This window comes from Burkholderia mayonis, from assembly GCF_001523745.2.
Taxonomy (GTDB): domain Bacteria; phylum Pseudomonadota; class Gammaproteobacteria; order Burkholderiales; family Burkholderiaceae; genus Burkholderia; species Burkholderia mayonis.
Genome location: NZ_CP013386.1, coordinates 2,463,807 through 2,579,149, shown reverse-complemented (window position 1 = coordinate 2,579,149; position 115,343 = coordinate 2,463,807). Strand labels below are relative to the sequence as shown.

Here is a 115,343-nt window from a genome sequence, read left to right as displayed (position 1 = left end):
GATCGTCGTCATTACTCATCCGGTCGCATGCCGATTTCGCCTCGCTTGCTTTTCGCTCGCGGCGCCGCCTTCGTTCTCGTCGCGATCGCCGCCTGTCTTGCCGCCGGTCCGTCGATCGCCGCCGGGTCGCGCGCGCCGCGTTCGACTGCGCGCGCCGCCGCGCTCATCCTCGCGTTCGCCGGTCTTGCGCTTGCCGGCGCGCCGCCCGCCGCGCGAGCCGCGACCAATTCGAGTCTCGCAACCTTCCAAAAGCTGATCGCGCCCGCCGCCGCATCGGATGCCGCCGCGCCGGCGTCGGGCGCATCCGCCGCCGTGCCTGCGTCCGCGCCGTCGCCGGCGAGCGCCGCCGAGATCGCGCGCTCGTTCGACTCCGTCATCAAGATGCTCGACAACGACCGGCAGCGCACGCAGCTCGTCGCCCAACTGAAGCAGTTGCGCAGCGTCGCGCAGGCCGTGCAGACGGCGTCCGCTGCCGTGGCGGCGTCCGGCGCGACGGGCACGGGGCTCCTCGGCGCGATCGCGTCCGGGATGGCATCGGTCGAGGCGAGCCTGCGCGAGCGCGACACGCCGCTGCGCTACTGGTCCGCACGCTTTCGCGCGGCGGGCAGCGAGCTGTACGCGCTCGCAAGCGGGGCGGGGCCGCAGCCGCCCGCGCAGATCCTACTCGATCTCGCGTTGATGCTGGCGGGCTGGCTCGCGTGCGCGGCGCTCCTGATCTGGGCGCAGCACCGGGTCTGGGCCCGCTACGGGATCGCGGTCAAGCTCGATCCGAATCCGAGCGCGAAGGACATGCTGATCTTCGCGCTGAGGCGGGTCGGGCCGTGGATCGTGTCGTTCGTCGCCGTGCTCGCGATCGCGCGCGGCCTGCCTGATTCGCTCGGCCGCACGGTCGCGCTCGTCGCCGCATACGCGATCGTGTCGGGCTCGGTGTTCGCGTCGCTGTGCCTCATCATGTTCGCGCTCTTCAGCGCGGGCCACCGGCGCGCGGCGGGGCGTGTGCTGATTGCGCGCTCGTGGGGGCTGCTGCGTCTGATCGGCGCGTTCGGCGCGCTCGGCGACGCGGCGCTCAACCGCGACGTCGCGTGGCAGCTCGGCGTCGATTTGTCGAGCCTCGTGTCGACCGTGTCGAGCATGACGGCCGCCGTGCTCTGCGCGTGCTTCGCGCTCGCGTACCGGCGGCCTGTCGCGCACCTGATCCGCAACCGCGGCTACGCGCAGCGCACAGGCCATCGCGCGACGACCGAAATGGCCGATTTCGCGGCCGCGTTCTGGCCCGCGCCCGTGCTGCTGCTCGCGTTCGCGGCGGTGGCGGGCACACTGCTCGGCAGCCGTTCGTCGTCCGATTTGCTGCGCACTTCGATCGTGAGCGCGCTGTTGCTCGTGCTCGCGTTCTTCCTGTCGGCCGTCGTGCTGCGCGTCACGCGCCCGCACCCAACCCGCCGCAAGCGCCGTCACCGCTCCGCGTACGTCGCGCGGCTCGTGCGCTTCGCGGGCTCGCTCGCGACGCTCTTCATCTGGCTCGGTTACGTCGAGCTGACGTCGCGCCTGTGGGGGATCTCGCTCGCGCGGATCGTCGAGCACAGCGTCGCCGCGCGCGGGATCGCGCAGGCGGTGACGGCGATCGTCATCACGCTGTTTGTCGCGTGGCTCGCGTGGATCGTCGTCGACACCGCGATCCTCGAGGCGCTCAACTCGGCGAGTTCGCGCGGCAAGAGCCGCAATCCGAGCATGCGTGCGCGCACGATGCTGCCGCTCGTACGCAACGTCGCGTTCGTGACGATCGTCACCATCGCCGCGATCGTCACGGCGGCGAACCTCGGGATCAACGTGACGCCGCTCCTGGCAGGCGCAGGCGTGATCGGCCTCGCGGTCGGATTCGGCGCGCAGTCGCTCGTGTCGGACCTCATCACCGGGCTTTTCATCATCGTCGAGGATACGATCTCGGTCGGCGACTGGATCGACGTCGACGGCGGCCATGCGGGCACGGTCGAGCATCTGACGATCCGCACGGTGCGGCTGCGCGACGGGCAGGGCGCGCTGCATTCGATCCCGTTCTCGCAGATCAAGATCGTCAAGAACCTGTCGCGCGACTACGGCTATGCGGTGTTCGAAGTGCGCGTGCCGTTCTCCGCCGATCTCGACCAGCTCACGCGGCTGATCCGCGACGCGGGCGCGGATCTGTGGAGCGATGTCGCGGTGCGCCGGCTGATGCTCGGTGCGGTCGAGATATGGGGGCTCGACCGCTTCGAGCCGAACTGGATGGTCGTCAAGGGACAGATCCGCACGCGGCCGCAGCAGCAGTCGACCGTGATGCGCGCGTTCAATGCGCGGATCAAGCGGCGGATGGACGACGCCGGCATCGAGATTCCGCTGCCGCAGATGCGCGTCTATTCGACGGCAGCGGGCGGCGTCGCGGCAGACGAGGCGACGCGCGACGACGAGAAGCACGGCGAGTCCGATCGGGAGCGCGCCGCGCGCGACGACTCGGCGCGCGACGGCGAACGGCAACGCGGTGGCGCCGACGAGCGGGACGCGTCAAGTGGTTGATGCGCATGACGCGAGCGATGCGAGCGAGGCACGACGGCGAAGTCGCGGTTCGACGGACGATGGCTCCCGCTCGATTCGATATGCGTGCGGAAGCCGCCTTCACGCGCGCACGAACGTGGGCGGCCGAAACGCGTTCGCCGCGCTCGCGTCGCGGGCGGCGATATGCCTTTGCAGCGCCTGCCGCGCCGCGCGCCGTGCACTCTCCGTCTCGATTGGCAGCGAGCGGGTCCATGCGACGTGGTCATGCGGCGGCGATGGCGTTTCCCGCAGTTTCGTGACGCGAAATGATCGCGCCGGCGCGACCATGCGAGCGTTGGCGCGAACGCCACAGGGTCGCGCCGCGGTTCGTCGCGAGGTTCGCATCGGCGTCGACGGCCGCGCGCTCACACATAAGCGCCGACGTCGACTGCGACGACATCGTTTACGTGCGTCGCCACCTGTTCGCCGGTTACGCCGTACACGTGCAGCGAGATCGCGGGCGCGTCGGCCGGCGCGCCCACGTGCCCGAGCCGGTGGATGGCCGTGCGCCCCGCGCAGACGTACGACACCGCGCCCGTCGGCCGCGCGTGCTTGCGCGCGTCGATCGCACGGCAGGCCGCGTCGTTCCAGCCGTAGACGATCTCCGTGAGCTCGCCTTCGAACACCGCATAGCCGCACCACGTATGATGGCCGTGCACGGGGCTCCATTGACCGGGCTGCCACACGAGCGACACGACCGCATAGCGGCCGAGCGGGTCGGCGGCGAGCAGATGGCGCCGATAGCCCGCCGCGCCGCTTTCGCGTTGCGCGGGCGTGAGGAGTCCCGGCGCTGCGACGGCTTCCGTGAGCGCGGCGCGCAGCTCGCGCGCGAATGCCGGATGCCGCGACGGCGCGGATTCGTTGGCGAGCGCGTCGAACGCGGCGTCGATCCGTGCGCAGAAACGCTCGATCGGCGTCGGCGCGGCGAGCGCGCGACACGGCGCAGACGTCGCGCGTTCGCGCGGGTCCGAGGGCGCATCCGGTGCGTGCGAGATGGGGGAGGCGGCGTGGTTCATCGTTGACTCGGTCGTTCTTTTCCCGCAGTGACGTTGCGCGGGTCCGGTACGTATTTATACCGGTCGACTCGGAGAAACGGATTCCATATTGTTCCCTCACGCGAACAATGGATAGAATAATTTTCTATCCGATAGGGACTGGGGAAATGGACGCGATCGATCGTAAGTTGCTCGAGCTGCTGCAGGAGGACGCGACGCTGCCGATCGCCGAACTCGCGCAGCGCGTGAATCTGTCGCAGACGCCGTGCTGGAAGCGGATTCAGCGGCTCAAGGAGACGGGCGCGATTCGTGCGCAAGTCGCGCTGTGCGATCCGCGCAAGCTCGGCGTCGGCACGACGGTGTTCGTCGCGGTGCGCACGAACCAGCACACCGAGGAGTGGGCGGCGCGCTTTACGCAGGCCGTGCGCGACATGCCGGAAGTCGTCGAGGTCTACCGGATGAGCGGGGAGACCGATTATCTGCTGCGGGTCGTCGTCGCCGACATCGACGACTACGACCGCATCTACAAGAAGCTCATCCGCTCGGTGCCGCTCTTCGACGTCAGCTCGTCGTTCGCGATGGAGCAGATCAAGTACTCGACCGCGCTGCCGGTGCGTGACCGCGTCGCCGGTTGAAGGGGCGGCGAGCCCGCTCGACGCTGCCGCTCAGCGCCCTCGCTCGAGCGCACGCCGGCGCTCGTCGGCGAGCGCGTCGCGCCGCACGAAATCCGCGACGAATCCGCTCGCCGGATGGTGATAGAGGTTGTACGGCGTGTCCCATTGCGCGAGCCGTCCGTCGTCGATCACGCCGATCCGGTCCGCGAGCGCGAACGCTTCCGCCTGGTTGTGCGTGACGAAGAGCGCCGTGTGGCCGGCCGCCTTCAGGATGTCGCGCACCTCGAACGCGAGCCGCTCGCGGGTGTCGACGTCGAGATTCGAGAACGGCTCGTCGAGCAGCAGCAGCTCCGGCGACGGCGCGAGCGCGCGGGCGAGCGCGATCCGCTGCTGCTGGCCGCCCGACAGTTCGTGCGGATACGCGTTCGCCGCGTCGGCGAGGCCGACGAGCTCGAGCATCTGCGCGGCGCGCGCACGGCGTTGCGCCTTCGGCGTGCGGCGCAGCCCGAACTCGACGTTCTGCTGCGCGGACAGATGCGGGAACAGCGCGTAGTCCTGGAACATCATCCCGACGCGGCGTTTTTCCGGCGGCACGTCGGCTTCGCGGCTCGCGAGCGCGGCGCCCGCCAGCACGATCTCGCCCGCGCGCACGGGCTCGAAGCCCGCGATCGCGCGCAGCACCGTCGTCTTCCCGCAGCCGGACGCGCCGAGCAGGCAGCCGATCGCGCCGCGCTCGAGCGCGAGGTTCAGGCGGTCGACGATCGTGCGCCGGCCGCGCGGCGTGTCGTAGGCGAGCGTGACGGCGTTCAGTTCGAGCAGCATGGCGTGACTCTCAGGATCCGGATTTCAGTTGGGTGCGCGCGAGCACGATCACGGGCGCAAGTCCCGCCACGACGATCGCGAGCGCGGCGACCGCGCCTTCTTCGTAGGTGCCGCGCGCGGCTTCGGCGTAGAGCCAGGTCGCGAGCGTGTCGAAGTTGAGCGGGCGCAGCAGCAGCGTCGCGGGCAGCTCCTTCATCGCGTCGACGAACACGAGCAGCGCGCTCGCGCCGAGCGCGGGGCGCAACAGCGGCAGATGCACGCGCCAGAGCGTCATGCCCGCCGTCTCGCCGAGCGTGCGCGACGCCTGCTCGAGCGACGCGGGAATCCGCGCGAGTCCGGCCTCGATGCTGCCGGCGGGAATCGCGAGGAAGCGGATCGCATACGCGACCACGAGCGCGGCCGCCGAGCCCATCAGCACGAGTCCATCCTGGCCGAACGCGGCGGCGATCGCGCGATCGGCGAGCGCGAGCGGCGCGAGGAGCCCGATCGCGAGCACGGTGCCCGGCACCGCGTAGCCGACGCTCGCGAGCCGCGCGCAGACGCGGCTCGGCTGGAAGCGGGCGCTGTCGCGCGCGCGGCGCGTCGCCCACGCGACGACGATGCCGCACGCGAGCGTGACGACGGTCGCGGCGAGCGCGACGGCGAGCGTGTTCGCGAGGCTCGCGAGCAATTGTCCGGACACGCCGCCCACGAGATGCAGCCGTTTCGCGGTTTCGTGGACCAGATACGCGGCGGGCGCGCCGAAGCCGGCGATGACCGGCAGCCAGCCGAGCGTCGCCGCGCCGGCGGCGGCCGCGCCGCACAGCCGCCGCGGCTCGATCGCGCGCATCCGGCGGCCGTGCGCGTAGCGCTCGCGGCGGCGGCCGTAGCGTTCGAGCGCGATTGCGCCGAACACGATCGCGAGCATCGCGAGCGCGATCTGCGCGGCGCTCGCGAGGTCCGAACGCGTGACCCACGTCGTGTAGACGGAGACGGTGAGCGTCTGCACGCCGAGGAACTCGGACGCGCCGATGTCGTTCAGGGTCTCGAGGAGGGCGAGGCTCACGCCGACCGCGATCGCCGGCCGCGCGAGCGGCAGCACGACGCGCAGGAACGTCTCGATGCGGCCCGCGCCGAGCGTGCGCGCGGCTTCGATCAGGCTCGCCGATTGCGTGACGAACATCGCGCGCGTGCACAGATAAACGTACGGATACAGCACGAAGCCGAGCACGGCGATCGCGCCCGGCAGCGAGCGCAGGTCGGGCAGGCGGAACGCGCGCGGGCTGTCGAAGCCGAGCATCCAGCGCAGCGCGGATTGCACGGGGCCGATCGGATGCAGCAGGTCGAGATACGCGAACGCGACGATGTACGACGGCACCGCGAGCGGCAGCAGCAGCGCCCACGCGAGCGTGCGGCGTCCGGGGAAGTCGTAGGCGGTGACGAGCCACGCGGCGCCCGTGCCGACGCACGCGACGATCGCGCCGACGCCCGCGAGCAGCGCGAGCGTGTTGGCCGTCGCCTGCGGCAGTACGAATGCGGCGAGGTGGCGCCAGTGCGACAGATCGGCGCCGAGCGCGGACCACGCGAGCGCGGCGAGCGGCGTCGCGACGAGCGCCGCGATCGCCGCCGCGGCGACGAGCCAGCCGCGCGCGGCGACACGCAGGACGAGCGCGCGCAGACGCTCGCCGGCGCACGCGCGAACACGCGCGAGCGGGCGGCGTGCGACGGTGCCGGCGTCAGTTGTCAAAGCCGACCTTGTCGACGAGCTGGCTTGCGCGCTTGCGGTGCTTCGCGATCTCGACGAGCGGCAGCGGATCGACCTTCAGCGGCCCGAAGCCGGCGATCACCGGATCGAGCGTGACGCCCGCGCGCACCGGATACTCGTAGTTCGCCTGCGCATAGAGCGCCTGCGCGGGCGGCGACGCGAGGTATTCGAGCAGCTTCACCGCGTTGTCCTGGTTCGGCGCGTGCTTCGCGACGGCCGCGCCGCTCACGTTGACGTGTGTGCCGCCGCTCTTCGCGTTCGCGAACGTCGGGCGGACGACCTTGATCGCGTCGCCCCACTTGCGCGCGTCGGTGCCCGGCTCCGCGTGCTTCATGTGGCCGACGTAGTACGCGTTCGCGAGCCCGACGTCGCAGATCCCGCCGAGGATGTCGCGTGCGACGTCGCGATCGCCGCCCGTCGCCTTGCGCGCGAGGTTCGCCTTCACGCCGCGCAGCCACTGCTCGGTCGCGGCTTCGCCGTCGTGCGCGATCATCGCGGCGACGAGCGCGGTGTTGTACGGATGCTGGCCCGAGCGGATGCAGACCTTGCCTTTCCATTTCGGATCGGCGAGCGACTCGTACGTGATCGCGTCGAGCTTCATGTTCTTGTCGGCGTACAGCACGCGGTCGCGCAGCGACAACGCATACCAGTCGCCGCGCGCGCTGCGCAGGTTCGCGGGGATCGCGTCGTCGAGCGGCCGCGAGCGAACCGGCTGCGTGAGCCCGCCGTCGACGAGATCGAGCAGGTTGCCGATGTCGACCGTCATCAGCACGTCGGCCGGCGAGCGCGCGCCTTCCGCCTTCACGCGCTCGAGGAGGCCGTCCTTGACGAACACCGTGTTGACGGCGATTCCGCTTTGCTTCGTGAACGCGTCGATGAGCGGCTGGATCAGCTTCGGCTCGCGGGTCGTGTAGAGATTGACTTCGTTCGCCGCATGCGCGGCGGGCGCGACGGCGGCGAGTGCGAACGCGAGCGTGCGCAGCAGCGGGCGGGCTTGCTTCAGGAACATGGAAGGCTCCGGCTAGGGACGTGCGATGGACGAACGCTCCGGCAGGCGGGACGTGTGGCCGGCGCGGAGTGAAAATTACAAAATGAAAGAATTTGATTGTAATGCGAAACGGGAACGATTCACATATGCGAAACGTTCGCAAAACATCTGACGAATGGCGCGTGGCCGGCAGGACGGGCAGGACGGGCGGGACGGGCGGGACGGGCGGTGACGCGGGCGCGGTTGCGCGTAGAATGCCGGCTTGACGATTTTTTGACGGAGCGCAGCAGGCGATGAACGACCCGCGCAGCAAGAAGAATCCGGTGTTCGGCGTGGCGATTCTGATCGTCGTGGCCGTCGTGCTCGTGATCGGCACGATCCTGTACAACGCGATTTCGCAGAAGCACGAGTACGACGAAGCCCATCCGCAGGGGGTGTCGGCGAGCGCCGCGTCCGCGCACGGCTGATCGCGCGCGCCGCGCCGCCGGCGCGCCGCGCGTCAGCGCGCGACGGCCGGAAGCCGCGGCCTGACCCGCGTATAGAACACGAGCGCGAGAATCACGAGCCACGCGGCGCCGACGAAGAGCGCGATGCGCGTATCGTCGAAATACCCGAGCATCGCGATCACGAACGCCATGAACGCGATCGTGAGCGCCGGGCCGATCGGCCAGAACGGCACCTTGAACTTCAGCGCGGCGGTTTCGGCCGCGTTGAGCCGGCGGCGCATCGCGACCTGCGACAGCAGGATCATCAGCCAGACCCAGACGGTCGCGAACGTCGCGATCGCGGCGACCATCAGGAACACGTCCTTCGGCATCAGATAGTTGAGCACGACGCCGATGAGCAGCGCGCCCGCCATCACGAGCACCGTGACCCACGGCACGCCGCGCGCGGACATCGCGCCGAGTGCGCGCGGCGCCTGGCCCTGCAGCGCCATCCCGTACATCATCCGGCCCGCGCCGAAAATGTCGCTGTTGATCGCGGAGATCGCCGCGCTGATCACGACGAGATTCAGGATCTCGGCGGCGGAGCGCACGCCGAGCGCCGAGAAGATCTGCACGAACGGGCTGCCGCTCGAGCCGACGCCCGTCCACGGGAAGATCGACATCAGCACGACCATCGTCAGCACGTAGAAAAGCAGGATCCGCACCGGCACGGCGTTGATCGCGCGCGGAATCACGCGCTCGGGGTTCTTCGCCTCGCCCGCGCTCATGCCGATCACCTCGATCCCGCCGTACGCGAAAATCACGACCGACAGCGACGCGACGAGGCCGCCGATGCCGTTCGGCAGGAAGCCGCCATGCGACCACAGGTTCGACAGCGACGGCGCGCCGCCGCCGAGCTTCATGCCGGCGAAAAGAATGGCCGCGCCGCCGCCGATCATTGCGACGATCGCCCCCACCTTGACGATCGACAGCCAGAATTCCAGCTCGCCGAACACCTTCACGTGGCACAGGTTGAGCCCGCAGATGATCGCGACGACCGCGAGCACCCAGATCCACTGCGGCACGTCCGGAAACCAGAAGCCCATGTAGATGCCGAACGCGGTGATGTCGGCGATCGCGACGATCACCATCTCGAGCGTGTAGGTCCAGCCGGTGACGAAGCCCGCGAACGGGCCGAGGTTCTCGGTCGCGTAATGGCCGAACGAGCCCGGCACGGGCTCGCGCACGGCCATTTCGCCGAGCGCGCGCATCACCATGTAGACGGCCGCGCCGCCGAGGATGTACGCGAGGATGACGGCGGGACCCGCCAGCTGGATCGCGGACGCCGAGCCGTAGAAGAGGCCCGTGCCGATCGCCGAGCCGAGCGCGAGAAAGCGGATGTGCCGCGCGCTCAGGTGGCGTTGCAAGTTCTTCATCGTGTCTCCGAATGATTGATGTCGTCGGCCGGACGCAGCGGCCCGGCGCTCGCGCTCGCAAAGTTGTATAGACAACATGGCGCGCGAAAGATCATACCAATCGGCGCGCGCGGGCAGTAGTCAGGGAATCCCTGAGTAGCCGCACGGCGCGAAACGGTGGAAAGGGCAGGGTGAAGCGGACGGCTCACTCGGGCAGGCGGATCACGCTCGCGTCCTTGCGGATCAGCAGCGACGACGCGAGCATCTGTTTGCACTGGTGCGCGAGCACCTTCAGGTCGTGCGTGAGATCGGCGCTCGCGTCCGAGCGCTCGGCGTCGACGACCATCGAATCGAGCTCGCGCGTCAATTGCCTGGTCGCTTCGGCCTGGTTCGACGGCGGCGCCGTGCCGGCCTCGGCCCGCTCGAGATGCTCGCGCACGGCGGCCATCCCGCGCTCGAGCGCGGGCGGGTTGCTTTCCGAGCACGCATGGCGCAGGAGCGGCGCGGCCGCGGTGATCTGCGCGCCGAGCACGTGGGTCTGCACGAGCAGATCGTTCAGCTCCGGCACGAACTTCTGGTGCGCCTTCGGCTCGAGCATCATCCGCTGGAACGCCTGGCCCAGGTTCGCGAACGCGATGTGCACGTTCTTGCGCGCGAGCCGGTATCGGTAGTCGGCGTCGAGGCCGGGCGCGACCGCCTCGACCGCCGCGGCGACCGCGGGCACGGCCGCCGCGCCGTCGGCGACGGGCACGGCGGGCGCGGTCTTGCCGCGTCCCGCGCGCCACGTCGCTTCGAAGTACTTGCGGGTCGTCGCGAGCACGTCGGCGACGAGATTGCCGATCGCGCGGTATTCCCAGTACGGGAAGAGGCGGCTCGCCGCGATCGCGATCATGCAGCCGACGACGGTGTCGATCGCGCGCTCGCCGATGATCCGCATGTTGCCGGGCGCGAGCAGATGGAAGAGGAGCAGTACGTACGACGACGTGAACACGACGCTCGCGGCGTAGTTGAAGAGCAGCAGGCTGTAGCTCATCACCATCGACGCGAACATGAACGCGATCAGCACGTGCGGCTCGCGAACCGTGTAGATGAGCGCGAGACTCGCCGCGCAGCCGATCAGCGTGCCGACGATACGCTGCGCGTTGCGTTGCTTCGTCAGCGAATAGCCGGGCTTCAGGATGATGATGCTCGTCATCACGATCCAGTACGCGTTCGTGAGCGGCAGGAGGCGCCCGAGCCAGAAGCCGACCGCGACCGCGATCGTCACGCGCAGCGCGTGCCGGAAGCTCGGCGACCCCATGTTCAGGTTCGAGAAGATCAGCAGCGGCGACATCCGGCGCTTCTGCAGGAAGCGAGACAGCGCCTTGTCGATCTTCAGTTCGGTCTGCTGCGCATCGGCGCTGCCCGACAGGTTGCGGCGCATCTTGTCGATCAGGCGCGTCGCGCTCCAGATCCGGCGGAACGTCGCGAGCACGGCCGCGTACGCTTCCGGGTTCGACGCCGCGAACTGCTTCTTGCGCATCAGCTCGATCTCGTATTCGATCGCGCGCAACTCGGCCTTCACGCTGATCCGCGAATGCGGCAGCCGGTTCTCGAGCACCGCGAAGCCGATCTCCTCGAGATCGGCGGCCGCCTTGCGGATCAGGTCGCGGTAGAAGATGATCAGGTCCGAGCCGCCGAACGTGCTGCGCACGAGCGGATAGTCGGTGTGCGCGCCGACGAACATCTCGTGCAGGTCGACGCTGTTGATGAACAGGTTGAACATCATCGTGCGGCCCGGGTCGAGCTTGCCGCGGCGCAGCTTCGGCAGGTTGCGCAGGACGATGTCGCGCGCGGTTTCCTGCGTCTCGACCGCGGTGATCTGCTTCGCGACGAGGTTGCGGTAGCATTCGTCGAGGTCCGCGTCGAGATCGTAGAAATCCGCCCGCGCGAGCAGGTACGACGCGCACGCGAAGAGGCTTTCGGCGAGCGCCTGCTGCTCGATCCGGCGCGCCTGCCAGCGCGACACGAGCGTCGCCCAGTACGTGTACCAGAGCCCGCCCGCGAGAATCCACGCCGCGTTGACGAGCGCCTGCAGCGGCGTGAATTGCTCTTCGAGCGTCATCACCATCATGAACAGCGTCGCGAAGCTGATCTGCGGCCAGCGGTTGCCGTAGACGACGATGAGCGACAGCACGAACGTGAGCGGCACGATCGTGAGCCACAGCGCGAAGATGTTCGGCGTCGCGAGCCCGGTGGCGAGCGCGGAGAAGAAGCCGATCACGCTGCACGCGAGCATTTCGTTGTGCTTGTACTTGAGCGGGCCCGGCATGTCGACGACGCACGCGCCGAGCGCGCCCGTCGCGATCGTGAAGCCGAGCTCGCGGTCGTGCAGCACGATGAGACTCAGCACCGCGGGCAGCGACACGCCGAGCGCGATCCGTAGTCCGCCGAAGAAATACTGGCTGTAGAAGAACTTCCTGATTTCGACCGAATAGCGCATCGATGGGCGAGTGAGCTGGCGACGAGGCGCCGGGGGGGCTGATTGGCGACGAGTCTATCGTATTTCTGCGTCGCGAAAATCGGTGTTGGGGGCGTTCGGCGTTCGGCGTTCGGCGTTCGGCGTTCGGCGTTCGGCGTTCGGCGTTCGGCGTTCGGCGTTCGGCGTTCGGCGTTCGGCGTTCGGCGTTCGGCGTTCGGCGTTCGGCGTTCGGCGTTCGGCGTTCGGCGTTCGGCGTTCGGCGTTCGGCGTTCGGCGTTCGGCGTTCGGCGTTCGGCGTTCGGCGTTCGGCGTTCGGCGTTCGGCGTTCGGCGTTCGGCGTTCGGCGTTCGGCGTTCGGCGTTCGGCGTTCGGCGTTCGGCGTTCGGACTCTGACCGCGGCGCGGGACGCAGGTTCAGCACGTCGTCGCCCGCGCATCGCGATGGCGATGCCGGCCCGGCGCAGCCTGCGATCCGGCGGCGGCGCGGCACGGTTTCCGTCGCCGCGTCGCCGCGACGGGCGCGCATCGGCCGATCGGCCAGATTCTCGCGCGGTCCTCCTCCCTTTGCTATCCTTGGCTCCTCGACTTGCCGGGTATCCGCCCGGCGTCTTTCGCTCCGCTTCATGCTCCATCTTTTCTATTCGAACCGCCACGAGACGCTTGCTGACGCGCTGCTCGACGATCTTGCCGCCGCGTCGGACGGCGCGGGGCCGTGGGCCGCGCAGCAGGTGATCGTGCCGAGCGCGGCGCTGCGCCGGCGGCTCGAGCTCGACGTCGCGAAGCGGCACGGCGTGTGCGCGAACGTGCGATTCAGCTATCTCGCGCAATGGCTGTGGGCGCAGATCGGCGAAGTGCTGACGGTGCCCGTGCATTCGCCGTTCGCGCCCGATCGTCTCGTGTGGCGCTGCTACCGGCTGCTGTCCGGCGACGGCGCGGCGCCGTGGCGCGCGTCGCCGCGGCTCGCCGCGTATCTGGCCGCAGCCGATGCGCCGATGCGCCACGAACTCGCGCACCGGATCGCGACGGTGTTCGACCACTACCTGACGTATCGCCCGGAGTGGCTTGCGCAATGGCAGGAGGGCGAATCGATCTTCGCGCTCGAAGGCGCGCCGCGCCACGGCGGCGATGCCGCGCGCGACGACGAGACGTGGCAGGCGGCGCTCTGGCGCGCATTGCTCGCCGAGCTGTCCGACAGCGAAATGCCGCCTGCGCACCGGTTCCTGCGCGACGTCGGCTCGCTCGATCCCGACATCGTCGCGCACGCGAAGTGGCCGGAATCGGTCAGCGTGTTCGCGCTGCCGACGATGCCGCCTTTGCACATCGCGCTGCTGCGTGAGCTGTCGCGCTGGATCGGCGTGCGCATCTACGCGCTCAATCCGTGCCGCGAATTCTGGTTCGACATCGTGACCGCCGCGCGCGCCGAATCGCTCGACGCGGCGGACCAGCTCGACTATCAGGAAGTCGGCCATCCGCTCCTCGCCGAATGGGGCCGGCAGACGCAGGCGCAGCTTCACATGCTGCACGAGCTGACCGAGAGCGCGGTGGCGAGCGACGCGTCGCGCTACGCGGAGAATCCCGCGCCGACGTGGCTCGCGCGTGTGCAGAACGCGGTCCTCGGACTGCAGCCGGAGGACGCGCTCGGCGAGCCGCCCGCCGAGCGCGGCATCGAGGTGCACGTATGCCACAGCCTCGCACGCCAGCTCGAGGTGCTGCATGATCGTCTGCTCGCGTGGTTCGACGCGGAGCCGAGCCTCGCACCGTCGGACGTGCTCGTCGCGATGCCGGATCTTGCGGCGGCGGGGCCGCTGATCGACGCGGTGTTCGGCACCACGCCGGGCGCCGACACGGCGCGCATTCCCTATCGGATCACCGGCTTGCCGCCGTCGCAGGCGAATCCCGTCGCACGCGTGCTGCTCGATTGGCTCGCGCTGCCCGAGCGCAACGTCGGCGCGCCGGAGCTGATCGAATGGCTGCGCGTCGATGCGGTCGCCGCGCGCTACGGCATCGACGCGGCGGCGCTCGAGACCGTGCAGACGTGGCTCGCGGCGGCGGGCGCGCGTCGCGGGCTCGCGCCTGACGCGCCGGAAAATGCGAACGCGGCGGTGCCCGCGTTGCGCCACACGTTCGCCGATGCGCTGACGCGGCTCTTCCTCGGCTACGCGATGCCGGACGGCGCGGCGCCCGTCTCCACGTGGCTGCCGATCTCCGGCGCGGAAGGCGGGGAAGCCGAGCTGCTCGGCCGGCTCGCGCGCTTCACCGACGATCTCGACGGCTTCGCGCAGCGGATTGCCGGCGACCTGACGCCGCAAGGCTGGGGCGACGCGTTCGCCGATGCGCTCGCGCGCTTCTTCGATTCGGGCCCGGCATTCGCCGACGCGCTGTCCGGCGTGCGCGACGCGCTCGACGCGATGCTCGCCGCGATGGCGGAGGGCGCGGGCGGCGTCGAATTGCCGGCCGCCGTCGTGCGCGCGGGCCTTGCGGCGGCGCTCGACGATCCGGCGCGCGGCGGCGTGCCGTGGGGCGGCGTCACGTTTTCGTCGCTGACGAGCTTGCGCGGGCTGCCGTATCGCGTCGTATGCCTGATCGGGATGGACGACGGCGTGCTGCCGAGCCTCACGCGCGCGGACGAATTCGACTTGATGGCCGTGTTCGCGAAGCTCGGCGACCGGCAGCGCCGCGACGACGAGCGCAACCTGTTCCTCGATTTGCTGCTCGCGGCGCGCGACCGTCTGCTGATCGCCTACACGGGCCGCAGCATTCGCGACAACGCACCGCTGCCGCCCGCGGCGCTCGTCGACGAACTGCTCGATCATTTGGCGACGGTGTCGGCAGGGCCGGACGCGCCGCCCGACGCGATCGACGCCGCGCGCCGCGCGTTCGTGATCGAGCATCCGCTGCAGCCGTTCTCGACCGAGTACTTTGCACCGGGCGGCGCGCTCTTCACGTACGACGCGTCGCGCGCGACGCTCGCGCGCCTCCTTGCCGAAGGCGGCCAAGCGGCGGCGCAGCCGTTTTTCTCCGGGCCGCTGCCGGCCGAGCCTGCGGAGCCCGTCGCCTTCGCCGATTTCGAGCGCTTCTGGCGCCATCCGGCGCGCTCGCTGCTGCGTGCGCGGCTCGGCATCGTGCTCGCGGACGCACAGGCGGAACTCGTCGACACCGAGCCGTTCGAGCTCGATTACGCGGGCAGCGACGCGCTCGCCGAGCGTGTGCTGCCGTTCCTGATCGAGACGGCCGATGCGGCAGCGTTCGAGCGTGTGCTGCGCGTCGCCGACGCGAGCCCCGAGGTGCCGGGCGGCGCGACGGGCGCGGTGCGGCGCGACCACGAGCTCGACGCGCTTGCGCAGCTCGCGGGCAACGTTCGGCGCGCGCTTGCCGACGGCGCGACGCGCATGCCGTTCGCATTCGAGATTTCCCCCGCCTGGCCCGCGGCCGGCGATGCGCGATGGTTCGGCGCGCACGACGCCGAACTCGCGTTCGCGGCGACGCGCGAGCCGTTGCGCCTGCATGGCGCGCTCGCGCGGCTGACGGCGGCGGGGCAGGTGATCTACCGCTACGCGCGGCCGGGCGCCCGCGACTATCTGTCCGCGTGGCTCGCGCATCTCGTCTATTGCACGATCGATCCCGACGGACCGCGCCGCACGCGGTGGTTCGGCAGCGGCGACACGTTCGAATTCGCGCCCGTCGCCGCGCCGCTCGAGCAGCTTGCGCCGCTCGCCGCGTTGTTCCGCGCGGGCCGCCGGATGCCGCTCGCGTTTTTCCCGAGGAGCGCATGGGCGCTCGTGTCGGAGAGCGAATCGAAGGCGGCTGGCGTATGGATCAACGACCGCGTCGCGGGCGAAGCCGACGATGCCGCGCTCGCCCTCGCATGGCGCGGTGCGAATCCGTCGCTCGACGAGCCGTTCGGCGCGCTCGCGCATCTCGTGTTCGATCCGCTCGTCGAGCATTTGCGGAGGGCGTCATGAGCCGCGCCGCACTGTCCGGCCCGTCGACGAGCGAGCTCGACGTCTTCGCGTGCGCGCTCGACGGCGTGAACCAGATCGAAGCGTCGGCGGGCACCGGCAAGACCTGGAACATCTGTGCTCTCTACGTGCGCCTGCTGCTCGAAAAGGATCTCGGCGCGGACGAGATTCTCGTCGTCACCTTCACGAAGGCGGCGACGGCCGAGCTGCACGAGCGGATTCGCGGGCGCCTCGCCCAGCTCGCGCATGCGCTCGACACGGGCGACGACGGCAACGATCCGTTCGTCGCGCGCCTGTTCGAGACGACGCTTTCGCCCGCGCGCGGTCTCGATCCGGCGACGGCCGCAAAGCGCGTGCGACGCGCGCTGCGCGCGTTCGACCAGGCGGCGATCCACACGATCCACGCGTTCTGCCAGCGCGCGCTGCAGGAAGCGCCGTTCGCGGCCGCGATGCCGTTCGCGTTCGAGATGGAGGCGGACGACGGCGCGCTGCGCTTCGAACTTGCCGCCGATTTCTGGCGTACGCGCGTCGAGCCGGTTGCGGCGGCGCATCCGGCGTTCGCCGAGTGGCTCGTCGAATACGGTGCGAGTCCTGCTGCGCTCGACGCGCAGCTCGCGCGGCGCTTGAAAAAGCCGCTCGCCGAGTTGCGCTGGGACGGACTGCACACGGCCGACGACGATGCGGAGGCCGCCGCCCGCGAGCACTTCGACGCGGCGGCCGGCATCTGGCGCGCCGAACGCGGCGCGCTCGACGCGTTGCTCGCCGGCGCGCAGCCGTCGCTGAACCAGCGCTCGCACAAGCCGGAGGCGGTGGCCGAGGCGCTCGACGCGTGGGCGCGCTACTTCGAGCAGGCGAGCGTGGTGGCCGCGTTGCCGCGCGCTGCGCTCAAGCTCACGCAGGCCGCGCTTGAAAAAGCGACGAAAAAAGGCGGCGCGACGCCGCGCCACGCATTCTTCGACGTCGCGCAGGCGCTCGAGGCGGCCGTTGCCGCGGTCGAGGCCGCGCAGCGCGCGCGCTGGCTGTCGATCGTCGCGCAATGGCTCGACACCGCGCCTGCCGAGCTCGCGCAGCGCAAGCGCACGCGCCGCGTCGTGTCGTTCGACGATCTGCTCGCGAACCTGTATCACGCGCTCGAAGCGCATCCATGGCTGCGCGAGACGCTGCGTGCGCGCTATCCGGCCGCGCTCATCGACGAGTTCCAGGATACCGATCCGCTGCAGTTCGCGATCTTCGACACGATCTTCGCGCCTGCCGGCCCGCTCTTTCTCGTCGGCGATCCGAAGCAGGCGATCTACAGCTTTCGCGCGGCGGACCTGCATACGTATCTCGCCGCGCGTGCGCGGGCATCCGCGCGCTACACGCTCGCGGTGAACCAGCGCTCGACGCCCGCGATCGTCGACGCGTGCAACCGCGTGTTCGGCGCGAATGCCCGCGCGTTCGTGCTTGACGGACTCGATTACGAGCCGGTGCGCGCCGGCTCGCGCATGCGTGCGCCGCTCGTCGATACGACCGATCCGCTCGCGGGCGCGGGCGACTTCCGCGTGTGGACGCTGCCCGCCGGCGACGGCGGGCTGACGAAGCGCGACGCGCAGCGGCAGGCGGCGCATGCGTGCGCGGCCGAGATCGCGCGGCTGATGCGCGGCGCGCGCGAGCGTGAGGTGACGCTCGGCGGCGAGCCGCTGGCGGCGTCCGGCATCGCGGTGCTCGTGCAGACCCATAGGCAGGGCAGTCTCGTGAAGCGCGTGCTCGCCGCATGGGGCATCGGCAGCGTCGAGCTTGCGCAGGCGTCGGTGTTTGCGACGATCGACGCCGAGCAGCTCGAACGCGTGCTTGCGGCGATCGATGCACCCGGCGACCTGCGGCGTTTGCGCTCGGCGCTCGCATCCGACTGGTTCGGGCTCGATGCGGCGGCGCTCTGGCGTCTCGAGCAAGGCGACGCGGCACAGGGCGACGTCGAGGACGCAGCGCGCGTAGCTGCGGACGACGGGCGCGCGCGCGCATCGGCGAGCGCTGCCGCGCCGCCTTCGGCGGATGCCGACGCGATGGGCTGGGTCGAGCGCTTTTCCCGCTATCGGCTGTTGTGGCGCGAACGCGGCTTTGCGGTGATGTGGCGCACGTTCGCGAACGAGCTGCGGATCGCCGAGCGGCTGATGGCCGGTCAGGACGGCGAGCGGCGCGTGACCGACGTCAACCATCTGGCCGAGCTGACACAGGCGCGCGCATCCGCGCAGCCGGGCATCGCGCCGACGCTGCGCTGGCTCGCCGCGCAGCGCCTCGAAGGCGGTGGAGACGATGCGCAACTGCGGCTCGAGTCCGATCGCAACCTCGTGCAGATCGTCACCGTGCACAAGTCGAAGGGGCTCGAATACGCGATCGTGTTCTGTCCGTTCCTGAACGACGGCGGGTTGCGCGAGCCGAGCGGCTCGGGCCTGCCCGATGCGCGCGAGTATCACGACGAAGCGGGCGGCGCGGTGCTGCATTACGGCTGCGACGACGAGGCGGCTGAACGCGCGTCGCGCGAAGCGATGCGCGAGCAGGCGGCGGAGCGCGCGCGGCTCGTCTATGTTGCGCTCACGCGCGCCGTCTACCGCTGCTATCTGGTCGCGGGCACATACGTGTCGTCGCGCTCGACGAAGGAGGCGCGGCGCAGCGTGCTGAACTGGCTCGTCGCGGGCGCGGGCCGCGATTTCGACGCATGGCTCAAGGAGCCGCCCGAAGACGCGGAGCTCGCCGAGCGCTGGCAGGCGCTCGCAGGCGGCCCCGTGACGCTCGGCGCGCTGCCCGTACCGGCGCATCGCGAGCCGCTCGCGGCCGGCCACGAGACGGACGCGACGCGAGCGGCGCGACGCGCGACGCGCGGGCTGCGCGACGCATGGCGGATCGCGAGTTTCAGTTCGCTCACGTCGGCGCTCGCGCGCGAGGAGGGCGGTATCGCGGGCGTCGCCGACGAAGAAACGCGGCCCGATCACGACGCGCTCGCCGCCGCGATCGATGCGGACGCGCCCGACGCCGCCGCACGAGCGGCGACTGCCGTCGCGCGCGAGCCCGCCGAAGACGACATCCTCGCATTCCCGCGCGGCGCGGCGGCGGGCGAATGCCTGCACCGGCTGTTCGAGCTGAGCGATTTCTCCGACGCGTCCACATGGCCGGCGGCCGCGCTGCGCGCGCTGCACGAGCGCCCGGTCGAAGCGGAGCTCGCGCTCGCCGCGCGGCTGCCCGCGATGATGACGCGGCTCGTCGCTGATCTCGCTGCAACCGAGCTCGTGCCGGGCATGCGCCTGGCGGCGCTCGATCCGGCGCGGCGCCTGACGGAAATGGAATTCCTGTTTCCCGCGCCCGCGCTCGATTTCAACGCGTTGCGGCGGCTGCTCGCCGCGCACGGCTATCCGGACGTCGCGCTCGAAGCGGGCACGCTTGCCGGATTCGTCAAAGGATTCATCGACATGATCGTCGAGCACGACGGCCGCTTCTGGATCGTCGACTGGAAGTCGAATCATCTCGGCGCGACGCCCGATGCGTACGGCCCGCGCGCGCTCGACGCCGCGATGGCGCACCACGCGTATCACCTGCAGGCGCTGCTCTATACGGTCGCGCTGCATCGCTATCTGCGCGTGCGGATGCGCGACTACGACTACGACGCGCACATCGCAGGCTATCTGTATCTGTTCGTGCGCGGCGTGCGGCCCGGCTGGCGCAGCGGCGACGCACCGGCGGGCGTGCATGCGCGACGGCCGGCGCGCGCGCTCGTCGAAGCGCTCGATGCGCTGATGCGCGAGGGGGCGGCATGAGTACGGTCGACGAACGCTTCGCTTGGACGGGCGGCCTCGCCGACCGTCTGCCCGAGCCGGCCGATTTCGGCCTCGCGCTCGCCGAAGGCTTCGCGCGCCGGATCGGCATGCTGTCGCGCCGCCTCGGCGCACCCGCCGCGGCGGCGCGCTGGGCGGCGCGCGCAGCGTTTGCCGCGAGCCGCGCGACGGCGGCGGGGCACGTGTGCGTGTCGCTGCACGCGCTCGCGCAGCGCTACGACGAGCCGTTCGCCGACGTGAGCGATACGCTTGCGGCGAGCGGCGTGACCGCGTTCGGCGGGATTGCTCGCGGCGGTGAATGTCCGCTCGTCGTCGATCGTGACGGGCGCCTGTATCTCGCGCGTTACTTCGAATATGAGACGCGGCTCGCGACCGCGCTCGTCGCGCGAGCCCGTTCCGCCGATGCCGCGATGGGCGGCGTCGGCGGGCTCGCGCCCGAGGCGCTCGGCGAGCGGCTCGTTCGCTATTTCGGACCGCAGAAGGAGCGGGGCGTCGACTGGCAGCGCGTCGCGGCACTCGTCGCGCTGACGGGCGGCGTGACGATCGTGAGCGGCGGGCCGGGCACTGGCAAGACGACGACGGTCGCCGGCGTGATCGCGTGCCTGCTCGACGCGCATCCCGACTTGCGGATCGCGCTTGCCGCGCCGACCGGCAAGGCGGCGCAGCGGATGCAAGAGGCGCTGCACGCGCGCGCCGGCAGCCTGCCGGCCGAGCTCGCGATGCGCCTGCCGCAGAAGTCGTACACGCTGCACAGGCTGCTGGGCGGCGGTCCGGGCGGGCGCTTCGCGCATCACCGCGACAACCCGCTGCCGTACGACCTCGTCATCGTCGACGAAGCGTCGATGATCGACGTCGCGCTCGCCGCGCACCTGCTCGACGCGCTCGCGCCGAACACGCGCCTCGTGCTGCTCGGCGACAAGGATCAGCTCGCGGCCGTCGAAGCGGGCGCGGTGTTCGCGGAGCTGAGCGCGCAGCCTGCGTTCAGCGCGACGGCGTGCACGACGATCGCGCGCGCGCTCGGCATCGACGAGGCCGAGTTCGTGGCGGCGCTGCCGGACGGGATCGTCCGCGACGCGGCGGGGATTCGGACGGCCACTGCGGATACACGCGAGGCCGTCATCGATGCGAGCGCAGCGGCGTGCGCTTTGGCCAATGCGGCCGTTCCTGCGGCGCGAGCCATGGCCATGGCGGCCGACAAGGCCGCTGCCGAACCTGCGCCGCCGCGCGCCGGTCGGCGAGGCGGCGCACGCGAATCGAAACGCGCGGCCGACGATGCGCAGGGATCGCTGTTCGCGTTCGACGACGAAAGCACGCGGGGCGATGACGCACTGGGCGACGCGCAGCAGAATCGGCGCGACACATCGGGCGTGCACGGGGCGTCGAACGTGCGGGATGTTCACGGCATGGGTGGCGCGCAACGCAGACCGGCACCGGCCGATGACGGAATTCCGGCCGATTTGCCGTGGGACGCGTCCGCCGCCGAGCCGGCTGCGTGGATCGACGCAGGCGAGCTCGCGTGGCTCGACAACGCGTCCTTCTCGTCACTCGAAGACGCCGCGACGCATGCCGCGTCGGGCGAGCCGGGCACCGTATCGGCAGCCGGAGCCGTTGCACGCGTGCGTGCCGATGCAGTAACCGGCATGAGCGCCGATGCGGGCGTGGAACCGGGCGCTTCGGCATCGATGACGCCCGTCGAATCCACATCGTCGGCAGCACTTGCCGCCGCGCCGCTGACCGACTGCGTCGTCTGGCTCGAGCGCAACTATCGTTTCGGCCTCGATTCGCCGATCGGCAGGCTGTCGCTCGCGATCCGCCGCGGCGCGGTGCAGGATGCACTCGATGCGTTGTCGACAGCCGACGATGCGGCCGCACGCTTGTGCGACGACGGCGGCGCGACGCTGTCGGCCGCGACGATCGAACGGATCGCGCAGGGCTTCGCCGGCTACGCGGCCGCGCTGCGCGACGCACTCGCGACGCCCGTGCCCGATTCGCTGCCGCTCTTCGACGTGCTCAACCGCTTCCGCGTGCTTTGCGCGACGCGCACGGGCGCGCGCGGCGCGGACGAGGTCAATGCGCGCGTCGCGGCCGAGGTGCGCCGTGCGATGCGCGTGCCGCTCGCGATCGGCGCGCACTGGTTCGCGGGACGGCCCGTGATGGTGACGCGCAACGATTACGCGCTCGGGCTGTTCAACGGCGACATCGGCATTGCGCTGCCGGACGCGCGCGGCGCGCTGCGCGTCTGGTTCCGCGGCGCGGACGGCCGCGCGCGCGCGGTGTCGCCCGCCGCGCTGCCGCCGCACGACACGGCGTTCGCGCTGACCGTCCACAAGTCGCAGGGCTCGGAGTTCGACGACGCGGCGTTGATCCTGCCCGCGTCGTTCAATCGCGTGCTGTCGCGCGAACTCGTCTATACGGCAATCACGCGCGCGCGTTCGCGGGTGCAGATCATCGGCCCGCGCGCGGTGCTCGCGCTCGCGATCGCGACGCGCACCGCGCGCGATTCCGGGTTGGCCGCGCGAATCGCAGACGCGCTGCGCGCTCGGCCGGAGGGGACGCGATGACGCTGCGCTACGCATTCTCGCCGGATGAGGTCGAGTTGATGGCGGTTCGCGCGCAGGGTGCCGGGGGGCAGAACGTCAACAAAGTGTCGAGTGCGATTCACCTGCGCTTCGACATCCGCGCGTCGTCGCTGTCGGACGAAGTGAAGGCGCGGCTTCTCGCGCGTTCCGATCAGCGGATCACGCGCGAAGGCGTCGTCGTCATCAAGGCGCAGGAGTACCGCACGCAGGAGAAGAACCGCGCGGCCGCGCTCGCGCGGCTCGATATGCTGATCCGCAGCGCCGGCGTGACGCTGCGCAAGCGGATTGCGACCCGGCCGACGCGTGCGTCGAAGGAGCGCCGGCTTGCCGAGAAGAGCCGGCGCGGCGAGGTGAAGTCGGGGCGCGGCAGAATCGTCGATTGAACGCGTTCGGCTTTTGGCGCTCGATATGCGGCGCTCGAAGCTCGAAGCTCGAAGCTCGAAGCTCGAAGCTCGAAGCTCGACGTTCAAAGCTGGAAGTTCAAAGCCGAAAGCCGCAAGCGACGTTCGATGTCCGGCACGTCGCACGCGGATCGAGCGTGCCGATGACAACGATCGACCGGGCCCGGCGCGAAGGCCGGCAGCAGCTAGGTCGACGCACGGCTCCGCAAATGCTGTTGTGTGTGCGCCTAAGCCGGTGAACGGCGGTCAAATGGGATACCCGTTGCTCGGCCAGCGAATGAAACCGAGGTTCGAGCGAGCGGCGCGGCATGGCAACTCGAAAGCTGCCTGCTCGAGCCGCAGCCGCACCCGCACCCATCGTGCGCCTCGCATTCGGATCGAGTGTCTATACACATCGAATGGCATATCGCCTTCATCGAGCGGACGTCGAATGGACAAATGCACGCGGCGTATCGCTGCGCCGCTCATATCTCCATTCGTCCATCCCTGTCCGCGAGGCACTCGCAAGCGAGGCGGTGTTCGATCCGCACGCCGCCTCCGCCGCGCCCCTACTGCCCGTCGCCGTCCGACGAGGAGAAATCGAAGTCGACGCAAAACACCTTCAGCGTCGTTCCGAGATGGATCGCGACGGCCGCCGTGTAGCAGTCGCGGCCGTCCGTCAGCGAGAAGTGCGGTCCCATCAGCGCGACGCGTCCGGGCGCCGCGACCGCACGCTGGAAATACGCGCGCCGCGACCAGTTGCTATGCAATTCCGGCAGCAGCGGCGCGAGCCGCCGCGTCGTCACGCTCGGCGCATCCGGCGTCTCTGGCGTGACGGACGGCTCGATCTGGTCGCCGTTCGCCTCGGCGACGAACACGCGCCGCACGATCGGATTCGTCAGCAGCCGTTGCGCGGTGCCGCGCAGGTCCTGGGTTTCGGCGTAATCGGCGGCGCCCGCGAGCACGATCCGCTCGATCGTGTCGAACCCGGGATGCACGGCGCCGCTGCGCCGCTCCTGCACGCGCTCGGCGAAGCGCGCCCATGCGGCCTCGATGCATGTCGGCGCGTAACGGCGCGCGCGCTCGAGCGACGGATCGGGCTGGCCGAAGCAGAAGCCCTGGACGAAGTCGACGTCGGCATCCATCAGGATCTGTAGAGCGTCTTCGTTCTCGACGCCCTCCGCGAGCACCATCGTGCCCGCGTGGTGCAGCATCGTGACGAGGTGATGGACGATCCGGTGCGCGTCGCTTGCCGCGAGCGAGCGTTCGACGATCGAGCGATCGAGCTTCACGATGTCGGGCTTCATCTGCCAGATGCGGTCGAAGTTCGAGAAGCCTGTACCGAAATCGTCGATCGCGATCAGGAAATCGCCGTGCTGGATCATGTCGAGCGTGCGGGCGAGCGCGGCTTCGTTGCGTGACGGCTGCTCGATCACTTCGAGCACGACGCGCGTCGGCGGCAGTGCGAAGTGCGCGCACAGCGCCTCGATGAACTCGCGCGGCGCGACGCCGGCGTCGAACATCTGCGGCAGCACGTTCAGGAACAGCCAGCACATGCCCGTGTCCTGCGCGGCGAAGTTCGCGACGTGCAGGCAGCGGGTCATGCGATCGAGCAGGATCGTCTCGCCGCGCGCCTGCGCGCGCGCGAACAGCGTGTCGGGCGAGATCGGCGCGCCGTTCGCGTCGGTCGCGCGCACGAGCGCCTCGTAGCCGACGACGCGCTTGTGCGTGATCGAAATCACCGATTGAAAGGCGCTTGAAAGGGTGATGTCGTGATATTGCGCGCACCAGCCTTCGTCGCCGCGGGTGAGCTGCGAGATGAGGCTGTCGGGCGAGAGCCTCTGCGATTTGGGCATGTTGTCAGCATCGCCGCCAAGAGCGGTAAAGGGCGCGCCGTGCGGCGGACATGTGCGCGAGCGCTCATAAGGACCACGCGGCGAAAGACGAAGTGCGTCATTTCCGCGTCCGATGGGGAATTAAATCGAGTGTAACGAATGTCAGCGTGTATTGCGCATCGGGGATACGCTTAACCCGGTGTCGCAATGTCGCGTCGCCGCGCCGGACGAAAGCAGGCTCTGGACGACGGGCGAGGCGCGCCCCGCCACGCGGCGGCGGGCCGGTCGGCGGCATGGTGCGGGGATGTCCTGCGGACGGCGCCCGCTTGTCGATGCAGTGGATGTGGTCGCCTATCGATTCAAGCGATTGAAGCGAATTCGACTCACCAGTCGGTACAGATTGAGGGCGTCAAGCAGGTTCTGGCCGCGTGGGGTCGTATCAACGTACGCGCTGTCGTTCCGGATGCCAACGATCGCGCGTGCACCGCCGGCAGCGATATCCGCGATGCTCGACACCCGATGATCTGCTCACCGAACGGTATCGGGCGTCGGGATATTCGAGATGAACTCCGTGAGGCTCGACGTTTCCGACTCACCAGCCGATACACGCGGCTCGTGGGACGCACCGCGTCGCGCGATCCCGCCGCAGCACGGCGTCACGCCGCGCTGCACCGTCGCATGCCAGCGGCGCCGCGCGGCGCTCGCATCCGTCGTCCGCCGTCACGCAGCCTCGTTCCGCTGCGACCGGATGCCGGGAATCCGCTTGATCACGCCGGTCGCGAGCGCGGTACCGAGCAGCACGATCGCGCAGCCTTCGAGCATCGCGAACGATACGCGTTCGCCGAGGAAGAGCGCGCCCCACAGGATGCCGAACACCGGGATCACGAACGTGACGGTAATCGCGCGCGCCGGCCCGACGTGCGCGATCAGGTAGAAGAAGATGAAATAGGCGATGCCCGTGCACGCGATGCCGAGCGCAAGCACCGAGCCCCACGCGTGCGGGGAGACGGGCGCGGCGGGCCAGGTCGCGAGCGCGAACGGCAGCAGCAGGACCGTCGCGCCGACCATGCTGCCCGTCGCGTTGACGAGCGGATCGACGCCCGTGAGCTTGCGCTTCGTGAAGTTCGCGGCAATTCCGTACAGCAGCGTCGCGCCGAGCGCCGCGGCGGCGGCGAGCGCGGCCGTCGCGGGCGAGGCCGGATTCGCGCCGTGCGGCGAGAACACCTGATCCCAGACGAGCGTCAGCACGCCGGCGAAGCCGACCACGAGGCCGAGCGCGCGCGGCAGCGACAGCGAATCCTTGAGCCACAGATACGCGACGAGCGCGCCCCAGAGCGGCGTCGTCGCGTTGATGACCGACGTGACGCCCGCCGACAGCGTGAGCTCGGCGAACGCGAACAGGCAGAACGGCGCGGCGGAATTGAGCAGGCCGACGACGAAGAGCGGCCAGGCGTGCTTGCGCAGCAGCGCGGCGAGTTCGCGCGGCGAGTAGCGCGTGAGCATGAGCGTGACGAGGAAGAGGGCGCCGATGCCGACGCGCAGCGCCATCAGCGGCGCGACGCCGAATTCGGTGACGCCGATGCGAATGAAGAGGAACGACGCGCCCCATAGCGCGGCGAGGATGATCAGCAGAAAGGCGTTCTTGATGTTCATCGAGGATCGGACACTTGGCTGTCGAGGGGAGATCGGCCAAGCATCTTACACCGCGCTGTCGCGCGATGTTTCAGGCTGCGATGAAACTGCAATGTTCGGCAACGAGAGCGAGAGCCGCGCATCGTCGGCGACCGGCCGGCGCGAAGATGAAACCGGCGCGCCGCGCGCCGACGTCGGCATGCCGACGTCGCGCGGCGAAGGCTCAGTGATGGCGCCAGCCGCGGCCGCCGCCGCCCCAGTAGCCGAAGTTGAGCGACAGCGAGGGCGCCGGATAGTAGTACGACGGATACGCGGGCGCGACGTAGACGGGCGCGGTTTCCACCGGCGCCGCGTAATAGCCGCCGGCAGGGTAGTAGCCGCCGGCAGGGTAATAGCCGTACGGGTAATAGCAGCCGGCAAGCGCGATGCTCGCGAGTGCTGCGGCGACAAGCGTCTTGTTCATGATGGTTCCGCAGTCGTGCGTGCGGGGCAGGGTTCGATGCTTGCGAGCTTAGACCGCTCTCGTGTGAAACGCTGTGTGAAACGGTAACGGATCATTTCCGCCGCTGGCCGCGGCGCAATCGTCGCACGAATCGCCATGCTCGCACGGTTTCGCGAAACGGCCGGGCGATGCCCGCCACGACGAACGCGGCGGGCATCGCCCGCATGCAAGGACGCGGCCGCTTGAGCGGCGCGCCCGATTCGCGGGCTTACTTGCCGACTTGGCTGCCTACGAGGCCGCCTGCGGCGGCGCCGCCGATCGTCGACAGGGCGTTGCCGCCGATCGCCGCGCCGGCGACACCGCCGATGCCCGCGCCGATTGCTGCGTTCCGTTGCTGGCGAGTCATCGTATCGCATGCCGACAGACTCGCTACCGTTGCGATGAGCATTGCGCATACCCCAATACGCCGAATCGATTTCATTGTTCAATCCTCGGATGAAAGAGATGCGTAGGCGCGTTCTGGAACGCAGCCCACACTCAAAAATCTACGCGGGCGATACGTTTTGCGCTGTAAGGACTTGTTAGAGCCCTATCGCTTTCGTAATCATTTGTTTCGCGCCCGGCGCGCCGTGACGCATACGTGAAAAAGCCCGCGCGAGGCGGGCTTTCGGGGCACTGCCGCGGCGCGCGCCGCATTACTGGCGATGGTAGATCTCCGAGCCGCTCTTCACGAACTCGACCGCCTTCACTTCCATGCCTTTCCTCAGCGCATCGGTTTCCGACATGCCCTGCTGCGCCGCAAACTCGCGCACGTCCTGCGTGATCTTCATCGAGCAGAAGTGCGGGCCGCACATCGAGCAGAAATGCGCGACCTTCGCCGAATCCTTCGGCAGCGTCTCGTCGTGGAATTCGCGCGCCTTGTCCGGATCGAGGCCGAGGTTGAACTGGTCTTCCCAGCGGAACTCGAAGCGCGCCTTCGACAGCGCGTTGTCGCGCACCTGCGCGCCCGGGTGGCCTTTCGCGAGGTCGGCGGCGTGCGCGGCGAGCTTGTACGTGATGATGCCTTCCTTCACGTCGTCCTTGTTCGGCAGGCCGAGGTGCTCCTTCGGCGTCACGTAGCACAGCATCGCGGTGCCGAACCAGCCGATCATCGCCGCGCCGATGCCCGACGTGATGTGGTCGTAGCCCGGCGCGATGTCGGTCGTGAGCGGCCCGAGCGTGTAGAACGGCGCTTCCTTGCACCAGTCGAGCTGCAGGTCCATGTTCTCCTTGATCAACTGCATCGGCACGTGGCCCGGACCTTCGATCATCACCTGCACGTCGTGCTTCCACGCGATCTGCGTGAGCTCGCCGAGCGTCTTCAGCTCGCCCAACTGCGCTTCGTCGTTCGCGTCGTAGATCGAGCCGGGGCGCAGGCCGTCGCCGAGCGAGAAGCTCACGTCGTACGCCTTCATGATCTCGCAGATGTCCTCGAAGTGTTCGTACAGGAAGCTTTCCTTGTGATGCGCGAGACACCACTTCGCCATGATCGAGCCGCCGCGCGACACGATGCCCGTCATCCGGTTCGCGGTGAGCGGCACGTATTGCAGACGCACGCCCGCGTGGATCGTGAAGTAGTCGACGCCTTGCTCGGCCTGTTCGATCAGCGTGTCGCGGAAGATTTCCCAGGTCAGGTCCTCGGCGCGGCCGTTGACCTTTTCGAGCGCCTGGTAGATCGGCACCGTGCCGATCGGCACCGGGCTGTTGCGGATGATCCACTCGCGCGTTTCATGGATGTGCTTGCCCGTCGACAGGTCCATCACCGTGTCGCCGCCCCAGCGGATCGCCCACGTCATCTTGTCGACTTCCTCGCCGATCGACGACGTGACGGCCGAGTTGCCGATGTTCGCGTTGATCTTCACGAGAAAGTTGCGGCCGATGATCATCGGCTCGGTTTCCGGGTGGTTGATGTTCGCCGGGATGATCGCGCGGCCGCGCGCGACTTCTTCGCGAACGAACTCGGGCGTGATCTCCGCGAGTGCGTTCGCCCCGAACGCGGCGGCGCCGAACGCCTGGCCGACGTGCTGGCGGCCCATCATCGCGGCGAGCTTCGCGCCGTTCGGGCCGCTCGCCTTCAGGCTTTCCAGATATTCGGCGCGGCGCTGGTTCTCGCGGATCGCGATGTATTCCATCTCGGGCGTGATGAGCCCCGCGCGTGCGTAGTGCATCTGCGTGACGTTCTTGCCCGCTCGCGCGCGGCGCGGGTGGCGGTGCAGGTCGGGGAAGCGCAGCTCGGCCGTCGCCGGGTCCGCCGCGCGCTCGCGGCCGTACTCGCTCGTGAGGCCCGTCAGCGTTTCGGTGTCGCCGCGCGCGTCGATCCAGCGCTGGCGCAGCGCGGGCAGGCCCGAGCGGATGTCGATCTTGACGTCCGGGTCCGTGTACGGGCCCGACGTGTCGTAGACGTAGATCGGCGGATTCATTTCGCCGCCGAAGCTCGTCGGCGTGTCGGATTGCGTGATTTCGCGCATCGGCACGCGAATGTCAGGTTGCGAGCCCGTCACGTAGACCTTGCGCGAGTTCGGCAGCGGGGCGACGGCGGCGGCGTCGACGCGGGCGTCGGCCGACAGGAACTTGGGATTGGCGTTCATGCGATCTCCTGTGGTGGGGCGCTAAGCAGGAGACGAGATTCGCGACGCGACGGGATTCAGACGTGGAACAGCGGCGAAATCCTGACGCTTCCCTGCGCTGGCATTATCCAGATCAGGTTCAAAGGGTATTTCTCACCCGCGCCGCACGATCGCTTGATCGAGCGCATTGCAGGACCCCCGCGTTAGCAAGCGCAAAAGATACACCGGGTCGGCTGCGGTTTCAACAGGGGACAGATCGATGGCGTGCGAACGCGCGTTTGGCAGCGCATGCTGCGCCGCGGCTGGGGCGGCTCGGGCGGCGCCGCCGCGTACGCGTTCGAGGCGCGCGGGCGGCGCGTCGTCTTGCGCGTCGAACCGGCGCGGCAGGGCGCGGCGGCGCGTTTGTGCGCCGCGCGATCGACCGCGCGCCGGCTCAATCGTCGGTCCCGGAGAAATTTTTGCGCGCCGCTGTCATATCCGCCGCCGCGTCCCGACTATTCGGCTCCTCAACCAATAACGATGGAGCTATCCCATGAAAAGGAATCTGATTGTTGTCGCGTGTGTCGCCGGTTTCGCGTTCGCCGTGCCGTTCGCGCATGCGCAGAACGATGCGATGTCGAAGGACGCGATGTCGAAGGACGGCATGGCGATGTCGAAGGACGCGATGTCGAAGGACGCGATGTCGAAGGATGCGATGTCGAAGGACCAGATGGGCAAGAAGCAAGATCACATGGCGAAGGGCGGCATGAAGAAGGACCCTATGTCGAAGGACGCGATGAAAAAGCCGATGTCGTCCGACAAGACGGGCCCGATGTCGAACTGAGCGGCGCCGTTCCCGGCGGATTTCACGGCATGATCCGGCTCGGCCGTCCATTTGCTGTTCGGGCGGTCTTTTTTCTCGCGATGCCGGGCGTCGAGAAAAGCCGGATCACGACACGCATGCCGGTGTGCGCAGCGTCCGCGTCCGGCACTGACCGACGAGTTTCGATATGTCGATTTCATTTTCCGCTTCGATGCGCGCCGTCGCGGCGACGCTCGCGCTCGGCGCGGCGTGCGTCGCGCAGGCGGCCGCGCTCGGCGCGTGCGCCGCGCGCAGTCCCGACGGTCGGCAGGCGCTCGTCGAGCTCTACACGAGCGAAGGCTGCAGCAGTTGTCCGCCCGCCGACGACTGGCTCGCCCGGCTCGCCGCGCATCGCGCCGCGCCGCGCGTCGTGCCGCTCGCGCTGCACGTCGATTATTGGGACGGCCTCGGCTGGACCGATCGCTTTGCGCAGCATCGCTTCACCGAACGGCAGCGCGCGCTCGCGTCGCGCGGCGGCGGCAGCTTCGTCTATACGCCGGAGGTCGCCGTCGCCGGGCGCGAGCTGCGCGGCTGGCGCGATGCGGACGCGTTCGAGCGGCGTGTCATCGCGACGGCCGCCGAGCCCGCGCGCGTCGGCATCGCGCTGTCCGCCGCGCGGCGCGCGGACGCGCTCGACGTCGATCTGTCCGTGACGCTGCGCGCCGGTGCGCCGCGTGCGGTCGATGCGTATCTGGCGCTGTACGAGAACGGCATCGAGTCGCAGGTGCGTGCGGGCGAGAACCGCGGCGCGACGCTGCATCACGAGCGCGTCGTGCGCCAGTGGATCGGGCCGCTCGCGTCCGAGGGACGCACGGCCGCGTCGCTCGACGTGCAGCGCCGGCTGCCGTTGCCGGCGGGCCTGCGCGCACAGGACGCGGCGCGCTACGGCATCGCGGCGTTCGTCGAGGACCCGGCGACGGGCGACGTGCTGCAGGCGCTCGATCTGCCGCTATGCGATTGAGCGGCTTGCGCTCGCATTCGATCAAGGAAGGAGGGCTTCGTCCATGAATGCAACGACGACGATAAACGCGGCGACGAAGGTCGCGGCCAGCGCGTCGACGAATACGCCGATGAACGCGCCGATGAACGCGCCGATCGACGGAACGATCAGCGTGGCGACCAACGCAGCCGACAACGCAGCCGACAACGCAGCCGACAACGCAACGACCGACGCAACGACGACCGCGATCCGGCCGCGCAGGCCGATCCATCCGTCATGGGTGCGCGCGAGCCACTGGCTCAACGCGATCGCCGCCGTGACGATGGCGCTGTCGGGCTGGCGGATCTACGACGCGTCGCCGATCTACGCGGGCTTCACGTTCCCGCGCGGCATCACGCTGGGCGGCTGGCTCGGCGGCGCGCTGCAATGGCATTTCGCCGCGATGTGGCTGCTGTTCTTCAATGGCGTGTTCTATTTGACGATGAGCGTCGCGACCGGACGCTTCGGGCGCAAGTTCCTGCCGCTGAGCGCGAAGGGCATTGCGCGCGATCTGCGCGACGCGCTGCGCGGCCGGCTGTCGCACGACGATCTGTCCGTCTACAACGCGGTCCAGCGCGCGGCGTACGTCGCGGCGATCGCCGATCTCGTGCTGCTCGCGCTGTCCGGGCTCGTGATCTGGAAATCGGTGCAGTTCCCGCTGTTGCGCGAACTGCTCGGCGGCTACGACAACGCGCGCGTCGTGCATTTCTGGGCGATGGCGTTTCTCGTCGCGTTCTTCGTCGTGCACGTCGCGATGGCGGCGCTCGTTCCGCGCTCGCTGCTCGCGATGCTGCGCGGACACTAAAAGGAGTCTTTCATCATGTCCGAAAACGACGAGAAAAAGCCTATGGGCGACAATGCGAGGATCGACCGCGCATCGCTGCTGATCGACGTGCGCAAGGCGCTCGCGCTGCCGTCGCGGCGTCTGTTCGGCAAGCGCGTGCTGACGCTCGGCGGCCTCGCGATGCTGACGGGCTGCACGCTGCGCGACGACGCGTCGGTCGACGACTTCCTCGAGAAGGTGTCGCGCGCGAACGATCGCGTGCAGGCGTGGCTGTTCGGCCCGACGCGGCTCGCGCCGACGTATACGGAAGCCGACCTCACGCGCCCGTTCCCGTTCAACGCGTTCTATGGCATCGACGACGTGCCGCATGTCGACGCCGACGACTACCGGCTCGTCGTGTCGGGCCTCGTCACCGGCAAGCGCAGCTGGACGCTGCCGGAGCTGTACGCGCTGCCGCACGCGGAGCAGATCACGCGGCACATCTGCGTCGAAGGCTGGAGCGCGATCGGGCGCTGGGGCGGCACGCCGTTTCGCGAATTCCTGCGTCGCGTCGGCGCGGACACGACCGCGCAATACGTCGGCTTCAAATGCGCGGACGACTATTACGAGAGCATCGACATGCCGACCGCGCTGCATCCGCAAACGCTGCTGACGTTCGAATACGACGGCAAGCGCTTGCCGCCCGAATACGGTTTTCCGATGAAGCTGCGGATGCCGACGAAGCTCGGCTACAAGAATCCGAAGCACATCATGGAGATATTCGTGACCAATACGTATCCGGGCGGATATTGGGTCGACCAGGGATACAACTGGTTCGGCGGATCGTGACGGAATCGCGCGAAGCCGCGCGGGCGGGGCGGCGCGTTCCCGCTTGCCTGCACGCGGCGCATGCGGTTTCGCGCTTTTATCCCGAATGTCCGAAAACGAAAATACTGTTTTGCCGCGAATGAAATGTCGCGCCGAAACGTCACCGAGCGTGCGTTCGATTCAAGCCGGCATTCGTTTTCCATTCCTTAATGCATAATGCTGGCGGTGTGCGGCCGTCCGGCCGCGCACGTCTTCATTCGAGTCCGTTCGCCTCTTTCGGTCATGTTCGCCGCCGCACGCTCCGACCTGTCGTTTCGCACGCCGCCGTCTCTCCCCATTCCGGATTCATCGAGGCCGCTCGCCGGCAGTCGCGCCGCGTCGCCGTCGAACGTGCGACACCTCGTGCGGGCACGCTGACCGATGACGCCGTTCGACCGCTTCCTCGCCTTCCTCGAGCGCCATCCGCCCCGCCTGCCGCAAAGCCGCAGCGGCCGCGTCGTGCTCGCGCTCGCGTTCATCTATTTCGCGTGGGGCTCGACGTATCTCGCGCTGCACGTCGCGCTCGAATCGTTTCCGCCGCTGCTGCTGTCCGGGCTGCGCAACCTGCTCGCGGGGATCGGGCTCTTCATCTTCGCGATGCGGCGCCGTCCGGTGCGGCCGACGCTCGTCGAGATCCGCAACGCGGCGCTCGTCGGCACGATGCTCGTCACGCTGTCGTCCGGTTTTATCGCGCTCGGGATGCGCACCGTCGGCAGCGGCTCGGCCGCGGTGACGGTCGCGACGGTGCCGCTCTTCGCGACGGTGATCGCGTCGGTCGCGGGGCGGCGCGTCACGGCGGGCGAATGGGCGGCCGTCGCGCTCGGGATGGTCGGGATCGTCGTGCTGAATTCGGGCGGGCCGTCGTCGCCCGGCTCGACGCTCGGCAGCATCACCGTGCTCGTGGGCGCGCTCTTCTGGGCGGGCGGCGCGCATCTCGCCGCGCGGCTCGCGCTGCCGCACGACCTGTTCCTGTCGACCTCGCTGCAAATCGGCCTCGGCGGCGCGGCGTCGACCTGCATCGCATGGGTGCTCGGCGAGCGCATCGAGCACGTCGCGTTTCTGCCCGGCGTCGCGTTCGTCTATCTGATGCTCGCGGGCACGATGGCCGCGTACGTCGCGTACGGCTATCTGATTCGCCACACGAGCCCGATCATCGCGAGCAGCTGCATGTACGTGAATCCCATCGTCGCCGTCGCGCTCGGCGCGCTCTTGCTCGGCGAGTCCGTCACGCTCGCGACCGTGATCGCGACCGTCGCGATTCTCGGCAGCGTCGGGCTGTCGTTCGTGTTCGATCCGGCGCGCAAGCGGATGCAATAACAGCACGCGACGTGGAGGACGATGGCGCGCGCGGCTCGCGCGACGTCCGCCTGTTTCCGCGCTCGGCGGTTTCGCGCACGATCTTGCGAGCCGATACGCCGCCGCGCAATCCGGCGGCGCTGGCGATGCAACCGAGCGGTTTGCATCGCGCGGGGCGATCGTGGAGCCCCGCGTATCGATCTCGCCGGGCGGTGGCATGTTCGCGACGCGCGGACATGCGCGATGCGCGTCCGCGCGGCTCGTCTGCGGCTCGTCCACGGAGCGGAGCGGTGCGGCCCGGCCGGCATCATGCGCACCGCATCCGGTTTTTCGCGTATCCGATCGCGGTTTTCCGCGTGCGCGCGTCGGCCTGACGTCGCCCCGACCTGCGGCGCCGCACCGTGCGCCGCCGCCGCGTCGAGCGCTTATCGCGCGCCCGCGCGGCCGCGATGATGCACGAGCGTCGCGACGACCGAGAACAGCAGGCCGACCGCGCACATTCCCATCCAGCCCATCGCGCGCCACGCGGCGACGCCCGCCGACGAGCCGATCGCGCCGCCGATGAAATAGCAGACCATGTAGACCGTGTTCACGCGGCTGCGCGCGTCGGGCTTGAGCGCATAGATGCGCGACTGGTTCGAGATCTGCGCGGCCTGCACGCCGACGTCGAGGACGATCACGCCGATCACGAGTCCGGCGAGGCTGTGGCCCGACACCGCGAAGATCACGAACGACGCGGCGATCAGCGCGATCGCGAGCGTGATGATCGTGCGCGGGCCGCGCTTGTCGGCGACGCGGCCCGCGTACGGCGCGGCGAGCGCGCCCGCCGCGCCGACGATCCCGAAGAGGCCCGCCGCCTGCGGACCGAGATGGAACGGCTCGCCCGCGAGCAGCAGCGTGAGCACCGGCCAGAACGCGCTGAACGCCGCGAAGATCGCGGCGCCCGTCATCGACGCCTCGCGCAGCCCCGGCAGCTCGCGCGCGAGCCGCCACATCGATGCGAGCAGCTTGCCGTACGACAGCGCCGACGTCGGCGAGCTGCGCGGCAGGCGCGCGACGATTACGGCCGCGAGCGCGGCGAGCGCCGCGACCGACGCGCCGAACACCGTGCGCCAGCCGAAGTATTCGGCGACGAAACCCGCCGCCGTGCGCGCGAGCAGGATGCCGAGCAAGAGCCCGCTCATCACGGTGCCGACCGCCTGCCCGCGTGCGGCGGGCGGCGCGATCTCGGCGGCGAACGGCACGGCCTGCTGCGCGATCGTCGCGAGGATGCCGATCGCGAGGCTCGCCGCGGCGAGCACGGCGAGCGTCGGCGCCGCTGCGGCGATCACGAGCGCGGCCGACAGCCCGGCGATCTGCAGCAGGATCAGCTTGCGCCGGTCGAAGCGGTCGCCGAGCGGCGCGAGCGCGAACATGCCGGCCGCGTAGCCGAGCTGCGTCGCGGTCGGCACGATGCCGATCCACGACGCGCTGTCCGGAAACGACGCACGGAACGCGTCGAGGAGCGGCTGGTTGTAATAGATGTTGGCGACGGACACGCCCGCGATCGTCGCGAGCAGCAGCAACAGGCTGTGCGAGTCACGGCGGGGCGCGTCGGCGGAAACGGAAGGCGACGGGGGCATGGTGCGTGTGGACGAAGTGCGGCGCGCGCGTCGTGCGCGCCGTCCGGATCTTCGATCGAGACGGCAGAGGCGAAACGCCGGGAGCGCCGATCATACCGGACGTCCCCGAAGTCTGCTGGCGGCGGCGCGATCGCAGTGCGCGCGCATGCCGTTAATGTCGCCTTAAGCGGTCGGCTTGCATAGTGGCGTCCGAGCGAGTCGTGGGAGCGTTCGTATTTCGCTGCACCGCCGTTGCCGGAATCCGGCTCGCTTTGCGCAACCGGTGCGACAAGGAGAGCCCAATTGAACCAGCCCGCCCGTCCGCATGCCGCCGCCGGCATGCTCAACAAAGTTCCGGAAGTCACGCTGGCCTTCTGGATCGTCAAGATCATGTCGACGACGGTCGGGGAGACCGGCGCCGACTATCTCGCGGTTCACGTCGGACTCGGCGCCGCCGTCACCGGCGCGCTGATGTCCGGTCTGCTGCTCTGCGCGCTCGCGCTGCAATTGCGCGCGCGCGCTTACGTGCCGTGGATCTACTGGCTGAACATCGTCCTCGTCAGCATCGTCGGCACGCAGATCACCGATGCGCTGACCGACGGCCTCGGCGTCAGCCTCTACGTCAGCACGCCGCTTTTCGCCGCCGCGCTCGCGGCGACGTTCGCGCTCTGGTATCGCAGCGAGCGGACGCTGTCGATTCACACGATCGTCACCGCGCGCCGCGAGTGGTTCTATTGGGCCGCGATCCTGCTGACGTTCGCGCTCGGCACGGCGGCGGGCGATCTCGCGACCGAGGCGCTCGGTCTCGGATTCCGGCTCGGGATCGTCGCGTTCGGCGGCGCGATCGCGCTCATCGCGGCAGCTGCGCTCTTCGGGATGAACCGCGTGCTCGCGTTCTGGCTCGCGTACATCCTCACGCGTCCGCTCGGCGCGTCGCTCGGCGATTTCCTGTCGCAGGCGCAAGCGTACGGCGGCCTCGGGCTCGGCACGATCAAGACGAGCGCCGTGTTTCTCGCGGTGATCGTCGTGCTGGTCGCGGGGCTGAGCGTCGCGGCCGCGCGCGCGGATCGGCTCGTCGCGCCGGCGCGCGAACGCTGAGCTTCAGTCGATGCGAGCATCGTTTTCAACCGTTTCGTTCGCGTTTTTCACAAGGAGAAGCAGCATGATCAAGCGCAAATTCATTGCATTCGCCGTCGCGCCGGCATTGGCGGCGGCCGCGTTCGGCATCGGCGTCGTGTCGCCGGCGGGCGTCGCGCCGAACGTGGCCGAAGCCGCGACCGTCTCGAAGCTCGGCGACCTGTCGCCGTTCCGCGCGATCGCCGTCGACACCGCGAAGCGCGTCGACAAGGGCGATCTCGCCGGTGCGAAGGCGCGCATCAAGGATCTGGAGACGTCTTGGGACGATGCCGAGCCGTCGCTGAAGCCGCGCGCGGCGGCGGATTGGCACGCGGTCGACAAGTCGATCGATCGCGCGCTCGCGGCGCTGCGCGCCGATCGGCCGCAGGCTGTCGCGTGCAAGCAGGCGCTGGCCGATCTGCTCGTGATCATGGACCGGACGAGCGCCGCGCGCTGAGCGCGGCGTCCGCGGTCGTGCGTGCGGGTCGCGCGCGGCGTCCGTCGGTACGCCCGGACGGCGCGCGGCGCGTGCCGATAGTGAAAGGCCGGGGCGCTTCGGCGCGGAGCGGCGCCGGCCGCATGGGCAAACGCGGCCTGCACGAGTAAACACAGCTCGCGCGACTCGTGCGACTCATGCGACTCATGCGATTCGTGCGACTCATGCGATTCGTGCGACGCCGAAGCCGATCCATGTCGGCCCGCGTCGTTCAGCGCCCCGGCGGCGGCTCGCCCGGCGAAGCTTGAGCATACGCATGCTCATGCGCCCCCTGCGTCCGTCGCCTGCCGCGCGCGGCAGCGTCACGTTCAATCGATCAGCACGCCCGTCGGTTCGAAGAACGGATGCGGCCCGTCGCTCGCATCGACGTACACATGATGCGACGCGAGCCCGCTGTCCGGCGCATAGCGATGCACGGCGAACGCGGGCGGCTCCATCGAAAACGACGACGGCCCGTCGTCGCGCAGATCGAACGTGACCTGATGCGCCGGCGCGGGCACGGCCGACGCGATGGTGCCGCCGAAGCGCGCGAACATCGTCCGGTGCACGTGTCCGCACAGCACGCGCTCGACGTTCGGAAAGCGGCGCAGCAGCGCGTCGAGCCGGCTCGACGCGTCCGGATCGAGCCGCATCGCGTCCATGTGGCCGATGCCGCATGCGAACGGCGGATGATGGAGCGCGACGATGACCGGACGGTCGCGCGCGGCGTCGAGCTGGTTGGCGAGCCACGCGAGCCGCGCGTCGCACAGGGTGCCGCCGCTCGTGCCCGGAATCTGCGAGTCGAGCGCGATCACGCGCAGCGGCCCGAGATCGAGCGCGTACTGGACGAATTCGCCCATCTGCAGCTCCGCGCGCGCGGGGAACGCGCGTCGCAACGCCGCGCGGTCGTCGTGGTTGCCGACGAGCAGGTAGTACGGAATCTCGAGCGGCGCGAGCAGCGATTTCAGGTGCGCGTATTCTGCGTCGTCGCCGAAGTCGGTCAGGTCGCCCGTGACGAGCACCGCGTCCGGGCGCGGCTCGAGCGCGTTCAGGCGCGCGACGCAGCGCGCGAAATGCGCGGCCGTGTCGACGCGCCGGTACGCGAGCATGCCGGGCCGCTTGATATGCAGATCGCTGATGTGGGCAAGCAGCATCGTCGTTCCTCGTTGTGTTCGTGTCGTGAGGGTGGGGCGCGTCACGCGAGCGCGAGCAGGCCGTCCGCCGCGATCGCGACGCCGACCGCGGTGCCGCGCGCGAGATCGACGCGGCCCGGCACGTCGATGACGAGCGTATCGGGCGCCGCGTGCTCGACGGTCACGCGCGTGCGCTCGCCGAGAAACGCGCAGTTCGCGACCGCGCCGCGCAGCGGCGCATCCGACGGGTCGACGAGACGCGCATCCTCCGGTCGAAAGAATAGCTCGTTTGCCGGCGACGCGGCGGCGACGGCGCCGCCCGTCGTCACGAGCGCGCCGTCGCGCCACACGCCTTCGAGCCGGTTCAGCGTGCCGATGAAGCGCGCGACGGCGCGGCTCGCCGGACGATAGTAGACGTCGCGCGGCGTGCCGATCTGCTCGATCTTCCCCGCGCTCATCACGACGATCCGGTCGCCGAGCGCCATCGCCTCGGCCTGGTCGTGCGTCACGTAGACCGTCGTCACGCCGAGCTCGCGCAAGAGCGCGTTCATCTCGCGGCGCAGCGCGTCGCGCAGTTGTGCATCGAGCGCGGTCAGCGGCTCGTCGAGCAGCAGCACGCGCGGGCGCACCGCGAGCGCGCGGGCCAGCGCGACGCGCTGGCGCTGGCCGCCCGACAGCGCGTCGATCGGCTTGTCCGCGTGCGCGGTAAGCCGCATCATCGCGAGCAGTTCGTCGACGCGCTCGCGCAGCGCGCGCGGATCCGTCCCGCGGATTCGCAGCCCGTAGCCGACGTTGCCGCGCACCGACAGGTTCGGAAACAGCGCGTAGCTCTGGAACACCATGCCGACGCCGCGCTTTTCGATCGGCCGCGCGGTTACGTCGTCGGCGCCGAAGGCGATCGCGCCGCCCGCGTCGGGCACGTCGAGCCCGGCAATGAGGCGCAGCGTCGTCGTCTTGCCGCAGCCGGACGGGCCGAGCAGCACGAGCGTCTCGCCCGCGCCGATCGCGAGATCGAGCGGCTCCAGCACGCGCGTGCCGTGGAAGGTCTTCGCGCAACGGGTCAGGGTGATCGGTACGGATTCGAGTTTCATCGGCGAGGCGGCGGAAAGACAGCGGAAAGACAGCGGAAAGACAGCGAAAGGGGGGCCGCGAAGGCGGCGGAGCGGCAGCGGGAAATCAGCAAGGTTTGCGCGCGTCGTGGCGCGTGCCGGACGGATCGACGCCGAGCCGCTGCATCGCGACGAGGAGCGGCAGCGTCATCAGCAGGAACAGGATCGTGTACGCGCTGCCGATCTCGATGCGCAGCGACGCGTACGTGTCGGCGAGGCCGACGGGCAGCGTCTTCGTGTCGGGCGTGTGCAGCATCCACGTGAGATTGAATTCGCCGATCGACAGCGTGAGCACCGCGAGCGCGCCCGCGACGATGCCGGGGCGCAGGTTCGGCAGCACGATCGTCGTGAAGCGCGTGACGAACGATGCGCCGAGGCTCGCCGCGCCTTCTTCGAGCGTGCGCAGATCGGCGCGCGCGGCGACGGCCGCGACCGCGCGGACCATGAACGGCAGCGTGAACACGACGTGCCCGACGACGATGAACCACACGCTCGTGCGGAACGCGGCGAAGCCGCCGTAGACGGCGAGGAGCGCGAGCGCGGACGCGAGGCCCGGCAGCGCGACGGGCAGCACGAGCGCTTCCTCGATCAGCCGCGAGACGCGGCTGCGGCTGCGCGCGAGCGCATAGCCGGCGGGCACGCCCGTCACGAGCGTGACGGCGAGCGTCGCGAGCGCGACTTCGAGCGACAGGAATATCGAGCTGTGGTACTGCGTCCATACTTCGCCGAGCCAGCGCAGCGTGAGCCCGCTCGACGGCCCGCGGAAATAGTTGACCGTGAGCCCGGCGAGCACCGACATCGCGACGGGAACGATCAGGAACGCGCACAGCGCGAGCGTGACCGCCCATTGCGCGGCGGCGAGCCAGTCGAACGAGGCGCGGCGCGGGCGGCGGGCCGTCGGCGGCTCGTCGGAATCGGTCGCGGCAGCGGGGCGGACGAGCGCGGCGGCGTCCTTGATGGTGAGCGTCATGGGGCGTGCGGAAGCGATGTAAACGTTTTCGTCGACAGGATTATCGGGCGCGTCGATGAAGAACTGATGACGGCGCGCCGGGCGGATGGCGGCGCGCGCCCGCGCGATGGATGGCTGTGCGCATCAGTTTTAAACGTTTGAGCGACGAGCGGAAAACGGTTCGTCGCGCGTGGCGAGCCGCTCGACGCTCGATGCGCCGCCGCAGCGCCGAAGCGCGTGAGCGAAACGGATGCAGGCCGCGCCGACGAACGTGCGAAGAGCAAGGGGCGCTCTTGTGGCGGCAGCCGCGCGCGTCGCCGAGCAATCAGTCTAATTGCCGATTCCCCCGATGTCGCCGCGCATGCCGTTACGTTATATTGAATCGCCGAATGGTGTTGAGGAGTCCGGGCAATCCGGACGAGCATCGCGTGCGCCGTTCGGCGACACACACTGACCAGCGCCATGCGGTCACATCGCGAGGCAATTGTTGATGAGCAGGAGCGAGAGTGGGGAAACCGCTCTTTTTTGTTGTCTACGAGGAGGGAGTGATCGATGCAAACGATAACGATGGAGCAGTGCAAGCGCATTCATGGCGGGGCTAACCTGATCGACGGCACGTTCAACCTGTTGGGCGGCACGTTCACGATCAACAGCAGCGCGTTGGGCACGTTGATCAGCAACGCCAATTCGCTCGTCGTCAATGCGAACAACTGGCTGAGCAATCCCAAGGGGCAGTTGTCGTCGACGAAGCAGTAACCGCCGGCGCGACGCGCAGCCGACGCCCGTCTCCGGGCTCGCGGCTGCGACGCGTCGGTCCGACGCAGCCGGACGAGGCGCGCTGTCCGGGCGCATCGTCCGGCCCGGCTTCAGATTTCCCTTTCTTTGCAACGACGACGATCCGTTCGTCGTTGCGTCTTCGTCAAGCGGACGCGGCCGTCGCCTGGCCCGTCAGATTGCGCGCGAGCGCAAGCACCGCCCACGTGACGATCCCGAGCACGATCGACAAACCGGCAGCCGTCGCGATGTTCGCGTTCAGCGTGAACTCGGTGTAGATCGTCATCGGCAGCACGTCGAGATCGGTCGCGAGCGTGAACGCGGTGCCGAACGCGCCCATCGCGGTCGCGAAGCAGATCGCGCCCGCGGCGACGAGTCCCGGCGCGAGCGCGGGCAGCACGATGTCGCGCAGCACGTGCCACGGCGACGCACCGAGCGAGCGCGCAGCCTCTTCGAGCGACGGATCGAGCTTCGACGCCGCGGCGATCACGGTGACGATCACGCGCGGAATCGAGAAGTACAGATAGCCGACGAAGAGGCCCGCGACCGAGTAAGCGAACACCCAGCGATCGCCGACGAGCTTTTGCGACAGCATGCCGATCAGCCCCTGCCGCCCGGCGAGCATGATCACCATGAAGCCGACGACGACACCCGGAAACGCGAGCGGAAACGTGAGCAGCGCGATCAGCGTGCGCTTGCCCGCGAACGCGCGGCGCGCGAGCAGGAGGCCTGCGATCGTCGACAGCGCGAGCGTCGCGAGCGTGACGGCCGCGGACAGCGCGACCGTCGACACGAGGCTCTTCATGTAGCGCGCATTCGACAGCAGCGCGACATACGCGTCGACGAACGCGCCGTCGCCCGACACCCGCACGAGCGAGGCCATCGGCAGCAGCCAGAACGCGACGAACACGGCGAGTGCGGGCGCGAGCAGCGCGATGCGCCAGCGCGGCGGGAACGTGAGATCGGACATCGTGATATCGACTCGTGCGGATAGCGGATAGCGGGCGACGGGTATCGGCCGGTTATTGCATCACCTGCAGATACTGCTTGCCGAACGCCTGCTGGCCGGCCGCGAGCTTGCCGAAGTCGACGCTCTTCGCCCGCGCGTACTCGCTCGCGGGCAGGAACTTCGCGGCGGCGTCGGCGGTGAGTGCCTGCGCGCGCACCGGCCGCAGATATGCGTTCGCCCACAGCTTCTGGCCTTCGTCGGACAGCACGAAGTCGAGCACCTTCTTGCCGTTCGCATCGTGCGGCGCGCCCTTGACGAGGCTCATCACGTACGGCACCGAAATCGTGCCTTCCCTCGGAATCACGAATTCGACGTTCGCGTGGTCCTTGTACTTCGCGCGATACGCGTCGAAGTCGTAGTCGAGCAGGATCGGAATCTCGCCGGACAGCACGCGTGCGTACGCAGTCTGCTTCGGCACGATCGGCCGGTTCGCCTTCAGCTTGCGGAACCAATCGAGCGCGGGCTGGAAGTTGTCGAAGCTGCCGCCGAGCGCCTGGTTTACCGCGACGGCGCCCGCGTAGCCGACGAATGCACTCGACGGATCGAGATAGCCGACCATGCCCTTGTACTCGGGCTTCAGCAAATCGGCCCACGAACGCGGCACGGGCTTGCCGTCGAGCGCGTCCTTGTTGACGAAGAAGCCGAGCGTGCCCGAATGGATCGCGAACCAGTAACCTTGCGGGTCCTTCATGTTCGCGGGGATGTCGTTCCAGTGCGCGGGCTTGTACGGCGCGATCACGTCCTTGTCCTTCGCCTGGAACGCCGACGACACGCCGAGATAGACGACGTCCGCGACCGGGCTCTTCGCTTCCGCGAGCAGTTGTGCGATCGCCTGGCCCGAGTTCTTGTTGTCGAACGGCACGCGAATGCCGGTCTTCTGCTTGATCGCCGCGATTTGTGCGGCCCAGTCGGCCCATTCGGGCGGGCAGTTGTAGCAGATCGCGGTTTCTTCCGCGTGCGCGGCGGACGCGCCGAGCGACAGCGCGAGCGAGGCAAGCGGGATGAGCGCGGCGGCGCACGCGCGGCGCACGGCGGCGAGCGGCGAGCGGGGGAACGGCGAACGGCGGACGGTCACGACAGGTCTCCTTGCAGGGGCAAAACGAACGAGGGCGAGAGCGGGATTCATGCGATGCGCGAGGTGCGCGTCTCGCGCGGCGGCGCGACGGTCGCGCCTTCGCGCACCGTGTGCGGCAGCGTCAGCGCGGGCCGCGGATGATGCTCGCCGGCGATGCGCTCGGCGAGACGCCGCCACGCGGCGCGACCGATCTCTCGATTCGGCGTCGCGACGCTCGAAAGCGGCGGCGCGAGCAGCTCGCCGACCGCGAGGCCGTCGAAGCCGAGCACCGAGATGTCGTCGGGCACCGCGAGGCGCGCGTCGCGCAATCCGCGCATCACGACCATCGCGAGCCAGTCGTTGCTGCAGAAGAGCGCGGTCGGCCGCGTCGCGTGCGCGGTCAGATGCGCGAGCATCGCGCTCGGCAGCGTCGGCGCGTTGAAGTCGATTTCGAGCGCGGGCAGCGGGTCGAGACCGCGCTCGTCGAGCGCCTGCGCGTAGCCGCGCACGCGCTGCCGCGCGCGGTCCGACGCGTCGAGCGAGCCCGCGAGCATCAGCACGCGGCGATGGCCGCGCTCGATCAGCATCCGCACGCCGTCGTACGCGGCGCGGCGATTGTCGACCGCGACCGACGGACGATGCGGCGTGTCGTTGTGCATCAGCACGTAGAGCGGGCCGTCGCGGTCGAGCTCGTCGAGGAGCGGATGCGCGTCGGCGTCCGCGACGGTGAGCATCAGCCCTTCGACGCGCTGCGCGCGCAGCGTCTCGATCGCATGACGCTCACGCGCGACGTCGTATTCGGTCGACATCACGATCAGCTTGAAGCCGGCTTGCGCCGCGAGCTCGTCGACGCCTTGCAGGCATTCGGCGAACACCGGATTCGCGAGCGTCGGCAGCACGACGCCGATCAGTTGCGTGCGGTCGCTTCGCAGCTGCCGGCCGAGCGGGTTCGGGCGGAAGCGCAGCGTGTCGATTGCGGCGCGGACCTTTTCGAGCGCCACGGGACTGACCGTGTGCGGCGCGTTGATTGCGCGCGACACCGTGGCGATAGAACAGCCGGCGAGCGCGGCGACGTCTTTGATGGTCGGCGTCATGAAGCGTGCGTGCGGTGGATGCGTGTAAACGTTTTCGTCGACGGGATTATCGGGACCGTCGATGAAGAACTGATGACGATGGTTGACCGATGATCGGAAGGGATGATGTCTGATGAATGGGGGCGTCAGGCCGACGTATGGAGGCGAGGGGGCACACCGCGGATGAAATCGTCGTCCGGCGCATGAGCGGCGACGCGTGACGCCGGCCTCGAACGATGCCGTCCGGTGGAAATCTCTCGTGTCAGTCGGCATGCCGATTCGTGTCCGGTCGTCGCGTGTGCAGGATGAGGGCGTTCGTCGATCATCTGGTTGAGGCCGCACGACTGGCTCAGGCGGTAGCGATCGGCGAGTGAATGCGATCGAGCGGCGCTCGGCAGGGTCAAATCGCGAGGATCGGCGCGAGCAGTGGTAGAATCGCGTCCGCCCTTGCCGGGGTGATGAAATTGGTAAACATAGCGGACTTAAACGATTGAGTGCCCGGTCGGAAACGGCTGGTGCAGAACCCTTCAAATTCGGCGAAACCCCTGGCGCGCGACGCGTCGAGGCAACGCCGAGCCAAGCCCCGAAGCGGCAGCGAAAGCGGCGGCGGGGAAGGTGTAGAGACTAGACGGGGGGCGCCTAAGGTCCACGCGGCTGAAGCCGCGTTCGGACGACGGTGAAGGCATAGTCCAGCGCACGAACGGCGCCGCACCGCGCCGGCTTCGAAAGAAGCAGTGTGACGAAAATCCGCCGCCTTGATTGGCTTGCCGGTTCGAGTCCGGTCCCCGGCACCATCAACTATTCCTCGAAATTCCCGACCGGTCGCAAAAACCTTGATAAATCAAGGCGCGGAAGGGAGTTTCGTTCCTAAAGAGTCCGGCTCGGTTCGTTGAAAGCCGGGGGTACATCGGGGTACTTTTAGGGGTATGTCCTCACTTCGAGGCTCCAACGCAACGGAGATACCCCAGGGCCGGAGCATCAAAAGTGAGCTTCCCCTGAAATTTCGCCTTCCAGCAGGTCGCGTATAAACTCGACCGAATGCCGTCGCGACGACGATCCGGATGTGGTTGATTCGAACAACGTGCTTTCCGCATCGATGACTCGATCGTGCGGCATGGCTCGATGCGCGCATTCTCCGGTTTACGAAGCGACGACGCGATTGCGGCCTTCATGTTTCGCGCGATAGAGCAGCTTGTCCGCGGCGCTGAGGATTTCGTCGACGGTGTCGCCGTCGCGACCGTACTGCGACACGCCGATGCTCACGGTCACGGGCGTGTGCTTGCCGTCGATGCCGAACGATGCGTTCGCGATCGAGGTGCGTACGCGCTCGGCGATGCCGCTCGCGGCGTCGGCAAGCATCTTCGGCAGCAGCACCATGAACTCCTCACCGCCGACACGCGCGATGTGATCGTATGGGCGGATCGCGGCGAGGCATTGCTGCACGAAATTGCACAGCACGACGTCGCCGACCTGGTGGCCGTAGTTGTCGTTGATATTCTTGAAGTTGTCGAGGTCGAGCGCAAGCAGCGAAAACGTCGTGCCGTCCCGCTTCGCGCGCGCGATTTCCGCCTGTATCTGCTCGATGAACTTGCGCCGGTTCGATGCGCCCGTCAGCGGATCGGTGGTCGCGAGATGCTCGAGTTTCTGATTGGTGCGCGTGAGTTCCTGCAATGCGCCTTCGGTGCGCGCCATCGATTCGGCGAGCCGCGCCATCAGATCCTGCTGGCTGTAGACGGTCGCGAACGAGCGGGACGTCATCAGCGCCTGAACGACGCCGAAGCTCAGCAGGAAGAAACCGCTTGCGAAGATCGCATGGGCAAGCCACCACATGTGATTCCAAGGCTTGCCGAGAATGAATGCGATCGACGACAGCGCGAACCACATCACCGAAATTCCGTAGACGAGCATCAGCGGCGTGCGGATGCGGCGCACGAGCAACAGTGCGACGTTGGCGAGCGACACGATCATCGCGCCGCCCTCCATCGACACGCGCGTCCAGAGATCGCCCGCAATCGGCGAATACGCGATCGCGGCGACGATGACGCAGATGACGGCGTAGCCGGCGATCCACGGCAGCCAGGTCGAGCGCTGCGTGCGTCGCTCGCGTGGATCGGGGTCTTTGAAATAAGACAACTGCCCGACGAGCAGCAGGAACGACATCACGAGGCGCGACGCCGGCCCGTACAGCAGGAACAGCCAGATGTTCCGATGAGCCATCCCGGTGAATGCGCCGTGCAGCGAATAGATGAGTGCGAAGCCGAGAAATCCGAGTGTGAGCCAGCGAAGCAGCGGCTCACCCGACGACAGGTAGCAGCGCCAGGTCACGTAGGTGACGAAGAGACCTTCAAGCGTCGCGGCGGCGATCGCCAGTTCGTGGAATTGATGATCCTCGAAAGTCAGGCGGGGATCGATGAAGAACCGCAGATACGCGATCAGGAACGCGGGCGCGAGCGCGAAGCCGATCAGCAGGCAAGCGGTATAGATTCGGGCGATCGTGCCGATCGCACGCGACGATTCATGGGCGGTGAAGACAGTGCTCACGGTGGCCTCCGCAACGCTGTTCCGTATTTCGAAGTGGGAAGCCAGCGCGGAACGTCTTGCGGCGAACCGCCGTCACGTCTGGTTTCGCGCTGCCTCGTATCGTTATTCGTTGATTGCTTTTCTGACGAGAGTATAGGCGGCGTCAATCGTTTGACAATACGGTCGTACCGGTTTCCTGCACTCGGACGGACGGACGAAACGGCCGATTGTTCAACTTTGCGCAGCAGACGCGAGCGGCGAAATGAGTGATGAAACATTCACGTGCGGCAGGCCATTCACGTGCGGCAGACGTGTGGTGCCGAGAGGCCGTATAGCGTATGCGGATGTGTGTCGCGGGTAATCGAAGCGAGCGACGCGGGATTGATCGGTGCGTAGGATGTCTTGCGGGTCGGTACCCTGTTGCACGCGGAGGTCGAGCCTATCCGGTGCGCTGCGATTCGTCGCAGCAACCCGCTTCGACGCGCGCTCGACACCCCGAAACACGGATGCCGATTGCAAGCCGGTCGCATCGCGTCGCGTCGCGTCGATGCGGCGCTCGGTAAATGGAAAATGTCGTTGGCAAAAGGCGGCAAAAACAAGACGAATCGTCGTGCCGTCCGCCTAGGGTTTTCATATGTGGCGAACGGCCTGCCGTGTCGAATCAACGTGAATATAGTTAGGTGATGGACCGGCTCGAATCCGGTGGTTTCGTCGCGGTGGAGGTCATCATGAGCTATAGCCTGGAGGGGCGCATACTGGAAGTGTGCGATTGCAAGGTGCTTTGCCCGTGCTGGATCGGCGAGGATCCGGACAACGGCACGTGTCGGGCGACGGTCGCCTACCACTACGACAAGGGAATGGTCGACGAGGTGGACGTGTCGGGGCTGACGGTCGCATTCGCCGCGTTCGTTCCGGGCAATATTCTGCAGGGCAATTGGCGGGTGATCATCTTCATCGACGATCGCGCGACCGACGCGCAGTTCGACGTGCTCGCGAGCGTCTATCGCGGCGAACGCGGTGGGCCGCTTGCCGACTTCTCGCAGCTCTTCGGCGACATCGTCGCGATCGAGCGCGCGGCGATCGATTTCGACGTGCGCGACGGCAAGGGCACGCTCAAAGTGGGCAACACCACGTACGCGGAGCTCGAACCCTATCGGGGGCCGACCGGCGAGCCGACGAGGCTCGTCGAGAGCATCTTCTCGACGATTCCCGGATCGCCTGCCTACGTCGGCAAGGCCGGCACGTTCCGCATGCATGAACAGAAGCTCGGCATCGATCTCGATCTGAGCGGGCAGAACGCGATCCAGGGTTTTTTCATGTTCCGTTCGTGATACGTATCCACGCCGGCGCGGTCTTGCGCAGGTGAGCCGTGCTTCGCCATGAACGCGACGTCGTCGTCCCGCGTGTTCGTGCCGCTGGCGATCGCGATGATCGCCGCGGCATGGATCACGCTGTGGATGTGGGACAGCAGTCCTTACGCGCGCTTTCTCCATCACGTCGACTGGTCCGAGGCGAGTCTCGCCGAACTGTGCCGGCTGATTCCGGCGGGCGACACGATCGTGCCCGCGATGCTGCATGCCGCCGCGTGGCTGCTGACGATCGTCGCGATGATGTTGCCCACCGTGCTCCCGCTGCTGCGAACGTTCGAGCGCCTGACGGCCGCGCGCGCGGACCGGAACCGTCTGCTGCTGATGGTGGTGCTCGGTTATCTCGCGGTGTGGAGCGTGTTCGGGCTGGCCGTCGATGCAGGCGACGCCGGCCTGCACGCGCTTGTGCGGCGCACGCCGTGGCTTGCATGGCACGGATGGCTCGTCGGCGCGATCGTGCTGGCGCTTGCCGGCGCTTATCAATTCAGTTCGCTCAAGTATCGATGCCTCGACAAGTGCCGGTCGCCGCTGATGTTCGTCAGCGAGCAGTGGCGGGGCGGAAGCGCGCGGCGGGACAGTCTCCTGCTCGGCATGCGGCATGGCCTCTTTTGTGTCGGATGCTGCTGGCTGCTGATGTGTCTGATGTTCGCGGTGGGAGCGGGGAACGTCGGCTGGATGCTGGCGCTCGGAGCCGTGATGGCGGGCGAGAAAAATCTGCCGCACGGCCGGCGATTGAGCGCGCCGCTGGGCGTCGCGTTGCTCGGATGGGCGGCGTCGATCGTCGTGACGGGACTTCGCCTGGTTTGATTCGTGGTGATCTTCGCGCTGCCGTTCGCGTCGCGCGCACTCGGCATGCCGACGGGCATCGCGGGCGCGTGGATCGGCATGTCGGAATTCGCCGACGCCGCGGGGCTCGCGACTGCGCAGGCATACTACGATTTCGCGAAACACACGGCGCGAGCGCGATTGCCGGCGCGCCGGAGGCGTCGCTGCAGGCGTTTACGCTGATGAAGGTGGTCGGCCGCGACATCTGGATCGGCATCTGGGCGTTCGTTCGTGCTCGCGATCGTCGCGACGACGCGCTGGGAACGCGCCGACGGCATCGCCGCGCAGCCGCGCGCAAGCGAGATCTGGGCGCGCTTTCCGAAGTTCGTGATCGGCTTCGTCGTCGCATCGGCGTGCGTAACGGGGCGCTGCGCGCAACGCCGGCATCGCTGCGGCGGCGTTCGAGACGGCGTTCGAGATGACGACATTCAGGATTCGAAACGAAATGAGCCCGGCAGCGATGCCGGCTCGTTTATTCCGGTTTCTCCACCGCCCGCGCGAGCATCGCATCGCCGATCAGATCATTTCCGCGCGCCTTCAGCATTTCGGCGGCCCCGCGGATGTCGCGCGCCTCCTTGTTCTGCCCGAGCTTGTATTTGCCGACGAGCCGCGTGATGTCGATCTGCAGGCCGACGATCGACTGGAGCATCGTGTCGATGTAGTCCTTCGGCGCGTCGGTCATCTTCCACGGCTCGGGCAGCGCCGCTTCGTGCGTGCGCGTCAGCCGGGCGACCACGCCGCGCACGAATTTCTCGTCGTCGCGAACGGTGATGCGTCCGTGCGCATGGACGACGACATAGTTCCACGTCGGCACCTGCCGGTGGAACGCGTGCTTGCTCGGATACCAGGTCGGCGAAATGTACGCGTCGCCCGCACGGAACACGACGAGCACCTCGTCGCCGCTCGACACGTCCTGCCATATCGGATTCGCGCGAGCGACGTGCGCGCTCAGCACGCCGAGCGGCCCTTCGGAGGCGGCGAGCTCGAACGGAATGTGGTTCGCGTCGAGTCCGCTCGTTCCGTGCGTGACCAGGATCCCGAACGGGTGTTGCGCGATCAGCGCGTGCAGGACGTCGGTGCGACGTTCGTCGAAATGGGTGGGGACGTACATGGCGGCTCCACAGTCGGGCTGCGTTTGCGCAGTGCGCGGGGTTGAGTGATGCGGGCATTGTCGTGCGAAACTGGTTTATTCTGTAGAACCAGTTTGGAAAGCTTCTGGTGAACCGGAATTATGGCGAGAATCGCCCGGATCATTGAGATTCCGTCGATCGGCGCACTCGACCGCTCGACCGGAAACCTGAGTCGGCAGTTGGCGCAGGCGCTGCGGGACGCCGTCCGCAAAGGCGATGTCAAACCCGGCGACGCGCTGCCGTCCACGCGGCTGCTCGCGGCTTCGCTGCGGATTGCGCGCGGCACGGTGGTCGATGCGTACGAGCAACTGATCGCGGAGGGGTTTCTGGAGTCGCGGGGCGGCGCGGATACGCGCGTCGCGCACGCGCTCGCCGAGCCGCGACCGGGCAGCGAGCCGCCGCGCGCGGCGCGGCGGCGCGAGACTTCGGCGGTCCGATCGAGCCTGCCGCAGCCGGCTGCGGCGTATGCGCGGATCGCACGGGAATTCGCGCCGTTGCCGCCGGTGCCGTTCGCGATTTCGGTGCCGGTCGGCGCGACGGCGCCCGATGACGTGTGGCGTCGCCTCGGCAACCGTCTGCGGGCGAAGGGCGCCGCCGCGCCGACCAGCTACGCCGATCCGCAAGGCGCGCAGCCGCTTCGCGAAGCGATCGCCGACTACGTGCGCAAGTCGCGCTCGGTGCGTTGCAAGCCGGATCAGGTCATCGTCACGAGCGGCACGCAGCAGGGGCTGTATCTCGCGTGCCAGGTGCTGCTGGGCGCGCACGATCGGGCGTGGGTCGAGAACCCCGCGTACCGCGGCATCACGGCGATTCTCGAATGCACGGGGCGGGGCGATGCGATGGTGCGCGTGCCGGTCGATGCGGACGGCATCGACGTCGACGCGGGCATCCGGCTCGCGCACGACGCGCGCGCCGCGTTCGTCACGCCGTCGCATCAGTATCCGCTCGGCATGCCGATGAGCATGGCGCGGCGCAGCGCGCTGCTCGCGTGGGCGCGCGCGGGCGATGCATGGGTGATCGAGGACGATTACGACAGCGAGCTGCGCTACGAGGGCTATCCGTTTCCGTCGCTGCAGGGCTTGGACCCGGAGCGCGTCGTCTATCTCGGCACCTTCAGCAAGATGCTGTTTCCGTCGCTGCGGCTCGGTTATCTGATCGTGCCGGACGATCTGGTCGCCGCTTTCTGCGGCGCGCGCGTGCTGATGGATCGCCATGCGCCGACCGCGGACCAGTACGTGCTGGCCGCGCTCATGGCTGAAGGGCATTTCGATCGCCACATCCGCCGCGTGCGGGGCGTGTATGCGGATCATCGCGCGCAACTGATCGACACGCTCGGCAGGCTGCTTCCGGGCGACCTGGCCTGGCTGCAGCCGGGCGACCAGGGCATGCACGCGGTGCTTTGGCTCGCGGCGGGCATCGACGACTTGCAGGTCACGGCGATCGCCGCGCGAGCCGGTGTCGCGGTCCGCGCGGTGTCGCCGATGTTCGCGCCGGGGACGGCGCGATCCGGGCTCGTCCTCGGATTCGGCGGATTCAGCCGGGAGCAAATGGATGCGGCCGCGCAGCGTCTTGCCGAGGTGATCGCGTCCGTCGGCGGAGCGGCGTCGCGCGATCGATCGAAGCGGGCGGGCGTCGCCGATGACGTCGATGCGGCTGAGCGACGGAAATGAGCAGGGTCGACGCCGTTGTCATGGGGGCGACGCGAGGCGCGATCGAATCGGATCGTCGGGTGAATCGCTCGCTGGCCAACTCCACGTTCGAAAGCGATGCGTCCGCCTTCAAGGCGGCGAGAATGCGAAGGTCTGGTTCGTCGAGGTATACGCCCGCCACGCGGCTCTCCTTTGATGTCGATGTGAAATTGAATTTCACATCGATGAGTGTGGTTCCATAATTTCAAAAATATATGTGATGTGACGAAAGCGCTGGACGCTCGATCCGTCATTCGCGCAGCGCTCGCCGTCCCGAATCGTCCCATGCGATCCGAAGTCGTCCGAATGACGCACGGGACGGCGAGCACGCGTTCGCGCGGCGGCCGCGTCGATCCTGCTTAGCGGTCGCCCGGCAGCCACGCGCCGTGGAATCCCGCCGGGATTCGCCGTGGCAGATGCACGGTCGCGATCGGCTCGTCGTCGATGCGCCGGCCGTCGAGGATCACGAGATCGCTCGTATCCGTTTTGCGGCGATACACGCAGACGAGCAGCCAGCCGTCGTCTTCGTCGACGGCGCCCGGACGCGGGACGAACACCGGCTCGCTGTTCTGGTCGCCCGGCGGCACCCGGTAGCGCTGCGTCGATCCGGCATCGACGTCGTAACGCACGACGCCGCGCAGTTCCGCATTGGTCGGCTGCTCCGTCGCGTACAGGAAGCGATGGCGGCGGCCGGTCCGGTTTTCGTTGATGCGGGGCAGCTCGATGCCGGTGTCGTCGAGCGGCTGCTCGGCGACGATCCCCGTCTCGAGATCGATCACGTAGCGCCACAGCACGCCGACCGGGTTGTCGTCGAACGTGCGGCCGTCGCCGGCGAGGCGCAGGAACCACGGATAGCGGACGACATCGAGCACGATCGCCGAACGATGCCTGTCGTACGCGTTGACGACGTGCTGGATGAAGCACGGCGCGACATCGAACCAGCGCGTGTCGCCGCCGTGGCGCGGCAGGACGCCGATGCGCGCGCGGCGCTCGTCGTGCCAGCGCAGCGGCATCCGGTGGCCGCGCGACAGCATCGAGAAGTCGTATGCGACGTTCAAGTCGAACACGATGCTGTGCGTCGCGGTGATCGCGATGTCGTGCATCATCGACGGCGCCGGCCAATCGACTTCGATGTCGACGGTCTGCACGCCCGCCGCATCCGCGACGCCGTAGCGCAGCCACGGCCGGTTCCAGTCGGCGCGAAACACGATCAGCTCGCCGGTATGCGGATCGACTTTCGGATGCGCCGCCATGCCGGGCGCGAGACCCGGATGGCGGCGCGACGCGCCGAGGCTGTCGAGGCCCGCGGTGATCGCGAGCGGCGCGCCGCCTTCGGCGAGCGCGAGGATTTCGCCTGCGTGAACGAGCACGTTCACGTTCGGATTCGTGTCGACGAGCGACGGCGCACGATCCGGGTCGTGCACACGCGCCCAGCGCTGCGTGCGCGCCCAGCGATTCCGGTAGCGCGCCGCGCGGCCGTCCTGGAGCGCTACCGCGTGCAGCATCGCGTCTTCCGGCCACCACGACAGCACGTCGTCGCCTTCGAAGCGGCCGCGCAGCGGATTGGGTCCGTTGCGCACGAGCACGCCGTTCAGGTCGCGCGGAATCGAGCCGGTCACGGGAAGGTCGACGAGGTCGACTTCGTCGGCGACGGGCGCCAACGCGCCTGCATTCAAGTCTATGGCTGTCATGTTCTCGGGAGTGGATTCAGAGCGTGGCGGGCGGCGGCGCGGCGTCGTCGTTCGTGAACGCAAGCGCGAGCGCGTGGTCGCGCACGTCGGCGGGCCACGCGGCGACCAGTTCGCGCAGGCGCGCGCCGTCGTTCGCGAAGAGCGCGCGCGTCGCCTCCTCGAAGCCCGGCATGTCGCCCGCGATCGCCGACATGAAGTGGTATGCGCGCTCCTGCGTCCGGCGGCGTCGGTCCTCGTGCGCGTGCGTGCGGCGGGCTTCGTCGACGAGGCGGCGCAGCACGACGGACGCGCCGCCCGGCTGCGTCGCGAGCCATTCCCAATGGCGCGGCAGCAGCGTGACTTCGCGGGCGACGACGCCGAGCTTCGGACGGCCGCGGCCGCGCGGCTCGCTCGCGCCGCCATTTGCGTCGGGTGCGCCGGCTGAGTCTGGGGCGGACTCGCGAGCCATGCCGTCGCGTTGCGCGTTGCCGTCTTCGGCCGACGCGGTCTGCGCGTAGCGGGTTGCGATGTCGTCGTCCGAGCCTCGCGTGTCGATGTCGATCGAGCGACCGGTCGCGTTGTCGAAGATCAGGACCGCGCCGCCGACGGCGTCGTTTTCGACGGCCCGCTTGACTGCGATTGCAACCGTCGACAGCGGGCCGGCCGCAAGCCGCCGATAGCCGTCGAAGGCAATGTGGGAAGGGAGAGGGGCGCTCGTCATGGCATTGACCTCGAAAAATCCGAACAATGCGCATTTATACCCGGATATAAATAGGGTGTCAATAATACCCGGATAATATTTGCCGCCGAACCGCCGAACCGCCGAACCGCCGAACCGCCGAACCGCCGAACAAGCCGAACAAGCCGAACAAGCCGAACAAGCCGAACAAGCCGAACAAGCCGAACAAGCCGAACAAGCCGAACAAGCCGAACAAGCCGAACAAGCCGAACAAGCCGAACAAGCCGAACAAGCCGAACAAGCGCGCAGCCGACGCAGCGCCCGACACGCCTGCCGAAATCAGGCGCGGCGAGCGTCGCCCTCTACAGAACCGTCTCCTTCAGCCGTGTCTCCAGCCAATCCGCGAACACCTGAAGCCGCCGAGACAGATGCTGCCGATGCGGATAGAGCAGCGTCATCGGCATCGGCGCCGCGCGATGGTCCGGCAGCACTTCGACGAGCTCGCCCGCGCGCAGATGCGCGTCGACGTCGTACGCGGGAATCTGGATGAGCCCGAGTCCCGACAGGCAGCACGCGATATAGGCTTCCGCGTTGTTGACGGTCACGCGCCCCTGCAGCGAGAGCCGTCTGACCGCATCGCCTTCGACCCATTCCCACGGCGCGATGCGTCCGCTCGACGGCGAGGCGTAGTGGATCGGCCGATGGCGCGAGAGATCGGCGGGCGTGCGCGGCACGCCGTGGCGCGCGAGATACGCGGGGCTTGCGACGTTGATGAGCGGCAGGTTGCCGATCGCGCGTGCAACGAGGCCCGAGTCGCTCAGCGTGCCGACGCGCAGCACGCAGTCGACGCGCTCCTCGATCAGATTCACCGCGCGATCGGTGACGCCGAGGTCGATGCTGATCTGCGGGTATTGGTCGAGAAACGCGGGCAGCGCGGGCGCGACGATCAGGCGTCCGATGCGGCCCGGCATGTCGACGCGCAACGTGCCGCCCGGCCCGACGGTCGAATGGCGGAACAGGTTCTCGGTTTCCTCGACGTCGGCGATGACGCGCAGACAGCGCTCGTAGAGCGCGGCGCCGTCCTGCGTCGGCGTCACCTTGCGCGTCGTCCGGTTGAGCAGCCGCGCGCCGACCCGGCCCTCCAGTTCCTGGATCGCCGCCGACACGGACGAGCGCGGCATCCCGAGCGTGTCGGCCGCGCGTGTGAAGTTCGCGCATTCGACGACGCGCGCGAACACGCGAAAGAGGTCAATGCGATCCATCGGCGTCTCGGTGGCGAAGCGCGGGCGGCGTCACGCGATGTGTGTCGGGCGCGGCGGGCGGCGCGGGTACGGGGGCGAACTGGGTCATCGTCGTGGGATCGAGCGTGCGGCAACCAACAATTATTCGATTTCTCTGACGGGTGATGTCAGAAGTGATGGCTTTATAGGGATTTTCTGGAATATATCATTCGAACGCATGCGAGGCGGCATCCGGCGGCCTCGCGCCTCGGAAACGGAGAGCCACCATGGCAGACCATAGCATCAAGGGCAAAACCGTCATCGTCGCGGGCGGCGCGAAGAATCTCGGCGGGCTGATCGCGCGCGATCTCGCCGAGCATGGCGCGAAGGCGGTCGTCATCCATTACAACAGCCCGGGCACGCAGGCCGATGCCGAGGCGACCGTCGCGGCGATGAAGGCGGCGGGCGCGCAGGCGGTCGCGCTGCAGGCGGACCTGACGACGGCGGGCGCCGTCGAGAAGTTGTTCGCCGATGCGGTGGCCGCGGTCGGCCGTCCGGACATCGCGATCAACACGGTCGGCAAGGTGCTGAAGAAGCCGTTCGCCGAGATCACCGAAGCCGAATACGACGAGATGGCTGCCGTCAACTCGAAGTCGGCGTTCTTCTTCCTGAAGGAAGCGGGCAAGCAAGTCAACGACAACGGCAAGATCCTCACGCTCGTGACGTCGCTGCTCGGCGCGTTCACGCCGTTCTACGCGGCCTACGCGGGGCTGAAGGCGCCCGTCGAGCACTTCACGCGCGCGGCGGCGAAGGAATTTGGCGCGCGCGGCATTTCCGTGACGGCGGTCGGCCCGGGCCCGATGGACACGCCGTTCTTCTATCCGGCCGAAGGCGCGGACGCGGTCGCGTATCACAAGACGGCCGCCGCGTTGTCACCGTTTTCGAAGACGGGGCTGACCGACATCGAGGACGTCGTGCCGTTCATTCGCCATCTCGTCAGCGACGGGTGGTGGGTCACCGGCCAGACGATCCTGATCAACGGCGGTTACACGACGAAGTAAGCAGCGAAGTAGACGGCGCGGTACGCGGAGAAGCTTGCGTCCCATGCGTGGCGATTGGCGGGAGAGCTGACGGGGAGGGGCGATCAGTTCGCGTTGACGTCGTTGGCGGCGGATTGCGTTGCGTTTTCCGTCGTTACCGGGGCCGTCGTGGCGGGTGTTGGCGCAGGCGCGCCCGCACCTTCCGCTGTCGGCGTGGCGGCCTCGGTCTGCGCCGACTCCGCCGGGACGGGCGCGTTGGTCGACGGCGCGATCGGCGACGCCGATGCCAACGGCTTCGCCGAGTGAGACGACGACACCACGGGCGTCACCGATCGCATGATCGACGACGAAGGGGGCGCGGTAGGCGCGGGGGCAGGCGTGGATGTCGGCGCCGGTGCGGACATCGGCACGGGAACCGATGCCGGCGCGGGCGCGGACGCCGGAGCCGAGGCCGCGGCAGGCGCGAACGCGGACGTCGAAGCCGAAGCCGCGGTCGGCGCGGACGCCGGAGCCGACGCCGCAGCTGGCATCGACGCTGCCTCGGAAGCGGGATGCACGGGCTCCGCCGGCGGTGTCGGCACGGCCGGCGTTTTCAGCTTCATCGGCGCGCCTTCGGCCGTCTCCGCCGGCTCCGGCAGCGGCGCGACGCGTTCCTTTTCGGCCGCCTTGACCGCGGCCTTGTCGCGTCGCGTCGGATCGATCTTCAGGAAGTGGTCGACGAGATTGAAGAAGCGCTCGTAGAACACGCCGGCGGGAATGGTTTCGCTCGCGATCTTGACCATTGCGTCGTCGCTCGAGCCGATCGGCAGCGACAGCGAGCCGAACACGCTCAGACCGACGCTCGCCGACGTGTTGCTCTTCTTCAACGAGTAGCGGTCCTGCACGGCGTTCACGTAGGCGATGCTCGACGCGCCGTCGATGTCGGCGTCCGCGCAGACGACGTGGAATTCGATGACGACGTGCGAGTCGTTGCTCGGCTGGAAGTTCTTGCTGCCTTCGACCGCATCCGGGCGCGTCGCGCTCGCCATGTAGCCCTGGCTCAGCAGCGCGCGGCGCGCGGCTTCGCACGTCAAGGCCGATTTCTCGTGGAACGTGCGCGCGTACGGGCTCGCGGTCGCGTCGAACTGTTCTTGTTGATACAAGGGCTTGGGCGCGGACGAGCAGGCGGACAGCACGGTCGCGATCGCAACGGCGGACGGGACGAGGAACGGTCGGAATCGGTTGTGCATGGTGTAATTCAAAGGGGCCGGCCACGTGCCGTGCAACTCGGCCCGGGCATGACGCCCGGGCTCGACGCTGCCGATCGGCGCGGGCGCGCGAGCGAATCGCAGCGGCGATCCGCGCGGCCTTCCGCACGCCGCGTCAGCCGACGCGATGTGGCATGGCGAGCCGACTATTATAGTTTTTCTTGGTGCGCGGCAGCATGAAGCCGCGATCGTAACCGGCACGCGCCGTTCTTTCGTATGCCTTTCGAAGCCATGGTCGCGCCGCGGCGCGTTTGGTGTGACGCCGGTTCACCGGAGCCGCCGAGCGTCACCTGGTACCGCTCGTCGCCGTCCTTGTCGACGCCGAGAATGCCGATGTGGCCGCTGTGATGGTGTCCGCACGAGCTGATGCAGCCGCTGATGTGCAGGTCGACGTCGCCGATGTCGTTCAGCCCGTCGAGAGCGTCGAAGCGCTCGGCGATCGCGTTGGCGATCGGGATCGAGCGCGCGCTCGTGAGCGCGCAGAAGTCGCCGCCGGGGCACGCGACCATATCGGTCAGGAGGCGCACGTTCGCGCTCGCGAGGCCCGCGTCGCGCGCGCTTCCCACAGCGGATGCAGATCGTCGACGTGCACCCACGGCAGCACGGCGTTTTGCGCGTGCGTGACACGCGCCTCGCCGGCGGAGAAGCGCTCGACGAGGTGGGCGAGCGCGTCGAGCTGCTCGTGCGAGGCGTCGCCGGGCGCCTGGAGCCGGCGCTTGAACGACAGCGTGACGATCCGCAGCGCAGGATCCTTGTGCTGCGCGACGTTGCGCTCGAATCGAATTCATCGCAAACGCGATGAGACCGCGACGAATGCTCGAGCGAACCTATCGCGGTGTTGAAGACTGGAAGGGGCGTGCATTGCGATCGTTGTGCCGCTTGCCGCTCGCATCGGGATCACGGTCGGCGAGGTAGACGTTCGTGGAGATGCCTGTATTCCGAATACGCAAGCATCACCGCTCGATCTTCGAGCGACGTGATGCTTCACGCGGCGAAACGATTACTTGCATCGGCATCGAAGGCGATTGCGCGCACCGAATCGCGAATCCTCGCATGTGCCGCCCACCGCACACAGCGGTTCCACATGGCAGAACCGCGCTGCCGCTGCCGTCGACATGCTTGCCGAACCGCGCGCTCGCGTCGGTAAAAACCCGTGTTCGCCGCATGCTGGATTATTCCGATTGCGTTCGCCGAGCGGCCCGGCGCGCGTTCGTCGAGGCGGAATCGCGCGCCCGCGCGCGGCAGTCGCGTCTTGCTGCGGCGCAGCGCCGCGGCGCGCATCGCGATGGTATGCTGCCTATCACCTTGATCGTATGGCAGGTGCATGAGCAAGCTTGGCGATACAGTCGTTCCCAACCCTAAAAAAAACGAACGCTCCACGATTTTGGGAGTCGGAACGTTGAGTGTGACGCCCGCAATGCGCGTTCGCGCAGGCGTCGCCCCCAGCCATCGCGTAGCGTCGCTACGCCAGCCGTCGCGCGCGTCGTCGCGCCGCGCACGCGCAGCATTCTGGTTCCACAACACGGAGACACTTTCATGACCCGAAGCAACGTGGTCGCGGCGACGCGCACCATTCCGATCGACGTTCCCGAATACGTGAAGCACCGCGGCCTGATCGACTGGGTCACGCGGATCGCGGAACTGGCCGAGCCGGATCGCGTCGTCTGGTGCGACGGTTCGCAAGCGGAATACGACCGCCTCTGCGACGCGATGGTCGAGCAGGGCACGATGGTGCGCCTCGATCCGGCGAAGCGGCCGAACTCGTTTCTCGCGCTGTCCGATCCGTCCGACGTCGCGCGCGTCGAGGACCGCACGTTCATCTGCAGCGAGCAGCGCGACGACGCCGGCCCGACCAATCACTGGATCGCGCCCGCCGAAATGCGCGCGACGCTGAACGGCCTGTTTCGAGGCGCGATGCGCGGCCGCACGCTGTACGTCGTGCCGTTCTCGATGGGGCCGCTCGGCTCGTCGATCGCGCATATCGGCGTCGAGCTGTCGGACAGCCCGTACGTCGTCGTCAACATGCGGATCATGACGCGCATGGGACGCGACGTGCTCGACGCGCTCGGCGAAGCCGGCCAATACGTGCCGTGCGTGCACAGCGTCGGGCGGCCGCTCGCCGCGGACGAGCAAGACGTCGCGTGGCCGTGCAATCCGACCAAGTACATCGTGCATTTCCCCGAATCCCGCGAGATCTGGAGCTTCGGCTCCGGCTACGGTGGCAATGCGCTGCTCGGCAAGAAGTGCTTTGCGCTTCGCATCGCGTCGACGATGGGCCGCGACGAAGGCTGGCTCGCCGAGCACATGCTGATCCTCGGCGTGACGTCGCCCGAGGGCCGGAAATATCACATCGCCGCGGCGTTCCCATCCGCGTGCGGCAAGACCAACTTCGCGATGCTGATCCCGCCGAAGGGCTTCGAAGGCTGGCGCGTGACGACGATCGGCGACGACATCGCGTGGCTCAAGCCGGGCAAGGACGGACGCCTCTACGCGATCAATCCGGAGGCGGGCTACTTCGGCGTCGCGCCGGGCACGGGCGCGAAGACGAATCCGAACGCGCTCGCGACGCTCACCGAGAACGTGATCTTCACGAACGTCGCGCTGACGGAAGACGGCGACGTCTGGTGGGAAGGGCTCACCGACACGCCGCCCGCGCGGCTCACCGACTGGCAGGGCAACGCGTGGACGCCCGAGATCGGCCGCGAAACCGGCAGGAAGGCCGCGCATCCGAACTCGCGCTTCACGGCGCCCGCGTCGCAGTGTCCGTCGATCGACGACGACTGGGAGAACCCGGCCGGCGTGCCGATCGACGCGTTCATCTTCGGCGGCCGCCGCTCGACGACGGTGCCGCTCGTCACCGAGGCGCGCGACTGGGTCGAGGGCGTCTACATGGCGGCGACGATGGGCTCGGAGACGACCGCGGCGGCGGCGGGGCAGCAGGGCGTCGTGCGGCGCGATCCGTTCGCGATGCTGCCGTTTTGCGGCTACAACATGAGCGACTACTTCGCGCACTGGCTGTCGTTCGGCGGGAAGCTCGCGGCGGCGGGCGCAGCGCTGCCGAAGATCTACTGCGTGAACTGGTTCCGCAAGGATGCGGACGGTCGCTTCGTGTGGCCGGGCTTCGGCGAGAACATGCGCGTGCTGAAGTGGATGCTCGACCGGATCGACGGCCAGGGCGCGGGCGTCGAGCATGCGTTCGGCGTCACGCCGCGCTATGAGGATCTGCATTGGGCGGGCCTTGCGTTTTCGCCCGCGCAGTTCGAGCAGGTGACGTCGATGGACCCGGCCGAATGGCGCGACGAGCTCGCGCTGCACGCGGAGCTGTTCGACAAGCTGAGCGCGCGGCTGCCGAGCGCGCTCGCCGAGACGAAGGCGAAGATCGAGGCGCGGCTCGCAGCGTGATCGACACGGCGGGGCACGCTGCGTTCGGCGCGAGCCGCGACGGATGCGGTGCGTGACGAACGTGTCGATCGCACCGAACGCACCGAACGTGTGAATGGAACGAAAAGCCGCATGACGCTTCGGCGTTCATGCGGCTTTTTTTCGTTCGACGGAAGCGCATGTGTGACCTGTACGCATTCGGCAGATGGCGATGCGCAAGTGCCGTCCGCGCGTCGTTGCCGGCCGATGGCCCGCGCGCGACAGCGGCATCGTGTTCGACACTGCGAACCGGCGTTATGCAATTGCAGCGCTCGCGCCCATCGCGCGACGGCCGGCTCGCACAACCGATGCACCGAAGTCGCACCGCCCGCGCGTCGAAGCGCCGAAGACGCATCGACCTACGCGAGCGCCGCGCGACGGCATGCTCGCTCTCCGATCCGACGCACGCGCGCACGCGCCGCTCTCCTCCCGGCGCGCGCGTTGGCCCTTGCGCCCGCGCGCCGCGCCCCGCGCGCAGCCGTCGCCGTTCGATGCGACAATCGTCCGCGCATTCGAAAACCAAGGAGACATCGCCCATGAAGATTCAACGGATCGCCGTCGTCGGCGCCGGCGTGATCGGCGCGAGCTGGACCGCGTTTTATCTGTCGAAGGGCTTCGACGTCGCCGTCACCGATCCTGCGCCCGACGCCCGCACGCGGCTCGACGCCGCGCTCGCGAATTTTCTCGGCGAGCGCGCCGCGACGCTCGCTTCACGGCTCGCGTTCGAACCGACGCTCGACGCCGCGCTGGACGGCGCGGACTTCGTGCAGGAGAACGGCCCCGAGCGTCTCGACCTCAAACGCGACCTGTATCGCCGGATCGACGCGCTGCTGCCCGCGCACGTGCTCGTCGCGTCGAGTTCGTCGGGGCTCCGGATGTCGGACATCCAGAGCGCATGCGACGCGCATCCGGCGCGCTGTCTCGTCGCGCATCCGTTCAATCCGCCGCATCTGATTCCGCTCGTCGAGCTGGTCGGCGGCGCGGCGACGTCGGCCGACGCGATCGCGCAAGCGAAGCGCTTCTACGACGGCCTCGGCAAAGTGACGATCGTGCTCAACAAGGAGATGGCGGGCCACGTCGCGAACCGGCTTGCGGCGGCGCTCTTTCGCGAGGTATATCACTTGGTCGGTGAGGGCGTCGTGAGCGTCGAGGATGCGGACAAGGCAGTGTCGTGGGGGCCGGGCCTGCGCTGGGGGCTGATGGGGCAGAACCTCGTCTACCATCTCGGCGGCGGCGAAGGCGGCATCGCACATTTTCTCGAGCACCTGTCGGGCCCGATGACGACGTGGTGGAACGATCTCGGCGCGCCGTCGTTTTCGCCCGACGTCGACCGCAAGCTGATCGACGCGCTGCGCGAGATCCAGGGCGCGCGCTCGATGGCCGAACTCGGCGCGGAGCGCGATCGTCTGCTCGTCGAATTGATCGACGTGCGGCGCGACAGCTTCCTGCCCTGAGCGCCGCCGATCGGCGGCCGGACGCGCGCCGGCGACGCCGGGCCGTATCGCGTCGTGTTCGCGCGCGGGCGGCCCGGCGTGCGCTTACTGCTGTTCCCGCGCCCACGCGGGATTGGCCGCCGCGGGGCGCGTGCGGTTCGCGTCGATCGTCGCCTGGCTCGGCGGATAGTCGCCGTCCGACGCCGGGATCACGCCGTCGCGGTACGCCTGGATCAACTCCGCGCGCACCTGTGCGCGCGTCTTGCCTTGCGACGCATCGGACGCCGATGCGAGCGCCGACGTCGCGGTCAGCACGGACGTAGCGATGGCGGCTGCCGTGACGAGAAAGCGTAGCGTATTCATCGAAAGCTCCAGAAAAGTGACGGGATCGGGGGAAGCGAAGTGCGTCGTGACTTCGTCTTCCGGTGAGTCGCATTCTGAAGAGGGGCGCCTGAGCGGACGATGACCGCATCATGACGATTTGGTCAGGCAGCGTGCGAGGGCCGTGCAGGCGGCTTGTGACGCGGGTCGGACCGGATATTCGACGTGCGGCGCCGCCGACGATTGGGACGGATCGCGTGACGCGGATGCGTGAACGAGCGGTCCGCAATCGGCTCGGTTATCGTTCTGCCGGGACGTCGATTGCAGATTGCAGATTGCAGATTGCAGATTGCAGATTGCAGATTGCAGATTGCAGATTGCAGATTGCAGAATTTCCGGCCGTTAGGTTCCCTGATTGTCGGCGGCCTGCTTGCTGGCTCGCTTGCAGGCTGTCGCGGCCGGTGCGATCGAAACATCGACGCGATCGCGACATCGCCAGCACACGTCGAGTCGTTTCACGCGCGGCCGACCGGCGAATCGACGCGCGGCCCACTCTTTCCCATTAGAGCTCGTGCGCGGCCGCGACGAGCGTCGCCTCGAGCGCGAGCGCCGGGCGCGACGCGTTCGCGGGCCGGTCGATCACGTATTCGAGATCGCCGAGCGGCGGCAGATCGGCTTCGAGCTTCGCGAGCCCGTGCGGGATCACGTATCCGGCGAACGCGCTGATGCCGAGCCCCGCGCTCGCCGCCGCGCGCAGCACCGCGATGCTGCTGCTCGCGACGGCGATCCGGTGCGGCCGTCCGATGGCTTCGAGCGTGTCGAGCACGCGCCGGCGCGACACGCTCGGTTCCGGATGCAGCGCGAGCGGCAGCACGGGCTCGCGTCCCGTGAGCAGCGAATCGGGGCCCGTGCACCAGAAGAGCGGCTCGGTGCGGATCACGCGCCCGCGACGGCTGCCCGCAATCCGTTTCGCGAACACGAGATCGTGCCGGCCGGCGTCGAGCGCGACGAACAGATCGCCGGACAAGCCCGTCGCGATCTCGAGCTCGACTTCCGGATTGCGCTGCACGAAGCTCACGAGCGCGGCCGTCAGGTGCGTCAACGCGAAATCCTCCGACAAGCCGAGCCGCACCTTGCCCGACAACGGCGGCCCGCAGACCGACGCGACAGCCTCGTCCATCAGTTCGAGGATGCGCAACGCATAGCGGAACAGGGCCTCGCCGTTCGGCGCGAGCCGTACGTTGCGGGTGTCGCGCTCGAAGAGCGGCCGGTCGAGCTGCTCTTCGAGGCGGCGGATGTGCTGGCTCACCGTCGATTGCGACAGGTTCACGCGCTCGGACGCGGCGGTGAAGCTGCCCGTCTGCGCGACGGCGACGAAACTGCGCAGCAGTTCAGGCGGTAACGGACGCATTGCTAAACCCACTGAATCGAATTCGACAACTTCATAAATGGCCGCAAGCGGCGGGACTACGATGTGCCTGGCCGAGCCGTCGCGCCGCCCGTTCGCGGGCGCGCCGGCGACGGCCTGCCGCCGCCAGTCTACGGCAACCCGGCGCGGCGGGCCGTCAGGTCTTTCACGCTATCGCCATCGCCGCCCGAGAACGCGCTTCGCACGACGAGCCGCCGGGCCGCGGCGCCCACGCCGCGACGATCCATCATCAGGAATCAGGAGACAAGCATGATCATCTACGGAACCGCGCTGCTCGCGTTCTGCCATCTGGCCGGGCTCTTCCTCGGCGATCTGTTGGGCGCCGCGATCGGCGCGAAGACCAACGTCGGCGGGGTCGGCATCGCGATGCTGCTCCTCATCGGTCTGCGGCTATTCCTGCATCGGCGCGGCTGGCTGCCGAAGGAGGCCGAGTCCGGCATCGCGTTCTGGGGCGCGATGTACATCCCGGTCGTCGTCGCGATGGCGGCCAATCAGAACGTCGTCGCCGCGTTGAAGGGCGGACCCGTCGCGCTGTTGTCGGCGGCGGGCGCGGTCGCCGTGTGCGCGGTCTGCATCGCGGCGCTCGCGCGCGTCGGCCACGACGCGACCGCGCTGTCGGCGCTGCCGCAACCCGAAGAGAACTGAGCGGGAGGCGGCCATGATCGACATGCTCGGAAAAATCGTCGCGCACAACGGACTCGTCGCGTCGTTCGCGCTCGTTGGCTGCATCATGTTCGCGTCGGCGGCGTTGTCGAAGCGGCTCACGTTCGGCCGCGTGCACGGCTCGGCGATCGCGATCCTGATCGGCCTCGCGCTCGCGTACGTCGGCGGCGCGTACACGGGCGGCGAGAAGGGGATCGCCGACGTGCCGTTCTTCGCGGGCGTCGGCCTGATGGGCGGCGCGATGCTGCGCGACTTCGCGATCGTCGCGACGGCGTTCGAAGTGCAGCCCGCCGAGGCGCGCAAGGCGGGGCTCATCGGCGTCGCGTCGCTGCTGCTCGGCACCGTGCTGCCGTTCGTCGTCGGCGCGAGCGTCGCGCGCGCGTTCGGCTATTCGGACGCCGTCAGCATGACGACGATCGGCGCGGGCGCCGTCACGTACATCGTCGGGCCTGTGACGGGCGCGGCGATCGGCGCGAGCTCCGACGTGATCGCGCTCAGCATTGCGACGGGGCTCGTGAAGGCGATCATCGTGATGGTCGGCACGCCGTTCGCGGCGGGCTTCATGGGGCTGCGCACGCCGCGCGCGGCGATGATCTTCGGCGGGCTCGCGGGCACCGTGAGCGGCGTGAGCGCGGGGCTCGCGGCGACCGACCGGCGGCTCGTGCCTTACGGCGCGCTGATCGCGACGTTCCATACGGGCGTCGGCTGCCTGCTCGGGCCGTCGCTGCTGTTCTTCGCGACGAAGGCGGCGGTGGGCGCGTGACGCTGTGCGAAATCGCTTGCGGCGATGCCGCGGAATGGCAAGCGCGTTCGCGGCGCGTGCGGTTTCGCGGCGTGAAGGCGAAAGACAGCGCGGCCGCGGAACGTTGCGTGAGCGTTCGACGCGCACGGCAAGCACGACAAACACGACATGCGTAGCGACCGTTCGATGCAAGCACGCCGCGGGATCGTTCGCCGCGCATGGCGCAAGCGCGGCCGCGCGCATGCGCCCCCGCGCTCGCCGATCCATCGCCCGCGCCACTGAGTCGCATCGCGCAACTTCATCAATCGCGGCGGCGGCGCGGCTTACAATGCCGCAGAACCCACCGGACAGACTTCGCAGGAGACGACTCGATGACGGGATGGAACGACGCCCGCGCCGCGCGCGCCGCGCGCCTCGCGGCGGCCGCGCCGCTCGCGCGGCACAAGCGGGTGGCCGCGCGCGACGCGACCGCGCTGCTCGAAGCGGTGCTGCGACCGGGCGACCGCGTCTGCATCGAAGGCGACAACCAGAAGCAGGCGGACCTCCTCGCCGCGGCGCTCGCCGCCGTCGACAGCGCGAGGGTGCACGGTCTTCACATGGTGCAGTCGGGCGTCGTGCTGCCCGAGCATCTCGACGTGTTCGAGCGCGGCGTCGCGAAGCGGCTCGACTATGCATACTCGGGCCCGCAGTCGCAGCGGATCGCGAAGCTTCTGTTCGGCGGCAAGATCGAGCTCGGCGCGGTGCACACGTATCTCGAGCTCTTCGCGCGCTACTTCATCGACCTGACGCCGCACGTCGCGCTCGTCGCCGCGGTGAGCGCGGACGCCGACGGCAACCTGTACACCGGACCGAACACCGAGGACACGCCGACCGTCGTCGAGGCGACCGCGTTCAAGGACGGCGTCGTGATCGCGCAGGTCGAGCAGATCGTCGATCGCGTGCCGCGCGTCGACATTCCGGGCGACCGCGTGCACTTCGTCGTCGAAGCGGGGCGGCCGTTCTACGTCGAGCCGCTCTTCACGCGCGATCCGGCCGGCATCACCGAGACGCAGATCCTCACCGCGATGCTCGCGCTCAAGGGCATCTACGCGCGCTACGGCGTGAAGCGTCTCAATCACGGGATCGGCTTCAACACGGCGGCGATCGAACTCTTGCTGCCGACCTACGGCGAGCGGCTCGGGCTGAAGGGCAAGGTCTGCACGCACTGGGCGCTGAACCCGCATCCGACGCTCATTCCCGCGATCGAATCCGGCTGGGTCGAGCAGATCCATTGCTTCGGCTCCGAAGTCGGGATGGACGATTACATTCGCGCGCGCTCCGACATCTTCTTCACCGGCGTCGACGGCTCGCTGCGCTCGAACCGCGCGTTCTGCCAGACGGCGGGCCTCTACGCGTGCGACATGTTCATCGGCTCGACACTGCAGATCGATCTCGCGGGCCACTCGTCGACGGTCACGGCCGAGCGGATCGCGGGCTTCGGCGGCGCGCCGAACATGGGCAGCGACGCGCGCGGGCGGCGTCATTCGAGCGAGCCGTGGATCAAGGCGGGCGAGGAGGCCGATCCGGCGACGCCCGCGGCGCTGCGGCGCGGGCGCAAGCTCGTCGTCCAGATCGGCGAGACGTTCGGCGAACGGAATGCGCCGATGTTCGTCGAGAAGCTCGACGCGCTGCGGCTCGCCGACAAGCTGTCGCTCGATCTCGCGCCGGTGATGGTGTACGGCGACGACGTCACGCACGTCGTGACCGAAGAAGGGATCGCGAACCTGCTGCTGTGCCGCGACGCCGACGAGCGCGAGCACGCGATCCGCGGCGTGGCCGGCTACACGGAGATCGGCCGCGGGCGCGACCGCAGGCTCGTCGAGCGGCTGCGCGAGCGCGGCGTGATCCGGCGCCCGGAAGATCTCGGCATCGATCCGCTCGACGCCGACCGGCGGCTGCTCGCCGCGCGCTCGATCAAGGATCTCGTGCATTGGTCGGACGGCCTGTACGCGCCGCCGTCGCGATTCCGCAATTGGTGAGAATGGGGGAGGAGCGTTTCGCAATGGAACAGTTGAACTACCGCCACACCGCGCGCGAGCGCGCGAAGGGCGATGCGGCGTGGGCGCTCGTCGGCGTCGTCGCGTCGGGCAATCTCGAAGTGCTCGTCGAGCGCGTGCTGCCCGACACCGAATGCGAAGTCGACATCCGAACGGCCGCCGTGGGATTCGGCGACGTCTGGCAGGCGGTCGTCGCCGATTTCGTCGAGCGCCGTTCGCCGGGCGGGCTGCGCCTGTCCGTCAACGACGGCGGCGCACGGCCCGACATGGTGTCGCTGCGGCTCGCGCAGGCGGTGCGCGCGATCGAAGGAGACGCGCGATGAATGCGGCGGCCACGACAGCACATCCGGAATTCGCGCCGGCGGGCGCGAGCTGGTTCGAGGCGTCGGCGCGGCAGCGGCTCGCGGGCCTCGTCGACGCGGGCTCGTTCGAGGAATTCATTGGCCCGCAGGACCGGCTGACGAGCCCGCATCTGCCGATCTTCGACCTGCCGCAGCAGTTCGACGACGGGATGATCGTCGGCCGCGCGGCGCTCGACGGCGAGCCCGTGCTCGTCGCCGCGCAGGAAGGGCGCTTCATGGGCGGCGCGTTCGGCGAGGTGCACGGCGCGAAGCTGACGGGCCTCCTGCGCGCGGCGCGCGAGCGGCGCCCGATGCCCGTGCTGATCCTGTTCGACACGGGCGGCGTGCGGCTGCAGGAAGCGAACGCGGGCGAGATCGCGGTATCCGAGATCATTCGCGCGGTGATCGACGCGCGCGCGGCGGGCGTGCCCGTCGTCGGGCTCGTCGGCGGGCGCGCCGGCTGCTACGGCGGCGGCGGGATCATCGCCGCGTGCTGCTCGGCGCTCGCGGTGTCCGAACAGGGGCGCATCGGCGTATCCGGGCCGGAGGTGATCGAGAGCCGGCGCGGCGTCGACGAGTTCGACGCGCGCGATCGCGCGCTGATCTGGCGGACGATGGGCGGCAAGCATCGTCGGCTCGTCGGCGGCGCCGAGCGCTTCGTCGACGATACGATCGACGCGTTCCGCGACGCCGCGATCGCGCTCGTCGCGCGCGTGCGGGCGGGCACGGCGTTCGGCGCGGCGACGCTTGCGGCCGAGCATGCGCGGCTCGTCGAGCGCATCGCGCGCTTCGGCGAGTGCGGCGACGCGCTCGACGTGTGGCGCGCGCTCGGCGCGCCCGACGCGGACGCGATTCCGTCGCTCGATGGCGCCGCGTTTGCATCGTTGGCCGACCGACTGACGGAGGTGCGCCATGACGCTCGATGACGTATTGGCTTCGCTGTTTCCGTCGGGCCACGATGTCGCGATCGATGCCGACGGTCTGCTCGAAGGGCGCGGCATGCTCGCGGGCCGCGCGGTCGACGTGATCGGCGTCGCGCGCGGCGCGGCGCTCGGCGTCGACGGCGCGCTCACGCTCGCCGCCCGCGTGCTCGCGACGATCGGGCGCGGCGACGCGACGCCGATCCTCGTGCTCGTCGACGGCGACAGCCAGCGGATGAGCAAGCGAGACGAACTGCTCGGCCTGAACGAGTGCCTCGCGCATCTCGCGAAATGCCTGCTGCACGCGCACGCGCTCGGCCATCCGACGATCGGGCTGCTGTACGGGCATGCGGCGGCGGGCGCGTTCATCGCGACGGCGCTCGCGACGCGCACGCTGGTCGCCCTGCCGGGCGCTCAGCCGGAGGTGATGGATCTGCAGGCGATGTCGCGCGTGACGAAGCTGCCCATCGACGTGCTGCGCGAGAAGGCGCAGTCGACCGCGGTGTTCGCGCCGGGGCTCGACAACTTCGCGAAGACGGGCGCGGTCGACGCCGTGCTCGATCCGGCGCGCTCGCTCGCCGAGCAAGTGGCCGCGATCGTCGCGCGGCCGACGGATCGCGCCGACCGGCGCGATCGGCTCGGCCACGAGCGCGGCGGCCGGCCGGTGGCGGCCGATGTCGCGCAACGCGTGTATGAGCTCGCGCGCGCCGGCCGCTGATACGCCGCTCGTGCGGCACACGCTCGTGCGCGTGCACGCCGACGCGTGGCGTGCGCTGCTCGGCGCGCGCCACGGCGTCGACGCGCTGCCGTTCGTGCGCGACTGGGCGGCGCGCGGCTGGCCGCTGATCGTCCGGCGGCGTTCGCCGTGCGATGCGGGCGTGCCGCTCGGGTTGCCGCTGCCGCCGTCGGCGGGCAAGCGGCGCGTCGCGTTCGCGGCCGCGCGCGAGCATATCGACGCGGTCTGCGCGCTGCCGATGCTCGCCGACGTCGAGCATGAAGCGCCGCCCGCGTGGCGGCCGACGCTCGCAGGGCTGCGTGCGCTTGCGGACGCGCATCGCGTCGATTGCCGCGTGTTCGGCGGCCTCGCGTGGCAGACGCTGACGGGGTTGCGTTATCTGAGCGGCAGCTCGGATCTCGATATTTTGCTGATGCCGTCGCGTTCGTCTTCGACTTCGACTTCGTCGTTGCCTTTGCCTTTGCCGATATCGTCGCTGACGGCTTCGGCTTCGGCTTCGGCTTCGGCTTCGGCTTCGGCTTCGGCGTTGGTGTCGGCATCGGCATCGGCGTTGCTTTCGTCTCCGGTTCCGTCGCGGCGCGAGGCGCTCGCGTCGTTCCTCACGGCGCTCGCCGAGCTCGACGCTCACGCGCCGATGCGCATCGACGGCGAGTTGCTGCGCGCCGACGGCGCAGGCGTGAACTGGCGCGAGCTGCATGCAGACGAGCATGAGGTCGCGATGAAAACCGCGACGGGCGTCGAGCTGTGCGTGCCGGAGGCATTTCTGGAGACGTGGCGATGAAGCAGAGCGCATGCGTGGCGCGGATGGCGGCCCGACGTGAAGCGACGCGCGGCGATTCGGCGTACGCGCTTGACGAAGCGGACGGGGTAGATACGCTGCTGAATGCGTCGAATGCGTCGAATGCGTCGAATGCGTCGAATGCGTCGAATGCGTCGAATGCGTCGAATGCGTCGAATGCGTCGAATGTGGCGATCATGCGGAATACGCCGAGCGCACTAGATCCTTCGGATCAGCCGGGCGCGCCCGATCCATCGCACGCGCTGTCCGCGTCGGACCATTCCGAGCCTTCGATACGCGAGCCGCATCGACGAGCATCGCCGACAGCGGATGCCATCGCCGCCTACGCGACGCACTGCCTGCGCCTCGAAATCGACACATGGCCGAAGCCGGGCCTCGTGAGCCACGTCGACGCGGGCAGTCACGACGACATGACAGCCGGGACGTTCTACAACAGCGCGGCGGCGCTCGAACCATTCTTCGCCGAACTCGCCGCAGCGGGCGCGCGCGATGCCGACATGCCGGCGCTGCGCAAGATCGGCCTGCGCGCGGAGCGCGCGATGCTCGCGGCGACGGACGGCGTGAACACGCATCGCGGCGCGATCTTCGGGCTCGGTCTGCTGTGCGCGGCCGCGGGCCTGCGCGCGTCGGCCGGACGCGGGCGAGACGCCCGTGCGACGCTCGGCGCACTCGTTGCCGCGCGCTGGGGCGGCGAGATCGTCGGCGGCCCGCGCCTTGCCGACAGCCACGGTGAACGTGCGGGTCGCTGCTACGGCGTCGGCGGCGCGCGCGCGGAGGCGGCGGGCGGTTTCGCGAGCGTCTACGCGGTCGGCGTGCCGGCGCTGCGCGATGCCGCGCGGCTCGCGCCGGGCGACGCCGAGGCGGCGCGCGTGCACGCGTGCTTCGCGCTGATTGCCGCGGTCGACGACACGAATCTGCTGCATCGCGGCGGTCGCGGCGGCCTCGGTTTCGCGCAGCGGACCGCGTGCGAATTTCTCGAGCGGGGCGGAGTGGGCGCAGCCGACTGGCGCGCGCGCGCGGCCGCCGCGCACCGTGCGTTCGTTGCGCGTCGGCTGAGTCCAGGCGGTGCGGCGGATTTGCTCGCGATGAGCTTGTTCGTCGCGGCGCTCGAAGCGGAGCGCCTGCCGTGACGATCGCGATTCTCTGTTCGGGTCAAGGCTGCCAGCGCGCCGGCATGTTCGAGCTGACGGCCGACTTGCCGGAAGCCGCGCCGCTCTTCGCGCACGCGGCCACGCTGCTCGGCGCCGATCCGCGCGACTGGGTGCGCGACGCCGGCGACGACGCGTTGCGCGAGAACTTCGCCGCGCAGCTCGTCTGCACGCTGCAGGCGGTGAGCGCGATGACGCGGCTCGACGCGCTGCTGCCGCGCCGGCGCTGCGTCGCGGGATACAGCGTCGGCGAGGTCGCCGCGTGGAGCGTCGCGGGGCTCGTCGACGCGCGAGCCGCGCTTGATCTCGTCGCGGCCCGCGCGCATGCGATGGACGCGGCGAGCGACGGCGATGCGGGGATGCTGTTCGTGCGCGGCCTGTCGCGCGACGTGATCGACGCATCGTGCGCGACGCACGGCGCCGCGGTCGCGATCGTCAATCCGGGCGACGCATACGTGCTCGCCGGGCCGCGCGCGGCGCTCGACGCGCTCGACGCGGACGCGCGCTCGCGAGGCGCGGCGCGCGTCGCACTGGTCGCCGTCCACGTCGCGTCGCATACGCGTTGGCTCGGCGCGGCGGTGCCGCGGTTTCGCGCCGCGCTCGCCGGCGCGCGGATTGCGCGCGCACCCGTCGCCGGCACGCGGCTCCTGTCCGGCATCGACGGCGCGCCGGTGCTCGACGTCGATGCCGGCGTCGACAAGCTCGCGCGCCAGATCGCCGAGCCGATCGACTGGGCCGGGTGCCTCGCGGGCTGCGTCGAGGCGGGCGCGCGCGCGTTCGTCGAGCTCGGCCCGGGCCGCGCGCTCGCGGAAATGGCGGCCGCCGCGTATCCCGCGCAGCCGGCGCGCAGTCTGGCCGATTTCCGCTCGTGGGACGGCGTGCGCGCGTGGCTTTCCCGCGTCGGTCTCGACGTCTAGCGCGCATCGCGTGCACGCGCGGCGACGCGTCGCGCGCGCCTCGTCGACGAAACGGCTTGCAACGGTATTGGACGTGGCTACAATTGCCGCCCCATGACATCCCGCGTTCGTTTCGCTTCCGTCTTTTCCTCGGTTTGCGCACTTCTTTGCGCGGCTTCGGTGTCCGAATTCGCGCGCGCCGCACAGATTCCATCGCGCGATCCCGCGCGCGACGCATACTTCGATGCAGACGCCGGCTCGATCGACATCGAAGTCGAGCTGATCCACCGCGCCCATACGCGCGTGCTGGTCGCGGGCGGCGCGTCGGTGCCGGCTGCCGTCGCGGCGGCGCTGCGCGTGGCGCGCGGACGCGGCGTCGACGTGCGGGTCGTGCTCGACCGGACGGGACGCGCGACGAAGTACGGCGGAGCGGGGTTTCTCGCGAACGCGGGCGTCGACGTCGCGCTCAGCGATCGCGTGCCGAATGCGCATGATCCGTTCGTCGTCGTCGACGACGCGATCGTGCTCGGCACAGCGAGCTTCGTGCAGGCGAGCGACGAGCGCGCGGCGGGCAATTTCAACGTCTTCTATCGCGCGCCGCAGCTCGCGCAGTCGTATGCGGCGGAATTCTGGCGGCTTTACGGCCTGTCGCGACGGTATTGAGCGGCGTCCTCCGCACGCTCGCGCGGAGCGCGGGCGACCTGTCGGCTCTGCTCGGCGTGACCCCGCTGATCCCGCCGACCCCGCCGACCCCGCCGACCCCGCTGACCCCGCTGACCCCGCTGACCCCGCTGACCCCGCTGACCCCGCTGACCCCGCTGACCCCGCTGACCCCGCTGACCCCGCTGACCCCGCTGACCCCGCTGACCCCGCTGACCCCGCTGACCCCGCTGACCCCGCTGACCCCGCTGATCCCGCCGACCCCGCCGACCCCGCCGACCCCGCTGACCCCGCTGACCCCGCTGACCCCGCTGACCCCGCTGACCCCGCTGACCCCGCTGACCCCGCTGACCCCGCCGAGCGCGGTCAGACCGGCGCGACCGACGAGGCCGGCAAGACCGCCGCAACCGGTTCCGATTTTCGCCGCTGCGTCATCGCCGATGCGGAGGGCGGCTGGCGGGCGATCGCGTTCGCTTGCACAATAGCCGCTCGATAGCGAGGATGTCGATGCACGAACGACCGCCGATCACGGCCGAGACGACACGGTTTGCCGCGCTGGACGGCCGACTGCTGACGGGGACTTTCCATGCGCCGGGCACGCCCGCGGCGAGTAACGGCCGCGGCGTGCTCGTGAACGGCGCGCTCGGCGTGCCGCGCGGCTTCTACGAGCGCTACGCGCGTTTCCTGGCGGGCGACGGCTTCACCGTGCTGACCTACGACTACCGCGGCGTCGGCGATTCGCGCAAGGCGCCGTCCGAAGCCGACATGGCGACGCTGCGCGACTGGGGCGAAGCCGATCTGCCAGGCGCGCTCGACCATCTCGCGGCGCGCGCGCCGTCGCAGCGGCTGCTCGCAATCGGCCACAGCGTCGGCGGACAGATGTTCGGCCTTGCGCACAACAACGGCCGCGCGGCGGCGCTGCTGTCGATCTGCTGTCCGAGCGGCTACTGGCGGCTCTGGCCATGGCCGCGCCGGCTGATGCTCGCGCCGCTGCGGTTCGGCGTCGTGCCGGCGCTGGGCGGCGTGCTGTCGCATCTGCCGACGCGTCGTCTCGGATTGGGCGGCGGCGCCGATCTGCCGTCCGGCGTGATGCGCGAATGGGCGCGCTGGTGCCGCCATCCGGACTATCTGGTCGACGGCGCGGGCCGTCCGCTGCGCGAGCATTTCCGCGGCTACCGAGGCCGGATTCTCGCGTACACGGTCAGCGACGACTGGATGGCGCCCCCCGCCGCGGTGCAGGCGCTGCACCGTTTCTATTCGAGCGCGCAGATCGAGCACCGCGAGATCTCGCCGGATCGCAGTCGGCACGCGATCGGCCATTTCGGCTATTTCCGCGACGACAACCGCGCATTGTGGCCGCTCGGCGCGGCGTGGCTGCGCGAACAATGAGCGGCGCGGGCGTTCGCGTCACGTCGGGTTGCACCGACGGCGCGCCGCGTGTGTCCGCGGTTCCCGCATTTTTCGGCTCCCGCTAGGCGAAGCGCGCGCGACGCGCTACAGTCGACAGCCCCCCGTCAAGCGGAGCATTCCCGATGAAGCTGATTGGCATGTTGGATTCCCCGTTCGTGCGGCGCGTCGCCATTTCGGCGAAGCTGCTCGGTCTACCGTTCGAGCACAGTTCGTTGTCGGTGTTTCGCCAGTTCGACGCGTTCAAGTCGCTCAATCCGGTCGTGAAGGCGCCGACGTTCTTCATCGACGACGGCACGATGCTCGTCGATTCGTCGCTGATCGTCGATTACCTCGATCGGCTTGTCGCGCCCGGGCGGCGGCTGATGCCGGAAGATCCGGCGGCGCGCGTGCGCGCGCTCGAGCTGACGGGCCTCGCGCTCGCGGCGGCGGAAAAGACGGTGCAGGTCGTCTACGAGCATGGGCTGCGGCCGGGCGACAAGCAGCACCAGCCGTGGCTCGACCGCGTGCTCGGCCAGCTCGACGGCGCGTACGGCGCGCTCGAGGCGCGCATCGCGGGCGCGAGCGGCTGGCTCGTTGGCGAGCGGATCACGCAGGCGGACGTCACGGTCGCCGTGGCGTGGCGCTTCACGCAATTCATGAAGGACGACTACCCGGATCTCGCGCGCATCGAGCCGGCGCGCTATCCGGCGCTCGCCGCGCTGTCCGCGCGTGCTGAGGCGCTGCCGGAGTTCGAGGGCACGCCGCTCGATTGAATCGAGCGGCGCGGGCAGGGCGCCGCGGCAGCGCGCGGGCATGATCCGCCCCGCCCGCTGCTCGACGCTCGATATTCGGCGCCGGGCGCCGCACGAAGCGCCGCGAACCTCTGTTCCGACCGACCATTGCCGAGCGCGAAAACGCGGAGGCGGCCTCGCCACGCTGATCGCGCGTCGCGAGGCCGCCTCCGCGGTCCATCATCGAATGGCGTGTCTAAGCTCTCGCGTATTCGACTTCATGCACGCAGCGCGGCAGCGGGCGCGTAGCCGCTGTCGTCGCGCTCGTCCGCCTCGCGGCGCTTGATCTCGAGCGCACGCGCCTCGCGATGCGACGCGACGGCAGGCGGCGAGCCCTTCAGCGGCTGGCGCGCGCTCTCCGGCAGCGCGAGCACCGAGATCGCGCCGATCACGGCGGCGCCCATCAGGTAGTACGCGGGCATCATCAGGTTGCCCGTCGCGTCGACGAGCCAGGCGGCCGCGAGCGGCGTCGTGCCGCCGAACAGCGACACCGACACGTTGAAGCCGATCGCGAGCGCGCCGTAGCGGATCTCGGTCGGGAAGAGAGCGGGCAGCGCCGACGGCATCACGCCCGTGAAGCACGACAGCAGCGCGCCGAGGATCAAGAGGCCGCCGAACACGAGCGACGTTTCGCCCGTGCGGATGAGGAGCAGCGCGGGGATCGCGAGCGTGAAGAGCCCGATGCAGCCGGCGAGCATAACCGGCTTGCGGCCGACCGCGTCCGACAGGCGGCCCGTCGCGAGCGTCATCGGCATCATCAGCACCATCACGATCAGGATCAGCATGAGGCCGTGCGCCTCGTCGAAGTGCAGCGTCGACGACAGGTAGCTCGGCAGGTACGACAGCGCCATGTAGTCGGCGACGTTGAAGATCAGCACGAGACCGATGCACAACAGCAGCGCGCGCCAGTGACGCATGAGCTGCCGGCGGAAATGCGTCTTCGGCACCGCCTTGTCCTGTGCTTCGCGCACTTCGGCCTGACGCTTGAATGCGGGCGTTTCTTCGAGCTTCATCCGGATGTAGAGGCCGATCAGGCCGAGCGGGCCGGCGATGAGGAACGGCACGCGCCAGCCCCACGACAAGAGCGCCTCGTGCGACAGCGACGCCGTCAGCAGCGCGACGACGCCCGCGCCCATCACATAGCCGATCAGCGTGCCGAACTCGAGGAAGCTGCCCATGAAGCCGCGGCGCTTGTCCGTCGAGAACTCGGCGATGAAGGTCGCCGCGCCGCCGTATTCGCCGCCCGTCGAGAAGCCCTGCACGAGGCGCGCGACGAGGAGCAGCACGGGCGCCAGGATGCCGATCGAGCCGTAGCTCGGGATGAGGCCGATCGCGAACGTGCCGACCGCCATCATGATCATCGTCATCGCGAGCACGCGCTGGCGGCCGATGCGGTCGCCGAGCGGGCCGAACACCATCCCGCCGAGGGGGCGCACGAGGAACGCGGCGGCGAACGTGCCGAACGTCGCGAGCAGTTGCGCGGACGGGTTGCTCGACGGGAAGAACACTTGGCCGAGCGTGACGGCGATGTAGCTGTAGACGCCGAAGTCGAACCATTCCATTGCGTTGCCGAGGGCCATCGCACCGACGGCGCGCTTCAGAAGGCCCTGGTCGACGACGGTGATGTCGTGCGGGGCGGCGGCAGACGCGCCGTCGGCGGTCGCGATTGACGAAGTAGAAGGGGCGGGTGTTGCAGTCAAGGTCGAAAACTCCTGTGACGGCGGCCGAATCGCGCGAGGGGACGCGCGGTTCGCCACGGGTTGCCGAAGAGTGCGGTTCGCGATCGAGCGAGGGTCGCGAGCGTGAAAGGGCGCATGAAACGCTTAATCCAAAAGGAAGCCGATCCGGCGCGGACCCGATGGTCGTCGCGCACTCGCACTCATGAGAAAAGGCCGCCGCACCGGGGCGGTCGACGAACCGGCGCCTCGCGTGGCGTTCGCGGCCGGCTGGATGCCCTTCAAGGGCGTTGAAACGAAAAAAGCTGCCTGAAGGCGCGCTTTCTTGTGAGCGAAATTTCGGGCGACCCGTTGCGGCGCAATGCCGAACGATCTCGTGACCGAAATAAATGACAGACGTAAGCTGTTTAAAGAAGCGACATGATAGCACGATGGCGGAGGATCGCGCAAATTGCTGCGGGAGCGCCGCTTTTCCGGGCATCGGCTCGGGTATGATCGCGCTCGTTGCCGCGGGATTGCGCGGCGTTTTCGACGTGCGTTTCGCGCGCCCCGAACATGCTTTCACTCGCGAAGATTGCGGCGCTTTTCGTATTGACCGCCGTCGCCGAAATCGTCGGCTGCTATTTGCCGTGGCTCGTGCTGAAGGCGGGGAAGCCCGCCTGGCTGCTCGCGCCCGCGGCGCTGTCGCTCGCGCTGTTCGCGTGGCTCTTGACGCTGCATCCTGCCGCCGCCGCGCGCACCTATGCGGCGTACGGCGGCGTCTATATCGCGGTCGCGCTCGCGTGGCTGCGGGTCGTCGATGGCGTGCCGCTGTCGCGCTGGGACGCGGCGGGCGCGGCGCTCGCGCTCGCCGGGATGTCGGTGATCGCGCTGCAGCCGCGCGGGTGATGCCGAGAGCGACGCCGCGGCGCGTGCCGGGTGGTGTCGATGCGTCGCGTGCGGCGGGGCGAACTCGCTCATTCGCTCATTCGCATGCGTGCGCTCGCTCCCGATCCTCCGGCGGCATCGACCTCGTCAAGCCTCGCTACCCGCTTCCTTGCGCCACACGCACGCGCCCTTGACCGACTTGTCGAGCGCGTCGAGCTGCGCCTCGTGCGCGGCGAGCTCGTCGTCGGTCGCGGCGAGCACCGGCAGGTCGAGCCCGCTGAACGCCATCCGCGGCGCGTCGCCGTTGCGGTGCGCGTCGCCGCCTTCGTCGAGCATGTCGATGACGAGGCTTTCCTGCCCGCGCGTCATCGCGAGATACACCTCGGCGAGCAGCTCGGAGTCGAGCAGCGCGCCGTGCAGCGTGCGGTGCGCGTTGCTGATGTCGAAGCGGTCGCACAGCGCGTCGAGCGAGTTGCGCTTGCCGGGGAACATCTGCTTCGCCTGCACGAGCGTGTCGATCACGCCCGCGCAGTGGTCGGTGAAGGCCGGCAGGCCGAGCAGCGAGAACTCGGCGTCGAGAAATCCAAGGTCGAACGGCGCGTTGTGGATGATGAGCTCCGCGTCGCGGACGAAATCGCGCAGCTCGTCGACGATTTCGGCGAACTTCGGCTTGTCGCTCAGGAACTCGGTCGTGAGCCCATGCACCGCGAGTGCGCCCGGATCGCTGTCGCGCCCGGGGTTCACGTAAAAGTGCAGGTTGCTGCCGGTGAGCCGCCGGTTCAGCAGCTCGACGCAGCCGATTTCGATGACGCGGTCGCCCGCGCGTGCGTTGAGGCCGGTGGTTTCGGTATCGAGAATGATCTGGCGCATGTCTGAAAAACAGGATTCGGGTCAGTCGTGAAGCGAAAAGGGATGCGCAAGCGGGCTCATGCCCGATCGAGCGATTCGACGCCACGGTTCGCGAGCGCGTCCGCGCGCTCGTTCTCCGGGTGGCCGGCGTGCCCCTTCACCCAGCGCCATTCGATGTCGTGCTGCGCGACGAGCGCGTCGAGCCGCTGCCAGAGGTCCGCGTTCTTCACGGGCGTCTTCGCGGCGGTGACCCAGCCTTTCTTCTTCCAGCCGTGGATCCACTCGCTGATGCCTTTCTGCACGTATTGCGAATCGGTGTGGACGACCACCTTGCACGGGCGCTTCAGCACCTCGAGCGCGGCGATCACGGCGGTGAGCTCCATCCGGTTGTTGGTCGTGCCGGCTTCGCCGCCGAAGAGTTCCTTCTCCTGCGCGCCGTAGCGCAGCAATGCGCCCCAGCCGCCGGGGCCCGGATTGCCCTTGCAGGCGCCGTCGGTATAGATGTCGATGGTTTGCAACGTCATGAGTGTTCTTGGTGGGTGGTCGGGGTGGCCGCAGGCGTGAGGCCCGGCGCGAGCACCGGCTTTTTCATCCTGATCGGGCCGACGAGCCGCATTCCGCGCACGCGCTTGATCGCCGTCACCATGTAGACGGCGCCGAAGATCGGCCACCAGCGGTCGCCGGCGGCCTCCATGAACGCGTAGCGGGACAGCCACTTGTCGGTGGCGAGGGGCGGCCGGTAGCAGCCGAAGCGGCCGCGCTCGAGATCGAAGCCGAGCAGCTTGATCCAGTCCTTCAGCCGGATGAACGTGATCTGGTCGCGCGTCGCGGGCACGAACGGCCGGTTCGCCATCTTGCCGACCGACTGCCGCGCGCCCCAGAGGCTCAGCGAGTTGAAGCCCGTGATCACGAGCTGGCCTTCCGGCATCAGCACGCGCTCGGCTTCGCGCAGCAGCCGGTGCGGATCGGACGTGAATTCGAGCGTGTGCGGCATCACGATCAGGTCGACGCTCTGCGACTCGAACGGCAGATCGAGCAGGTCGCACCAGACGGTGCTGCGTCCGGCGGGCGCATGCTCGGTGCTGTGCGCCTCGCGCGCCCACGGATAGTGATAGGGCGCGCTCGCGCCGCTCGCCGGATCGAGCACGAGGCCGCGGCACGGCATGCGGTTCTCGCGCAGCGTATCGAGCTGCGGCAGCCCGAGCTGCAGCGCGTGGAAGCCGAACACGTCGGACACGGTGCGGTCGAGCTGCGTCTGCTCCCAGTCGAGCACGTAGCGCCCGGGCGGGGAGTCGGTCCAGGCGGGCCAGTCTATAATCGAACGGTCAGACATATCTCGGTGGTTGCGCGCCCATGAACGAGCTGGAATACGTGCCGGTGCCGGCATTCGACGACAACTACATCTGGCTCGTGTCGGACGGCAGCGATGCGGTTGCCGTCGATCCGGGCGAGGCCGCCCCGGTGCGCCGCTATCTCGACGCGCGAGGTTGGCGGCTGACCGCTATTTTACTCACGCACCATCATGGCGACCATGTCGGTGGAGTGGCCGAGCTGCTCGCGACCTCGCGCGGCAGCGATTCCTTCGCGGTGTTCGGCCCAGCACACGAGGCGATCGAGCACGTGACGCGCCGCCTCTCGGGCGGCGAGCGCGTGCGCATCGGATCGCCCGCGCTCGAATTCGACGTGATCGACGTGCCCGGCCATACGCGCGGCCACATTGCGTATTTCCAGGCGGCCGGCGCAGGCCCGGCGGGGCCGGCGCATGCCGCGCCGCATCTCTTTTGCGGCGACACGCTGTTCTCGTGCGGCTGCGGCCGCCTCTTCGAAGGCACGCCCGCGCAAATGCTCGCGTCGCTCGACGCGCTCGCGGCGCTGCCGGGCGACACGCGCGTGCACTGCGCGCACGAGTACACGCTGTCGAACATCCAGTTTGCGCTCGCTTGCGAGCCGGGCAACGCGGCGCTCGCCGCATGGCGCGACGAAGCGAGCGCGCGTCGCGCGCGCAACGAGCCGACGCTGCCGACGACGATCGCGCACGAGCGAGCGGTGAACCCGTTCCTGCGCGCGGACAGCCCGTCGATCCGCGCGACGCTCGAAACGCAACTGCACGAGGCGGCGCCCGACCGGCTCGCCGCGTTCACGCTGATGCGCGAGTGGAAAAATCGTTTTCGTTAACCCGTAGGGTTGTCGGGTCAAGCTCAACCAGAATCTGGAGAATCGGCCCCAAATACCCGATTTAGCAGGTTTTTCGGTGTTTTTATTGACGCGAACCACGCACTTTCGTACTATCGCCTGCAATTTCCAGCCGTTGGAAGCCGAGATTTTCATGCGATTCCTCCTCAGTGCGCTATTGGTCCTGACGCTCGCCGCGTGCGCGGGCGCGGGACCGACTGCCCAAAATCCCGCGGCCTCCGATCCGCAAGCCGCTTCGACCTTCCTGCGCAAGTCCGCCACCGCGAAAGAAACCGTCGACGTCGACAAGCAATCGGTCGGCGACCTGACCACCAACGACAGCGATCTCTGGGCGCGCATCCGCCGCGGCTTCCAGGTGCCCGATCTGCAGAGCGACCTCGTCGACATGCAGACCACGTGGTATACGCAGCGCCCCGACTACGTGCAGCGGATGACCGAGCGCTCGCAGAAGTACCTGTACCACATCGTCGAGGAGCTCGAGGCGCGCCACATGCCGACCGAGCTCGCGCTGCTGCCGTTCATCGAGTCCGCGTACAACCCGCAGGCGCTGTCGGTCGCGAAGGCGGCCGGCATGTGGCAGTTCATGCCGGGCACGGGCCGCACGTACAACCTGAAGCGGAACATGTGGCAGGACGAGCGGCGCGACGTGCTCGCATCGACGAGCGCGGCGCTCGACTATCTTTCGCGCCTGCACGACATGTTCGGCGACTGGTATCTCGCGCTCGCCGCGTACAACTGGGGCGAGGGCAACGTGCAGCGCGCGATCGCGCGCAACCAGGCGGCCGGCCTGCCGACCGACTACCAGAGCCTGCGGATGCCGAACGAGACGCGCAACTATGTGCCGAAGCTGCAGGCCGTGAAGAACATCATCGCGAATCCGCAGCAGTACGGCCTCACGCTGCCGGATATCCCGAACCACCCGTATTTCGTGACGGTGACGACGTCGCGCGACATCGACGTGACGGTCGCCGCGAAGCTCGCGAACCTGCCGCTCGACGAATTCAAGTCGCTCAATCCGTCGTTCTCGAAGCCCGTGATCCTCGGCGCGACGCAGCCGCAGATCCTGCTGCCGTTCGACAACGCGACGGCGTTCGAGAAGGGCCTGAAGTCGTACGACGGCCAGCTGTCGTCGTGGACGGCGTACACCGTGACTGAACGCTCGCGGCCTGCCGCGATCGCGGAGAAGATCGGCGTCGACGCGGACACGCTGATGCAGGTGAACAAGATTCCGGCCGGCATGCGCCTGAAGCCCGGTTCGACGATCGTCGTGCCGCGCACCGACGACGACGACGAGGACATCAGCGCCGACGTCGCCGAGAATGGCGCGCTCGCGATGGAGCCGGACGTGCCGGATACGCGCAAGATGCTGATTCGCGTGCGCCGCAAGCAGTCGATGGAAGCGCTCGCGAGCCGCTACGGCGTGTCGGTCGCGCAGCTTCGCGGGTGGAACCGCACGCGCCGCGCTGTCGTGATGCCGGGCCAAACGATGGTGCTGCACGTGCCGGTCGGCCGCGCGGTGCCGGCCGAGCCGGGTCCGGAGCGGATCGCGACGTCGGTTTCAGGCGGCCGCATCGAGCGCGCGAGCCTGCATACGGGCGGCAAGGCGAGCCGCGGCCGCAAGGCGGCGCCCGTCGCCGCGAAGGCGCCCGCGAAGGCCGCGACGAAGCGCAGCGCGAAGGCCGCACCCGCGAAGTCCGCGAGCCACAAGGCAAAGAAAAAGTAAGACGAAAGGCGTGCGTGCCGCGGGGACTTTCCGATCCCCGCCGCGCAATCGACTATCATCGCCGGACGCCGTCACTTGGGTGACGGCGTTTTCGTTTGTGTGCTTTGCCGCGGATTCGCCGGCCGGGCGCTTCATCGGTGATCAAGATGTCCCTTGTGCAATTTCGCGTGTTCGCGCTGTTCGCGATCGGCTACTTCGTTTCGTATGTCTTTCGTGGCGTGAATCTCGGCTTCGCGCCGCTCATCACGCGCGACCTCGGCCTGTCCGCCGCCGACCTCGGCCTGCTGACGAGTCTCTATTTCCTCGGCTTCGCGTGCGCGCAGATTCCGGCGGGCGTGCTGCTCGACCGCTACGGTCCGCGCCGCGTGAGCGCCGCGCTGTTGCTCGTCGCGGCGGCGGGCGCGTGGGTGTTCGGCGCCGCGCACGACGTCGGCACGATGATGGCCGGGCGGCTTCTGATCGGCATCGGCGTGTCGGTGTGCCTCGGCGGCGCGTTCAAGGCGCTCGCGCAGCATTTCCCGGTCGCGCGGCTGCCGCTCCTGAACGGCTTCGTGATGGCGGTGGGCGGCCTGGGCGGCGTCGCGGTCGGCTCGCCGCTCGAATGGCTGCTCGGCTTCGCCGGCTGGCGTGCGGTGTGCGCGGGGCTCGGCGCGTTCACGGTGGCGGTCGCGGCCGCTTTGTGGACGTTCGCGCCCGAAGCGGAGCAGGGCCGCCAAAACGTGAGCGTCGCCGCGCAGTTCGCCGGCACCTGGCGGATCATCGCGGACCGCGCGTTCTGGAAGATCGCATCGTTCTCGGTCGTCACGCAGGGCGTGTTCTATGCGATGCAGTCGCTATGGGTCGGCGCGTACCTGCGCGACGTGAGCGGCTTCGCGCCGAGCGACGCGGCCGCGCTCGTATCGGTGCTCGGCTTCGCGATGATGGCGGGCTGCGTCGGCTTCGGCGCGGCGGCGCGCGGGCTCGAGCGGCGCGGCGTGTCGCTGTACGCGTTCTGTGGAGTGGGAATGGCGCTCTTCGTCGCGACGCAGCTCGCGATCATGCTGCGCGCGCCGCTGCCCGCCGTCGTGCTGTGGGCAGCGTACGGCGTGTTCGGCGGCGTCGGCATTCTGAGCTACGCGGTGCTCGCCGAGTACTTCCCCGTTCATCTGATCGGCCGCGCGAACACGACGCTCACGCTCGTCATCTTCGTCCTGATCTTCGGCTTCCAGGTCGGTGTGGGCGCGGTGCTGTCGCGGTGGCCGACTCACGCGGGGCACTACCCGGCGGGCGCGCACCTGACCGCTTGGGGCGTGCTCGTCGCGCTGCAGATCGCGAGCGCGGTCTGGTACGTGCTGCCCGACCGCGCGCTCGGCAAGTCGGCGCGGCACGCGGGCTGATGCGCGCGTTAGCCGCGCGCGTCGCGGGCGAAGTGGCGTACCGGCCCGAATCGGAGCGGCGAAAGGCGTGCGAGACGCCGCGCGCTTGTCTTTCTGCGGCCGCGACTGCGCGTCGGCGGCGTCGCGCGCTTCATCTGCGCTGGTCGACGTACTCGATGTATCCGCGCCCGCTCGCCGGCCGTCCGTCACGCTCGCCTTCCCAGCGATAGCCGCCGACGTAGCCCGTGCCGATGCCGAACAGCATCGGCGTGTCGACCGTCGCGTCGATGGCGAACAGATTGCGGCCTTGCCGGTCGCGCACGCGCCACGCGAATGTCTCGGGCAGCCGCATCTCGGAGCCGTCCGGCGCGACGGCCGGCTGCGCCTGCGTGCTCAGCACCCGGAAATGGACATCGGCGTCGAGCCGGTGCGCGCATTGGCCGACGATGCGCAGATACGCGCTCGTCAACGCCGGATGGCCGTCGACCTGGACGTGCGCGAGCAGCAACTGTGTATCGGCATCGAGATCGATCACCTGATAGCTGAACACGTCCCAGGGCAGCTTTGCGGCTTTCGGCAGGAAGCGGTCGTAGAGCAGATACGGCGAGGTGCCGCGCGCGTATTCATAGGTGCAGAGGCCCGACACCTCGGTCGCGGCGCCTTCCTGCTCGATCGTGCCCCGATAGCGGGTGACGAGTGCGATGTGTTCATAGAAGACGCCTTTCGCGAACCATGTGACGTCGCCCGTGGCCGTCAGCGACAACTCGACCGCGAAGCCCTGACGACGGCTCTTCAGCCGGAAATCGGGATAGCGGCCGCTCAGCTCCATATCCTCGCCGAGGCGCAGCAGGCTGCCGTCCGCGCGCCATTCCGTGTCGCGCGGGGTCGAATAGCGCGTGAAGTGACGATCGACGGCGGCCGCCGTGCCGTGCACGAGCGTCGCGGTCTGCAGCGGGCCGTCGCCCGGCGCGGCCGCGAAATCGGTGTCGAACACGCGCATGCCCGCGCTGCCGAGGATGATCGCGCTGGCCAAGAAATGGTGGGGCGCAGGCAGATCCGGGATCATGATGCCGTAGTGCATCAGGCCGAACCGGCGCGCACCGCCGTCCGGCGGAAAGATCGTCGGCGCGGGCAGGCCGTGGCGCGCGGATGGCTCGACGGGCCGCAGAATCTGCGTGGCCACCTTGGCCAGCGCGTAGCCGCGCAATCCGCGCCAGCCGCGGTGACGGTGCGCGCTGTCGATCGGGGGCAACGCGGACGCGGCGGGGCGCTCGTGTCGATGGCGGTGCTCATGTCTTCTCCTTTCCTTGTGTCTTCGATTTGCTTCAAATTTCAGTTGTCGCCGAGCTGCCGCTGGCTGCACAACGAACTGGTTGGCTGCCGTGGCACAGCTTGCGTCTCCCGGGCGTCAGCGAGCTCGAATCACGGCTGTTTGTCGTGTCGGAAAATGTGCAGGGCGCGCGGGCGTCACGTCACGATATGCCGCCTGCCGTCGGCCGCGCCGACGCTGTAGGAGGCGTGAGCAACGACGGTGCGCGGCGGCCCTCTGGGCCGTTGTCGAGGCCCGGACCGTGCGGGAAAGATCGCATTGAGCGTTACATCGGATAATGGCATATTGGGCGTGCTCTAGACATTTGAGGCCACCTTGATCGTCAAGCTCGCTCGCTGGGATTTCGTTCGCCCCGTCAACACGACGCGCGTGCTGGTGGACGTGGGCGTCGAGCAAGGATTGGATTTACTTCAGTGTCTGGATGGCAGCGGCGTCGCGCCAGAGCTGCTCGATCGGCCGGAGGCCACCGTGGCTGCTGCACAGGAGTTGCGCATCGTCCGCAATCTGATGCGGTTTCTGGGGCCGGATTTTCCGCTCGGCGTTGAAGTCGGCCGGCGCTACCATGCGACCGCTTACGGAATCTGGGGATTCGCGCTCCTGAGCAGCGCGACGTTCGCCCACGCCGTGTCGGTTGGACTGCGCTACCTTCAGTTGACGTCGACCTTCTGCGACATCCGGCCGACCACGCGCGGCGATGACGCGACGCTCGTGATCGACGACCGTGACCTGCCGGGCGACGTGCTGGTCGAAATCACCGTGGCCGCATTGATCACGCTGCAGTTCGATCTCGATGCGGCGAACTTGCCGGTCAAGCGCCTTGCGCTCAAGATGGAGGCGCCGTCGTATGCCGATCGCTTCCGAACGTTGTTCGGCGCGTCGCCCGAGTTCGGTGCGGCGGAAAACGCGTTGACGGTCGACGCGCGCTGTCTGGATCTGAAGCTGCCGCAGCGCAACTCGCTGACGCGGCGGCTTTGCGAAGACGAATGCCGGCGCGTGCTTGAACGCCGCCGTCGCAGCGAAGGCTGGGCCGGGCGCGTGCGCCGGCACCTCGCGGGCGATTCGGCGCGCGGCCCGACGATGACGGCGCTCGCGGCGGAACTCGGCGTGAGCGCGCGCACGTTGCGGCGGCGGCTCGCGGACGAGGGGACGGATTACGAGACGGTCGTCGACGAGATTCGCGAAACGCTGGCCGAAGCGCTGCTCGCGACCACGGCATTGACCGTCGCGGAGATCTCGGAGCGGCTCGGCTATTCGGAGCCGTCCGCGTTCGCGCGCGCGTTCAGGCGGTGGAAGGTGATGTCGCCCAACGAATATCGGCGGTCCGCGTGACGCGGAGCGGGTGGGCCGTGCGCGGCGCGCGCCGGTTCGCCGCGGTCGGCGAAGGCGTGGGCGATGCCTGCCGCGCCGGCGTCCGGGCACGCGCGAGCCCGCACGACATGCGCTAATCGATTGAAGATAAGGCCAATTTCACGCTATAATTTGAAAGTTTGTGCTAATCAACCTCGCACCCTAGCGCCTACCTCCCTCATCCCGTTCGTCCGCCGCACGCCGCTTGACGCAGGCGATGCCGCGAAACCCGCGCCCGCGCGCGCCGTTTCGCGCTCGACCGCAAGCCCGCGCGCGCAAGCGCCCACGCGCGCCGTGATGCATCACGCGGCCCGCAAGCGCGCGGCAGGATAGACAGGTCGGCGGCAAGGGTGTCCCCCAAGGAGCCCCCCGTGTTGCCGTCTTTTTCTCCCGCTTTGCTCGCACTCGCCGACGGCACGGTCTTTCGTGGTTATTCGATCGGCGCGGCCGGCCATACGATCGGCGAAGTCGTGTTCAACACCGCGATCACCGGCTATCAGGAAATCCTCACGGATCCGAGCTATGCGCGCCAGATCGTCACGCTGACCTATCCGCACATCGGCAACGTCGGCGTGAACGCCGAAGACGTCGAAGCGACGAAAGTCCATGCCGCCGGCCTCGTCGTGCGCGATCTTCCCGCGCTCGCGTCGAATTTCCGGATGGAGCGCTCGCTCGGCGATTACCTGCGCGACGAAGGCGTCGTCGCGATCGCGGGCCTCGACACCCGCAAGCTGACCCGCATCCTGCGCGACAAGGGCGCGCAAAACGGCTGCATCCTGACGGGCTCCGACGACGAAGCGAAGGCGATCGCGCTCGCGCGCTCGTTCCCGGGCCTCGCAGGGATGGATCTCGCGAAGGTCGTGTCGACGACGAAGCCGTTCGAGTGGAAGCAGACCGAATGGCGCCTCGGCAGCGGCTACGGGATGCAGGAGACGCCCCGCTACCGCGTCGTCGCGTACGACTTCGGCGTGAAGTACAACATTCTGCGGATGCTCGCCGAGCGCGGCTGCCACGTGACGGTGCTGCCCGCGCAGTCGAGCGCGGCCGACGCGCTCGCGCTCAATCCGGACGGCATCTTCCTGTCGAACGGCCCGGGCGACCCGGAGCCGTGCGACTACGCGATCGCCGCGACGAAGGAATTCATCGAGCGCGGCGTGCCGACCTTCGGCATCTGCCTCGGCCACCAGATCATGGGCCTCGCGGTCGGTGCGAAGACGCTCAAGATGAAGACGGGCCACCACGGCGCGAACCATCCGGTGAAGGATCTCGCGAACGGCCGCGTCGTGATCACGTCGCAGAACCACGGCTTCGCGGTCGACGCCGATTCGCTGCCCGCGAACGCGCGCACGACGCACGTGTCGCTGTTCGACGGCACGCTGCAAGGCTTCGAGCTGACCGACAAGCCCGCGTTCTGCTTCCAGGGCCACCCGGAAGCGTCGCCCGGTCCGCACGACATCGGCTATCTGTTCGACCGCTTCACCGCGCTGATGGATGCGGCGAAGGCGCGCAGCGCCTGACGCCGCCGCATTTCGATCAAGGAGTCTCGCATCATGTTCGGTCACGCACTCGGCATCACGGATCTCTGGACCTACGTGTTCGGAGTGGTGTTCATCATCCTGCTGCCCGGGCCGAACTCGATGTACGTGCTGTCGCTTGCCGCGCAGCGCGGCGTGAAGGCCGGCTATCGGGCCGCGTGCGGCGTGTTCCTCGGCGACGCCGTGCTGATGGTGCTGTCGGCCGCGGGCGTCGCGTCGCTGCTGAAGGCGAACCCGCTGCTGTTCTCGGTCGTCAAGTACGGCGGCGCCGCGTACCTGCTGTACATCGGCGTCGGCATGCTGCGCGGCGCATGGCGCAAACTCGCCCGGCGCGCCGATGCGGGCGGCGACGCGCCGCCCGCGGTGGACGGCGAGCGGCCGTTCCGAAAGGCGCTCGTCGTGAGCCTCCTGAATCCGAAGGCGATCCTGTTCTTCATCTCGTTCTTCATCCAGTTCGTCGATCCGGCCTACGCGCATCCGGCGCTGTCGTTCGTCGTGCTGGGCGCGATCGCGCAGCTCGCGAGCTTCCTGTACCTGAGCACGCTGATCTTCACGGGTGCGCGTCTCGCCGACCATTTCCGCCGCCGCCGCAAGCTCGCGGCGAGCGCGTCGGGTGGCGTGGGCGGCCTGTTCGTCGGCTTTTCCGTGAAGCTCGCGCTCGCGACGATGAGCTGAGCGTCGCCGCCCGCCGATCGCGCATCAACGATTATTTTTTGAATCCCAAGAGCCATGCCAAAACGCACAGACATCAACAGCATCCTCATCATCGGCGCCGGCCCGATCATCATCGGCCAGGCGTGCGAGTTCGACTATTCGGGCGCGCAGGCATGCAAGGCGTTGCGTGAAGAGGGCTACAAGGTCATCCTCGTCAACAGCAATCCGGCGACGATCATGACCGATCCGAACACGGCCGACGTCACGTACATCGAGCCGATCACGTGGGAAGTCGTCGAGCGCATCATCGAGAAGGAGCGCCCGGACGCGATCCTGCCGACGATGGGCGGCCAGACCGCGCTCAACTGCGCGCTCGACCTGCATCACCACGGCGTGCTCGAGAAGTACGGGGTCGAGCTGATCGGCGCGTCGCCCGCGGCGATCGACAAAGCGGAAGACCGCCAGAAGTTCAAGGACGCGATGACGAAGATCGGCCTCGGCTCGGCGAAGTCCGGCATCGCGCACTCGATGGACGAAGCGCTCAAGGTGCAAGCGGAAATCGCGGCGGCCACGGGCGGCAGCGGCTACCCGTCGGTGATCCGTCCGTCGTTCACGCTGGGCGGCTCGGGCGGCGGCATCGCGTACAACCGCGAAGAGTTCGAAGAGATCTGCAAGCGCGGTCTCGACCTGTCGCCGACGCGCGAGCTGCTGATCGAAGAGTCGCTGCTCGGCTGGAAGGAATACGAGATGGAAGTCGTGCGCGACCGCGCCGACAACTGCATCATCGTCTGCTCGATCGAGAACCTCGACCCGATGGGCGTGCACACGGGCGACTCGATCACGGTCGCGCCGGCGCAGACGCTCACCGACAAGGAATACCAGATCCTGCGCAACGCGTCGCTTGCCGTGCTGCGCGAGATCGGCGTCGACACGGGCGGCTCGAACGTGCAGTTCGCGATCAATCCGAAGGACGGCCGGATGGTCGTCATCGAAATGAACCCGCGCGTGTCGCGTTCGTCGGCGCTCGCATCGAAGGCGACAGGCTTCCCGATCGCGAAGGTCGCGGCGAAGCTCGCGATCGGCTACACGCTCGACGAGCTGAAGAACGAGATCACGGGCGGCCAGACGCCGGCGTCGTTCGAGCCGACGATCGACTACGTCGTCACGAAGATTCCGCGCTTCGCGTTCGAGAAATTCCGTGAGGCCGATTCGCGCCTGACGACGCAGATGAAGTCGGTCGGCGAAGTGATGGCGATCGGCCGCACGTTCCAGGAGTCGTTCCAGAAGGCGCTGCGCGGCCTCGAAGTCGGCGTCGACGGCCTCGACGAGAAGACGACGAGCCGCGACGAGATCATCCGCGAAATCGGCGAGCCGGGTCCGGACCGGATCTGGTACGTCGGCGATGCATTCCGCGTCGGCATGTCGCGCGAGCAGATCTTCGAGGAGACGGCGATTGATCCGTGGTTCCTCGAGCAGATCGAGCAGATCGTGCTGAAGGAGAAGGCGCTCTCCGGCCGCACGCTTGCGAGCCTGACGAAGGACGAGCTGCATTATCTGAAGCAGAGCGGCTTCTCCGACCGCCGCCTCGCGAAACTGCTCGGCGCGACGTCCGGCGACGTGCGCGCGCGCCGTCTCGAGCTGAACGTGCGCCCGGTCTACAAGCGCGTCGATACTTGCGCGGCCGAGTTCGCGACGAAGACGGCCTACATGTACTCGACCTACGAGGAAGAGTGCGAGGCACAGCCGACGGCGAACAAGAAGATCATGGTGCTGGGCGGCGGCCCGAACCGGATCGGCCAGGGCATCGAGTTCGACTACTGCTGCGTGCACGCGGCGCTCGCGATGCGCGAGGACGGCTATGAGACGATCATGGTCAACTGCAACCCGGAAACAGTGTCGACCGACTACGACACGTCCGATCGTCTGTACTTCGAACCGCTGACGCTCGAAGACGTGCTCGAGATCGTCGACAAGGAAAAGCCCGTCGGCGTGATCGTCCAGTACGGCGGCCAGACGCCGCTCAAGCTCGCGCTCGATCTCGAAGCGCACGGCGTGCCGATCATCGGCACGTCGCCCGACATGATCGACGCGGCCGAAGACCGCGAACGCTTCCAGAAGCTCTTGCAGGACCTCGGCCTGCGCCAGCCGCCGAACCGCACCGCGCGCGCCGAGGACGAAGCGCTCGCGCTCGCCGACGAAATCGGCTATCCGCTCGTCGTGCGCCCGTCGTACGTGCTGGGCGGACGAGCGATGGAAATCGTCCATGAGCCGCGCGATCTCGAGCGCTACATGCGCGAGGCGGTGAAGGTGTCGAACGATTCGCCGGTGCTGCTCGACCGCTTCCTGAACGACGCGATCGAATGCGACGTCGACTGCATCTGCGACGGCGATGCCGTGTTCATCGGCGGCGTGATGGAGCACATCGAGCAGGCGGGCGTCCACTCGGGCGATTCGGCATGCTCGCTGCCGCCGTATTCGCTGTCGAAGGAAACGGTCGCCGAGCTGAAGCGCCAGACTGGCGCGATGGCGAAGGCGCTGAACGTCGTCGGCCTGATGAACGTGCAGTTCGCGATTCAGCAGGTGCCCGCCGACGCAAATTCGGCGGACGGCTCGAAAGAGGACATCATCTACGTGCTCGAAGTGAACCCGCGCGCATCGCGCACGGTGCCGTACGTGTCGAAGGCGACGAGCCTGCCGCTCGCGAAGATCGCCGCGCGCGCGATGGTCGGCCAGACGCTCGCGGAGCAGGGCGTGACGAAGGAAGTCGAGCCGCCGTACTTCAGCGTGAAGGAAGCGGTGTTTCCGTTCATCAAGTTCCCGACCGTCGACCCGGTGCTCGGACCGGAGATGCGCTCGACGGGCGAGGTGATGGGCGTCGGCACGACGTTCGGCGAAGCGCTCTTCAAGTCGCAGCTCGCGGCGGGCTCGCGCCTGCCGGAGTCGGGCACGGTGCTCCTCACGGTGATGGACGCGGACAAGCCGAAGGCAGTCGAGGTCGCGCGGATGCTGCACGATCTCGGCTATCCGCTCGTCGCGACGCGCGGCACCGCCGCTGCGATCGAGGCCGCGGGCGTGCCGGTGAAGGTCGTGAACAAGGTGAAGGACGGTCGCCCGCACATCGTCGACATGATCAAGAACGGCGAGATCGCGCTTGTGTTCACGACCGTCGACGAGACGCGCGCGGCCATCGCCGATTCGCGTTCGATCCGGATGAGCGCGCAGGCGCACAAGGTCACGTACTACACGACGATGTCCGGCGCACGCGCGGCGGTGGAGGGTCTTCGCTATCTGAAGAACTTGGAAGTCTATGATTTACAAGGTCTGCATGGTCGCCTAAACTAAGCCTCCAGTTACCTGTCGAAGCAACACGTGCCGCGATTAAGCGGCGTTTCCGATGTTCCGGAAATGCGCTTAATCGCGGTGATTTTTTTTATAGCCGTTATTAGCTATTGAATCGTTTATGAGCACCATTCCGTTGACGAAGCGTGGCGCAGATCAACTGCGCGACGAATTGCAGCGCCTCAAGTCAGTTGAGCGACCGGCCGTCATCAACGCGATCGCCGAAGCGCGTGCGCAGGGTGACTTGTCCGAAAACGCCGAATACGACGCCGCGAAGGAAAAACAGGGCTTCATCGAGGGTCGTATCGCGGAAATCGAATCGAAGCTGTCGGCCGCACAGATCATCGATCCGACCGCTGTCGACGCCGACGGCCGTGTGGTGTTCGCCGCGACGGTCGAGCTCGAGGATCTCGAGACGGGCAACACCGTCAAGTACCAGATCGTCGGCGACGACGAAGCCGACATCGACCACGGCCTGATCTCGGTCAGCTCGCCGATTGCGCGCGCGCTGATCGGCAAGTCCGAAGGCGACGTCGCGGCGGTCCAGGCGCCGAGTGGCGTACGCGAGTACGAGATCATTTCGGTGCTGTACATCTGATGGCTGCTTCCGCCGCGCCGCACCGGCTGTTTCGCCTGCTGGCGACTGTCTGGGTCGGCAGTCTGCTGACGATCGGCTATGCGGTCGCGCCGGTGCTGTTCGCGACGCTCGAGCGGATGACGGCCGGCTCCGTCGCCGCGCGCCTCTTCAGCATCGAGGCGACAATCGGCGCGGTGTGCGGCGTGCTGTTGATCGGCTTGTCGAATCTGCTCGTGCGGCGCGGCCACGACGCCTATCGGCCGCTGCGCTTGTTGCTCGCGGCGATGCTCGGCTGCGTGCTGATCGGCTATTTCGCGCTCCAGCCGTTCATGAACGCGCTGCGGGTCGCGGCGCTCGAGGCGGGCACCGACGTCGGCCATTCCGCCTATGCGGGGCGCTTCGCGCTCCTGCACGGCGTGTCGAGCTTCTTCTACCTCATCGAGAGCCTGCTCGGTGTATGGCTGATCTGGCGGCTGCCGGGGAAGGGCGACGCGAGTCCGCTCGGTGATGAGCGGCGCGTCTGAGCCGGCGCGCCGCTTGCGTGCTTCGTTCGGCGTGCGGGCTTGCTGGCCGGCCGACCAGGCGCGACAAGCCCGACGATGATCACTTACCGTTCTGGTGCTGGCGCTTCGCGCTCGACTGGCGCTTCTTCGCACGCTTGACGTTGCCGCCCGCCGTCACGCGCTCGTTGCCGAGCACGCGCACCTGTTGCGGCTTCGGCCGACGCACCGGCTTGTCCGGCGACTGCTTGACCACCTTGACGACGCGCGGTGCGCGGCCCTTTGCGGCGCGGTCGTCGTCGGCTGCTTGCCGAGCGCCCGCGCGGGCGGCTTCGCGTGCGCTCGGCACGCCGCGGCGGCCGCGCTGCGGTGCCTCTTTGGCCTGCTCGGGCTTCCAGATCACGAGCAGCTTGCCGATGTGCTGGATCGGCGCGGCGCTCAGGCGGTCGCAGATTTCGTCGTAGATCGCGACGCGCTCGTCGCGCTCGTCGCCGAACACGCGGATCTTGATCAACTGGTGAGCGGCGAGGTGGACCTTGATCTCGGCGAGCACGGCGTCGGTGAGCCCTTCAGCGCCGATCAGCACGACGGGCTTGAGCGCATGGGCTTGGGAACGCAGCGCGGAGCGCTCGGCGGGGGAAAGCGAAAGGGCGGGCATCGGAATGAGGAATTCGAATCAATTTAAGGCGGACCAACCGGGCAAGCGGTGAAGCTTTTCCGCGGCGGCGCGCCGAAACCACGTAAAATCGCGGCTTGGGCCCATCGGGGCCGAAAGCCGCGCCAATAAGAGCCATATTATCCGCTAAAAGCGCGGCTTCACGAAGCAATCGGCAGTAATCTCTCCATCGCATGGCAAAGAACCGCTTTAACCATTCCTGGTTGCACGACCACATCAACGACCCGTACGTCAAAATGGCGCAGCGGGAGGGCTATCGCGCGCGCGCGGCGTACAAGCTGAAGGAAATCGACGAGCAGGACAAGCTGATCCGTCCGGGCCAGGTGATCGTCGATCTGGGCGCGGCGCCGGGGAGCTGGAGCCAGTACGCGCGCAACAAGCTCGCGCAGGGCAAGCGGCGCGACACGGTGCGCGAGGGTGGCATCGACGGGACGATCATCGCGCTCGACATGCTGCCGATGGAGCCCATCGCCGACGTCCATTTCATCCAGGGCGACTTCCGCGAGGACGACGTGCTGCACCAATTGGAGGAATTGCTCGCCGGACGCCCGGTCGACCTTGTAATTTCCGACATGGCCCCCAACCTGTCCGGCGTGGCGGTCGCGGATGCGGCGCGCATCGAGCATGTCTGCGATCTGGCGCTCGAATTTGCGCAAAATCATCTGAAGCCGGATGGCGCCCTTTTAGTCAAGTGCTTTCACGGCAGCGGCTACAGCCAGATTGTCGAGAAATTCAAGCACCAATTTAAAACGGTGGCGCCGCGCAAGCCAAAAGCTTCCCGCGACAAATCGTCCGAAACGTTTATTTTGGGTCGGCATCTAAAGTAATCCCGCTGAAGTGGCATGGCGTGGCAGGATGCGCCGGAGCCCTTGCCAGTCGTGCCGCGCGCCTATCGGCGCGGTAGCGAATCCTTATGGCGAGGGGCTGCGGACTGGATTAGAATGCCTGAGGGGCGCCGCAAGGCAAATGTAGGCGCTCGTCTATGAGTGAAGGAGTGGTGCTTTGAACAACAATATGTTTTCGAAGGCAGCAGTGTGGCTCGTGATCGCACTGGTGCTGTTTACGGTGTTCAAGCAGTTCGACAAGCCCCGCGTCCAGGAAGGCGTCTCCTATTCGCAGTTCATGGATGACGCGAAGAACGGCAAGGTCAAGAATGTCGTCGTGCAGGGGCGCAACCTCACCGTCACTCCCGCAGATGGTCAGAAATATCAGATCGTGTCGCCGGGCGACATCTGGATGGTCGGCGATCTGATGAAGTACGGCGTGCAGGTCAGCGGCAAGGCCGATGACGAGCCGAACGCGCTCGTCTCCGCACTTTACTATCTCGGTCCCACGCTGCTCATCATCGTGTTCTGGTTCTACATGATGAGACAGATGCAGGGGGGCGGTAAGGGCGGCGCGTTCTCGTTCGGCAAATCGCGCGCGCGGCTCATCGACGAGAACAACAATGCAGTCAACTTCTCCGATGTCGCCGGCTGCGACGAAGCGAAGGAGGAAGTGTCCGAACTCGTCGACTTCCTGCGCGATCCGCAGAAATTCCAGAAGCTCGGCGGCCGCATCCCGCGCGGCGTGCTGCTCGTCGGGCCTCCCGGCACCGGTAAGACGCTGCTCGCGCGCGCCATCGCGGGCGAGGCGAAGGTGCCATTCTTCAGCATCTCGGGTTCGGACTTCGTCGAAATGTTCGTCGGCGTCGGCGCGGCCCGGGTGCGCGACATGTTCGAGCAGGCGAAGAAGCACGCGCCCTGCATCGTGTTCATCGACGAAATCGACGCGGTCGGCCGTCATCGCGGCGCCGGCATGGGCGGCGGCAACGACGAGCGCGAGCAGACGCTCAACCAGATGCTCGTCGAGATGGATGGCTTCGAGGCGAATTCCGGCGTGATCGTGATCGCCGCCACGAACCGCTCCGACGTGCTCGACAAGGCGCTGCTGCGTCCGGGCCGTTTCGACCGCCAGGTCTATGTCGGTCTGCCGGATATCCGCGGCCGCGAGCAGATCATGCGCGTGCACCTGCGCAAGGTGCCGATCGCGAACGATGTCGACGCGGCGGTCATCGCGCGCGGCACGCCGGGCTTCTCGGGCGCCGATCTCGCGAACCTCGTCAACGAGGCCGCACTCTTCGCGGCGCGCCGCGGCAAGCGGATCGTCGAGATGCAGGACTTCGAGGACGCGAAGGACAAGATCTTCATGGGTCCGGAGCGCAAGTCGGCCGTGATCCGCGAAGAAGCGAAGCGCGCGACCGCGTACCACGAGTCGGGTCACGCGGTGATCGCGAAGCTGCTGCCGAAGGCCGATCCGGTCCACAAGGTCACGATCATTCCGCGGGGACGTGCGCTCGGCGTGACGTGGCAACTGCCGGAGCACGACAACGAGACGTACTCGAAGGATTACCTGCTCGATCGCCTGGCGATCCTGTTCGGCGGCCGGGTGGCGGAAGAGCTGTTCCTGAACCTGATCAGCACGGGGGCGTCGGACGATTTCAACAAGGCGACGCAGACTGCGCGCGCGATGGTGGCCCGCTTCGGGATGACCGACGCGCTCGGACCGATGGTCTACGTCGACGACGAGAACGATGCGAGCCCGTTCGGCCGCGGCTTCACGCGCACGATCTCGGAGGCGACGCAGCAGAAGGTCGATGCGGAAATCCGCCACGTGCTCGACGAGCAGTACAACCTTGCGCGCCGTCTGCTCGAAGAAAACCGCGACAAGGTCGAGGCGATGACGGCCGCGCTGATGGAGTGGGAGACGATCGACTCCGATCAGATCAACGACATCATGGAAGGACGTCCGCCGCGTTCGCCGAAGAGTGCGCCGCCGGCGAGCGACTCGCCGTCGGGCGGTTCGTCCGGCGCCGAGGTCAAGCCGGGCAACGCCACCGCGCCGGCATAAACGATCAAGGCTTTCGTTCACGGGCTGGTGTGGCTGTCACACCGGCCCGTTTTGCATTCTTGTTTGGCGCTTTTCCATCGCGTTCGATCCGACGCTCCGCTCGTGCCCAATCCCGATCCCGCTTTTTCCGTTCCCGAACCGTTGCAATGCGGCCGTTTCACATTGACCTTCGAGCGGCCGCTCGTGATGGGCATTCTCAACGTCACGCCCGACTCGTTCTCCGACGGCGGCCGCTACGTTGCCCGTGACGCCGCACTCGCGCAGGCGGAGCAGATGGTCGCCGAAGGCGCCGATATCGTCGACATCGGCGGCGAATCGACGCGCCCCGGCGCGCCGCCCGTGCCGCTCGACGAGGAACTCGAGCGCGTGATTCCGCTCGTCGAGGCGCTGCGCGGCATGAACGTGCCACTGTCGATCGACACGTACAAGCCGGCCGTGATGCGCGCGTCGCTCGCGGCGGGCGCCGATCTGATCAACGATATCTGGGGCCTGCGCCAGCCGGGCGCGATCGAAGCCGTGCGCGACAGCGCGTGTGGCCTTTGCGTGATGCATATGCTGGGCGAGCCGCAGACGATGCAGGTGCATGAGCCCGACTATCGAGACGTCGTTGCCGACGTGCGCGCGTTTCTCGCCGAGCGGGCCGATGCGCTCGTGCGGGCAGGCGTCGATCCTCGGCGTATCAGCGTCGATCCGGGGTTCGGTTTTGGCAAGTCGGTGATAGAACACAACTATGCGCTGCTCGCGCATTTGCCGGAGACGGCGCCCGTCCGGCCCGATGGGCGCGCGTATCCGATTCTTGCCGGCATGTCGCGCAAATCGATGCTGGGCGTGCTGATCGGCAAGCCGGCACCCGAGCGCGTTGCGGCGAGCGCTGCCGCGGCGGTCTGCGCGGCCGAGCGGGGCGCGGCGATCGTGCGCGTGCATGACGTCGCGGCGACCGTCGATGCACTGAAAGTATGGAGCGCCGTGCGCGATGCCGCGCGGCTAGCATAAGTCGAAACAAGGAGGAAGGTTCTACATGGGACGTCGTTATTTCGGCACGGATGGCATTCGCGGCAAGGTCGGCGAGGCGCCGATCACGCCCGATTTCGTGTTGCGGCTCGGCTACGCGGCGGGTAAGGTGCTCGCGAGCGCACCGGGGCGCGCTGCGTCGGGCGCGCGTCCGACCGTGCTGATCGGCAAGGATACGCGGGTGTCCGGCTACATGCTCGAAGCCGCGCTCGAGGCCGGTTTTTCGGCGGCGGGCGTCGACGTGATGCTTGCCGGCCCGATGCCGACGCCGGGTGTCGCGTATCTGACGCGCGCGCTGCGGCTGTCGGCGGGCGTCGTGATCAGCGCGTCGCACAACCCGTATCACGACAACGGCATCAAGTTCTTCTCGGCGGACGGCAACAAGCTTCCGGACGAAACCGAGGCGGCGATCGAAGCATGGCTCGACAAGCCGCTCGACTGCGCACCGTCGGACGGGCTCGGCAAGGCGCGGCGTCTCGACGACGCGGCCGGCCGCTACATCGAGTTCTGCAAGAGCACGTTTCCGGCCGCGTTCGACCTGCGTGGGATGAAGCTCGTCGTCGATTGCGCGCACGGCGCTGCATACCAGGTCGCGCCGCACGTGTTTCACGAGCTCGGGGCGGACGTGATTCCGATCGGCGTCGCGCCGAACGGCTTCAACATCAATGACGGCGTCGGCGCGACGGCGCCCGACGCGCTGATGCGCGCGGTGCGGGCGAATCACGCGGATCTCGGCATCGCGCTCGATGGCGATGCGGACCGTTTGCTCGTCGTCGATCATACCGGCCGGCTATACAACGGCGACGAGCTGCTGTATGTGCTCGTCAAGGATCGCATTGCAACTAACGGTCAAGTCAAGGGGGCGGTGGGAACGCTGATGACGAATCTCGCCGTCGAAGTCGCGCTGAAAGAAGCGGGCGTGCAGTTCGTACGGGCGGCGGTCGGCGATCGCTACGTGCTCGAGCAGCTGCGCGAGCGCGGCTGGCAGCTGGGCGCCGAGGGCTCGGGTCATATCTTGTCGCTCGATCGCCATTCGACGGGCGACGGGATCGTGTCGGCGCTCCTCGTGCTCGCGGCGCTGAAGCGCAGCGGCAAGACGCTCGCGCAGGTGCTCGAGGGCGTCACGCTGTTCCCGCAGAAGCTGATCAACGTCCGGATGAAGCCGGGCGCGGACTGGAAGGGCAGCGACGCGATCCGGCGCGCGATCGATTCCGCCGAGCAGGCGCTCGCGGGCAGCGGGCGGGTGCTGATCCGCGCGTCGGGCACGGAGCCCGTACTCCGGGTGATGGTCGAGGCGCGGCAGGCCGCGGACGCGAATCGCCACGCGGAGGCGATTGCCGACGCGGTCAAGCAGGTGACGGCGTAAGCGCGCAGCGCTGGCGGCCGGAGTCGACTCAGCCGACTCGGGGTCGAAGCCTCGCTCGAATCCGACTGCGTTGTGCGGGGCCGCCGATCCTATCGGGTCGGCAGCCCCGCCGTGCTCCGGTGCGCCGCGCGAATTCGTTCGACTAAACATAAAGGCGCTGGCGCACCGATCCTCCGACCTGTCGATTCAACATCCGACATCTCTCGCCAACGTCGGGCTTTTCCTTCGCGTGAATTTTTTACTACGCTTTACAGGCGGCATGAACAGGCCTGCCGACAGCCCCGACAGCGGGCATTGCCGCCTTTCAATCGAGTCATGTTACTGTCACGGCAGGTTCATCGATTGTCACATTACTGTCATGAGCAGCCCCTAATCTTCGCGGTGCCGTAGTCATCCGCTCACACACTGGAGGTCTCATGAAATTGATGCAAACCGCGTTCGCCGGCCTTGCCGGCGCGCTTTTCGCGGTCGCCGCACACGCCGCCGACATCACCGGCGCGGGCAGCACCTTCGCGATGCCGATTTATACGAAATGGGCAGCCGACTATCAGCAGTCGGGCGGCGCGAAGGTCAACTATCAAGGCATCGGTTCGTCGGGCGGCCTGAAGCAGATCATCGCGAAGACGGTCGATTTCGCCGGCTCGGATGCGCCTCTGAAGGATGACGAGCTTGCGAAGGAAGGCCTCTTCCAGTTCCCGACGGTGGTGGGCGGCGTCGTGCCCGTCATCAACGTGCCGGGCGTGAAGGCGGGCGAGATCGTGCTGTCGGGGGCCGTCCTCGGCGACATCTATCTCGGCAAGATCAAGAAGTGGAACGATCCGGCGATCGCGGCGCTGAACCCGAAGGTCAAGCTGCCGGACACGGACATCGCGGTGGTTCGCCGCGCGGACGGTTCGGGCACGAGCTTCATCTGGACGAACTACCTGTCGAAGGTCAACGAAGAGTGGAAGTCGAAGGTCGGCGAAGGCACGACCGTCAACTGGCCGACGGGTACGGGCGGCAAGGGCAACGACGGCGTCGCGGCATTCGTGCAGCGTTTGCCGGGCGCGATCGGCTACGTCGAGTGGGCGTATGCGAAGAAAAACAAGATGGTCTACACGGACCTGAAGAACTCGACGGGCAACGTCGTCGAGCCGAAGACCGAGACGTTCAAGGCGGCTGCCGCGGGCGCGAACTGGTCGAAGTCGTTCTACCAGATTCTGACGAACCAGCCGGGCAAGGAAGCGTGGCCGGTCGTCGGCGCGACGTTCGTGCTGCTGCACGTGAAGCAGGACAAGCCGGCGCAAGGCGCGGAAACGCTGAAGTTCTTCGACTGGGCGTTCAAGAACGGCGCGAAGGCGGCTGACGATCTGGATTACATCTCGCTGCCGGCGTCGGTCGAGACGGAAATCCGCAAGCAGTGGAAGGTGAAGGTGACGGACACGGCCGGCAAGCCGCTCGCCGAATAAGCTTGGCGGCGACGTCATAGCGGTTCGCCGCCCGGCTGCAAGGCCGGGCGGCGTGTGCGGTACCGGCGGGAGGCGCATGCCGTCCGCCACTGAAAAACAGGCTCCCATGTCTGATATTCCTCTCGCGTCGACCCGGTCCGGCGGCCAGTCGCAGCAGCGCGCGCCGAGCCGATACGGCGACCTCCTGTTCGGCGGCCTCACGCGTCTCGCGGCAATCGTGACGCTACTTCTCCTCGGTGGCATCATCGTGTCGCTCATCGTCGCGTCGATGCCCACCATCGAAAAATTCGGACTCCCGTTCCTTTGGCATTCCGAATGGGATCCCAACTCCGATTCGTACGGCGCGCTCGTGCCGATCTACGGGACCGTCGTCACGTCGATCATCGCACTCGTCATCGCAGTGCCCGTGAGCTTCGGCATCGCGCTCTTTCTCACCGAGCTCTCGCCCGTCTGGCTGCGCCGGCCGCTCGGCATCGCGATCGAGCTGCTCGCCGCGATCCCGTCGATCGTCTACGGGATGTGGGGGCTGCTCGTGTTCGCTCCGATTTTCGCGACCTATTTCCAGAAGCCCATCGGCGCGCTGCTGGGGCCGATTCCGGTCATCGGCGCGCTGTTCCAGGGGCCGCCTATCGGCATCGGCATCCTGTCCGCGGGTGTGATTCTCGCGATCATGATCATTCCGTACATCGCGTCGGTGATGCGCGACGTGTTCGAGGTGACGCCCGTGCTGCTGAAGGAGTCCGCATACGGGATCGGCTGCACGACCTGGGAAGTGATGTGGAAGATCGTGCTGCCGTACACGAAGACAGGCGTGATCGGCGGCGTGATGCTCGGCCTCGGCCGCGCGCTCGGCGAAACGATGGCCGTGACTTTCGTGATCGGCAATACGAACCTGCTCGACAACGTGTCGCTGTATTCGCCCGGCAACAGCATCACGTCGGCGCTCGCGAACGAGTTCGCGGAAGCGTCGCCGGGCTTGCATACATCTGCGCTGATGGAGCTCGGCCTCATTCTGTTCGTCATCACGTTCATCGTGCTCGCGATCTCGAAGCTGATGCTGCTGCGCCTCGAACGCGGGGAGGGCCGTAAATGAGCTCGCCCGTCCTCAACATGCCGGGCCCCGACGGCGCCGTGCTCGACGCGATGCGCGCGCGCCTGCAGCGCCGCCGCAAGGCGATCAACGTGATCGCGCTGACCGCGTCGCTCGCCGCGATGGCGTTCGGCCTGCTCTGGCTCGTCTGGATTCTCTACACGACGCTGCATCTCGGGATCGGCGGATTATCGCTTTCGCTCTTCACCGAATCGACGCCGCCGCCGAACACGGCGGGCGGCGGCCTCGCGAACGCGATCGTCGGCAGCGTGCTGCTCATCGCGCTCGCGACGTTCGTCGGCACGCCGATCGGCATCCTTGCGGGCGTCTATCTCGCCGAGTACGGCCAGAAGAGCTGGCTCGCGAGCGTGATGCGCTTCATCAACGACATCCTGCTGTCGGCGCCGTCGATCGTCATCGGTCTGTTCGTCTACGCGCTCGTCGTCGCGAAGCTTGGCCACTTCAGCGGCTGGGCCGGCGTGATTTCGCTCGCGCTCCTGCAGATTCCGATCGTGATCCGCACGACGGAGAACATGCTGAAGCTCGTGCCGAACGCGCTGCGCGAGGCTGCGTTCGCGCTCGGCACGCCGAAGTGGCGGATGATCCTGAAGATCACGCTGCGCGCGTCGGTGGGCGGGATCATCACGGGCGTGCTGCTCGCGGTCGCGCGGATCGCCGGCGAAACCGCGCCGCTTCTCTTCACCGCGCTGTCGAACCAGTTCTTCTCGGTCGACATGAACCAGCCGATTGCGAACCTGCCCGTTACGATCTTCAAGTTCGCGATGAGCCCGTTCGCCGAATGGCAGTCGCTCGCATGGGCGGGCGTGTTCCTGATTACGCTCGGGGTGCTGGGACTCAACATCCTCGCGCGCTCGGTCTTCTCGAAAAAGTAACGGCGGAGCAATCCGATGAACATGGCAGAAAGCCACCTCGATCCTTCTCATCGCGCCGCGGCGCCGGCCGGTGTCGGCACGGCGACGGGGCAGCATCCGCTCGCGCCGCTGAACCCGAAGATCGAAGTCAATAATCTGAACTTCTTCTACAGCAAGTTCCACGCGCTGAAGAACATCAACCTGCGCATTCCCGAAGGCAAGGTGACGGCCTTCATCGGCCCGTCGGGCTGCGGCAAGTCGACGCTCCTGCGCACGTTCAACAAGATGTACGCGCTCTATCCGGAGCAGCGCGCCGAAGGCGAGATCCTGATGGACGGCGAGAACCTGCTTCAGTCGAAGCTCGACATCTCGCTGCTGCGCGCGCGGATCGGCATGGTGTTCCAGAAGCCGACGCCATTCCCGATGTCGATCTACGACAACATCGCGTTCGGAGTGAAGATGTTCGAGCGGCTCACGCGCTCGGAAATGGACGACCGCGTCGAATGGGCGCTCACGAAGGCGGCGCTCTGGAACGAGGTGAAGGACAAGCTGAGCCAGAGCGGCTACGGCCTGTCGGGCGGCCAGCAGCAGCGTCTTTGCATCGCGCGCGGGATCGCGATCCGGCCCGAAGTGCTGCTGCTCGACGAGCCGTGCTCGGCGCTCGATCCGATCTCGACGGGGCGCATCGAGGAACTGATCGCGGAGCTGAAGAGCGACTACACGGTCGTGATCGTCACGCACAACATGCAGCAGGCGGCGCGCTGCTCGGACTACACCGCGTACATGTATCTCGGTGAGCTGATCGAATTCGGCGAAACGGAAAAGATCTTCATCAAGCCGACGCGCAAGGAAACGGAAGACTACATCACGGGCCGCTTCGGCTGACCGGATGACGGAGAGCAACAATGTCGGATAAACATCTGTCGAGCCAGTTCGACGCCGATCTCAACGCGGTGTCGTCGAAGGTGCTCGAAATGGGCGGCCTCGTCGAGGCGCAGATCACCGAGGCGATGCATGCGCTCAACGAATTCGACCGCGCGGCGGCCGAGCGCGTGATCGAAGCGGAAGAGCGCCTCAATCACATGGAAGTCGAGATCGACGAGGAGTGCGGCAACATCATCGCGCGCCGCCAGCCGGCCGCGCGCGACCTGCGCCTGCTGATGTCGATCTCGAAGACGATCACGAACCTCGAGCGCGCGGGCGACGAGGCCGAGAAGATCGCGAAGCGCGTGCGTCGTCTCGTCGACGAGCCCGCCGCACGCGCCGTGAACATCGCCGAGATCAAGGTGTCGGGCGAGATGGCCGTGACGATCCTGCGCCGCGCGCTCGACGCGTTCGCGCGTCTCGACACGGTTTCCGCCGCGCAGATCGTCAAGGACGACAAGGAGATCGACCAGGAATTCCGCGCGTTCGTGCGCAAGCTCGTGTCGTACATGCAGGAAGATCCGCGGACGATCTCGGTCGGTCTCGATTATCTGTTCATCGCGAAGGCGATCGAGCGGATCGGCGACCATGCGAAGAACATCGCCGAATTCATCATCTACATCGTGAAGGGCACCGACGTGCGGCACCAGCCGCGCGACACGCTCGATCGCGAAGCCAATAGTTAACTCTGACGTCAAGGACGGACCGAGGTGCCGATGCCCAGCAACATTCTCGTCATCGAAGATGAGCCCGCGATTTCCGAATTGATTTCGGTGAACCTCCAGCATGCGGGACATTGCCCGATTCGCGCATACAACGCCGAACAGGCGCAGAGCCTGATCAGCGACGTGCTGCCCGATCTGGTGCTGCTCGACTGGATGCTGCCTGGCAAGTCCGGCATCGCGTTCGCGCGCGATCTGCGCAACAACGAGCGCACGAAGCACATCCCGATCATCATGCTGACCGCGCGCGGCGACGAGCAGGACAAGGTGCTCGGCCTCGAGATCGGCGCGGATGACTACGTGACGAAGCCGTTCTCGCCGAAGGAGCTGATGGCGCGGATCAAGGCGGTGCTGCGCCGTCGCGCGCCGCAGCTCACCGAGGACGTCGTGTCGATCAACGGGCTGCGACTCGACCCGGCGACGCATCGCGTCGCGGCGCACGCGGAAGGCAGCGAGATCAAGCTCGATCTCGGCCCGACGGAGTTCCGTCTGCTGCATTTCTTCATGACTCATCCGGAGCGCGTCCACAGCCGCACGCAGCTGCTCGACCAGGTGTGGGGCGACCACGTGTTCGTCGAGGAGCGCACGGTCGACGTGCACATCAAGCGGCTGCGCGCCGCGCTCAAGCCCGCCGGCTGCGATGCTATGATCGAAACCGTTCGCGGCAGCGGCTATCGCCTCGCGAAGCACGCGTGACGGCCCGCGGCGCGAGGGGTGCGCGCCGCGCCGGGCTCATCGTTTTCATCTTTCGTCGGGCGCCGAATCATGAACATCATCTGGGCGCGCTTTATGGTGTCGCTCGTCTTGCTCGCGTTCGTCAGCGTGGCGATCGGCGTATTCGCAGGCCCGGTGCCGGGGTTCGCGTTCGCGCTCGTGATGCTCGTCGCGCAGGGCTTCTTCAGCACGTTCCACACGCAGCGCCTCTGGCGCCTGCTCGACGCGCCGGTATACGGCGAGGTGCCTAGCGCGCCGGGCATCTGGGGCGAGATCTACTACCGGCTGCACAAGCTCGCCAAGCAATGGCACGCGCAGGTGCGCCAGGTCGAGCAGCAGCATTCGCGCTTCATCCAGGCGATCCAGGCGTCGCCGAACGGCGTCGCGATGCTCGACGACCGCGATCAGATCGAGTGGTGCAATGCGATCGCCGAAGTGCATTTCGGGCTCGACGCGAAGCGCGACCTGCGCCAGCACGTCACGCATCTCGTCCGTCATCCGGACTTCGTCCGCTACCTGAACGGCCAGCACTACGACGAGACGCTCGTGATGCGCGGCATGGGCGGCAACCGGCAGAACGTGCTCGCCGTACAGGTGTTTCCGTACGGCGAGAACCGCAAGCTGCTGCTCACGCAGGACATCACCGAGCTCGAGCGCACCGACGCGATGCGGCGCGACTTCGTCGCCAACGTGTCGCACGAACTGAAGACGCCGCTCACCGTGCTGTCGGGCTTTCTCGAGACGATGCGCGAGCTGCCGCTGTCTGACGACGAGCGCGCGCGCTATCTCGAGCTGATGGAGCAGCAGGCGTTGCGGATGCGTTCGATCGTCACCGATCTGCTCGTGCTCGCGAAGCTCGAAGGCGAGGGCAAGCCGCCCGCCGATCGCGCGGTCGACATGCGCACGGTGCTCGACCATCTGAAGGACGATGCGCAAACGCTGTCGAACGGGTATCACGAGATCTCGTTCAAGGTCGACGAGACGCTCGCGGTGACGGGCGCGCAGACCGAGATCTTCAGCGCGCTCGGCAATCTCGTGACGAATGCGATCCGCTATACGCCGGAGGGCGGGAAGATCCGCGTCGAATGGCGCCGCGACGGCGCACAGGCGGTGTTCTCGGTGATGGACAGCGGGCTCGGGATTCCGGCCGCCGATCTGCCGCGGCTCACCGAGCGCTTCTACCGCGTCGACCGCAGCCGCTCGCGCGACACGGGGGGCACGGGGCTCGGGCTCGCGATCGTCAAGCACGTGCTGCAACGGCACGATGCGCAACTGACGGTCCAGAGCGAGGAAGGCCGTGGCAGTACGTTCACGGCGCGCTTTCCTGCGCACCGCACGATCAGCCGGCGGCACGCGGCGTGATGTACGGCGTGGCGCGGTGCGCTCGATGAGTGCGCACCGCCCGAGGCCGTCGCTTCGTTTCTTCCCGGTTTAGCCGAGAACAGGGCGGCAGCAAGCCGGCGTCGCGAATCGAAGGACGGCGCGCGACGGCCGCGCGCCGCCGCTCGAGCGACGCGCGCTGTCGCCAGTCACGTGCAGAATTTCGCGAGGAGCCCGAGCTGCGCATTGCGCGGCGCCTTGCCCGCACGGCGGCGGCGATAATGGCCGTCGCGCTGCATGAGCCACGCGGACTGATTGTCGCCGAGGAACACCGACAGCCCTTCGGCGATCACGCGGCGCTTCAGCTTGCGGTCGCGGATCGGGAACGCGACTTCGACGCGGCGGAACAGATTGCGGTCCATCCAGTCGGCGCTCGACAGATAGACGAGCTCTTCTCCGCCGGCATGGAAGTAGTAGATCCGGTGATGCTCGAGAAATCGCCCGATGATCGAGCGCACCGTGATGTTGTCCGACAGTCCCGGCACGCCGGGCTGCAGCGCGCACACGCCGCGCACGATCAGATCGACCTTCACGCCCGCCTGCGACGCTTCGTAGAGCTCCGCGATCACGGTCGGCTCGAGGAGCGCGTTCATCTTCGCGACGATCCGCGCCCGCTTGCCGGCGCGCGCGTTCTCGGTTTCCGCGCGGATGTGCTCGATGAGCCGCGGATGCAGCGTGAACGGCGACTGCCATATCTCGTGCAGCTTCAGCTCGCCGCCGATCCCCGTCAACTGCTGGAACACGTGGTGCACATCTTCGCAGAGCGTCGGCTCGGCCGTCATCAGGCCGAAGTCGGTGTAGAGGCGCGCGGTGCGCGGATGATAGTTGCCGGTGCCGAGATGCACGTAGCGGCGCAGCATCGACTTGCCGTTGTGCGTCACGCGCCGCACGATCAGCATCATCTTCGCATGGCACTTGTGCCCGACGACGCCGTACACGACGTGCGCGCCGACCGCCTCGAGCTGCGACGCCCAGTTGATGTTCGTTTCTTCGTCGAAGCGCGCGAGCAGCTCGACGACGACTGTCACTTCCTTGCCGTTGCGCGCGGCTTCCATCAGCGCGTCCATCAGCGGCGAATCGGTGCCCGTCCGATAGATCGTCTGCTTGATCGCGACGACGCTCGGATCCTGCGCGGCCTGCAGCAGCAGCTCGAGCACGGGCTGGAAGCTCTCATACGGGTGATGCAGCAGGATGTCGCCGTGGTCGATCGTGTCGAACATCGACGGCGCGTTCGCGACCGCGGACGGAATCGACGGCGCGAACGGCGTGAACTTCAGCTCCGGCAGGTCGACGAGGTCCGGCAGTTGCATCAGCCGCACGAGATTGACGGGGCCGTCGACGCGATAGCAGTCCTTCTCGGTCAGGCCGCTTTCGTCGAGCAGGCGCCGCACGAGATGCGGCGGCGTGTCCGCCGACACCTCGAGGCGCACCGCGTTGCCGAGATGGCGCGCGGGCAGCTCGCCCTGCAGCGCGACGCGCAGATTCGTGATTTCGTCTTCGTCGACGAAGAGCTCGCTGTTGCGCGTGATCCGAAACTGATTGCAGCTCTTGACGAGGAGCTTCGGAAACAGCTCCCCGACGAAGCGCTGCATCAGCGAGCTCAGCAGCACGAAGCCGTTATGGAAGCCCGACAGCTCCTGCGGCATCCGCACGAGGCGCGGCAGCGCGCGCGGCGCCTGCACGATGCCCATCACCGCCTGGCGGCCGAACGCGTCGCGACCTTCGAGCTCGACCACGAAGTTCAGGCTCTTGTTGAGCACGCGCGGGAACGGGTGAGCGGGGTCGAGGCCGATCGGCGTGAGGACGGGCAGCAATTCGTCGACGAAGTAGCGGCGCGCCCATTCGATCTGCGCGTCGCTCCACGTCTCGGTGCCGTGAAAATAGATGCCTTCCTGTTCGAGCGCGGGCAGGATCGTTTCGTGCAGCATCGCGTACTGCCGGTGCACGAGTCGCTGCGCACGCTCGACGACGAGGTCGTACACATGCTGCAGCGACATGCCGTCCGGCGCGAGCGCCCCCGGGTTGTCCCGCATCTGCTCCTGGAGCCCGGCCATCCGGACTTCGAAGAATTCATCGAGATTGCTGCTCGTGATGCAGATGAAGCGCAGGCGTTCGAGGAGCGGGACGTGCGGATCGGCGGCTTGGGCGAGCACGCGCTCGTTGAAGCCCAGGATGCCGAGTTCACGATTCAGAAGCGGATAGCGGAGGGACATCGGCAGAGAATACGGAAAGTCAGGCGCAGACTCGAAAGGTCGCTCGGAAATTCTCACGGTGCGATGACGTAGTGATGACGGTTTGATGTTGGTCGCCAAATCATACGCTCGAAAATCGGGGATTTCATAAAAGTGCCCTCTAGATACAATGAAGGTATGCGACACCCGGCCGCCGCCGACACCGGAAGCCGCGCAGCGCTTAAAATGGCGCCTTTGATCTTTTCGGTGCGCGCGGCCTCGCCTGCGCGGCCAGGCGAGAACGGAGCCCCCTCGATGGTTACATCCCCGCATTTACTGGCTGCCGTCGATCTCGGCTCGAACAGCTTCCGGCTCATCGTCGGGCGCGTCGAGGAGACGCCCGCCGGCAGCCAGATCTATCCCGTCGACGCGCTGCGCGAGCCCGTACGGCTCGCCGCCGGCCTGTCTCGCGACAAGATGCTCGACCGCGCGTCGCAGGAGCGCGGCTGGGAAGCGCTCAAGCGCTTCGGCGAGCGGCTGCGCGATTTTCATCCCGATCACGTGCGCGCGGTGGCGACCAACACGCTGCGGGTCGCGAAGAATGCCGGCGAGTTTCTCGCCGAGGCCGAGGCGTCGCTCGGCTTCCCGATCGAAGTGATCGCGGGCCGCGAGGAGGCGCGCCTCATTTACGCGGGCGCCGCGCATTCGGTGCCGGCGAGCGCCGGCAAGCGGCTCGTCGTCGACATCGGCGGCGGCTCGACCGAGTTCATCATCGGCCAGCATTACACGCCGCTCGTGATGGAAAGCCTCTACATCGGCTGCGTGAGCCACAGCCGCGCGTTCTTCCCCGCCGGCAACGTCGACGAATACACGATGCGGCAGGCCGAGCTCGCGGCGAAGCGCGAGATCCAGATCATCTCCGGCGACTACAAGAAGGCGGGGTGGGATCAGGCGATCGGCTCGTCCGGCACCGCGCGCGCGCTCGCGGAGCTCGTCGAGGCGAACGGATTCAATGACGCGGGCGTGTCGCACGGCATCTCGCGCGGCGGCCTCGAGCGCCTGAAGCGCGCGATCATCAAGGCCGAGAACGTGAACCGCCTGAAGCTCGTCGCACTGAAATCCGACCGCGTGCCGGTGCTGGCGGGCGGACTGTCGATCATGCTCGCGGTGTTCGAGGAGCTCGGCATCGACTACGTCGACACGACAGACGGCGCGCTGCGCCTCGGCGTGCTGTACGACCTGCTCGGCCGGACCCAGCACGAGGACATGCGCGCGGTGACGGTCGATGGCTTCATGCGACGCTACGGCGTCGATCGTGCACAGGCGGCGCGCATCGGCGCGCTCGCCGCGCGCTTCTACGATCAGCTCGGCGAGCCAGAAGGCGAGGATCGCGAGGAAAGCCGCACCTTCCTCGGCTGGGCGGCCGCGCTGCACGAGATCGGGCTGTCGATTTCGCACAGCGCCTACCACAAGCATTCGGCGTACATTGCGAGCAACGCCGACATGCCGGGCTTCTCGCGCACCGACCAGGCGCGCCTCGCGGCGCTCGTGCTCGGTCACGTGGGCAAGCTCGGCAAGCTGTCGCAGTCGCGCGACGTCGAATGGCCGCTCTTGTTCTGCCTGCGCCTCGCCGCGCTGCTGTGCCGGCGCCGCAACGACGCCGGCCTGCCCGAGATCAACGTCGCGCAGATGAAAAAAGGCGGCTACGAAGTGCACCTGCCGAGCGCGTGGGTTCAGCAGAATCCGCTCACCGACTACAGCCTCAGCCAGGAGGCGGCCGAGTGGGAGAAGGTCGGGATTCCGTATCGCGTCGTCTATACGGGGGCGTGATTCGGTTGCGGCGTCGCGGCACGTTTTGTGGTTGCGTTTGTTGCCGCGTTTGTGCCGCGAGCGCGGGTACGCGGGTTTTCCTTTGCCGTCGCGCGATCGGCGCGCCGAACCGTTGCCGCATATGCGCGTGTCGAGCTTCGGCTCGCGCATGCCGCCGTGCGCATCGTGCGCAAGCCTGGGCGGGATGGGGCGGGCCGTCGACGCGGTGCTGGCCACGCGGCGCAAGCGGCCGCACATTTCGAGATGCTTACGGCGATGTGCAGACGATCGCCGTCAGAAACGGAAACGCATTCTTGACGACCGCCTGGCTGCCCGCCTCGCGCACCTTCGCTTCCACTGCGCTCTTCGATCCCCGCACGACGACGCCGTACGCCCAGTCGCCGATCGGCTCGCCGTCGCCGTGCGTGAAGATCGGATCGTTCGCCTGATAGCCGAGTACGACGTAGACCGGAAAGCCGTACGCGGTCAGCGAGCGGTTCGTGCGGAACGCGTTCATCGAGTTCGCTTCGACGTGCATCGGCTGCGAGCGGATCGCGCCGCTCGCGACGAGCGGCGCGACGAACGCGTGGCCTGTCGACGAGCAGTCGAGCGCGGCGTCGAGCACTTGTGCATCGGCGAGCGCGGGCGATGCGCTTGCGAGCGTCGCGATCGGGATCAGGAGTCGGATGATGAGGCGGAGTGAATCGTTCATGCGATGGTGAATGCCGGACGGGCGGCAGGTTGTCGGCGGCCCAAGGTGGGCCGATTGATCGGAATCGGGCGGGAAAGGTGTGCGGCGTCGTGTGCGGCATCGAGGTCGCGGTCCTTTCGATCGGCTTTCTTCTCTCGAGCCTGACGGATCGGCGCGGGTTGCCGGTGCGGACTCGTCGGCGCAGTTCGCCTGATGATAGCGAAAACGTTCGGCACGCGCAGGCGGATTGGCTTGGGGGTGGTTGAGACGGGCGCGTCTGCGAGCAGCTTGGTTGGAGGCGTGCGGATTTGCAGCGAGGGGGACGCGATGCGCGAGTGGGCGACGTGCGCGTAGGCGACGTGCGCGTAGGCGACGTGCGCGTAGGCGACATACGTGTTTGCGACGTGCACATGAGCGATGTGCGCTTGGGGACATGCGCGTTCTCAGCGATCGACTCTAGCGTGGCATGCGATCTATGATGGGCGATGCACAACACCCGAGCGATCGGTCCCGCCGTCTTGGGCACGCCGCACGCGACCGCATCCATCGAACCGCGCCGGAAAGCGCGCCGTGTGCGACCATTCGTACGACAAGAGTGAACATGTGATGCATCGTGCCGACGCCGTTCCATCCGACGCCCCGTGCCGCGGCACGCACGCGCGGCGCCGCTACCGCCTCGGCTGGGCGTGGTGCGCCGCGGTGACGCTCGTCGATGTTGCGTGGCTGCGCGCGGGCGGCTACGCGCTGCAATGGTCGGGTGTCGCTGCCGCCGCGCGGGCGATCGCCGTGTGCGCGGCGTTCTCGATCGTGTTGAACGGCGTCGCGCGCGTGCCGCGCTACGCGAAGGCCGCGACACGCTTCCGCTATCGCGAGGCCAGCCGCACGCTTGCGTGGCTGGCGCTCCTGGCCGCGTTCGTCGCGGCGGCGGGCATCCTGTCCTATCTCTGCGTGACATTGAGGCCGCCGCTCGTCGACGACGTGCTGATTCGCCTCGACGCACGTTTCGGCTTCGACTGGCCGGCCGTCTACGACCGGGTCCTCTCGCATCCGGCGCTGGAGCGCGCGTTCGCGTTCGCGTACGACAGCGCGAAGTGGCAATTGATCGGGATCCCGATTTGGCTGGGCCTGACGGGGCGCGACGAAGCACTGTCGGAGTTCGTCGTGCTCTTCATGATGACGAGCGTGCTGGTGCTCCTGATTTCCGCGCCGTTTCCGGCGGCGAGCGCGTTCCTGCATTTCCGGGTGTCCGATCTGGCCGCATTGTCGAGCGTGAGCGATTTCGTGCGGCTGCGGGACGGGACGCTGCACGCCTTCGACCCCGCGGCGCTGCAGGGCACAGTGTCGCTGCCGTCGTTCCACACGGTGCTCGGCGTGCTGTTCGCGTATGCACTGCGGCGCGTGAGCGTCGTCGCGCCGCTCGCGCTGCTGTTCAACGGCTGGATGATCGCGTCGACGCCGACGCAGGGCGGGCATTATCTGATCGACGTGCTGTCGGGACTGCTCGTCGCATTCGCCGCGATCGTCGCGCACCGATATGCGAGCGGCGAGAACCTCGGCGTCGACCGCGCGGCGTCTGTTGTGCGCGGGCGGCTTGCGGTCGCCGAGCCGCCGGCCGGCAGCGACATGGCATTCGCACGACGCGACGCGCACGCATCCAGATCGAACGGCGACGCCTGATCTGCACGCGGGCCGCGCGACACCATTGCTTTTGCCGGATTCGCTTGCTATCACGGATGACAGCGGATGCTCGCATCGAGTGGCGTTCGCTCGCCGTCGACGAAGAACGATAGGGAGGATGTGCATATGGCCAGCCCGACTGCCCACAAGATCATGATTGTCCGGCACGCGGAGAAATCGACCGGCGACGATGCGCCGTACGGCGTGAACGCGAAAGGCGAGCAGGACGTCGAAGCGCTCACCGTGTTCGGCTGGCAACGCGCGGGTGCGCTCGCGGTGTTGTTCGCGCCGAGCCGCGGTTCGCTGCAGAGCGCCGGGCTCGCGACGCCCGATTGCCTGTTCGCGGCGGCGGTCGCGAAGCATGCGAAGAGCGAGCGGCCGATCGACACGATCACGCCGCTCGCGCACAAGCTCGGGCTCGCGATCTGCGACACTTACACGAAAGGACAGGAAAAGGCGCTGGCGGAGGCGGCCGTCGCGAGCAAGGGGAGCGTGCTGATCGCGTGGCAGCACGAGGATATTCCGACGATCGCCGATGCGATTCCGCTTGGCAAGGACACGGTGCCGCAGAAATGGCCGGACGATCGCTTCGATCTCGTCTGGGTGTTCGATCTCGATGCCGCGAGCGGGAAGTATCGGTTTAGTCAGGTGCCGCAGCTTTTGTTGAAGGGCGATCGGAATAGCGTGATCGAATGATCGACGGCGTGGGCCTGGCGTGTCGTTTCGTTTTCGATTAAACGAATTGCGGCGTCGCGCTTCGTCTTGCGCGGACGCGGACCATAACCGGATCGTGAAACCAGAAGATCGGGTGCAGTAATGGCAGATGCAATCTGGGATCAACTCGAAGCCTTCGCTCGTGAAGATCTTGGGCGGCCGATCTTCGGAGGTTCGCTGAAATTGACGCCGGACAGCCGACTTGAAGAGGACCTTCGCCTGACTGGTCTTGATGCCGTTGAGTTCATTGATAAATGGGCTGAGACATTCGGCGTTGCAGCTCAAGGCTTTCCATACAACCGGTACTTCGGCCCCGAGAGTCTCGACGTGATCAAGTCGGTCCTTGGGCTATTTTCCAAGAAGTACCGAGACCCTGAGCTTGTCCCGTTGACGCTTGGGCTGCTCCAGGATGCTCGCTGAGGCAATGCGGCAGGGGCGGTGGGATACGGCTGAGATTGAAACGGCAGCGAGTAAGCGTGGTTGAGAAGTGCCCAAACTCTTTGCGGATCGCAAACGGGGGCATCGATGGAGCAGCCCGGTCGCAGGCGTCTGGAAGTCCTTCGTATCGCGATTCCGAGGGCGTTGAGGTCGCTCATTCGATGCCTGGCGCGTATTGCGGACCCGCTTTCAAAGTGGGCGGCAATCATCGCCGTATTCGCTGGCGGTGGATGGGCCTTCTATAAGTTTGCCATCGCTGGTGCGACAGACTGGGCGATCAACCTGTCGGTATCAGCGCAAGTTTTTCCTTACCACGACAATCTTGGGTTGCTCGTGATTCACGTCTGTTCGAAGAATCCTCTCGACAACGAGGTGAGCCTAGATCCCAAGAGGGACGCCTATAAGGTGGCGATACAGCAGATTCCTGAAGGGAAGCCCGTGGGGACTGTCGTCGATCCACAGGATTCCCCGGTGTCCGGGCTGTTCTCTCGGACGATAAACATGATGCCTCCCGATGGGTACACATTTCTGCCCAAGGTTGAGTTCGACGATGCGACGGGAGTTGTCGTCCCGTTGGGCAGCAGACTATGGATTACGGCGGAGCTGGACTATGAGGGGGACTACGTGGTGGCAAACGAAGTCATAATCGTTCCCGGCGGAACTGCTGGCGATAGCGGGCATCCAGCCCGGCAGCGTACCAAGCCGACCTTAATGCCACGGTGATGTGATCCTTGCAATTGATTGCAACTGGCCAAGATTCCGGTCCGTTGGGGGCAATGTTGGGGTCAAGAATCCGGAAATGGAAAAGGGGCTACGGCGATTAGCCGTAACCCCTTGATTCCTTTGGTCGGAGCGATAGGATTCGAACCTACGACCCTCTGATCCCAAATCAGATGCGCTACCAGGCTGCGCTACGCTCCGAAGAATCGTGGATTGTATCGCCCCTATCCAAGCCGGGTCAATCTCCGCGTGCAATGGCGGACGCATGCATGCAGACTGCGCAAGAATGGCGGGGCGCCGCGGCAAAGCGCTCGCCGTGCCGCGACGCTGCGGCATGCGGCTTCAACCCATTCTGGAGACGTCCTTGTGATGAACCTGATTCTCTGGCGGCATGCCGAAGCCGAAGACTACGCGAGCACCGATCTCGCGCGCCAGTTGACCGCGCGCGGCCGCAAGGAAGCGCAGGCCGTCGCGAAATGGCTGCGCGCGCGCATCGAGCGCCACGCGACAGTGCTCGCGAGCCCGGCCGCACGCACAGTGCAGACGGCCGAGGCGCTGACCGACCACTATCGAACCGCGGACGAACTCGCGCCCGGCTGCGACGTCGGCGACGTGCTGGCCGCGGCCGGCTGGCCGGATGGAATTGCATCGACGGTCGTCGTCGTCGGAC

The 115,343-nt window shown here is 68.0% G+C and carries 97 protein-coding genes, 1 tRNA gene, 4 pseudogenes and 1 riboswitch (1 of these 103 only partly in view); of the genes and pseudogenes, 62 read left to right on the top strand and 40 right to left on the bottom strand.

Going from position 1 to position 115,343, the window contains the following annotated elements; translation table 11 throughout:
• Nucleotides 1-27 precede the first annotated feature (27 nt).
• Nucleotides 28-2,547 (top strand): mechanosensitive ion channel family protein, encoded by a 2,520-nt coding sequence (locus tag WS70_RS32885; protein WP_082722242.1) that lies wholly within the window; start codon nt 28-30, stop codon nt 2,545-2,547.
• A 383-nt stretch (nt 2,548-2,930) separates the two neighbouring features.
• Here the strand turns inward: WS70_RS32885 and WS70_RS12385 are convergent, their stop codons facing one another.
• On the bottom strand, nt 2,931-3,581 hold the full coding sequence (locus WS70_RS12385; protein ID WP_059473206.1) for a cysteine dioxygenase family protein: 651 nt from the start codon (nt 3,579-3,581) through the stop codon (nt 2,931-2,933).
• A 146-nt stretch (nt 3,582-3,727) separates the two neighbouring features.
• On the opposite strand from WS70_RS12385, the gene WS70_RS12380 reads away from it, so the two are divergent.
• Nucleotides 3,728-4,195: an Lrp/AsnC family transcriptional regulator gene (locus tag WS70_RS12380; RefSeq protein WP_059473207.1), complete on the top strand. Its 468-nt coding sequence runs from the start codon at nt 3,728-3,730 to the stop codon at nt 4,193-4,195.
• 30 nt (nt 4,196-4,225) lie between these two features.
• Here WS70_RS12380 and WS70_RS12375 read toward each other — a convergent pair whose 3' ends face one another.
• From WS70_RS12375 to WS70_RS12365, 3 genes are read right to left on the bottom strand one after another with little or no spacing between them, the layout of a single operon-like run.
• Entirely contained in the window at nt 4,226-4,996 is a 771-nt protein-coding gene (locus WS70_RS12375; RefSeq protein WP_059473208.1) for an ABC transporter ATP-binding protein, read from the bottom strand.
• 10 nt (nt 4,997-5,006) lie between these two features.
• The gene (locus WS70_RS12370; protein WP_059597196.1) at nt 5,007-6,722 is read right to left on the bottom strand and encodes an ABC transporter permease; all 1,716 of its coding nucleotides are present in this window, start codon (nt 6,720-6,722) and stop codon (nt 5,007-5,009) included.
• A complete protein-coding gene (locus WS70_RS12365) occupies nt 6,712-7,749 on the bottom strand; it encodes a Fe(3+) ABC transporter substrate-binding protein (protein WP_059473210.1) in 1,038 nt (345 codons plus the stop codon). The genes WS70_RS12370 and WS70_RS12365 overlap by 11 nt, the downstream gene beginning before the upstream one ends.
• A 272-nt stretch (nt 7,750-8,021) precedes the next feature.
• Between WS70_RS12365 and WS70_RS32370 the strand changes: the two genes are divergently transcribed.
• Nucleotides 8,022-8,195: a hypothetical protein gene (locus WS70_RS32370; protein WP_082716445.1), complete on the top strand. Its 174-nt coding sequence runs from the start codon at nt 8,022-8,024 to the stop codon at nt 8,193-8,195.
• Between the two features lie 32 nt (nt 8,196-8,227).
• Here the strand turns inward: WS70_RS32370 and WS70_RS12350 are convergent, their stop codons facing one another.
• From WS70_RS12350 to WS70_RS31520, 4 genes are read right to left on the bottom strand one after another with little or no spacing between them, the layout of a single operon-like run.
• Nucleotides 8,228-9,589: an amino acid permease gene (locus tag WS70_RS12350; protein ID WP_059597195.1), complete on the bottom strand. Its 1,362-nt coding sequence runs from the start codon at nt 9,587-9,589 to the stop codon at nt 8,228-8,230.
• Nucleotides 9,586-9,777 (bottom strand): rod shape-determining protein MreB, encoded by a 192-nt coding sequence (locus WS70_RS32365; protein ID WP_082716446.1) that lies wholly within the window; start codon nt 9,775-9,777, stop codon nt 9,586-9,588. Before WS70_RS32365 ends, WS70_RS12350 begins: the two co-directional genes overlap by 4 nt.
• Nucleotides 9,774-12,050, bottom strand: a complete 2,277-nt coding sequence (locus tag WS70_RS12340) for an FUSC family protein (protein WP_059473212.1) — start codon at nt 12,048-12,050, stop codon at nt 9,774-9,776. The genes WS70_RS32365 and WS70_RS12340 overlap by 4 nt, the downstream gene beginning before the upstream one ends.
• A 54-nt stretch (nt 12,051-12,104) precedes the next feature.
• Complete coding sequence (locus tag WS70_RS31520; RefSeq protein ID WP_159082895.1) at nt 12,105-12,449, bottom strand: hypothetical protein; 345 nt, start codon at nt 12,447-12,449, stop codon at nt 12,105-12,107.
• Between the two features lie 202 nt (nt 12,450-12,651).
• Here WS70_RS31520 and recC point away from each other — a divergent pair, with 202 nt between their 5' ends.
• Genes recC through arfB form a run of 4 tightly spaced genes read left to right on the top strand, consistent with a single transcriptional unit; the run spans nt 12,652 to nt 22,755 of the window.
• Nucleotides 12,652-15,990 (top strand): exodeoxyribonuclease V subunit gamma, encoded by a 3,339-nt coding sequence (gene recC / locus WS70_RS12330; protein ID WP_059597194.1) that lies wholly within the window; start codon nt 12,652-12,654, stop codon nt 15,988-15,990.
• Nucleotides 15,987-19,775, top strand: coding sequence for an exodeoxyribonuclease V subunit beta (recB, locus tag WS70_RS12325; RefSeq protein ID WP_059597193.1), 3,789 nt, complete (start codon nt 15,987-15,989; stop codon nt 19,773-19,775). Before recC ends, recB begins: the two co-directional genes overlap by 4 nt.
• Nucleotides 19,772-22,354 carry an AAA family ATPase gene (locus tag WS70_RS12320; RefSeq protein WP_059473215.1) on the top strand — a complete coding sequence of 861 codons (2,583 nt, stop codon included), beginning with the start codon at nt 19,772-19,774 and terminating at the stop codon, nt 22,352-22,354. Before recB ends, WS70_RS12320 begins: the two co-directional genes overlap by 4 nt.
• The gene (arfB, locus tag WS70_RS12315; protein WP_059473216.1) at nt 22,351-22,755 is read left to right on the top strand and encodes an alternative ribosome rescue aminoacyl-tRNA hydrolase ArfB; all 405 of its coding nucleotides are present in this window, start codon (nt 22,351-22,353) and stop codon (nt 22,753-22,755) included. Before WS70_RS12320 ends, arfB begins: the two co-directional genes overlap by 4 nt.
• 566 nt (nt 22,756-23,321) lie before the next feature.
• Here the strand turns inward: arfB and WS70_RS12310 are convergent.
• The 5 genes from WS70_RS12310 to thiC form a co-directional block, all read right to left on the bottom strand.
• On the bottom strand, nt 23,322-24,608 hold the full coding sequence (locus WS70_RS12310) for a sensor domain-containing phosphodiesterase (RefSeq protein ID WP_059597192.1): 1,287 nt from the start codon (nt 24,606-24,608) through the stop codon (nt 23,322-23,324).
• Nucleotides 24,609-25,307: 699 nt separating this feature from the next.
• On the bottom strand, nt 25,308-26,240 hold the full coding sequence (locus WS70_RS12305; protein WP_059597191.1) for a DMT family transporter: 933 nt from the start codon (nt 26,238-26,240) through the stop codon (nt 25,308-25,310).
• A gap of 202 nt (nt 26,241-26,442) precedes the next feature.
• On the bottom strand, nt 26,443-26,682 hold the full coding sequence (locus WS70_RS12300) for a hypothetical protein (protein WP_059473219.1): 240 nt from the start codon (nt 26,680-26,682) through the stop codon (nt 26,443-26,445).
• Between the two features lie 247 nt (nt 26,683-26,929).
• Nucleotides 26,930-27,142, bottom strand: a complete 213-nt coding sequence (locus WS70_RS12295; protein ID WP_025989747.1) for a glycine zipper 2TM domain-containing protein — start codon at nt 27,140-27,142, stop codon at nt 26,930-26,932.
• A 214-nt stretch (nt 27,143-27,356) separates the two neighbouring features.
• On the bottom strand, nt 27,357-29,288 hold the full coding sequence (thiC, locus tag WS70_RS12290; RefSeq protein WP_059473220.1) for a phosphomethylpyrimidine synthase ThiC: 1,932 nt from the start codon (nt 29,286-29,288) through the stop codon (nt 27,357-27,359).
• 71 nt (nt 29,289-29,359) lie between these two features.
• A riboswitch (TPP riboswitch) is annotated at nt 29,360-29,477 on the bottom strand.
• A 322-nt stretch (nt 29,478-29,799) separates the two neighbouring features.
• On the opposite strand from thiC, the gene WS70_RS12285 reads away from it, so the two are divergent.
• From WS70_RS12285 to WS70_RS12255, 5 genes and pseudogenes are all read left to right on the top strand, one after another.
• Nucleotides 29,800-30,090, top strand: coding sequence for a pentapeptide MXKDX repeat protein (locus WS70_RS12285; protein ID WP_059597190.1), 291 nt, complete (start codon nt 29,800-29,802; stop codon nt 30,088-30,090).
• A 166-nt stretch (nt 30,091-30,256) separates the two neighbouring features.
• On the top strand, nt 30,257-31,069 hold the full coding sequence (locus WS70_RS12280) for a DUF1223 domain-containing protein (protein WP_059597189.1): 813 nt from the start codon (nt 30,257-30,259) through the stop codon (nt 31,067-31,069).
• A gap of 205 nt (nt 31,070-31,274) precedes the next feature.
• Nucleotides 31,275-31,892: pseudogene (locus tag WS70_RS12275) on the top strand (cytochrome b/b6 domain-containing protein); the annotation flags it as partial.
• Nucleotides 31,893-31,907: 15 nt separating this feature from the next.
• On the top strand, nt 31,908-32,699 hold the full coding sequence (locus WS70_RS12270) for a molybdopterin-dependent oxidoreductase (RefSeq protein WP_059597188.1): 792 nt from the start codon (nt 31,908-31,910) through the stop codon (nt 32,697-32,699).
• A 399-nt stretch (nt 32,700-33,098) separates the two neighbouring features.
• Nucleotides 33,099-34,034 (top strand): EamA family transporter, encoded by a 936-nt coding sequence (locus WS70_RS12255; RefSeq protein WP_059597187.1) that lies wholly within the window; start codon nt 33,099-33,101, stop codon nt 34,032-34,034.
• Between the two features lie 404 nt (nt 34,035-34,438).
• On the opposite strand, the gene WS70_RS12245 is transcribed toward WS70_RS12255, so the two are convergent.
• A complete protein-coding gene (locus WS70_RS12245; protein WP_059473227.1) occupies nt 34,439-35,635 on the bottom strand; it encodes an MFS transporter in 1,197 nt (398 codons plus the stop codon).
• A gap of 318 nt (nt 35,636-35,953) precedes the next feature.
• On the opposite strand from WS70_RS12245, the gene WS70_RS12240 reads away from it, so the two are divergent.
• Nucleotides 35,954-36,712, top strand: a complete 759-nt coding sequence (locus WS70_RS12240) for a COG4705 family protein (protein ID WP_059597186.1) — start codon at nt 35,954-35,956, stop codon at nt 36,710-36,712.
• A gap of 64 nt (nt 36,713-36,776) precedes the next feature.
• On the top strand, nt 36,777-37,187 hold the full coding sequence (locus tag WS70_RS12235; protein WP_059473229.1) for a hypothetical protein: 411 nt from the start codon (nt 36,777-36,779) through the stop codon (nt 37,185-37,187).
• Nucleotides 37,188-37,534: 347 nt separating this feature from the next.
• On the opposite strand, the gene WS70_RS12230 is transcribed toward WS70_RS12235, so the two are convergent.
• From WS70_RS12230 to WS70_RS12220, 3 genes are all read right to left on the bottom strand, one after another.
• Complete coding sequence (locus tag WS70_RS12230) at nt 37,535-38,359, bottom strand: phosphodiesterase (protein WP_059597185.1); 825 nt, start codon at nt 38,357-38,359, stop codon at nt 37,535-37,537.
• A 41-nt stretch (nt 38,360-38,400) separates the two neighbouring features.
• Nucleotides 38,401-39,429 (bottom strand): ABC transporter ATP-binding protein, encoded by a 1,029-nt coding sequence (locus WS70_RS12225; protein ID WP_059597184.1) that lies wholly within the window; start codon nt 39,427-39,429, stop codon nt 38,401-38,403.
• 85 nt (nt 39,430-39,514) lie between these two features.
• Entirely contained in the window at nt 39,515-40,417 is a 903-nt protein-coding gene (locus WS70_RS12220) for an ABC transporter permease (RefSeq protein ID WP_059473232.1), read from the bottom strand.
• 531 nt (nt 40,418-40,948) lie between these two features.
• Between WS70_RS12220 and WS70_RS32135 the strand changes: the two genes are divergently transcribed.
• On the top strand, nt 40,949-41,152 hold the full coding sequence (locus WS70_RS32135) for a hypothetical protein (RefSeq protein ID WP_059473233.1): 204 nt from the start codon (nt 40,949-40,951) through the stop codon (nt 41,150-41,152).
• A 163-nt stretch (nt 41,153-41,315) separates the two neighbouring features.
• On the opposite strand, the gene WS70_RS12210 is transcribed toward WS70_RS32135, so the two are convergent.
• From WS70_RS12210 to WS70_RS12190, 4 genes are all read right to left on the bottom strand, one after another.
• Nucleotides 41,316-42,140, bottom strand: a complete 825-nt coding sequence (locus WS70_RS12210; protein WP_059473234.1) for an ABC transporter permease — start codon at nt 42,138-42,140, stop codon at nt 41,316-41,318.
• A gap of 52 nt (nt 42,141-42,192) precedes the next feature.
• Nucleotides 42,193-43,254 carry an ABC transporter substrate-binding protein gene (locus WS70_RS12205; RefSeq protein WP_059473235.1) on the bottom strand — a complete coding sequence of 354 codons (1,062 nt, stop codon included), beginning with the start codon at nt 43,252-43,254 and terminating at the stop codon, nt 42,193-42,195.
• A 47-nt stretch (nt 43,255-43,301) separates the two neighbouring features.
• Entirely contained in the window at nt 43,302-44,327 is a 1,026-nt protein-coding gene (locus WS70_RS12200; protein WP_059597183.1) for a LacI family DNA-binding transcriptional regulator, read from the bottom strand.
• 1,119 nt (nt 44,328-45,446) lie between these two features.
• Nucleotides 45,447-46,847, bottom strand: a complete 1,401-nt coding sequence (locus WS70_RS12190; protein ID WP_059597182.1) for a sensor domain-containing diguanylate cyclase — start codon at nt 46,845-46,847, stop codon at nt 45,447-45,449.
• A gap of 707 nt (nt 46,848-47,554) precedes the next feature.
• On the opposite strand from WS70_RS12190, the gene WS70_RS12185 reads away from it, so the two are divergent.
• The 3 genes and pseudogenes from WS70_RS12185 to WS70_RS31515 all read left to right on the top strand — a co-directional run.
• A complete protein-coding gene (locus WS70_RS12185) occupies nt 47,555-48,157 on the top strand; it encodes a DUF1326 domain-containing protein (protein ID WP_059473339.1) in 603 nt (200 codons plus the stop codon).
• A gap of 48 nt (nt 48,158-48,205) precedes the next feature.
• The gene (locus tag WS70_RS12180) at nt 48,206-49,000 is read left to right on the top strand and encodes a DUF2182 domain-containing protein (protein WP_059597181.1); all 795 of its coding nucleotides are present in this window, start codon (nt 48,206-48,208) and stop codon (nt 48,998-49,000) included.
• Nucleotides 49,001-49,003: 3 nt separating this feature from the next.
• Nucleotides 49,004-49,381: pseudogene (locus WS70_RS31515) on the top strand (putative sulfate exporter family transporter); the annotation flags it as partial.
• 109 nt (nt 49,382-49,490) lie between these two features.
• Here WS70_RS31515 and WS70_RS12165 read toward each other — a convergent pair.
• Nucleotides 49,491-50,129 carry an FMN-binding negative transcriptional regulator gene (locus WS70_RS12165; RefSeq protein WP_059597179.1) on the bottom strand — a complete coding sequence of 213 codons (639 nt, stop codon included), beginning with the start codon at nt 50,127-50,129 and terminating at the stop codon, nt 49,491-49,493.
• Between the two features lie 120 nt (nt 50,130-50,249).
• Here WS70_RS12165 and pdxR point away from each other — a divergent pair, with 120 nt between their 5' ends.
• Nucleotides 50,250-51,818: a MocR-like pyridoxine biosynthesis transcription factor PdxR gene (gene pdxR, locus WS70_RS12160; protein ID WP_059597178.1), complete on the top strand. Its 1,569-nt coding sequence runs from the start codon at nt 50,250-50,252 to the stop codon at nt 51,816-51,818.
• Nucleotides 51,819-52,195: 377 nt separating this feature from the next.
• On the opposite strand, the gene WS70_RS12150 is transcribed toward pdxR, so the two are convergent.
• The 4 genes from WS70_RS12150 to WS70_RS12135 all read right to left on the bottom strand — a co-directional run bounded on the left by WS70_RS12150 (nt 52,196) and on the right by WS70_RS12135 (nt 55,447).
• Entirely contained in the window at nt 52,196-53,527 is a 1,332-nt protein-coding gene (locus tag WS70_RS12150) for a carotenoid oxygenase family protein (protein WP_059597177.1), read from the bottom strand.
• Nucleotides 53,528-53,543: 16 nt separating this feature from the next.
• Entirely contained in the window at nt 53,544-54,227 is a 684-nt protein-coding gene (locus tag WS70_RS12145; protein ID WP_059473244.1) for a DUF2239 family protein, read from the bottom strand.
• A gap of 58 nt (nt 54,228-54,285) precedes the next feature.
• The gene (locus tag WS70_RS12140; protein WP_159082894.1) at nt 54,286-54,486 is read right to left on the bottom strand and encodes a hypothetical protein; all 201 of its coding nucleotides are present in this window, start codon (nt 54,484-54,486) and stop codon (nt 54,286-54,288) included.
• A 61-nt stretch (nt 54,487-54,547) separates the two neighbouring features.
• Nucleotides 54,548-55,447 carry a LysR family transcriptional regulator gene (locus WS70_RS12135; protein ID WP_059597175.1) on the bottom strand — a complete coding sequence of 300 codons (900 nt, stop codon included), beginning with the start codon at nt 55,445-55,447 and terminating at the stop codon, nt 54,548-54,550.
• A 245-nt stretch (nt 55,448-55,692) separates the two neighbouring features.
• Between WS70_RS12135 and WS70_RS12130 the strand changes: the two genes are divergently transcribed.
• On the top strand, nt 55,693-56,466 hold the full coding sequence (locus WS70_RS12130; RefSeq protein WP_059473246.1) for an SDR family oxidoreductase: 774 nt from the start codon (nt 55,693-55,695) through the stop codon (nt 56,464-56,466).
• Nucleotides 56,467-56,549: 83 nt separating this feature from the next.
• On the opposite strand, the gene WS70_RS12125 is transcribed toward WS70_RS12130, so the two are convergent.
• The 3 genes and pseudogenes from WS70_RS12125 to WS70_RS32130 all read right to left on the bottom strand — a co-directional run bounded on the left by WS70_RS12125 (nt 56,550) and on the right by WS70_RS32130 (nt 59,216).
• Nucleotides 56,550-57,674: a DUF2242 domain-containing protein gene (locus WS70_RS12125; RefSeq protein ID WP_059597174.1), complete on the bottom strand. Its 1,125-nt coding sequence runs from the start codon at nt 57,672-57,674 to the stop codon at nt 56,550-56,552.
• 272 nt (nt 57,675-57,946) lie between these two features.
• Nucleotides 57,947-58,467 (bottom strand): annotated as a pseudogene (locus tag WS70_RS12120) (nitrite/sulfite reductase); the annotation flags it as partial.
• Nucleotides 58,468-58,676: 209 nt separating this feature from the next.
• Nucleotides 58,677-59,216 carry a hypothetical protein gene (locus WS70_RS32130; protein WP_162498963.1) on the bottom strand — a complete coding sequence of 180 codons (540 nt, stop codon included), beginning with the start codon at nt 59,214-59,216 and terminating at the stop codon, nt 58,677-58,679.
• A gap of 12 nt (nt 59,217-59,228) precedes the next feature.
• Between WS70_RS32130 and WS70_RS12105 the strand changes: the two genes are divergently transcribed.
• Both WS70_RS12105 and WS70_RS12100 read left to right on the top strand, forming a co-directional pair.
• Nucleotides 59,229-61,094: a phosphoenolpyruvate carboxykinase (GTP) gene (locus WS70_RS12105; RefSeq protein WP_059597171.1), complete on the top strand. Its 1,866-nt coding sequence runs from the start codon at nt 59,229-59,231 to the stop codon at nt 61,092-61,094.
• Nucleotides 61,095-61,648: 554 nt separating this feature from the next.
• A complete protein-coding gene (locus WS70_RS12100) occupies nt 61,649-62,566 on the top strand; it encodes a 3-hydroxyacyl-CoA dehydrogenase NAD-binding domain-containing protein (RefSeq protein WP_059597170.1) in 918 nt (305 codons plus the stop codon).
• Nucleotides 62,567-62,650: 84 nt separating this feature from the next.
• Here WS70_RS12100 and WS70_RS12095 read toward each other — a convergent pair whose 3' ends face one another.
• Nucleotides 62,651-62,908, bottom strand: a complete 258-nt coding sequence (locus tag WS70_RS12095) for a DUF4148 domain-containing protein (protein ID WP_059597169.1) — start codon at nt 62,906-62,908, stop codon at nt 62,651-62,653.
• A gap of 520 nt (nt 62,909-63,428) precedes the next feature.
• Nucleotides 63,429-64,289 carry a LysR family transcriptional regulator gene (locus WS70_RS12090; protein WP_203235981.1) on the bottom strand — a complete coding sequence of 287 codons (861 nt, stop codon included), beginning with the start codon at nt 64,287-64,289 and terminating at the stop codon, nt 63,429-63,431.
• A 255-nt stretch (nt 64,290-64,544) separates the two neighbouring features.
• On the opposite strand from WS70_RS12090, the gene madL reads away from it, so the two are divergent.
• The 13 genes from madL to WS70_RS12025 all read left to right on the top strand — a co-directional run bounded on the left by madL (nt 64,545) and on the right by WS70_RS12025 (nt 75,398).
• Entirely contained in the window at nt 64,545-64,940 is a 396-nt protein-coding gene (gene madL / locus WS70_RS12085; protein WP_059597167.1) for a malonate transporter subunit MadL, read from the top strand.
• A gap of 13 nt (nt 64,941-64,953) precedes the next feature.
• A complete protein-coding gene (gene madM / locus WS70_RS12080) occupies nt 64,954-65,721 on the top strand; it encodes a malonate transporter subunit MadM (RefSeq protein WP_059597166.1) in 768 nt (255 codons plus the stop codon).
• Nucleotides 65,722-66,071: 350 nt separating this feature from the next.
• Nucleotides 66,072-67,718 carry a malonate decarboxylase subunit alpha gene (mdcA, locus tag WS70_RS12075; RefSeq protein WP_059473257.1) on the top strand — a complete coding sequence of 549 codons (1,647 nt, stop codon included), beginning with the start codon at nt 66,072-66,074 and terminating at the stop codon, nt 67,716-67,718.
• Nucleotides 67,719-67,741: 23 nt separating this feature from the next.
• Nucleotides 67,742-68,059, top strand: a complete 318-nt coding sequence (mdcC, locus tag WS70_RS12070) for a malonate decarboxylase acyl carrier protein (protein WP_059473258.1) — start codon at nt 67,742-67,744, stop codon at nt 68,057-68,059.
• Nucleotides 68,056-69,003, top strand: coding sequence for a biotin-independent malonate decarboxylase subunit beta (locus tag WS70_RS12065; protein ID WP_059597165.1), 948 nt, complete (start codon nt 68,056-68,058; stop codon nt 69,001-69,003). Before mdcC ends, WS70_RS12065 begins: the two co-directional genes overlap by 4 nt.
• Nucleotides 68,990-69,715, top strand: a complete 726-nt coding sequence (mdcE, locus tag WS70_RS12060; RefSeq protein ID WP_059597164.1) for a biotin-independent malonate decarboxylase subunit gamma — start codon at nt 68,990-68,992, stop codon at nt 69,713-69,715. Before WS70_RS12065 ends, mdcE begins: the two co-directional genes overlap by 14 nt.
• Nucleotides 69,690-70,514: a malonate decarboxylase holo-[acyl-carrier-protein] synthase gene (mdcG, locus tag WS70_RS12055; protein WP_059597163.1), complete on the top strand. Its 825-nt coding sequence runs from the start codon at nt 69,690-69,692 to the stop codon at nt 70,512-70,514. The genes mdcE and mdcG overlap by 26 nt, the downstream gene beginning before the upstream one ends.
• The gene (gene mdcB, locus WS70_RS12050; protein ID WP_108034000.1) at nt 70,511-71,662 is read left to right on the top strand and encodes a triphosphoribosyl-dephospho-CoA synthase MdcB; all 1,152 of its coding nucleotides are present in this window, start codon (nt 70,511-70,513) and stop codon (nt 71,660-71,662) included. Before mdcG ends, mdcB begins: the two co-directional genes overlap by 4 nt.
• On the top strand, nt 71,659-72,597 hold the full coding sequence (mdcH, locus tag WS70_RS12045; protein WP_059597162.1) for a malonate decarboxylase subunit epsilon: 939 nt from the start codon (nt 71,659-71,661) through the stop codon (nt 72,595-72,597). The genes mdcB and mdcH overlap by 4 nt, the downstream gene beginning before the upstream one ends.
• A 93-nt stretch (nt 72,598-72,690) precedes the next feature.
• Nucleotides 72,691-73,239, top strand: a complete 549-nt coding sequence (locus tag WS70_RS12040) for a phospholipase D-like domain-containing protein (protein WP_059473263.1) — start codon at nt 72,691-72,693, stop codon at nt 73,237-73,239.
• The gene (locus WS70_RS32880) at nt 73,236-73,721 is read left to right on the top strand and encodes a hypothetical protein (RefSeq protein ID WP_335639737.1); all 486 of its coding nucleotides are present in this window, start codon (nt 73,236-73,238) and stop codon (nt 73,719-73,721) included. The genes WS70_RS12040 and WS70_RS32880 overlap by 4 nt, the downstream gene beginning before the upstream one ends.
• A 22-nt stretch (nt 73,722-73,743) precedes the next feature.
• On the top strand, nt 73,744-74,625 hold the full coding sequence (locus WS70_RS12030) for an alpha/beta hydrolase family protein (protein ID WP_059473341.1): 882 nt from the start codon (nt 73,744-73,746) through the stop codon (nt 74,623-74,625).
• 143 nt (nt 74,626-74,768) lie between these two features.
• Nucleotides 74,769-75,398: a glutathione S-transferase family protein gene (locus tag WS70_RS12025; protein WP_059597161.1), complete on the top strand. Its 630-nt coding sequence runs from the start codon at nt 74,769-74,771 to the stop codon at nt 75,396-75,398.
• Nucleotides 75,399-75,634: 236 nt separating this feature from the next.
• Here the strand turns inward: WS70_RS12025 and proP are convergent, their stop codons facing one another.
• Nucleotides 75,635-77,116 (bottom strand): glycine betaine/L-proline transporter ProP, encoded by a 1,482-nt coding sequence (gene proP, locus WS70_RS12020; protein WP_059597160.1) that lies wholly within the window; start codon nt 77,114-77,116, stop codon nt 75,635-75,637.
• Nucleotides 77,117-77,647: 531 nt separating this feature from the next.
• On the opposite strand from proP, the gene WS70_RS12010 reads away from it, so the two are divergent.
• Nucleotides 77,648-77,980 (top strand): YnfA family protein, encoded by a 333-nt coding sequence (locus WS70_RS12010; protein WP_010121404.1) that lies wholly within the window; start codon nt 77,648-77,650, stop codon nt 77,978-77,980.
• A gap of 126 nt (nt 77,981-78,106) precedes the next feature.
• On the opposite strand, the gene dnaQ is transcribed toward WS70_RS12010, so the two are convergent.
• The 3 genes from dnaQ to WS70_RS11995 are packed head-to-tail and all read right to left on the bottom strand — an operon-like array spanning nt 78,107 to nt 80,141.
• Complete coding sequence (gene dnaQ / locus WS70_RS12005; protein WP_059473266.1) at nt 78,107-78,829, bottom strand: DNA polymerase III subunit epsilon; 723 nt, start codon at nt 78,827-78,829, stop codon at nt 78,107-78,109.
• A gap of 56 nt (nt 78,830-78,885) precedes the next feature.
• Nucleotides 78,886-79,332 (bottom strand): ribonuclease HI, encoded by a 447-nt coding sequence (rnhA, locus tag WS70_RS12000; RefSeq protein ID WP_010102811.1) that lies wholly within the window; start codon nt 79,330-79,332, stop codon nt 78,886-78,888.
• Nucleotides 79,329-80,141 carry a class I SAM-dependent methyltransferase gene (locus WS70_RS11995; protein WP_059597159.1) on the bottom strand — a complete coding sequence of 271 codons (813 nt, stop codon included), beginning with the start codon at nt 80,139-80,141 and terminating at the stop codon, nt 79,329-79,331. Before WS70_RS11995 ends, rnhA begins: the two co-directional genes overlap by 4 nt.
• A 20-nt stretch (nt 80,142-80,161) precedes the next feature.
• Between WS70_RS11995 and gloB the strand changes: the two genes are divergently transcribed.
• From gloB to WS70_RS11980, 3 genes are all read left to right on the top strand, one after another.
• Nucleotides 80,162-80,983, top strand: a complete 822-nt coding sequence (gene gloB / locus WS70_RS11990; protein WP_059473268.1) for a hydroxyacylglutathione hydrolase — start codon at nt 80,162-80,164, stop codon at nt 80,981-80,983.
• A gap of 151 nt (nt 80,984-81,134) precedes the next feature.
• Entirely contained in the window at nt 81,135-82,724 is a 1,590-nt protein-coding gene (locus tag WS70_RS11985; RefSeq protein WP_059473342.1) for a transglycosylase SLT domain-containing protein, read from the top strand.
• A 137-nt stretch (nt 82,725-82,861) separates the two neighbouring features.
• Nucleotides 82,862-84,100: an MFS transporter gene (locus WS70_RS11980; protein ID WP_059473269.1), complete on the top strand. Its 1,239-nt coding sequence runs from the start codon at nt 82,862-82,864 to the stop codon at nt 84,098-84,100.
• A gap of 130 nt (nt 84,101-84,230) precedes the next feature.
• On the opposite strand, the gene WS70_RS11975 is transcribed toward WS70_RS11980, so the two are convergent.
• Nucleotides 84,231-85,331 carry a DUF6670 family protein gene (locus WS70_RS11975; RefSeq protein ID WP_059597158.1) on the bottom strand — a complete coding sequence of 367 codons (1,101 nt, stop codon included), beginning with the start codon at nt 85,329-85,331 and terminating at the stop codon, nt 84,231-84,233.
• A gap of 393 nt (nt 85,332-85,724) precedes the next feature.
• On the opposite strand from WS70_RS11975, the gene WS70_RS11970 reads away from it, so the two are divergent.
• The 6 genes from WS70_RS11970 to WS70_RS11945 all read left to right on the top strand — a co-directional run bounded on the left by WS70_RS11970 (nt 85,725) and on the right by WS70_RS11945 (nt 93,385).
• The gene (locus tag WS70_RS11970) at nt 85,725-86,738 is read left to right on the top strand and encodes an AraC family transcriptional regulator (protein WP_059597157.1); all 1,014 of its coding nucleotides are present in this window, start codon (nt 85,725-85,727) and stop codon (nt 86,736-86,738) included.
• Between the two features lie 389 nt (nt 86,739-87,127).
• On the top strand, nt 87,128-88,273 hold the full coding sequence (gene carA / locus WS70_RS11965) for a glutamine-hydrolyzing carbamoyl-phosphate synthase small subunit (protein WP_059473272.1): 1,146 nt from the start codon (nt 87,128-87,130) through the stop codon (nt 88,271-88,273).
• 33 nt (nt 88,274-88,306) lie between these two features.
• A complete protein-coding gene (gene leuE / locus WS70_RS11960) occupies nt 88,307-88,966 on the top strand; it encodes a leucine efflux protein LeuE (RefSeq protein ID WP_059473273.1) in 660 nt (219 codons plus the stop codon).
• A gap of 54 nt (nt 88,967-89,020) precedes the next feature.
• Entirely contained in the window at nt 89,021-92,287 is a 3,267-nt protein-coding gene (carB, locus tag WS70_RS11955) for a carbamoyl-phosphate synthase large subunit (protein ID WP_059473274.1), read from the top strand.
• 118 nt (nt 92,288-92,405) lie between these two features.
• Nucleotides 92,406-92,882 (top strand): transcription elongation factor GreA, encoded by a 477-nt coding sequence (gene greA / locus WS70_RS11950; protein ID WP_010102831.1) that lies wholly within the window; start codon nt 92,406-92,408, stop codon nt 92,880-92,882.
• Nucleotides 92,882-93,385, top strand: a complete 504-nt coding sequence (locus tag WS70_RS11945) for a DUF4149 domain-containing protein (protein WP_059473275.1) — start codon at nt 92,882-92,884, stop codon at nt 93,383-93,385. Before greA ends, WS70_RS11945 begins: the two co-directional genes overlap by 1 nt.
• A 79-nt stretch (nt 93,386-93,464) precedes the next feature.
• On the opposite strand, the gene WS70_RS11940 is transcribed toward WS70_RS11945, so the two are convergent.
• On the bottom strand, nt 93,465-94,019 hold the full coding sequence (locus tag WS70_RS11940) for a YhbY family RNA-binding protein (protein ID WP_059473276.1): 555 nt from the start codon (nt 94,017-94,019) through the stop codon (nt 93,465-93,467).
• A 191-nt stretch (nt 94,020-94,210) separates the two neighbouring features.
• Between WS70_RS11940 and WS70_RS11935 the strand changes: the two genes are divergently transcribed.
• From WS70_RS11935 to phoR, 11 genes are all read left to right on the top strand, one after another.
• Nucleotides 94,211-94,864 (top strand): RlmE family RNA methyltransferase, encoded by a 654-nt coding sequence (locus WS70_RS11935; RefSeq protein ID WP_059473277.1) that lies wholly within the window; start codon nt 94,211-94,213, stop codon nt 94,862-94,864.
• A gap of 175 nt (nt 94,865-95,039) precedes the next feature.
• Entirely contained in the window at nt 95,040-96,926 is a 1,887-nt protein-coding gene (gene ftsH, locus WS70_RS11930) for an ATP-dependent zinc metalloprotease FtsH (protein ID WP_059473278.1), read from the top strand.
• A gap of 186 nt (nt 96,927-97,112) precedes the next feature.
• Nucleotides 97,113-97,919, top strand: coding sequence for a dihydropteroate synthase (folP, locus tag WS70_RS11925; protein WP_226382839.1), 807 nt, complete (start codon nt 97,113-97,115; stop codon nt 97,917-97,919).
• Nucleotides 97,920-97,944: 25 nt separating this feature from the next.
• The gene (gene glmM, locus WS70_RS11920) at nt 97,945-99,303 is read left to right on the top strand and encodes a phosphoglucosamine mutase (RefSeq protein ID WP_059597155.1); all 1,359 of its coding nucleotides are present in this window, start codon (nt 97,945-97,947) and stop codon (nt 99,301-99,303) included.
• A 416-nt stretch (nt 99,304-99,719) separates the two neighbouring features.
• A complete protein-coding gene (gene pstS, locus WS70_RS11910; protein WP_059473281.1) occupies nt 99,720-100,751 on the top strand; it encodes a phosphate ABC transporter substrate-binding protein PstS in 1,032 nt (343 codons plus the stop codon).
• 106 nt (nt 100,752-100,857) lie between these two features.
• Nucleotides 100,858-101,844, top strand: coding sequence for a phosphate ABC transporter permease PstC (pstC, locus tag WS70_RS11905; RefSeq protein ID WP_059597154.1), 987 nt, complete (start codon nt 100,858-100,860; stop codon nt 101,842-101,844).
• Complete coding sequence (pstA, locus tag WS70_RS11900; protein ID WP_059597153.1) at nt 101,841-102,734, top strand: phosphate ABC transporter permease PstA; 894 nt, start codon at nt 101,841-101,843, stop codon at nt 102,732-102,734. The genes pstC and pstA overlap by 4 nt, the downstream gene beginning before the upstream one ends.
• A gap of 15 nt (nt 102,735-102,749) precedes the next feature.
• Nucleotides 102,750-103,598: a phosphate ABC transporter ATP-binding protein PstB gene (gene pstB, locus WS70_RS11895; protein ID WP_059473284.1), complete on the top strand. Its 849-nt coding sequence runs from the start codon at nt 102,750-102,752 to the stop codon at nt 103,596-103,598.
• Between the two features lie 20 nt (nt 103,599-103,618).
• The gene (gene phoU / locus WS70_RS11890) at nt 103,619-104,323 is read left to right on the top strand and encodes a phosphate signaling complex protein PhoU (RefSeq protein ID WP_059473285.1); all 705 of its coding nucleotides are present in this window, start codon (nt 103,619-103,621) and stop codon (nt 104,321-104,323) included.
• A gap of 30 nt (nt 104,324-104,353) precedes the next feature.
• Complete coding sequence (gene phoB, locus WS70_RS11885; protein WP_010102857.1) at nt 104,354-105,055, top strand: phosphate regulon transcriptional regulator PhoB; 702 nt, start codon at nt 104,354-104,356, stop codon at nt 105,053-105,055.
• 69 nt (nt 105,056-105,124) lie between these two features.
• Complete coding sequence (phoR, locus tag WS70_RS11880) at nt 105,125-106,435, top strand: phosphate regulon sensor histidine kinase PhoR (protein ID WP_059473286.1); 1,311 nt, start codon at nt 105,125-105,127, stop codon at nt 106,433-106,435.
• 167 nt (nt 106,436-106,602) lie between these two features.
• Here the strand turns inward: phoR and ppk1 are convergent, their stop codons facing one another.
• Nucleotides 106,603-108,666, bottom strand: a complete 2,064-nt coding sequence (ppk1, locus tag WS70_RS11875) for a polyphosphate kinase 1 (RefSeq protein WP_059473287.1) — start codon at nt 108,664-108,666, stop codon at nt 106,603-106,605.
• A 273-nt stretch (nt 108,667-108,939) separates the two neighbouring features.
• Here ppk1 and ppx point away from each other — a divergent pair, with 273 nt between their 5' ends.
• Nucleotides 108,940-110,454, top strand: a complete 1,515-nt coding sequence (gene ppx, locus WS70_RS11870; RefSeq protein ID WP_059473288.1) for an exopolyphosphatase — start codon at nt 108,940-108,942, stop codon at nt 110,452-110,454.
• A 247-nt stretch (nt 110,455-110,701) separates the two neighbouring features.
• Here ppx and WS70_RS11865 read toward each other — a convergent pair whose 3' ends face one another.
• Complete coding sequence (locus WS70_RS11865) at nt 110,702-111,145, bottom strand: hypothetical protein (protein ID WP_059473289.1); 444 nt, start codon at nt 111,143-111,145, stop codon at nt 110,702-110,704.
• 585 nt (nt 111,146-111,730) lie between these two features.
• Between WS70_RS11865 and WS70_RS11855 the strand changes: the two genes are divergently transcribed.
• The 4 genes and pseudogenes from WS70_RS11855 to WS70_RS11840 all read left to right on the top strand — a co-directional run bounded on the left by WS70_RS11855 (nt 111,731) and on the right by WS70_RS11840 (nt 114,676).
• Nucleotides 111,731-112,801, top strand: a complete 1,071-nt coding sequence (locus tag WS70_RS11855) for a phosphatase PAP2 family protein (RefSeq protein ID WP_059473290.1) — start codon at nt 111,731-111,733, stop codon at nt 112,799-112,801.
• A 126-nt stretch (nt 112,802-112,927) separates the two neighbouring features.
• Nucleotides 112,928-113,497, top strand: a complete 570-nt coding sequence (locus WS70_RS11850; RefSeq protein ID WP_059473343.1) for a hypothetical protein — start codon at nt 112,928-112,930, stop codon at nt 113,495-113,497.
• A 120-nt stretch (nt 113,498-113,617) separates the two neighbouring features.
• Nucleotides 113,618-113,999, top strand: a pseudogene (locus WS70_RS11845) (DUF1493 family protein).
• 41 nt (nt 114,000-114,040) lie between these two features.
• Nucleotides 114,041-114,676, top strand: coding sequence for a hypothetical protein (locus WS70_RS11840; RefSeq protein ID WP_059597152.1), 636 nt, complete (start codon nt 114,041-114,043; stop codon nt 114,674-114,676).
• Nucleotides 114,677-114,797: 121 nt separating this feature from the next.
• Here WS70_RS11840 and WS70_RS11835 read toward each other — a convergent pair.
• Nucleotides 114,798-114,874, bottom strand: a tRNA-Pro gene (locus tag WS70_RS11835).
• Nucleotides 114,875-115,042: 168 nt separating this feature from the next.
• Between WS70_RS11835 and sixA the strand changes: the two genes are divergently transcribed.
• Nucleotides 115,043-115,343, top strand: the 5' portion of a protein-coding gene (gene sixA / locus WS70_RS11830; protein WP_059473171.1) for a phosphohistidine phosphatase SixA. The gene runs 158 nt beyond the window's last position; only the first 301 of its 459 coding nucleotides appear in the window; the start codon lies at nt 115,043-115,045; its stop codon lies beyond the right edge, outside the window.

Coding starts and splice junctions, on each gene's coding strand:
- WS70_RS32885 (WP_082722242.1), top strand. CDS start 28: ATGCCGATTTCGCCTCGCTTGCTTTTCGCTCGCGGCGCCGCCTTCGTT.
- WS70_RS12385 (WP_059473206.1), bottom strand. CDS start 3,581: ATGAACCACGCCGCCTCCCCCATCTCGCACGCACCGGATGCGCCCTCG.
- WS70_RS12380 (WP_059473207.1), top strand. CDS start 3,728: ATGGACGCGATCGATCGTAAGTTGCTCGAGCTGCTGCAGGAGGACGCG.
- WS70_RS12375 (WP_059473208.1), bottom strand. CDS start 4,996: ATGCTGCTCGAACTGAACGCCGTCACGCTCGCCTACGACACGCCGCGC.
- WS70_RS12365 (WP_059473210.1), bottom strand. CDS start 7,749: ATGTTCCTGAAGCAAGCCCGCCCGCTGCTGCGCACGCTCGCGTTCGCA.
- WS70_RS32370 (WP_082716445.1), top strand. CDS start 8,022: ATGAACGACCCGCGCAGCAAGAAGAATCCGGTGTTCGGCGTGGCGATT.
- WS70_RS12350 (WP_059597195.1), bottom strand. CDS start 9,589: ATGAAGAACTTGCAACGCCACCTGAGCGCGCGGCACATCCGCTTTCTC.
- WS70_RS12340 (WP_059473212.1), bottom strand. CDS start 12,050: ATGCGCTATTCGGTCGAAATCAGGAAGTTCTTCTACAGCCAGTATTTC.
- recC (WP_059597194.1), top strand. CDS start 12,652: ATGCTCCATCTTTTCTATTCGAACCGCCACGAGACGCTTGCTGACGCG.
- recB (WP_059597193.1), top strand. CDS start 15,987: ATGAGCCGCGCCGCACTGTCCGGCCCGTCGACGAGCGAGCTCGACGTC.
- WS70_RS12320 (WP_059473215.1), top strand. CDS start 19,772: ATGAGTACGGTCGACGAACGCTTCGCTTGGACGGGCGGCCTCGCCGAC.
- arfB (WP_059473216.1), top strand. CDS start 22,351: ATGACGCTGCGCTACGCATTCTCGCCGGATGAGGTCGAGTTGATGGCG.
- WS70_RS12310 (WP_059597192.1), bottom strand. CDS start 24,608: ATGCCCAAATCGCAGAGGCTCTCGCCCGACAGCCTCATCTCGCAGCTC.
- WS70_RS12305 (WP_059597191.1), bottom strand. CDS start 26,240: ATGAACATCAAGAACGCCTTTCTGCTGATCATCCTCGCCGCGCTATGG.
- WS70_RS12300 (WP_059473219.1), bottom strand. CDS start 26,682: ATGAACAAGACGCTTGTCGCCGCAGCACTCGCGAGCATCGCGCTTGCC.
- WS70_RS12295 (WP_025989747.1), bottom strand. CDS start 27,142: ATGAAATCGATTCGGCGTATTGGGGTATGCGCAATGCTCATCGCAACG.
- thiC (WP_059473220.1), bottom strand. CDS start 29,288: ATGAACGCCAATCCCAAGTTCCTGTCGGCCGACGCCCGCGTCGACGCC.
- WS70_RS12285 (WP_059597190.1), top strand. CDS start 29,800: ATGAAAAGGAATCTGATTGTTGTCGCGTGTGTCGCCGGTTTCGCGTTC.
- WS70_RS12280 (WP_059597189.1), top strand. CDS start 30,257: ATGTCGATTTCATTTTCCGCTTCGATGCGCGCCGTCGCGGCGACGCTC.
- WS70_RS12270 (WP_059597188.1), top strand. CDS start 31,908: ATGTCCGAAAACGACGAGAAAAAGCCTATGGGCGACAATGCGAGGATC.
- WS70_RS12255 (WP_059597187.1), top strand. CDS start 33,099: ATGACGCCGTTCGACCGCTTCCTCGCCTTCCTCGAGCGCCATCCGCCC.
- WS70_RS12245 (WP_059473227.1), bottom strand. CDS start 35,635: ATGCCCCCGTCGCCTTCCGTTTCCGCCGACGCGCCCCGCCGTGACTCG.
- WS70_RS12240 (WP_059597186.1), top strand. CDS start 35,954: ATGCTCAACAAAGTTCCGGAAGTCACGCTGGCCTTCTGGATCGTCAAG.
- WS70_RS12235 (WP_059473229.1), top strand. CDS start 36,777: ATGATCAAGCGCAAATTCATTGCATTCGCCGTCGCGCCGGCATTGGCG.
- WS70_RS12230 (WP_059597185.1), bottom strand. CDS start 38,359: ATGCTGCTTGCCCACATCAGCGATCTGCATATCAAGCGGCCCGGCATG.
- WS70_RS12225 (WP_059597184.1), bottom strand. CDS start 39,429: ATGAAACTCGAATCCGTACCGATCACCCTGACCCGTTGCGCGAAGACC.
- WS70_RS12220 (WP_059473232.1), bottom strand. CDS start 40,417: ATGACGCTCACCATCAAGGACGCCGCCGCGCTCGTCCGCCCCGCTGCC.
- WS70_RS32135 (WP_059473233.1), top strand. CDS start 40,949: ATGCAAACGATAACGATGGAGCAGTGCAAGCGCATTCATGGCGGGGCT.
- WS70_RS12210 (WP_059473234.1), bottom strand. CDS start 42,140: ATGTCCGATCTCACGTTCCCGCCGCGCTGGCGCATCGCGCTGCTCGCG.
- WS70_RS12200 (WP_059597183.1), bottom strand. CDS start 44,327: ATGACGCCGACCATCAAAGACGTCGCCGCGCTCGCCGGCTGTTCTATC.
- WS70_RS12185 (WP_059473339.1), top strand. CDS start 47,555: ATGAGCTATAGCCTGGAGGGGCGCATACTGGAAGTGTGCGATTGCAAG.
- WS70_RS12180 (WP_059597181.1), top strand. CDS start 48,206: ATGAACGCGACGTCGTCGTCCCGCGTGTTCGTGCCGCTGGCGATCGCG.
- WS70_RS12165 (WP_059597179.1), bottom strand. CDS start 50,129: ATGTACGTCCCCACCCATTTCGACGAACGTCGCACCGACGTCCTGCAC.
- pdxR (WP_059597178.1), top strand. CDS start 50,250: ATGGCGAGAATCGCCCGGATCATTGAGATTCCGTCGATCGGCGCACTC.
- WS70_RS12150 (WP_059597177.1), bottom strand. CDS start 53,527: ATGACAGCCATAGACTTGAATGCAGGCGCGTTGGCGCCCGTCGCCGAC.
- WS70_RS12145 (WP_059473244.1), bottom strand. CDS start 54,227: ATGACGAGCGCCCCTCTCCCTTCCCACATTGCCTTCGACGGCTATCGG.
- WS70_RS12135 (WP_059597175.1), bottom strand. CDS start 55,447: ATGGATCGCATTGACCTCTTTCGCGTGTTCGCGCGCGTCGTCGAATGC.
- WS70_RS12130 (WP_059473246.1), top strand. CDS start 55,693: ATGGCAGACCATAGCATCAAGGGCAAAACCGTCATCGTCGCGGGCGGC.
- WS70_RS12125 (WP_059597174.1), bottom strand. CDS start 57,674: ATGCACAACCGATTCCGACCGTTCCTCGTCCCGTCCGCCGTTGCGATC.
- WS70_RS12105 (WP_059597171.1), top strand. CDS start 59,229: ATGACCCGAAGCAACGTGGTCGCGGCGACGCGCACCATTCCGATCGAC.
- WS70_RS12100 (WP_059597170.1), top strand. CDS start 61,649: ATGAAGATTCAACGGATCGCCGTCGTCGGCGCCGGCGTGATCGGCGCG.
- WS70_RS12095 (WP_059597169.1), bottom strand. CDS start 62,908: ATGAATACGCTACGCTTTCTCGTCACGGCAGCCGCCATCGCTACGTCC.
- madL (WP_059597167.1), top strand. CDS start 64,545: ATGATCATCTACGGAACCGCGCTGCTCGCGTTCTGCCATCTGGCCGGG.
- madM (WP_059597166.1), top strand. CDS start 64,954: ATGATCGACATGCTCGGAAAAATCGTCGCGCACAACGGACTCGTCGCG.
- mdcA (WP_059473257.1), top strand. CDS start 66,072: ATGACGGGATGGAACGACGCCCGCGCCGCGCGCGCCGCGCGCCTCGCG.
- mdcC (WP_059473258.1), top strand. CDS start 67,742: ATGGAACAGTTGAACTACCGCCACACCGCGCGCGAGCGCGCGAAGGGC.
- WS70_RS12065 (WP_059597165.1), top strand. CDS start 68,056: ATGAATGCGGCGGCCACGACAGCACATCCGGAATTCGCGCCGGCGGGC.
- mdcE (WP_059597164.1), top strand. CDS start 68,990: ATGACGCTCGATGACGTATTGGCTTCGCTGTTTCCGTCGGGCCACGAT.
- mdcG (WP_059597163.1), top strand. CDS start 69,690: ATGAGCTCGCGCGCGCCGGCCGCTGATACGCCGCTCGTGCGGCACACG.
- mdcB (WP_108034000.1), top strand. CDS start 70,511: ATGAAGCAGAGCGCATGCGTGGCGCGGATGGCGGCCCGACGTGAAGCG.
- WS70_RS12040 (WP_059473263.1), top strand. CDS start 72,691: ATGACATCCCGCGTTCGTTTCGCTTCCGTCTTTTCCTCGGTTTGCGCA.
- WS70_RS12030 (WP_059473341.1), top strand. CDS start 73,744: ATGCACGAACGACCGCCGATCACGGCCGAGACGACACGGTTTGCCGCG.
- WS70_RS12025 (WP_059597161.1), top strand. CDS start 74,769: ATGAAGCTGATTGGCATGTTGGATTCCCCGTTCGTGCGGCGCGTCGCC.
- WS70_RS12010 (WP_010121404.1), top strand. CDS start 77,648: ATGCTTTCACTCGCGAAGATTGCGGCGCTTTTCGTATTGACCGCCGTC.
- dnaQ (WP_059473266.1), bottom strand. CDS start 78,829: ATGCGCCAGATCATTCTCGATACCGAAACCACCGGCCTCAACGCACGC.
- rnhA (WP_010102811.1), bottom strand. CDS start 79,332: ATGACGTTGCAAACCATCGACATCTATACCGACGGCGCCTGCAAGGGC.
- WS70_RS11995 (WP_059597159.1), bottom strand. CDS start 80,141: ATGTCTGACCGTTCGATTATAGACTGGCCCGCCTGGACCGACTCCCCG.
- gloB (WP_059473268.1), top strand. CDS start 80,162: ATGAACGAGCTGGAATACGTGCCGGTGCCGGCATTCGACGACAACTAC.
- WS70_RS11985 (WP_059473342.1), top strand. CDS start 81,135: ATGCGATTCCTCCTCAGTGCGCTATTGGTCCTGACGCTCGCCGCGTGC.
- leuE (WP_059473273.1), top strand. CDS start 88,307: ATGTTCGGTCACGCACTCGGCATCACGGATCTCTGGACCTACGTGTTC.
- carB (WP_059473274.1), top strand. CDS start 89,021: ATGCCAAAACGCACAGACATCAACAGCATCCTCATCATCGGCGCCGGC.
- greA (WP_010102831.1), top strand. CDS start 92,406: ATGAGCACCATTCCGTTGACGAAGCGTGGCGCAGATCAACTGCGCGAC.
- WS70_RS11945 (WP_059473275.1), top strand. CDS start 92,882: ATGGCTGCTTCCGCCGCGCCGCACCGGCTGTTTCGCCTGCTGGCGACT.
- WS70_RS11940 (WP_059473276.1), bottom strand. CDS start 94,019: ATGCCCGCCCTTTCGCTTTCCCCCGCCGAGCGCTCCGCGCTGCGTTCC.
- WS70_RS11935 (WP_059473277.1), top strand. CDS start 94,211: ATGGCAAAGAACCGCTTTAACCATTCCTGGTTGCACGACCACATCAAC.
- folP (WP_226382839.1), top strand. CDS start 97,113: ATGGGCATTCTCAACGTCACGCCCGACTCGTTCTCCGACGGCGGCCGC.
- glmM (WP_059597155.1), top strand. CDS start 97,945: ATGGGACGTCGTTATTTCGGCACGGATGGCATTCGCGGCAAGGTCGGC.
- pstS (WP_059473281.1), top strand. CDS start 99,720: ATGAAATTGATGCAAACCGCGTTCGCCGGCCTTGCCGGCGCGCTTTTC.
- pstC (WP_059597154.1), top strand. CDS start 100,858: ATGTCTGATATTCCTCTCGCGTCGACCCGGTCCGGCGGCCAGTCGCAG.
- pstA (WP_059597153.1), top strand. CDS start 101,841: ATGAGCTCGCCCGTCCTCAACATGCCGGGCCCCGACGGCGCCGTGCTC.
- pstB (WP_059473284.1), top strand. CDS start 102,750: ATGAACATGGCAGAAAGCCACCTCGATCCTTCTCATCGCGCCGCGGCG.
- phoU (WP_059473285.1), top strand. CDS start 103,619: ATGTCGGATAAACATCTGTCGAGCCAGTTCGACGCCGATCTCAACGCG.
- phoB (WP_010102857.1), top strand. CDS start 104,354: ATGCCCAGCAACATTCTCGTCATCGAAGATGAGCCCGCGATTTCCGAA.
- phoR (WP_059473286.1), top strand. CDS start 105,125: ATGAACATCATCTGGGCGCGCTTTATGGTGTCGCTCGTCTTGCTCGCG.
- ppk1 (WP_059473287.1), bottom strand. CDS start 108,666: ATGTCCCTCCGCTATCCGCTTCTGAATCGTGAACTCGGCATCCTGGGC.
- ppx (WP_059473288.1), top strand. CDS start 108,940: ATGGTTACATCCCCGCATTTACTGGCTGCCGTCGATCTCGGCTCGAAC.
- WS70_RS11865 (WP_059473289.1), bottom strand. CDS start 111,145: ATGAACGATTCACTCCGCCTCATCATCCGACTCCTGATCCCGATCGCG.
- WS70_RS11855 (WP_059473290.1), top strand. CDS start 111,731: ATGCATCGTGCCGACGCCGTTCCATCCGACGCCCCGTGCCGCGGCACG.
- WS70_RS11850 (WP_059473343.1), top strand. CDS start 112,928: ATGGCCAGCCCGACTGCCCACAAGATCATGATTGTCCGGCACGCGGAG.
- WS70_RS11840 (WP_059597152.1), top strand. CDS start 114,041: ATGGAGCAGCCCGGTCGCAGGCGTCTGGAAGTCCTTCGTATCGCGATT.